117 protein-coding genes and 3 tRNA genes (2 of these 120 only partly in view) are annotated in these 109,283 nt (G+C 66.5%); 79 read left to right on the top strand and 41 right to left on the bottom strand.

All coding sequences use genetic code 11. The features are described 5' to 3' along the window. A protein-coding gene (locus BLS11_RS13230) for a DUF7094 domain-containing protein (protein ID WP_092538199.1) crosses the window boundary here: on the top strand, nt 1-1,174 show its 3' portion. Its footprint begins 170 nt before the window's first position; the window shows 1,174 of its 1,344 coding nt (coding positions 171-1,344); the start codon falls outside the window, past its left edge; the stop codon is at nt 1,172-1,174. A gap of 53 nt (nt 1,175-1,227) precedes the next feature. Then, on the top strand, nt 1,228-1,713 hold the full coding sequence (locus BLS11_RS13225) for a type IV pilin domain-containing protein (RefSeq protein WP_092538197.1): 486 nt from the start codon (nt 1,228-1,230) through the stop codon (nt 1,711-1,713). Between the two features lie 99 nt (nt 1,714-1,812). Here the strand turns inward: BLS11_RS13225 and BLS11_RS13220 are convergent, their stop codons facing one another. Then, nucleotides 1,813-2,481 (bottom strand): methyltransferase domain-containing protein, encoded by a 669-nt coding sequence (locus BLS11_RS13220; RefSeq protein WP_092538195.1) that lies wholly within the window; start codon nt 2,479-2,481, stop codon nt 1,813-1,815. 179 nt (nt 2,482-2,660) lie between these two features. On the opposite strand from BLS11_RS13220, the gene ahaH reads away from it, so the two are divergent. The 10 genes from ahaH to BLS11_RS13170 all read left to right on the top strand — a co-directional run bounded on the left by ahaH (nt 2,661) and on the right by BLS11_RS13170 (nt 12,223). Then, nucleotides 2,661-2,993, top strand: coding sequence for an ATP synthase archaeal subunit H (gene ahaH, locus BLS11_RS13215; RefSeq protein ID WP_092538193.1), 333 nt, complete (start codon nt 2,661-2,663; stop codon nt 2,991-2,993). Beyond that, nucleotides 2,980-5,235: a V-type ATP synthase subunit I gene (locus BLS11_RS13210; RefSeq protein ID WP_092538191.1), complete on the top strand. Its 2,256-nt coding sequence runs from the start codon at nt 2,980-2,982 to the stop codon at nt 5,233-5,235. The genes ahaH and BLS11_RS13210 overlap by 14 nt, the downstream gene beginning before the upstream one ends. 193 nt (nt 5,236-5,428) lie before the next feature. Further along, complete coding sequence (locus BLS11_RS13205; RefSeq protein ID WP_092538189.1) at nt 5,429-5,677, top strand: hypothetical protein; 249 nt, start codon at nt 5,429-5,431, stop codon at nt 5,675-5,677. A gap of 24 nt (nt 5,678-5,701) precedes the next feature. Continuing rightward, the gene (locus BLS11_RS13200) at nt 5,702-6,283 is read left to right on the top strand and encodes a V-type ATP synthase subunit E (protein ID WP_092538187.1); all 582 of its coding nucleotides are present in this window, start codon (nt 5,702-5,704) and stop codon (nt 6,281-6,283) included. Continuing rightward, nucleotides 6,280-7,326, top strand: coding sequence for a V-type ATP synthase subunit C (locus BLS11_RS13195; RefSeq protein WP_092538185.1), 1,047 nt, complete (start codon nt 6,280-6,282; stop codon nt 7,324-7,326). The genes BLS11_RS13200 and BLS11_RS13195 overlap by 4 nt, the downstream gene beginning before the upstream one ends. Further along, nucleotides 7,323-7,652, top strand: a complete 330-nt coding sequence (locus BLS11_RS13190) for a V-type ATP synthase subunit F (protein ID WP_092538183.1) — start codon at nt 7,323-7,325, stop codon at nt 7,650-7,652. Before BLS11_RS13195 ends, BLS11_RS13190 begins: the two co-directional genes overlap by 4 nt. 1 nt (nt 7,653) lies before the next feature. Beyond that, nucleotides 7,654-9,411 (top strand): ATP synthase subunit A, encoded by a 1,758-nt coding sequence (locus tag BLS11_RS13185; protein WP_092538181.1) that lies wholly within the window; start codon nt 7,654-7,656, stop codon nt 9,409-9,411. A gap of 1 nt (nt 9,412) precedes the next feature. Next, on the top strand, nt 9,413-10,837 hold the full coding sequence (locus BLS11_RS13180; protein WP_092538179.1) for an ATP synthase subunit B: 1,425 nt from the start codon (nt 9,413-9,415) through the stop codon (nt 10,835-10,837). A gap of 144 nt (nt 10,838-10,981) precedes the next feature. After that, a complete protein-coding gene (locus BLS11_RS13175) occupies nt 10,982-11,683 on the top strand; it encodes a V-type ATP synthase subunit D (RefSeq protein ID WP_092538177.1) in 702 nt (233 codons plus the stop codon). A 129-nt stretch (nt 11,684-11,812) separates the two neighbouring features. After that, nucleotides 11,813-12,223: a DUF6276 family protein gene (locus BLS11_RS13170; RefSeq protein ID WP_092538175.1), complete on the top strand. Its 411-nt coding sequence runs from the start codon at nt 11,813-11,815 to the stop codon at nt 12,221-12,223. Between the two features lie 51 nt (nt 12,224-12,274). Here the strand turns inward: BLS11_RS13170 and prf1 are convergent, their stop codons facing one another. Then, complete coding sequence (gene prf1 / locus BLS11_RS13165) at nt 12,275-13,525, bottom strand: peptide chain release factor aRF-1 (RefSeq protein WP_092538173.1); 1,251 nt, start codon at nt 13,523-13,525, stop codon at nt 12,275-12,277. Between the two features lie 142 nt (nt 13,526-13,667). Between prf1 and minD the strand changes: the two genes are divergently transcribed. Together minD and BLS11_RS19455 are read left to right on the top strand one after the other, a co-directional pair. Continuing rightward, entirely contained in the window at nt 13,668-15,059 is a 1,392-nt protein-coding gene (gene minD / locus BLS11_RS13160; RefSeq protein WP_092538171.1) for a cell division ATPase MinD, read from the top strand. Between the two features lie 78 nt (nt 15,060-15,137). Next, nucleotides 15,138-15,284, top strand: a complete 147-nt coding sequence (locus tag BLS11_RS19455) for a hypothetical protein (RefSeq protein WP_175454451.1) — start codon at nt 15,138-15,140, stop codon at nt 15,282-15,284. Between the two features lie 3 nt (nt 15,285-15,287). Here BLS11_RS19455 and argS read toward each other — a convergent pair whose 3' ends face one another. Then, complete coding sequence (argS, locus tag BLS11_RS13155) at nt 15,288-17,042, bottom strand: arginine--tRNA ligase (RefSeq protein ID WP_092538169.1); 1,755 nt, start codon at nt 17,040-17,042, stop codon at nt 15,288-15,290. A 272-nt stretch (nt 17,043-17,314) separates the two neighbouring features. Here argS and BLS11_RS13150 point away from each other — a divergent pair, with 272 nt between their 5' ends. Both BLS11_RS13150 and ribB read left to right on the top strand, forming a co-directional pair. Beyond that, nucleotides 17,315-18,022, top strand: coding sequence for a DUF120 domain-containing protein (locus BLS11_RS13150; RefSeq protein WP_092538167.1), 708 nt, complete (start codon nt 17,315-17,317; stop codon nt 18,020-18,022). Nucleotides 18,023-18,024: 2 nt separating this feature from the next. Beyond that, nucleotides 18,025-18,705, top strand: coding sequence for a 3,4-dihydroxy-2-butanone-4-phosphate synthase (ribB, locus tag BLS11_RS13145; protein ID WP_092538605.1), 681 nt, complete (start codon nt 18,025-18,027; stop codon nt 18,703-18,705). On the opposite strand, the gene BLS11_RS13140 is transcribed toward ribB, so the two are convergent. Continuing rightward, nucleotides 18,697-19,581: an NAD-dependent epimerase/dehydratase family protein gene (locus BLS11_RS13140; RefSeq protein WP_092538165.1), complete on the bottom strand. Its 885-nt coding sequence runs from the start codon at nt 19,579-19,581 to the stop codon at nt 18,697-18,699. The genes ribB and BLS11_RS13140 overlap by 9 nt on opposite strands. Nucleotides 19,582-19,673: 92 nt before the next feature. On the opposite strand from BLS11_RS13140, the gene BLS11_RS13135 reads away from it, so the two are divergent. Then, nucleotides 19,674-20,603, top strand: coding sequence for a branched-chain amino acid transaminase (locus tag BLS11_RS13135; RefSeq protein WP_092538163.1), 930 nt, complete (start codon nt 19,674-19,676; stop codon nt 20,601-20,603). A 51-nt stretch (nt 20,604-20,654) separates the two neighbouring features. Here the strand turns inward: BLS11_RS13135 and BLS11_RS13130 are convergent, their stop codons facing one another. Further along, nucleotides 20,655-21,245 (bottom strand): DUF502 domain-containing protein, encoded by a 591-nt coding sequence (locus tag BLS11_RS13130; protein WP_092538161.1) that lies wholly within the window; start codon nt 21,243-21,245, stop codon nt 20,655-20,657. Nucleotides 21,246-21,437: 192 nt separating this feature from the next. Here BLS11_RS13130 and BLS11_RS13125 point away from each other — a divergent pair, with 192 nt between their 5' ends. From BLS11_RS13125 to BLS11_RS13095, 7 genes are all read left to right on the top strand, one after another. After that, nucleotides 21,438-21,980: a CDP-2,3-bis-(O-geranylgeranyl)-sn-glycerol synthase gene (locus BLS11_RS13125; protein ID WP_092538159.1), complete on the top strand. Its 543-nt coding sequence runs from the start codon at nt 21,438-21,440 to the stop codon at nt 21,978-21,980. Between the two features lie 251 nt (nt 21,981-22,231). Then, nucleotides 22,232-22,753 (top strand): orotate phosphoribosyltransferase, encoded by a 522-nt coding sequence (pyrE, locus tag BLS11_RS13120; RefSeq protein WP_092538157.1) that lies wholly within the window; start codon nt 22,232-22,234, stop codon nt 22,751-22,753. 142 nt (nt 22,754-22,895) lie between these two features. Next, nucleotides 22,896-23,615, top strand: coding sequence for a phosphoribosyltransferase family protein (locus tag BLS11_RS13115; protein WP_092538155.1), 720 nt, complete (start codon nt 22,896-22,898; stop codon nt 23,613-23,615). 220 nt (nt 23,616-23,835) lie between these two features. Then, nucleotides 23,836-25,248, top strand: a complete 1,413-nt coding sequence (locus tag BLS11_RS13110) for an NCS2 family permease (protein ID WP_092538153.1) — start codon at nt 23,836-23,838, stop codon at nt 25,246-25,248. A gap of 156 nt (nt 25,249-25,404) precedes the next feature. Then, complete coding sequence (locus BLS11_RS13105) at nt 25,405-26,784, top strand: aryl-sulfate sulfotransferase (RefSeq protein WP_092538151.1); 1,380 nt, start codon at nt 25,405-25,407, stop codon at nt 26,782-26,784. A 79-nt stretch (nt 26,785-26,863) separates the two neighbouring features. Continuing rightward, on the top strand, nt 26,864-27,112 hold the full coding sequence (locus BLS11_RS13100; RefSeq protein WP_092538149.1) for a glutathione S-transferase N-terminal domain-containing protein: 249 nt from the start codon (nt 26,864-26,866) through the stop codon (nt 27,110-27,112). Nucleotides 27,113-27,231: 119 nt separating this feature from the next. Beyond that, nucleotides 27,232-27,843: a trimeric intracellular cation channel family protein gene (locus BLS11_RS13095; protein WP_217629023.1), complete on the top strand. Its 612-nt coding sequence runs from the start codon at nt 27,232-27,234 to the stop codon at nt 27,841-27,843. Nucleotides 27,844-27,855: 12 nt separating this feature from the next. On the opposite strand, the gene BLS11_RS13090 is transcribed toward BLS11_RS13095, so the two are convergent. Beyond that, nucleotides 27,856-28,842, bottom strand: a complete 987-nt coding sequence (locus BLS11_RS13090; protein ID WP_092538145.1) for a transcriptional regulator — start codon at nt 28,840-28,842, stop codon at nt 27,856-27,858. A 160-nt stretch (nt 28,843-29,002) separates the two neighbouring features. On the opposite strand from BLS11_RS13090, the gene BLS11_RS13085 reads away from it, so the two are divergent. Then, nucleotides 29,003-30,271, top strand: a complete 1,269-nt coding sequence (locus BLS11_RS13085) for a tRNA(Ile)(2)-agmatinylcytidine synthase (protein WP_092538143.1) — start codon at nt 29,003-29,005, stop codon at nt 30,269-30,271. A gap of 36 nt (nt 30,272-30,307) precedes the next feature. Here the strand turns inward: BLS11_RS13085 and BLS11_RS13080 are convergent, their stop codons facing one another. Continuing rightward, nucleotides 30,308-30,766 carry a DUF7382 domain-containing protein gene (locus BLS11_RS13080; RefSeq protein ID WP_092538141.1) on the bottom strand — a complete coding sequence of 153 codons (459 nt, stop codon included), beginning with the start codon at nt 30,764-30,766 and terminating at the stop codon, nt 30,308-30,310. A 75-nt stretch (nt 30,767-30,841) separates the two neighbouring features. Here BLS11_RS13080 and BLS11_RS13075 point away from each other — a divergent pair, with 75 nt between their 5' ends. From BLS11_RS13075 to BLS11_RS13060, 4 genes are all read left to right on the top strand, one after another. Next, nucleotides 30,842-31,945, top strand: a complete 1,104-nt coding sequence (locus tag BLS11_RS13075; RefSeq protein ID WP_092538139.1) for an ATP-binding protein — start codon at nt 30,842-30,844, stop codon at nt 31,943-31,945. Between the two features lie 21 nt (nt 31,946-31,966). Continuing rightward, entirely contained in the window at nt 31,967-32,308 is a 342-nt protein-coding gene (locus tag BLS11_RS13070) for a CrcB family protein (RefSeq protein ID WP_092538137.1), read from the top strand. After that, a complete protein-coding gene (locus tag BLS11_RS13065) occupies nt 32,305-32,679 on the top strand; it encodes a fluoride efflux transporter FluC (RefSeq protein ID WP_092538135.1) in 375 nt (124 codons plus the stop codon). Before BLS11_RS13070 ends, BLS11_RS13065 begins: the two co-directional genes overlap by 4 nt. Nucleotides 32,680-32,804: 125 nt before the next feature. After that, a complete protein-coding gene (locus BLS11_RS13060) occupies nt 32,805-35,258 on the top strand; it encodes a GAF domain-containing protein (protein ID WP_092538133.1) in 2,454 nt (817 codons plus the stop codon). A gap of 165 nt (nt 35,259-35,423) precedes the next feature. On the opposite strand, the gene BLS11_RS13055 is transcribed toward BLS11_RS13060, so the two are convergent. Together BLS11_RS13055 and BLS11_RS13050 are read right to left on the bottom strand one after the other, a co-directional pair. Then, nucleotides 35,424-35,496: transfer RNA gene (locus BLS11_RS13055), tRNA-Asp, on the bottom strand. A 304-nt stretch (nt 35,497-35,800) separates the two neighbouring features. Beyond that, a tRNA-Asp gene (locus BLS11_RS13050) sits at nt 35,801-35,873 on the bottom strand. 277 nt (nt 35,874-36,150) lie between these two features. Between BLS11_RS13050 and BLS11_RS13045 the strand changes: the two genes are divergently transcribed. From BLS11_RS13045 to BLS11_RS13005, 9 genes are all read left to right on the top strand, one after another. Further along, complete coding sequence (locus tag BLS11_RS13045) at nt 36,151-36,378, top strand: DNA-directed RNA polymerase subunit H (RefSeq protein WP_092538131.1); 228 nt, start codon at nt 36,151-36,153, stop codon at nt 36,376-36,378. Next, a complete protein-coding gene (locus BLS11_RS13040; RefSeq protein WP_092538129.1) occupies nt 36,375-37,946 on the top strand; it encodes a DNA-directed RNA polymerase subunit B'' in 1,572 nt (523 codons plus the stop codon). Before BLS11_RS13045 ends, BLS11_RS13040 begins: the two co-directional genes overlap by 4 nt. A 3-nt stretch (nt 37,947-37,949) precedes the next feature. Next, nucleotides 37,950-39,779, top strand: coding sequence for a DNA-directed RNA polymerase subunit B (rpoB, locus tag BLS11_RS13035; RefSeq protein ID WP_092538127.1), 1,830 nt, complete (start codon nt 37,950-37,952; stop codon nt 39,777-39,779). Nucleotides 39,780-39,813: 34 nt separating this feature from the next. Further along, a complete protein-coding gene (locus tag BLS11_RS13030; protein ID WP_092538125.1) occupies nt 39,814-42,738 on the top strand; it encodes a DNA-directed RNA polymerase subunit A' in 2,925 nt (974 codons plus the stop codon). Continuing rightward, a complete protein-coding gene (gene rpoA2, locus BLS11_RS13025; protein ID WP_092538123.1) occupies nt 42,731-43,939 on the top strand; it encodes a DNA-directed RNA polymerase subunit A'' in 1,209 nt (402 codons plus the stop codon). The genes BLS11_RS13030 and rpoA2 overlap by 8 nt, the downstream gene beginning before the upstream one ends. Nucleotides 43,940-43,949: 10 nt before the next feature. Next, nucleotides 43,950-44,369, top strand: a complete 420-nt coding sequence (locus BLS11_RS13020; RefSeq protein ID WP_092538121.1) for a NusA-like transcription termination signal-binding factor — start codon at nt 43,950-43,952, stop codon at nt 44,367-44,369. Nucleotides 44,370-44,444: 75 nt separating this feature from the next. Beyond that, nucleotides 44,445-45,341 (top strand): mechanosensitive ion channel family protein, encoded by an 897-nt coding sequence (locus BLS11_RS13015; RefSeq protein ID WP_092538119.1) that lies wholly within the window; start codon nt 44,445-44,447, stop codon nt 45,339-45,341. Between the two features lie 201 nt (nt 45,342-45,542). Then, nucleotides 45,543-45,971: a 30S ribosomal protein S12 gene (locus BLS11_RS13010; RefSeq protein WP_092538117.1), complete on the top strand. Its 429-nt coding sequence runs from the start codon at nt 45,543-45,545 to the stop codon at nt 45,969-45,971. 1 nt (nt 45,972) lies between these two features. Continuing rightward, nucleotides 45,973-46,587 (top strand): 30S ribosomal protein S7, encoded by a 615-nt coding sequence (locus tag BLS11_RS13005; protein ID WP_092538115.1) that lies wholly within the window; start codon nt 45,973-45,975, stop codon nt 46,585-46,587. Between the two features lie 100 nt (nt 46,588-46,687). Here BLS11_RS13005 and BLS11_RS13000 read toward each other — a convergent pair whose 3' ends face one another. Further along, nucleotides 46,688-47,452 carry a DUF5781 family protein gene (locus BLS11_RS13000; RefSeq protein ID WP_092538113.1) on the bottom strand — a complete coding sequence of 255 codons (765 nt, stop codon included), beginning with the start codon at nt 47,450-47,452 and terminating at the stop codon, nt 46,688-46,690. 236 nt (nt 47,453-47,688) lie between these two features. Here BLS11_RS13000 and BLS11_RS12995 point away from each other — a divergent pair, with 236 nt between their 5' ends. After that, a complete protein-coding gene (locus tag BLS11_RS12995; protein ID WP_092538111.1) occupies nt 47,689-49,878 on the top strand; it encodes an elongation factor EF-2 in 2,190 nt (729 codons plus the stop codon). Nucleotides 49,879-50,020: 142 nt separating this feature from the next. On the opposite strand, the gene BLS11_RS12990 is transcribed toward BLS11_RS12995, so the two are convergent. Next, a complete protein-coding gene (locus tag BLS11_RS12990) occupies nt 50,021-51,634 on the bottom strand; it encodes an ABC transporter substrate-binding protein (RefSeq protein ID WP_092538109.1) in 1,614 nt (537 codons plus the stop codon). Continuing rightward, entirely contained in the window at nt 51,631-52,950 is a 1,320-nt protein-coding gene (locus BLS11_RS12985; RefSeq protein ID WP_092538107.1) for an APC family permease, read from the bottom strand. The genes BLS11_RS12990 and BLS11_RS12985 overlap by 4 nt, the downstream gene beginning before the upstream one ends. Nucleotides 52,951-53,220: 270 nt before the next feature. Here BLS11_RS12985 and BLS11_RS12980 point away from each other — a divergent pair, with 270 nt between their 5' ends. The 9 genes from BLS11_RS12980 to BLS11_RS12945 all read left to right on the top strand — a co-directional run bounded on the left by BLS11_RS12980 (nt 53,221) and on the right by BLS11_RS12945 (nt 59,863). Beyond that, complete coding sequence (locus BLS11_RS12980) at nt 53,221-53,799, top strand: amino acid-binding protein (RefSeq protein ID WP_092538105.1); 579 nt, start codon at nt 53,221-53,223, stop codon at nt 53,797-53,799. After that, a complete protein-coding gene (locus tag BLS11_RS12975; RefSeq protein ID WP_092538103.1) occupies nt 53,796-54,752 on the top strand; it encodes a homoserine dehydrogenase in 957 nt (318 codons plus the stop codon). The genes BLS11_RS12980 and BLS11_RS12975 overlap by 4 nt, the downstream gene beginning before the upstream one ends. A gap of 187 nt (nt 54,753-54,939) precedes the next feature. Further along, nucleotides 54,940-56,205, top strand: a complete 1,266-nt coding sequence (gene tuf / locus BLS11_RS12970) for a translation elongation factor EF-1 subunit alpha (protein ID WP_092538101.1) — start codon at nt 54,940-54,942, stop codon at nt 56,203-56,205. Between the two features lies 1 nt (nt 56,206). Further along, the gene (gene rpsJ, locus BLS11_RS12965; RefSeq protein ID WP_092538099.1) at nt 56,207-56,515 is read left to right on the top strand and encodes a 30S ribosomal protein S10; all 309 of its coding nucleotides are present in this window, start codon (nt 56,207-56,209) and stop codon (nt 56,513-56,515) included. A gap of 210 nt (nt 56,516-56,725) precedes the next feature. Further along, nucleotides 56,726-56,797: transfer RNA gene (locus BLS11_RS12960), tRNA-Ala, on the top strand. Between the two features lie 402 nt (nt 56,798-57,199). Next, nucleotides 57,200-57,706, top strand: a complete 507-nt coding sequence (locus BLS11_RS19080) for a hypothetical protein (protein ID WP_139172800.1) — start codon at nt 57,200-57,202, stop codon at nt 57,704-57,706. A gap of 101 nt (nt 57,707-57,807) precedes the next feature. Next, the gene (locus BLS11_RS12955; RefSeq protein ID WP_092538097.1) at nt 57,808-58,218 is read left to right on the top strand and encodes a GNAT family N-acetyltransferase; all 411 of its coding nucleotides are present in this window, start codon (nt 57,808-57,810) and stop codon (nt 58,216-58,218) included. A gap of 527 nt (nt 58,219-58,745) precedes the next feature. Next, entirely contained in the window at nt 58,746-59,576 is an 831-nt protein-coding gene (locus tag BLS11_RS12950; protein WP_175454450.1) for a class I SAM-dependent methyltransferase, read from the top strand. After that, complete coding sequence (locus BLS11_RS12945; RefSeq protein ID WP_092538093.1) at nt 59,573-59,863, top strand: hypothetical protein; 291 nt, start codon at nt 59,573-59,575, stop codon at nt 59,861-59,863. Before BLS11_RS12950 ends, BLS11_RS12945 begins: the two co-directional genes overlap by 4 nt. Nucleotides 59,864-59,917: 54 nt before the next feature. Here BLS11_RS12945 and BLS11_RS19450 read toward each other — a convergent pair whose 3' ends face one another. Both BLS11_RS19450 and BLS11_RS12940 read right to left on the bottom strand, forming a co-directional pair. Beyond that, nucleotides 59,918-60,091, bottom strand: coding sequence for an FmdB family zinc ribbon protein (locus tag BLS11_RS19450; RefSeq protein WP_175454433.1), 174 nt, complete (start codon nt 60,089-60,091; stop codon nt 59,918-59,920). Nucleotides 60,092-60,162: 71 nt separating this feature from the next. Beyond that, the gene (locus BLS11_RS12940; protein ID WP_092538091.1) at nt 60,163-62,790 is read right to left on the bottom strand and encodes a beta-glucosidase; all 2,628 of its coding nucleotides are present in this window, start codon (nt 62,788-62,790) and stop codon (nt 60,163-60,165) included. 157 nt (nt 62,791-62,947) lie between these two features. On the opposite strand from BLS11_RS12940, the gene BLS11_RS12935 reads away from it, so the two are divergent. Together BLS11_RS12935 and BLS11_RS12930 are read left to right on the top strand one after the other, a co-directional pair. Continuing rightward, entirely contained in the window at nt 62,948-63,130 is a 183-nt protein-coding gene (locus BLS11_RS12935; RefSeq protein WP_092538089.1) for a methionine--tRNA ligase, read from the top strand. A gap of 220 nt (nt 63,131-63,350) precedes the next feature. Continuing rightward, nucleotides 63,351-63,584, top strand: a complete 234-nt coding sequence (locus BLS11_RS12930; protein WP_092538087.1) for a DUF7385 family protein — start codon at nt 63,351-63,353, stop codon at nt 63,582-63,584. A 54-nt stretch (nt 63,585-63,638) separates the two neighbouring features. Here BLS11_RS12930 and BLS11_RS12925 read toward each other — a convergent pair whose 3' ends face one another. Further along, nucleotides 63,639-64,976: a ribonuclease catalytic domain-containing protein gene (locus BLS11_RS12925; RefSeq protein ID WP_092538085.1), complete on the bottom strand. Its 1,338-nt coding sequence runs from the start codon at nt 64,974-64,976 to the stop codon at nt 63,639-63,641. Between the two features lie 153 nt (nt 64,977-65,129). After that, the gene (locus BLS11_RS12920) at nt 65,130-65,438 is read right to left on the bottom strand and encodes a DUF7562 family protein (RefSeq protein WP_092538083.1); all 309 of its coding nucleotides are present in this window, start codon (nt 65,436-65,438) and stop codon (nt 65,130-65,132) included. 149 nt (nt 65,439-65,587) lie between these two features. Here BLS11_RS12920 and BLS11_RS12915 point away from each other — a divergent pair, with 149 nt between their 5' ends. Beyond that, a complete protein-coding gene (locus tag BLS11_RS12915; protein WP_092538081.1) occupies nt 65,588-66,067 on the top strand; it encodes an RNA-binding protein in 480 nt (159 codons plus the stop codon). Between the two features lie 45 nt (nt 66,068-66,112). On the opposite strand, the gene BLS11_RS12910 is transcribed toward BLS11_RS12915, so the two are convergent. Further along, nucleotides 66,113-66,790 (bottom strand): DUF1028 domain-containing protein, encoded by a 678-nt coding sequence (locus BLS11_RS12910; protein ID WP_092538079.1) that lies wholly within the window; start codon nt 66,788-66,790, stop codon nt 66,113-66,115. A gap of 121 nt (nt 66,791-66,911) precedes the next feature. On the opposite strand from BLS11_RS12910, the gene BLS11_RS12905 reads away from it, so the two are divergent. Together BLS11_RS12905 and uvrA are read left to right on the top strand one after the other, a co-directional pair. Continuing rightward, on the top strand, nt 66,912-67,262 hold the full coding sequence (locus BLS11_RS12905; RefSeq protein WP_092538077.1) for a cell division protein SepF: 351 nt from the start codon (nt 66,912-66,914) through the stop codon (nt 67,260-67,262). A 247-nt stretch (nt 67,263-67,509) separates the two neighbouring features. Further along, complete coding sequence (uvrA, locus tag BLS11_RS12900) at nt 67,510-70,458, top strand: excinuclease ABC subunit UvrA (protein WP_092538075.1); 2,949 nt, start codon at nt 67,510-67,512, stop codon at nt 70,456-70,458. A 63-nt stretch (nt 70,459-70,521) separates the two neighbouring features. Here the strand turns inward: uvrA and BLS11_RS12895 are convergent, their stop codons facing one another. Further along, nucleotides 70,522-70,683, bottom strand: a complete 162-nt coding sequence (locus BLS11_RS12895; RefSeq protein WP_245698903.1) for a hypothetical protein — start codon at nt 70,681-70,683, stop codon at nt 70,522-70,524. Nucleotides 70,684-70,850: 167 nt separating this feature from the next. Here BLS11_RS12895 and BLS11_RS12890 point away from each other — a divergent pair, with 167 nt between their 5' ends. After that, nucleotides 70,851-71,837: a WD40/YVTN/BNR-like repeat-containing protein gene (locus BLS11_RS12890; RefSeq protein WP_092538071.1), complete on the top strand. Its 987-nt coding sequence runs from the start codon at nt 70,851-70,853 to the stop codon at nt 71,835-71,837. 38 nt (nt 71,838-71,875) lie between these two features. On the opposite strand, the gene BLS11_RS12885 is transcribed toward BLS11_RS12890, so the two are convergent. After that, complete coding sequence (locus BLS11_RS12885; protein WP_092538069.1) at nt 71,876-72,637, bottom strand: hypothetical protein; 762 nt, start codon at nt 72,635-72,637, stop codon at nt 71,876-71,878. A 122-nt stretch (nt 72,638-72,759) separates the two neighbouring features. On the opposite strand from BLS11_RS12885, the gene BLS11_RS12880 reads away from it, so the two are divergent. Continuing rightward, on the top strand, nt 72,760-73,842 hold the full coding sequence (locus BLS11_RS12880; RefSeq protein WP_092538067.1) for a geranylgeranyl reductase family protein: 1,083 nt from the start codon (nt 72,760-72,762) through the stop codon (nt 73,840-73,842). Here the strand turns inward: BLS11_RS12880 and ygfZ are convergent, their stop codons facing one another. Both ygfZ and BLS11_RS12870 read right to left on the bottom strand, forming a co-directional pair. Further along, nucleotides 73,843-74,979: a CAF17-like 4Fe-4S cluster assembly/insertion protein YgfZ gene (gene ygfZ / locus BLS11_RS12875; protein ID WP_092538065.1), complete on the bottom strand. Its 1,137-nt coding sequence runs from the start codon at nt 74,977-74,979 to the stop codon at nt 73,843-73,845. 49 nt (nt 74,980-75,028) lie between these two features. Then, nucleotides 75,029-75,328, bottom strand: coding sequence for a DUF6432 family protein (locus BLS11_RS12870; RefSeq protein WP_092538063.1), 300 nt, complete (start codon nt 75,326-75,328; stop codon nt 75,029-75,031). A 120-nt stretch (nt 75,329-75,448) separates the two neighbouring features. Between BLS11_RS12870 and BLS11_RS12865 the strand changes: the two genes are divergently transcribed. Continuing rightward, complete coding sequence (locus BLS11_RS12865; protein WP_092538061.1) at nt 75,449-76,588, top strand: DUF7093 family protein; 1,140 nt, start codon at nt 75,449-75,451, stop codon at nt 76,586-76,588. A 170-nt stretch (nt 76,589-76,758) separates the two neighbouring features. Next, nucleotides 76,759-77,142, top strand: a complete 384-nt coding sequence (locus BLS11_RS12860) for a DUF5611 family protein (protein WP_092538059.1) — start codon at nt 76,759-76,761, stop codon at nt 77,140-77,142. A 23-nt stretch (nt 77,143-77,165) separates the two neighbouring features. On the opposite strand, the gene BLS11_RS12855 is transcribed toward BLS11_RS12860, so the two are convergent. Then, entirely contained in the window at nt 77,166-77,906 is a 741-nt protein-coding gene (locus tag BLS11_RS12855; RefSeq protein ID WP_092538057.1) for an SDR family NAD(P)-dependent oxidoreductase, read from the bottom strand. Between the two features lie 169 nt (nt 77,907-78,075). Between BLS11_RS12855 and BLS11_RS12850 the strand changes: the two genes are divergently transcribed. The 4 genes from BLS11_RS12850 to BLS11_RS19720 all read left to right on the top strand — a co-directional run bounded on the left by BLS11_RS12850 (nt 78,076) and on the right by BLS11_RS19720 (nt 81,755). After that, the gene (locus tag BLS11_RS12850; RefSeq protein WP_092538055.1) at nt 78,076-78,534 is read left to right on the top strand and encodes a universal stress protein; all 459 of its coding nucleotides are present in this window, start codon (nt 78,076-78,078) and stop codon (nt 78,532-78,534) included. A gap of 112 nt (nt 78,535-78,646) precedes the next feature. Further along, nucleotides 78,647-79,618: an ROK family protein gene (locus tag BLS11_RS12845; RefSeq protein WP_092538053.1), complete on the top strand. Its 972-nt coding sequence runs from the start codon at nt 78,647-78,649 to the stop codon at nt 79,616-79,618. Between the two features lie 208 nt (nt 79,619-79,826). Further along, nucleotides 79,827-81,338: an LVIVD repeat-containing protein gene (locus tag BLS11_RS12840; RefSeq protein WP_092538051.1), complete on the top strand. Its 1,512-nt coding sequence runs from the start codon at nt 79,827-79,829 to the stop codon at nt 81,336-81,338. Between the two features lie 75 nt (nt 81,339-81,413). After that, nucleotides 81,414-81,755 (top strand): NifU family protein, encoded by a 342-nt coding sequence (locus BLS11_RS19720; RefSeq protein WP_092538049.1) that lies wholly within the window; start codon nt 81,414-81,416, stop codon nt 81,753-81,755. Between the two features lie 222 nt (nt 81,756-81,977). On the opposite strand, the gene BLS11_RS12830 is transcribed toward BLS11_RS19720, so the two are convergent. After that, nucleotides 81,978-82,238, bottom strand: coding sequence for a hypothetical protein (locus BLS11_RS12830; protein ID WP_092538047.1), 261 nt, complete (start codon nt 82,236-82,238; stop codon nt 81,978-81,980). 144 nt (nt 82,239-82,382) lie between these two features. On the opposite strand from BLS11_RS12830, the gene BLS11_RS12825 reads away from it, so the two are divergent. Continuing rightward, nucleotides 82,383-82,568, top strand: coding sequence for a hypothetical protein (locus tag BLS11_RS12825; protein ID WP_092538045.1), 186 nt, complete (start codon nt 82,383-82,385; stop codon nt 82,566-82,568). A 9-nt stretch (nt 82,569-82,577) separates the two neighbouring features. On the opposite strand, the gene BLS11_RS12820 is transcribed toward BLS11_RS12825, so the two are convergent. The 4 genes from BLS11_RS12820 to BLS11_RS12805 are packed head-to-tail and all read right to left on the bottom strand — an operon-like array spanning nt 82,578 to nt 86,054. Continuing rightward, a complete protein-coding gene (locus BLS11_RS12820; protein WP_092538043.1) occupies nt 82,578-83,111 on the bottom strand; it encodes a hypothetical protein in 534 nt (177 codons plus the stop codon). Between the two features lie 37 nt (nt 83,112-83,148). Continuing rightward, entirely contained in the window at nt 83,149-84,177 is a 1,029-nt protein-coding gene (locus BLS11_RS12815) for an LLM class flavin-dependent oxidoreductase (protein ID WP_092538041.1), read from the bottom strand. Between the two features lie 54 nt (nt 84,178-84,231). Next, a complete protein-coding gene (locus tag BLS11_RS12810) occupies nt 84,232-85,683 on the bottom strand; it encodes a ribonuclease FAU-1 family protein (RefSeq protein ID WP_092538039.1) in 1,452 nt (483 codons plus the stop codon). Next, entirely contained in the window at nt 85,680-86,054 is a 375-nt protein-coding gene (locus BLS11_RS12805; RefSeq protein WP_092538037.1) for a DUF7532 family protein, read from the bottom strand. Before BLS11_RS12805 ends, BLS11_RS12810 begins: the two co-directional genes overlap by 4 nt. Before the next feature lie 124 nt (nt 86,055-86,178). Here BLS11_RS12805 and BLS11_RS12800 point away from each other — a divergent pair, with 124 nt between their 5' ends. Further along, entirely contained in the window at nt 86,179-87,180 is a 1,002-nt protein-coding gene (locus tag BLS11_RS12800; RefSeq protein ID WP_092538035.1) for a PrsW family intramembrane metalloprotease, read from the top strand. 19 nt (nt 87,181-87,199) lie between these two features. Here BLS11_RS12800 and BLS11_RS12795 read toward each other — a convergent pair whose 3' ends face one another. Then, nucleotides 87,200-87,838 carry a riboflavin synthase gene (locus BLS11_RS12795; RefSeq protein ID WP_092538033.1) on the bottom strand — a complete coding sequence of 213 codons (639 nt, stop codon included), beginning with the start codon at nt 87,836-87,838 and terminating at the stop codon, nt 87,200-87,202. Between the two features lie 406 nt (nt 87,839-88,244). Here BLS11_RS12795 and BLS11_RS12785 point away from each other — a divergent pair, with 406 nt between their 5' ends. Then, a complete protein-coding gene (locus BLS11_RS12785) occupies nt 88,245-88,490 on the top strand; it encodes a DUF7533 family protein (protein WP_092538031.1) in 246 nt (81 codons plus the stop codon). 14 nt (nt 88,491-88,504) lie between these two features. Here the strand turns inward: BLS11_RS12785 and BLS11_RS12780 are convergent, their stop codons facing one another. The 5 genes from BLS11_RS12780 to BLS11_RS12760 all read right to left on the bottom strand — a co-directional run bounded on the left by BLS11_RS12780 (nt 88,505) and on the right by BLS11_RS12760 (nt 94,734). Beyond that, nucleotides 88,505-89,707 (bottom strand): M24 family metallopeptidase, encoded by a 1,203-nt coding sequence (locus tag BLS11_RS12780; RefSeq protein WP_092538029.1) that lies wholly within the window; start codon nt 89,705-89,707, stop codon nt 88,505-88,507. Nucleotides 89,708-89,714: 7 nt separating this feature from the next. Beyond that, nucleotides 89,715-91,574: a UvrD-helicase domain-containing protein gene (locus BLS11_RS12775; protein ID WP_092538027.1), complete on the bottom strand. Its 1,860-nt coding sequence runs from the start codon at nt 91,572-91,574 to the stop codon at nt 89,715-89,717. A gap of 78 nt (nt 91,575-91,652) precedes the next feature. Next, on the bottom strand, nt 91,653-91,835 hold the full coding sequence (locus BLS11_RS12770) for an HVO_0416 family zinc finger protein (protein WP_092538025.1): 183 nt from the start codon (nt 91,833-91,835) through the stop codon (nt 91,653-91,655). 165 nt (nt 91,836-92,000) lie between these two features. Then, nucleotides 92,001-93,533 carry a carboxypeptidase M32 gene (locus BLS11_RS12765; protein WP_092538023.1) on the bottom strand — a complete coding sequence of 511 codons (1,533 nt, stop codon included), beginning with the start codon at nt 93,531-93,533 and terminating at the stop codon, nt 92,001-92,003. 85 nt (nt 93,534-93,618) lie between these two features. Then, a complete protein-coding gene (locus BLS11_RS12760; protein WP_092538022.1) occupies nt 93,619-94,734 on the bottom strand; it encodes a M20 family metallopeptidase in 1,116 nt (371 codons plus the stop codon). A 174-nt stretch (nt 94,735-94,908) separates the two neighbouring features. On the opposite strand from BLS11_RS12760, the gene BLS11_RS12755 reads away from it, so the two are divergent. Further along, on the top strand, nt 94,909-96,768 hold the full coding sequence (locus BLS11_RS12755; RefSeq protein WP_092538020.1) for a PINc/VapC family ATPase: 1,860 nt from the start codon (nt 94,909-94,911) through the stop codon (nt 96,766-96,768). Between the two features lie 174 nt (nt 96,769-96,942). Here BLS11_RS12755 and BLS11_RS12750 read toward each other — a convergent pair whose 3' ends face one another. Next, entirely contained in the window at nt 96,943-97,236 is a 294-nt protein-coding gene (locus tag BLS11_RS12750) for a MarR family transcriptional regulator (RefSeq protein ID WP_092538018.1), read from the bottom strand. Between the two features lie 161 nt (nt 97,237-97,397). Between BLS11_RS12750 and BLS11_RS12745 the strand changes: the two genes are divergently transcribed. The 4 genes from BLS11_RS12745 to BLS11_RS12730 all read left to right on the top strand — a co-directional run bounded on the left by BLS11_RS12745 (nt 97,398) and on the right by BLS11_RS12730 (nt 100,401). After that, a complete protein-coding gene (locus BLS11_RS12745) occupies nt 97,398-97,712 on the top strand; it encodes an EMC6-like membrane protein (protein WP_092538016.1) in 315 nt (104 codons plus the stop codon). A 1-nt stretch (nt 97,713) separates the two neighbouring features. After that, on the top strand, nt 97,714-99,543 hold the full coding sequence (locus BLS11_RS12740; RefSeq protein WP_092538014.1) for a ribosome biogenesis/translation initiation ATPase RLI: 1,830 nt from the start codon (nt 97,714-97,716) through the stop codon (nt 99,541-99,543). A gap of 79 nt (nt 99,544-99,622) precedes the next feature. Continuing rightward, the gene (locus BLS11_RS12735) at nt 99,623-99,823 is read left to right on the top strand and encodes a hypothetical protein (RefSeq protein WP_092538012.1); all 201 of its coding nucleotides are present in this window, start codon (nt 99,623-99,625) and stop codon (nt 99,821-99,823) included. 119 nt (nt 99,824-99,942) lie between these two features. Then, a complete protein-coding gene (locus tag BLS11_RS12730; RefSeq protein WP_092538010.1) occupies nt 99,943-100,401 on the top strand; it encodes a YbhB/YbcL family Raf kinase inhibitor-like protein in 459 nt (152 codons plus the stop codon). Between the two features lie 39 nt (nt 100,402-100,440). On the opposite strand, the gene rtcA is transcribed toward BLS11_RS12730, so the two are convergent. The 3 genes from rtcA to BLS11_RS12715 form a co-directional block, all read right to left on the bottom strand. Then, nucleotides 100,441-101,472 (bottom strand): RNA 3'-terminal phosphate cyclase, encoded by a 1,032-nt coding sequence (gene rtcA, locus BLS11_RS12725; protein WP_092538008.1) that lies wholly within the window; start codon nt 101,470-101,472, stop codon nt 100,441-100,443. Beyond that, entirely contained in the window at nt 101,472-101,918 is a 447-nt protein-coding gene (locus BLS11_RS12720) for a universal stress protein (RefSeq protein WP_092538006.1), read from the bottom strand. Before BLS11_RS12720 ends, rtcA begins: the two co-directional genes overlap by 1 nt. 71 nt (nt 101,919-101,989) lie before the next feature. Beyond that, nucleotides 101,990-102,511 (bottom strand): archaemetzincin family Zn-dependent metalloprotease, encoded by a 522-nt coding sequence (locus BLS11_RS12715; RefSeq protein WP_092538005.1) that lies wholly within the window; start codon nt 102,509-102,511, stop codon nt 101,990-101,992. 39 nt (nt 102,512-102,550) lie between these two features. Between BLS11_RS12715 and BLS11_RS12710 the strand changes: the two genes are divergently transcribed. From BLS11_RS12710 to npdG, 5 genes are all read left to right on the top strand, one after another. After that, a complete protein-coding gene (locus BLS11_RS12710; RefSeq protein ID WP_092538003.1) occupies nt 102,551-102,985 on the top strand; it encodes a UPF0146 family protein in 435 nt (144 codons plus the stop codon). Between the two features lie 25 nt (nt 102,986-103,010). Further along, the gene (locus BLS11_RS12705) at nt 103,011-103,892 is read left to right on the top strand and encodes a TIGR01548 family HAD-type hydrolase (RefSeq protein WP_092538001.1); all 882 of its coding nucleotides are present in this window, start codon (nt 103,011-103,013) and stop codon (nt 103,890-103,892) included. A gap of 30 nt (nt 103,893-103,922) precedes the next feature. Further along, the gene (locus BLS11_RS12700) at nt 103,923-104,300 is read left to right on the top strand and encodes a hypothetical protein (RefSeq protein WP_092537999.1); all 378 of its coding nucleotides are present in this window, start codon (nt 103,923-103,925) and stop codon (nt 104,298-104,300) included. After that, nucleotides 104,297-104,497, top strand: coding sequence for a hypothetical protein (locus BLS11_RS12695; protein ID WP_092537997.1), 201 nt, complete (start codon nt 104,297-104,299; stop codon nt 104,495-104,497). The genes BLS11_RS12700 and BLS11_RS12695 overlap by 4 nt, the downstream gene beginning before the upstream one ends. 62 nt (nt 104,498-104,559) lie before the next feature. Beyond that, entirely contained in the window at nt 104,560-105,228 is a 669-nt protein-coding gene (gene npdG, locus BLS11_RS12690) for an NADPH-dependent F420 reductase (protein WP_092537995.1), read from the top strand. Here the strand turns inward: npdG and hisE are convergent. The 3 genes from hisE to BLS11_RS12675 form a co-directional block, all read right to left on the bottom strand. Continuing rightward, entirely contained in the window at nt 105,225-105,527 is a 303-nt protein-coding gene (gene hisE / locus BLS11_RS12685; RefSeq protein WP_092537993.1) for a phosphoribosyl-ATP diphosphatase, read from the bottom strand. The genes npdG and hisE overlap by 4 nt on opposite strands. A gap of 73 nt (nt 105,528-105,600) precedes the next feature. After that, complete coding sequence (gene pdxT / locus BLS11_RS12680) at nt 105,601-106,212, bottom strand: pyridoxal 5'-phosphate synthase glutaminase subunit PdxT (protein ID WP_092537991.1); 612 nt, start codon at nt 106,210-106,212, stop codon at nt 105,601-105,603. Between the two features lie 60 nt (nt 106,213-106,272). Then, entirely contained in the window at nt 106,273-106,437 is a 165-nt protein-coding gene (locus BLS11_RS12675; protein ID WP_092537989.1) for a preprotein translocase subunit Sec61beta, read from the bottom strand. A gap of 105 nt (nt 106,438-106,542) precedes the next feature. Between BLS11_RS12675 and BLS11_RS12670 the strand changes: the two genes are divergently transcribed. Continuing rightward, on the top strand, nt 106,543-106,812 hold the full coding sequence (locus BLS11_RS12670; RefSeq protein ID WP_092537987.1) for a thioredoxin family protein: 270 nt from the start codon (nt 106,543-106,545) through the stop codon (nt 106,810-106,812). A gap of 150 nt (nt 106,813-106,962) precedes the next feature. Continuing rightward, the gene (locus BLS11_RS12665; protein ID WP_092537985.1) at nt 106,963-107,112 is read left to right on the top strand and encodes a 50S ribosomal protein L40e; all 150 of its coding nucleotides are present in this window, start codon (nt 106,963-106,965) and stop codon (nt 107,110-107,112) included. Between the two features lie 138 nt (nt 107,113-107,250). On the opposite strand, the gene BLS11_RS12660 is transcribed toward BLS11_RS12665, so the two are convergent. Beyond that, nucleotides 107,251-107,886 carry an MBL fold metallo-hydrolase gene (locus BLS11_RS12660; RefSeq protein WP_092537983.1) on the bottom strand — a complete coding sequence of 212 codons (636 nt, stop codon included), beginning with the start codon at nt 107,884-107,886 and terminating at the stop codon, nt 107,251-107,253. Nucleotides 107,887-108,007: 121 nt separating this feature from the next. Between BLS11_RS12660 and BLS11_RS12655 the strand changes: the two genes are divergently transcribed. The 3 genes in view from BLS11_RS12655 to BLS11_RS12645 are tightly spaced (at most 31 nt apart) and all read left to right on the top strand, a layout consistent with a single transcriptional unit that may run on beyond the window. Next, nucleotides 108,008-108,184: a DUF5786 family protein gene (locus BLS11_RS12655; protein WP_092537981.1), complete on the top strand. Its 177-nt coding sequence runs from the start codon at nt 108,008-108,010 to the stop codon at nt 108,182-108,184. Nucleotides 108,185-108,215: 31 nt separating this feature from the next. Continuing rightward, a complete protein-coding gene (locus BLS11_RS12650; protein WP_092537979.1) occupies nt 108,216-108,863 on the top strand; it encodes an endonuclease dU in 648 nt (215 codons plus the stop codon). Between the two features lie 25 nt (nt 108,864-108,888). Beyond that, nucleotides 108,889-109,283: the 5' portion of a uracil-DNA glycosylase gene (locus tag BLS11_RS12645; RefSeq protein ID WP_092537977.1), read on the top strand. The gene runs 217 nt beyond the window's last position; only the first 395 of its 612 coding nucleotides appear in the window; it begins with the start codon at nt 108,889-108,891; the stop codon falls past the right edge of the window.

Raw genomic sequence — 109,283 nt, 5'->3', positions numbered from 1 at the left:
GGGGCTGGTCACGAACGAGACGGCGCAAGAGGAGGCCCTGGGCGTCCTCGGCATCCCGCCGAGCGCCGTCCGACGGAGCACGCTCGAAACGCGGACCGTGGACCTCGGGCCGGCGCTCTCCGTGGAGTCGAACGCGACCGCCGCGCACATGGAGACGGTGCGCCGAATCGACCGCATCGAGTCCGCGTCGACCGTCGAACGCCGCCAACAGTTGCTGTTGGGGGAACTGAGCAACATCGAACAGCGCGTCATCGACCTGCGGGCGCGCCAGCGACGGGTTCTGTCCGCCTACAGCGCGGGCGAGATATCCTCGCGGAAGCTCCTCCTCGAACTCGCGATCATCGACGTTCAGGCGTCCGAACTGGAGCAACGGCGCGACAGAATCGAGGAGATAGCGCTGCAGACGCCGGACTTCTCCATCACCGAACGCTCGGCCGACCTCGAACGGGAGCTCGAGACGTTCACCGGTCCCGTTCGGAGCCACGCCGTGCAGGTTTTTAGCGGGGAGGCGGAGTCGTCCCGATTCTTCGTTCAGTCCGGCCCAGACAGCGTCGTCCTCGGCGTCATCGACAACGGGACGTACGTCAGAGAGGCGTACCGCGGGACCCTCCGCCAGCGCGGCGCGGCGAGCATCACGACGCCCGAGGCGTTGAACATCACCGCGGAGGCGTACCCGAACATCTACGCGCTCCGCCTCGCCCAGAACGGCACCGACGTCGTCGGCTCCGGCGACAGCTACCTCGTCCGAATCCAACATCACCGCGGACAGCTCTCGGCGTTCGTCGACAGCGGGGCCAAGACCGTGTTCAAGGAGTACCAGCACCGCCCGCTCGATACGATGGAGACGACGGAGGCCGGAACGTCCGTCAAGGACGGCCTCAAACTGACGGCGTACCGGACGTACTCCGGCGGCCCGGTGCTCATCCAACTGAACGACTCCGAGACGGGCGAACCCGTCGACGCCAGAATCACCGTCGGTCCGGCGGGCGGGCGCAGTACCAGCGTCGGCCGGACCGGAGACGACGGGCAGTTGTGGGCGCTCGCGCCCGGTCAGTCGTACCAGATAACCGCCATCGACGACATCTCGGTCGTCCTGCTCTCCGTCGACGCCTCGGAACCGCCGCGCATCCACGACGGGGCGACCAACCGGACGACGGCGACTCCCGAAGCGTAGCGCCCGCCTCGCCCCGAGGAACCTTCTTATACCGTGAGGGGGCCACCGCCTCCGTGTCCGACCGCGCCCTCTCACCGCTCGTCGGTATCGTCGTTCTCGTCGGCGTCACCGTCGTTCTGACCGCCGTCGTCGGCGCGGGAACCGTCGCTCTGTCAGCGGACTCTACTCCGACGCCGACTTCCGGCCACTCGACGGCGCGCGTCGCGTTCTCGCTCTCCGTCGAGGGCGACACGGTGGCGCTAACGCACGAACGCGGCCCCTCGCTCTCGGTGCGGCGGCTCAGCGTCCGCGTCGAAATCGACGGGACGCCGCTGCGCCGCCAACCGCCCGTTCCGTTCTTCTCCGCGCGCGGTTTTCGCTCGGGTCCGACGGGGCCGTTCAACGCCGCCGCCGACGGAACGTGGTCCGCGGGCGAACGCGCGTCGTTCACCGTCGCGGGGACGAACGACCCGTCGCTCGCGGACGGGCGGACGGTGACGGTGACCGTGTACGGGGACGGCGGGCGTCTCGCGCGACTCTCGGCCGGCGTCGGAACGTGACGGAAGCAGGAACGAGACCGCTGGAGGTTGGCTACGGGCGGGTACGTGAGGCGACGCTACGGGCGGTGAACGTCGCGCGGGAGGAGAATGCGAGTCGGTCTACGCGTCGGTCTCGACGGTTTCGGCCGACTCGTCGTCGGCCGATTCGTCGTCGGGCGCGCGAGCCACCGTCGTGATGGCGCGCGGAGTGCCGGGGCGGGCCTGTTGGATGTGGTGCTCGATGTCGACGAAGCCGGCCTCCTCGAACATCCGCTGGGCCTCGTGTTCGTCGTAGAACAGCATGATGCTGTCCGCGAGCTTCTGGAACAGCGTCGTCTTCGGGTAGTCGGGACCGACGACGAGGACGCGACCGCCGGGTTCGACGACGCGGCGGAACTCCCGGAGCGCCGCGACGGGGTTCGGCCAGTACTCGATGGAGCCCGACGACCAGACGGCGTCGAAGGAGTCGTCCGCGAAGGGGAGACGCTCCGCGTCGCCGCGGTAGAAGCGCACGTCGTCGTCCTTCCCGAACTTGGCGAACGCCCGTTCGAGCTGGTGGGCGCTCTGGTCGAGTCCGTGAACGTCGTCGGTGTAGCGGAGGAGTCCCTCGGTGGCGAAACCGGTCCCACAGCCCACGTCCAACACCCGGTCGTCCGGCCGAAGGTCGAGGAGTTCGAGCGCTTCGTCGCGCATCTCCTCGTTCCAGATGAAGGGGTTCACGCGGTCGTACACCTTCGAGAGATACTTGTAGAACAGACGGGCCCGTGATTTGTCTTCGAGGACTCCCATCGCCGTCGGATTCGTCCCCGGCTCTCATAACGGTGCGGATTCCGCGTCGTTCTCGGCCCGGAGAGTGTTCGGTCCTCGTCGGTGTCCCCCGTTTTCACCCTCCGAAAACCCACCGTATTCACGCGCGTGTTCCGCAAACACCTTATACGCCGGTACTGCAACTTCTCAGTGATACGAGTATGCCGAGACCAGAGGTTCTCGAACGGATCAAGACTGCCGAGAACGAGGCCGACGACATCGTCGCAGAGGCCGAGGCCGACCGCGAGGAGCGTATCGCGGAGGCGCGACGCGAGGCAGAGGAGATCCGTCAACAGGCCGAGGAAGAGGCGCGTGAATACGAGGAGGAACGTCTCGACGAAGCTCGCTCAGAGATCGAGGAGGAGCGCGAGGAGATTCTGAAGCGCGGCGAGGACGCGCGCGAGGAGCTCGTCGAAGACGCGCAGACAAACGCTGACGAGGCGGTCGAATACGCCATCGAACGGTTCGAGGAGGCGGTGCATGCTCAGACCTGAGCAGATGAGCAAGGTCTCCGTGACCGGGTCCAAGCGCGTGATGGACCCCGTCATCGAGACGGTCCACGACCTGAACCTGCTTCACGTCACGGACTACGACGACACGTGGGAGGGCTTCGACCCGGGCGACCCCGTCGAGGGAGCCGAGGAGGCCTCCGAAAAGCTCGTCACCGTCCGCTCGCTCGAGAGCATGCTCGACGTCTCCGACGACGACGCGGGGCCGACCCGCATCGTCACCGACGAGGCGTTGGAGTCCGACCTCGAAGAGATCCGAGAGCAGGTCAACGACCTCGACGACGAACGGCAGGAGCTTCGACAGGAGCTCCGCGAGGTCGAGGAACGAATCGACGCGATGTCGCCGTTCGTCGACCTCGGCATCGACCTCGACCTGCTCTCGGGGTACGACACCCTGCAGGTCGCCGTCGGACACGGACAACGGGACCAGATAGAACGCGCCCTCGTGGACGCCGACGACATCCGCTCTCACGAGGTGTTCGCGGGCGACGATACGCTCGCCGTGTTCGCCTACCCCTCGAAGCACGCCGACGATTCGGCGCTCGCGGACGCCCTCGTCGGTGCGGACTTCGTCTCCATCGAAGTGCCCGACGCGGAGGGGAACCCCCAGAACTACGTCCGGGACCTCGAACAGGAGGCCCAACAGATCCGCTCGAACCTCGACTCCGTCGAGGACGAACTCGAGAGCCTGAAGCTCGACGCCGCGGGCTTCCTCCTCGCCGCCGAGGAGAAGCTCTCCATCGACGTCCAGAAGACGGAAGCGCCGCTTTCGTTCGCGACGACGGAGAACGCGTTCATCGCCGAGGGGTGGATTCCCTCCGAGCGCTACACCGAGTTCAAAGCCACGCTGAAGGAGACCGTCGGCGACAGCGTGCAGGTCGAAGAACTCGAACGCGCGTCGTTCAGTTCCGACGGCAGCGACCACATCCGCGAGGACATCCCCGCGGGCCCCGGCGGCGACGGCACGGGCACGCCGACTGCGGCCGACGGCGGGGACGCCGACGAGGCGCGCGCCGACGGCGGGAGCGCGGTCGTGATGCGGAACGACGAACCGCCGACGGTGCAGAACAACCCCGGCGCGGTTCAGCCGTTCGAGATTCTGGTGAACGCCGTCAGCAAGCCGAGCTACTTCGAGCTCGACCCGACGGTCATCCTGTTCCTGACGTTCCCGCTTCTGTTCGGGTTCATGATCGGTGACCTCGGCTACGGCCTCATCTACATGGGAATCGGCTACTTCCTGTGGTCGAAGTTCGACGAGCGCCCGGCGTTCAAGAGCATGGGCGGCGTCACCCTCGCGGCCGGTCTGTTCACGGCCATCTTCGGCGTCCTGTACGGCGAGATATTCGGGCTGCACCTCATCTCGTCGTACTTCTGGGAGGGCGTGCTCCACATGAGCCACCCGCCGATAGAGAAGGGTCTCTCCCCCGCCACCAGCGAGTGGGCGCTCGGATGGCTCGTCGTGAGCCTGCTCGTCGGCATCGTCCACCTCAACATCGGATACATCTTCGACTTCGTCGAGAACTACGAGCTCCACGACCTGAAGCACGCCATCTTCGAGAGCGCCTCGTGGATTCTGATGCTGAACGGCCTGTGGGTCTGGATATTCAGCGACGCCGTCAGCGGAACCGCACCGGACTTCCTCTACACGACGTTCTCCGCCGACGGAATCATCCCGCTCGGATTCAACGGCTTCCCGACGATGGAACTGTTCACCATTCCGGTGGTCAACGCGCCGTTCACGTTGCCGCTCTTGGTGTTCTTCGTCGGACTCGCCCTCCTCGTGATGGGCGAACCCATCGAGGCCGTCGAGTTCATCAACGTGCTCGTGAACGTGCTGTCGTACACGCGTATCGGCGCGGTGATGCTGGCGAAGGCGGGGATGGCCTTCACGGTCAACCTCCTGTTCTTCGGCGTGTACGCCGTTCCGAGCGGCCACGGTGACGAGTGGCACTTCATGCTCGACCACGGTCCGGAGTACGTCCTCGAGCACCACAGCGAGGCGACGATCATGTTCGGTGGCCTCCTCCACGGCGACGCGGCGACCATCCTCATCGGTCTGCTCGTCCTCGTGATCGGCCACCTCCTCGTGCTCCTCCTCGGCGTGACCAGCGCCGGCCTGCAGGCGGTGCGTCTCGAGTACGTGGAGTTCTTCAACAAGTTCTTCCAAGGCGGCGGCCGCGAGTACGAGCCGTTCGGTTACGAGCGTCGTTACACCACCGAAGACTAACCACAACCCACCCTCGGCCTTCGCCGTTCACCCTTCGAGAGCCGCGGTATCGGAACTCGTTTTTCGCTCTATTCCGCCGAATCCGGGCGTATCCGCCCGGTTACGGCGAAACGGTTTGGGAACCTTTATGAGGTGTGTCTGTCCACATACGCACGTTCGGAGACGACTAACCGTCATAGAAAATACCACAACTATGTCAGCACTAACACTCCTACAGCAAGCGCAGGCAGCCGCCCCGGCTCTCGAAGCACCCGCCGCCGCCGCCCTCGCCGTCGGTCTCGCGGCGTTCGGCGCGGGATACGCGGAGCGTGGCATCGGTGCCGCCGCGATGGGTGCCATCGCAGAAGACGACTCCCTCTTCGTCAACGGTCTCATTCTGACCGTTCTGCCGGAGACGATCGTCATTCTGGCACTCGTCGTCGTGTTCATCGTCTCGGCGTAAGCACCACCCCCACCCTTTCCATCAATGAGTTTGGATAACGTCGTCGAAGATATACGAGGCGAAGCACGCGCGCGTGCGGAGGAAATTCGAGAGGCCGGTGAGCGCCGCGCTACCGAAATCATCGAGGAGGCCGAGGCCGACGCCGAGGATCTCCTCGAAGCGCGGGAGGCCGACGTCGAGCGCCAGATCGAGCAGGAGCGCGAGCAGGCGCTCTCCAGCGCGAAACTGGAGGCGAAACAGCAGCGCCTCGAAGCCCGACGCGACGTCCTCGAAGACGTCCGCAGTCAAGTCGAGGACGAACTCGCCTCGCTCTCCGGCGACCGCCGCGAAGAACTGACCCGCGAACTCATCGACGCCGCGGCCGACGAGTTCGACGAGAGCGACGACGTCGTCGTCTACGGCCGCGCCGACGACGCCGACTTGCTCGAAGACGTTCTCGAGGACTACGACGGCTTCAGCTACGGGGGCGAACGCGACTGCCTCGGTGGCGTCGTCGTCGAGAGCGAGTCCTCGCGCGTCAGAGTGAACAACACGTTCGACTCCATCCTCGAGGGCGTCTGGGAGGACAACCTCAAGGAAGTGAGCACCCGACTGTTCGACCAATGAGTGCATCCGGCGGTTCCAATCCGGAGTACGTGACCGCTCGCGTCAGAGCGCGACAGAGCGCCCTGTACAGCGAGGAGGACTACCGCAAGCTGGTTCGGATGGGACCGGCCGAAATCGCCCGGTTCATGGAGGAGTCGGAGTACGAAGCCGAGATAAACGCGCTCGGTTCCCGCTACTCGGGGGTCGACCTCATCGAGTACGCGCTGAACCGAAATCTCGCAAAGCAGTTCGACGACATCCTCGACTGGGCGGAAGGCCGCCTGTACGACCACATCGCGCGGTACCTCCGTCGGTACGACGCGTGGAACGTCAAGACGGTCATTCGAGGGATATACTCGGACGCCGACCGCGACGAAATCGAAGACGACCTCATCCGTGCGGGCGAGCTCTCGGACAGCTTCATCGAACGGTTGCTCGACGCGAGCACCGTCGAGGAAGTGGTCGAGCGGCTCCACGGCACGATATTCGACGCGGGCATCGACGAGGCGTACGAGGACTACGAGGAGACGGACGTCCTCGTTCCCCTCGAAAACGCCATCGACCGCGCGTACTACGAGCGGTTGCTCGACGACCTCGTGATGAACGAGGAGACTCGGCAGTACCGCGACTACCTCGAAGCGGAGATCGACTTCCGCAACGCGCGGAACGCGCTCCGCCTCGCTCGGAGCGGAGCCGACATCGACCCGTCCGAGTACTATATCAGTGGCGGGTCCTTATTCTCCGCGTCGGAACTGACGACGCTCGCGAAGAACCCTGACGAGTTGGTTTCGAGGATTCGTGACTCGGAGTACGGCGACGATCTCTCGACTGCGCTCGACGAACTCGAAGAGGCCGGTAGCCTCCTCGGGTTCGAACGCGCACTCGACATCGCGCTCCTCGAAAAGGCCCGCGGAATGGGGAGCGTGTTCCCGCTCTCTATCGGTCCGATAATCGCCTACATCCTGCGGAAAGAGCAGGAGGTGGACAACATTCGGGCCATCGCGCGCGGACGCGAGGCCGGTCTCTCCGAGGACGAAATCGAATCGGAGTTGGTCACCCTATGAGTCAGGAGATAGCCGTCATCGGTAGTTCGGACTTCACCACCGGCTTCCGCCTCGCGGGAGTCCGGAAGTTCGAGAACGTCCCGGAAGAACAGAAGAACGAACAACTCGACGAGGCCGTAGAGGAGACGCTCTCGGACGACGACGTCGGCATCATCGTGATGCACGACGACGACATGGAGCATCTCTCGCGTCAGGTCCGCCGCTCGATCGAATCCAGCATCGAACCGACGCTGGTGACGCTCGGCGGCGGTGCCGGCGCGGGCGGCCTCCGCGACCAGATCAAACGCGCCATCGGTATCGACCTGATGGAGGAGGACGAAGACTAACATGAGTGCAACACAAGAGACCGTCCGAGAGGACGGCATCATCGAGAGTGTGAGTGGTCCCGTCGTGACCGCACGTGACCTCGACGCCCGGATGAACGACGTCGTCTACGTGGGCGAGGAAGGTCTGATGGGCGAGGTCATCGAAATCGAGGGTAACATCACGACGGTTCAGGTGTACGAGGAGACGTCCGGCGTCGGTCCCGGCGAACCCGTCGAGAACACGGGAGAACCGCTGACCGTCGACCTGGGCCCGGGTCTGCTGGACTCCATCTACGACGGCGTCCAGCGACCCCTCGACGTGCTCGAATCGAAGATGGGCAGCGCGTTCCTCGACCGCGGTGTGGACGCGCCCGGAATCGAACTGGAGAAAGAGTGGGGCTTCACCCCCGAAGTCGTCCCCGGCGACACCGTCGAATCCGGCGACATCGTCGGCACCGTCGAGGAGACGGTCACCATCGACCACAAGGTCATGGTTCCGCCGACGTACGAGGGCGGCGAAGTCGTCACCGTCGAAGAGGGCGACTTCACCGTCGAGGAGACGGTGGTCGAACTCGACAACGGCGAAGAGATAACGATGCGGCAGGAGTGGCCGGTCCGCGAGGCCCGACCCTCCGACACGAAGAAGACGCCGCGGACGCCGCTGGTCTCCGGTCAGCGCATCCTCGACGGTCTGTTCCCCATCGCGAAGGGCGGGACGGCCGCCATCCCCGGCCCGTTCGGCTCCGGAAAGACCGTCACGCAGCACCAACTGGCGAAGTACGCCGACGCGGACATCATCGTCTACGTCGGGTGCGGCGAGCGCGGTAACGAGATGACCGAGGTCATCGACGACTTCCCGGAACTGGAGGACCCCTCCACCGGGAACCCGCTCATGGCCCGGACCTCGCTCATCGCCAACACGTCGAACATGCCCGTCGCGGCGCGGGAATCCTGCGTGTACACGGGTATCACCATCGCGGAGTACTACCGCGACATGGGGTACGACGTGGCGCTCATGGCCGACTCCACCTCCCGGTGGGCCGAGGCCATGCGCGAGATCTCCTCGCGCCTCGAAGAGATGCCCGGCGAAGAGGGGTACCCCGCGTACCTCGCCGCGCGCCTCTCGGAGTTCTACGAGCGCGCCGGCTACTTCGAGAACATCAACGGCACGGAGGGGTCGGTCTCCGCCATCGGGGCCGTCTCCCCGCCCGGCGGCGACTTCTCCGAGCCCGTCACCCAGAACACGCTGCGCATCGTCAAGACGTTCTGGGCGCTGGACGCCGACCTCGCGGAGCGTCGGCACTTCCCGGCCATCAACTGGAACGAGTCGTACTCGCTGTACAAGGACCAGCTGGACCCGTGGTTCCAGGAGAACGTCGCCGAAGACTGGCCCGACGAGCGCCAGTGGGCGGTCGACGTCCTCGACGAGGAGTCCGAACTGCAGGAGATCGTCCAGTTGGTCGGTAAGGACGCCCTGCCGGAGGACCAGCAGCTGACGCTCGAAGTCGCGCGGTACCTCCGCGAGGCGTACCTCCAGCAGAACGCGTTCCACCCGACGGACACGTACTGTCCGCCGGAGAAGACGTACCTCATGCTCACCGCCATCCACCACTTCAACGACGAGGCGTTCGATGCGCTCGAAGCCGGCGTCCCGGTGGACGAGATCATCTCCATCGAGGCCGCCCCGCGCCTGAACCGCATCGGCGTCCAGGAGGACTACGAGGAGTACGTCGCGGAACTGAAAGACGACATCTCCGAGGAAATTCGGGAGCTGTACTAAGATGAAAGAATACCAGACAATCACCGAGATCAGCGGTCCGCTGGTGTTCGCCGAAGTCGACGAGCCGATCGGTTACGACGAGATCGTCGAAATCGAGACGCAGAACGGCGAAACCCTGCGCGGACAGGTCCTCGAATCCTCGGACGGCCTCGTGGCCATCCAGGTGTTCGAGGGCACGAGCGGTATCGACCGAAACGCGTCCGTCCGCTTCATGGGCGAGACGCTGAAGATGCCCGTCACCGAGGACCTCCTCGGACGCGTCCTCGACGGGTCGGGCCAGCCCATCGACGGCGGCCCCGACATCGTCCCGGACGAGCGCCACGAAATCGTCGGCGCGGCCATCAACCCCTACTCCCGGGAGTACCCCGAGGAGTTCATCCAGACCGGCGTCTCCGCCATCGACGGCATGAACACTCTAGTCCGCGGACAGAAGCTCCCCATCTTCTCGGGGTCGGGGCTGCCGCACAACGAACTCGCCTTGCAGGTCGCCCGTCAGGCGACCGTCCCGGAAGAAGAGGAAGGCGACGACGACGAGGGCTCGGAGTTCGCCGTCATCTTCGGCGCGATGGGTATCACCGCCGAGGAGGCCAACGAGTTCATGGAGGACTTCGAGCGCACGGGCGCGCTCGAACGCTCGGTCGTCTTCATGAACCTCGCGGACGACCCCGCAGTCGAGCGGACGGTCACGCCGCGTCTCGCGCTCACCACCGCCGAGTACCTCGCCTTCGAGAAGGACTACCACGTGCTGGTCATCCTCACGGACATGACCAACTACTGCGAGGCCCTGCGCGAAATCGGCGCGGCCCGCGAAGAGGTGCCGGGCCGACGCGGGTACCCCGGATACATGTACACCGACCTGGCACAACTGTACGAACGCGCCGGTCGTATCCAGGGTCGCGAAGGCTCCGTGACGCAGATTCCCATCCTCACGATGCCGGGTGACGACGACACGCACCCGATTCCGGACCTCACCGGATACATCACCGAGGGACAGATCTACGTCGACCGCGACCTGAACAGCCAGGGCATCCAGCCGCCGGTCAACGTGCTTCCGAGCCTCTCGCGTCTGATGGACGACGGTATCGGCGAGGGTCTCACGCGCGCGGACCACGCGGACGTCTCCGACCAGATGTACGCCGCGTACGCGGAGGGTGAGGACCTCCGCGACCTGGTGAACATCGTCGGTCGCGAGGCGCTGTCGGAGCGTGACAACACGTACCTCGACTTCGCCGACCGCTTCGAGGAGGAGTTCGTCGATCAGGGGTACGACACGAACCGCTCCATCGACGAGACGCTCGAAATCGGCTGGGACCTCCTGTCGATGTTCCCCAAGAAGGAGCTCAACCGTATCGACGAAGAGCTCATCGAGGAACACTACCGCGAGGACGCCGCCGACGAGGGCGCGGAAGAAGTCACCGCCGACTAACCCGCGTCTCGCGTTCGGACGTTCTTTTCGTCGACGACGCCGAACCCGGAGCGACGCCACCGTGTTTTCTTCGCGTACGCGTGCGCGATGGCGAACTCGGACTGAAAAGGATTAACCCCCTCCGTCCACAAGCGTCCCCCAAGGATGGCCGAAGACGTCAAACCGACTCGGAAGAACCTGATGGCGATAGAGGACCGCATCGAACTCTCCGAGCGAGGCCACGACACGCTGGAGCAGAAGCGCGACGGTCTCATCATGGAGTTCATGGACATCCTCGACCAAGCGCAGGACGTCCGCTCCGAACTCAACACCAACTACGAGACCGCCCAGCGGAAGATAAACATGGCGCGCGCGATGGAGGGCGACGTCGCGGTGCGCGGCGCGGCCGCGGCGTTGAAAGAACACCCCGAGATTACGACCCAATCGAAGAACATCATGGGCGTCGTCGTCCCGCAGATCGAGTCCTCGCGCGTGAAGAAGAGCCTCGACCAGCGCGGGTACGGGCTGCTCGGGTCGTCGGCCCGCATCGACGAGGCCGCCGACGCCTACGAGGAGCTGTTAGAGAGCATCATCCTCGCCGCCGAAGTCGAGACGGCGATGAAGAAGATGCTCAGAGAGATCGAGACGACGAAGCGCCGCGTCAACGCTCTGGAGTTCAAACTTCTGCCCGACCTCTACGACAACCAGGAGTACATCGAGCAGAAACTCGAAGAACAGGAGCGCGAAGAGACGTTCCGCCTGAAGAAGATCAAGGGCAAGAAGGAAGAAGAAGAGAAGGAAGAACGCGAGGCGGCCGAAGAGGCCGAGACGACTCCGAAGGAACGCCCCGCCACCGCCGACGACTGACGGACGCCCGACGTCCGAGTCGGTCGGACTCACCTTCGGCCACACCCATCCCGTTTTCTCTCGCTTCTGTCGTCCGGTAGAGGTCGGTATCGTCGGATTTTCCCGCACCCGCGACTCACATTCGGGTGCATGATTCGCACGTGTACGGCCTGCGGCGGCGACTTAGTTCCCTTCCTCGTTCCGGACGGACTCGGAACGCACGCGCCCGTCGAGGGCGACGACGCCCCGGCGGACGCCGCGGCCCTCTGTTCTCGGTGTCTTCGAACTTACCCCGAACCGGACGCCTCCGACGCGACGACGTTCGACGCCGTCGCGGACTACTTCCCGCGCGGCGACGGCGGCGCGGCGGTGGCGCTTCTCCTCGGGATGCTCGACTCGTTGGCGCTGAACCGCGCCGCGATAGAGACGCTGGTCGACCGCGCCGAACGCGAAGGCGCGGACGTTCTGCTGACGCTCGACCGGATCGACGGCGACGCGACGCTCGACCCGCACTTCGACGTGGGCCGCCGTCGCACGCAGGTCGAACAACTGCTGGTCTGATCCCTCGGAGAAGAGCGGCGACGATTCGCCGTTCGGCCGGATTTAAACGATTTAGACGCCCGTGGCGTAGCGGAGGATGCCCGCGACGCCGCCGAAGGCGTCGTGCAACTGTTCGCCCTTCTCGAAGTCCGTCGAGATGAACTTCGTCTCCGTCCCTCGCTGTTCGGCGATGGACATCAGATGCTCGATGGCGTCCTCGCGGTCCTTCTTTTCGGCCTCCTGACCGCACTCGGTGCACTCGTGGCCGGGGTCGCCGTGGCGTCGGTCCACGACTTCGTACTCCTCGTGGCCCTGCGGGCACTCGTAGATGACCACGTCCGAGTGGAGATCCTCGGAGAGGAGGAGGCGGTCGACGGAGCCCATGACGAGGTTCTTCCGCGTGGGGCCGAACCCGTACGTCGCCTCCTCGCCCGTGTGGAGCTTCTCGAAGAACTCCTCCATCTGGGATTTGTCCTTCATCACCTCTTGGTCGGCCAGCACGTCCTGTGCGGCGTCGACCAAGTCCTTGAGTCCGGACTCGTCGGTGTAGGAGACGTCGAACTTCCCGACGACGAGGTCCTGCAGTTCGTGGTGGAGGTAGTCGCCGTCCAAGAACTCGTCTTTCGTCGGCGACGGACCGCCCACGAGGATGCCGTCTATGTCGTGTCGCTTCGCGACGAACAGGTCGTTTGCCATCTCCGCGACTTCCTGATAGAAGTTGTCGATGGCTTCCAGACGGAGGCGGGCGAACCGCTGGGCGGACTGACCACCTTTGCGCTGCTTTCCGGGGACCAGCGACGACGCCGACTTGACGGGTTCGACGCGCTTGCCTTTCAGCCACCCGACGTTCGCCTCCCGTCGGTCGAGGACGATGAGGCCGAACAGCCCCTTGTCCGTGAGCATGTTCTCCAGCGGTTCCGTCAGGAAGTCCGAGTCGCAGTGGTAGCGGAACGACTGGATGGGCTCCGGGGGACTGTCCAACACCTTCGTCACCATCTCCGTCTGGCCGCCGCCGGAGTTGACCGCCCCCGAGAAGATGACGATGCCGTTCTCCGGCGGGTAGGTGTCGTAGTAGCGGAGGCGGTCCTTGATGGATTTCAGGGCGTCTTGGACGGCCGTTCGCGTCTGTTTGGACTTGATGTTCGACGCCTCCGAGTGTTCCTGCGTGACGTGGGCGACGACGTCGGATATCTGCTTGTCCTCCGGGATGTAGATAGTGACGAGTTGCGTTCCGGAGCCCTCGAAGTCCTCGAGCTCCTCGATGACCTTCCGGAACTCGTACTTCCGGCGGTCCTCGCTCGCCTCTTCGGCGTCGGTACTCATTATCGAATATACGCCGTCGAGAGGCTAAGTAACCTACGACTGTCACGGAACGTTCGGACGGGCGGCAAAATCGGTGGCGTGTGGGCGGTTCGCTCGGAATAGGTTTATGTGGTTGTCTTGGGTGAGTCCGAACGAGTAAGATATGGGACGGGTGTACGCAGTGGTCAGCGCGAAGGGAGGCGTCGGGAAGACCACGACGACGACGAATCTCGCGGCGGCGCTCGCCGCGGCGGGCGCGAACGTCGCCGTGGTGGACGGCGACCTCGGGATGGCGAACCTCGCGGGGGCGTTGGGCGTCGTGCCGACGGAGCCGACGCTCCACGACGTTCTCGCCGGCGAGGCAGACGTGTCCGAGGCGACGCAGGAGGGACCGCACGGGATGGCCGTGGTTCCGGGAGCGACGGACCTCGACGCGTTCGCCCGCGCGGACCCCGAGGGTCTCCGCGCGGTGCTCTCCGAACTGGCCGAACGACACGACTACGTCCTGCTCGATACGGGGGCAGGACTGAGTAACGACACCGTCGTCCCCCTGACGTACGTGGACGAGGCGCTCCTCGTCTCGACGACGGGGCGCGACGCGTTGGGGGACACGGAGAAGACGCGGCAGGTGGCGGTGCGCCTCGACGTGCCGGTGGCGGGCGCGGTGCTCACCCGGGTCGACCCCGAGGACCCGAACGTCGCCACCGTCGAGGAGCAACTCGACGCCGAGATACTGCAGGCGATACCGGACGAGACGGTCGTCCGACGCGCGGGCGACGCGGGCGAACCGCTCACGACGTTCGCGCCCGGAAGCTCCGCCGCCGCGGCGTACCGAGCGCTCGCCGCCGACCTGACCGGCGAGTCGGTCCCGCAACCCGACGCCGCGCCGGAGGCGACGGGCGAGGCGGACGGTCCGACCGACGACGGTAGCGCCGCAGGCGTGGAGACGGACGTCTCGGACGCGGAGACGGACGCCCCGGATACGGGGACGGACGCTCCGGACGCCGCTACCGCCGCCGCGGCGGACGACAGCGCGGCCGGCGAGTCGGACGACGGCGACGGCGACTCCGGCGGCGAGGCCGCCGAACGCGACGACGGTATCATCGTCGCGGGCGACCACGAGGCCGACGGAGCGTCGGACCGGCCCGACGGAGACGACGAGGCGGCCGAGGAAGGCGTATCCGCCGACGAGACCGCCGAATCCGCGGGCGAGGACGCCGCCGACGGCGACTCCGCGGACCCGCTGGCGGACCCGACGGCGGACGACGCCGCCGTCGGCGATTCGAGCGACTCGGACGACGCCGCCGCGGACGACGACGCGGACGACGGTCCTCTCGTCGAGGCGGCCGAACCGGAGGCGACCCCGGACGACGAGCAGATTCCGTTCGCCAGCGACTCCGACGGCGACGAGGCGGACGACGAGGACGACGACGAAGACGAGGACGACGACGACGGCGTCTACACGACCGAGTTAGGCGAGAACGCGGAGGGGACGAACGAGCGCCGCGACGACGACAAGAAGAAAGGCGGCCTGTTCGGTCGGTTCCTCGGCTGAGTCGCCGACGCCCGTCCCGTCCGCTCGGCGGAGCGACGAACGGGAAGTTCTTTTACGCGGCTGTTCGCAGGCGTTGGTATGGCAGAATCTAACTCTGGCGTCCCGTTCTGGTGGATCGTTCTCTTCGTCCTGCTGGCGTTAGGCGCGGGCGCGCTCGCGGTCACCACGGTCGGCGGGTCGCTCGTCTCCTCGCCCGAGTTCCTGATGCCCGTCTTCGGGCTGTAACGCCTACATCGAGTCGGGCGCTTCGATACCCAGCACGGAGAGCGCGTTCGCCACGGTGTGACGGGCCGCCTCGACCAGTCCGAGGCGCGCGGCGGCCACCGCGTCGTCGTCGGCGTTCAGCACCGACCGCTCGCGGTAGAAGGCGTTGAACGTCTCGGCGAACTGCCGGACGTACGTCGCCACGACGTGCGGTTCGAGGTCGTCGGCCGCCTCCTCGATTACGGCGGGGAACCGCGCGATGGTCGCTATCAGTTCGCGTTCCTCGGGCGAATCGAGGAGTGACGCGTCGGTGGTCGCCTCGATGCCGGACGACTCCGCCTCGTCGAGGATGCCGCAACAGCGAGCGTGAACGTACTGGACGTACGGGGCGGACTGGGCCTCGAAGTCCAAGGCTCGCTCCCACTCGAACGTGATGCCCTTCGTCGGCTGTTTCGAGACGATGTCGTAGCGGACGGCTCCAATGCCGACCTGTCGGGCGATGCGGTCGATGTCCTCGTCGTCGAGTTCGTCGTCGCGGATGCGACTGTCGAGGCGCGTCTCGACCTCCTCGCGGGCGCGGCGGACCGACTCGTCCAGCAGGTCGTCTAGATCGACGCCCGTCCCCTTCCGGGTGGACATCCCGCCCTCGGGGAGGTTCACCCACGAGTAGAACGTCTGGCGGAGTTTGTCGGTGTCGTTGCCGAGTATCTCCAAGGCGGTTTCGAGTTGTTCGGCCTGCAGTTTGTGGTCCTCGCCGAGGACCGTCACCGCCTCGTCGTAGTTGTCGAACTTCCACTCGTGGTGCGCTAAGTCGCGCGTCGTGTACAGTGTCGTCCCGTCGGACCGGAGGAACACGAGGTTCTTCTCGAAGTCGAACGGCGAGAGGTCCAGTTGCCACGCCTCCTCCTCGTAGACGGCGTACTCGGAGTCTTTCAGTCGCTGAACGAGGTCCTCGGCGTCGCCGTTGCGGATGAACTTCGTCTCCTTGACGAACCGGTCGAACTCCGCGGGGAGGCGTTCCAGCGAGGCGGTCATCCCCGACAGCACCTGATCGACGACGACGGCGACGCGTTCGAACGTCTCCTCGTCGCCCGCTTCGAGACCCTGCATGATGCTCGCTATCTCCTCCTCGGCGGCTTCGACCTCCTCCTCGTCGCCCGCTTCGAGGAAGGCGTTGCCCTTCCGGTAGTAGCGGACCAGTTCGTAGTCGGAGCGGTCCCGTTCCGGTTCCGGCAGGTCCTCCTCGTCGAACGTCTCGTAGGCCCACGTGAAGACGGCGACCTGTCGCCCGGCGTCGTTGACGTAGTAGTGCCGTTCCACGTCGTTACCGGCGAACTCGAGGATGCGCGCGATGGCGTCGCCGAGGATGGGGTTCCGCGCGCGCCCGACGTGGACCGGTCCCGTCGGGTTCGCGCTCGTGTGTTCGACCACCACGTCCTTCCCGGTGTCCGGGAGGCGGCCGTACTCGTCGTTGCGGCCCGCTTCGAGCGTCTCGGCGTAGTAGGCGTCAGAGACGTGGAAGTTCACGTACGGCCCCTGCGGTTCGGCCGAGTCGAGGTACGTGTACCCGGTGGCGTCTATCTCCTCGGCGATGTCGACGGCGACTTTCGGCGGCGGCGCGCCGACTTCGCCCGCCAACCGGAAGGCGACGCTCGACGCGAGCGTCGCCGACACGTCCTCCGGTGGCTCTTCGACGCCGAGGTCGTCGGTCGGCAAGCCGAGCGCGGAGAGTGCAGTAGAGACCGCGTCCTCGACCTCCGAACGGAACTCTCTAAACATGCTCCGAGGTTCTTGTGGCGCGGCTAAAGGCCTTTCCGAACGGCGTCGGACCGGCCGAACTGCGCCTCGGACGCTCCGTCGCCGGCAACGCTCCCCCGCCGTCCGACGAGGCGGGCGTCACCGCCGGAACCGACGCACTTACCCCCGCCGTCCGACAATCTCGATTACGAACCGGTCCGTCGCCGCGACCGACTCCGCGCGCCCTCCTTAACGATTCTGTTACGCATCTCATATTCGGTACGCTTATTTCGGGCCGTCTCGAAGACGCAGGTATGTCAGAATCGGCAGTCGCCGCCGTCGGGTACGACGAACTGGCCGCCCTGAAGTTCGTCGCCCTCGAAGGCGGACGCTCCGGTCCGGTGAAAGTCTCCTGTTCCGGGCTGGCGTCGCGCCTCGACGCCTCCAGCCAGACCGCCTCGCGTCGCCTCCAACGACTCGAAGACGCAGACTACGTCGAACGCGACGTAGTGGCGGACGGGCAGTGGGTCTCGGTCACCGACGAGGGCGAGGCGGCCCTCCGAGCGGAGTACGCCGACTATCGCCGCATCTTCGACGCCGACGACGCCGAGACGGTCGAACTCGGCGGCACCGTCACCGGCGGCATGGGCGAGGGCAAACACTACATCTCGCTTTCGGGGTACATGGAGCAGTTCGCGGAACGCCTCGGCTACGAACCGTTCCCCGGGACGCTCAACGTCCGCCTCGACGACGATAGCGTCAGGGCGCGCGCCGGGATGGCGTCGCTGTCGGCCGTCCCCATAGACGGGTGGGAGGACGAGGAACGGACGTTCGGCCCGGCGACCTGTTACGCCGCGACGGTCGAGTTCGAGGGCGAGTCGTACGACGAGGCCCACATCATCGTCCCCGAACGCACCCACCACGACGAGAGCCAACTGGAGATCATCGCGCCCGACAAACTCCGGGACGAACTCGGCCTCTCGGACGGCGACCGCGTGACCGTCCGGGTGGAGGAGGTGTGACGGTGGCCGGAACCCAACGAACGGACGAGGCCCTCGCCCGCGCCCTCTCGGCGTTCCGCGCCGGCGACCCCGTTCTCGTCCACGACTTCGACGACAGGGAGGGCGAGACGGACATCGTCTACCCCGCACGCGCGGTCACGGCGGCGGACGTGGCCCGCCTCCGCAACGACGCGGGCGGACTCGTCTGCGCCGCCGTCTCGGACGCCGCCGCGGAGGCGATGGACCTCCCCTTCTTGGAGTCCGAAATCGACCACCCCGCCGCCGCCGACCACGAGTTGGCGTACGACGACCGGTCGTCGTTCTCCCTGCCGGTGAACCACCGCGAGACGTTCACGGGCATCACCGACGAGGACCGCGCGTTGACCGTCACGAAACTGAGCGAGGCGGCCGATGCCGCCGTAGAGGGCGAGTACGACGCCGAGGACTTCGCCGCCGACTTCCGCGCGCCCGGCCACGTCAACGTCCTCCGGGGCGCGCCGGGACTCCTCGACGACAGGCGCGGCCACACCGAACTCGGCCTCGCACTCGCCGCGGAGGCGGGCGTCGGCCCCGCAGTCGTCGTCTGCGAGATGCTCGACGACGAGTCGGGCGCGGCGCTTTCGACCGACGCGGCGCGCGAGTACGCCGAGCGTCACGGCTTCCCCTTCCTCGACGGCGACCGAATCGTCGACGCCTTAGCGTAACTCCCGCCAACTCCGCTCGGGTTCCCACCCGAGCAACCGCCGCGCCTTCTCCGTCGAGACGAGCGATTCGTACCCCTCGAAAGTCTTCTTCGTCTCCACGTCGGGGTACTCCTCGGCGACGAGTTCCGCCGTCTCCATCTCCGCCGTCGTGTCGTCGGCGGCGACCCAGAACCGTTCGTGGCCCTCGAAGTCGGCCTCTATCGCCCGACGGACGGCGTCTGCGGCGTCCGCCTGTGCGAGGTACGAAAACAGGGTGTTTCGAATCGTCTTGAAGTTCTCCGACTGGTGAAGCGCCGCCAGTCGCCGGTCGGCGTCGCTGAACGTCTCGCGCATCTGCTTCTCCGTCGGCATCCACGGGAACCGGAACGATGCGATGGTCGTCGGCCCGTCCGGTCTGCGGGCGAACCCGTCGGCGGTCACTTCGAGAACCTGTTTGCCGAGGCCGTAGGGGTTCGACGGCGTCACGGGGTGGTCCTCGTCCACCGGGAGGTACGAGAGGCGGACGGGACCGGGTTCGAAACTCGCGCCGAGAGCGCTCATGCTGGAGGCGAGGACGACGGTGTCGATGCCGAGCGATTCGGCCGCTTCGAGGACGTTGTACGTGCTCATCGCGTTGCTCTCGTAGACGACGTAGCCGGGGTCGTGGTCCGGTTTCGAGAGCATCCCGAGGTGGACGACGGCGTCGGCGCCCGCCGTAGCGAACGCGCCGTAGGCCTCCCCGGCGTCGGTCATGTCCGCCCGGAGGTTGGCGTCGCCGACGGACCCGCCGCTTCGACTGCAGTTCACCACGCGGTACCCCGCGTCTTTCAGTGCGTTCACGACGGTGGGGCCGATGCGACCCGTCCCGCCGGTGACGGCGACAGTCTTCGGTGGCATTCGTGACCGACCGACGCGCCCCGGCGCAAAAAACCCCGCGCGCGTCGCCGTGTCGCCTATCATTTTATCACCTGCCACGCAAACCACGCGGTATGGGATTCGACGAGATGGATGTCGACACTATCTGGATGGACGGTGAGTTCGTCGACTGGGACGACGCGCAGATTCACGTCCTCTCCCACGGACTTCACTACGGCAGCGGCGTCTTCGAGGGCGTCCGCTGTTACGACACCGAGGACGGCCCGGCCATCTTCCGGTGGGACGAACACTTGGACCGCTTCTACGCCTCCGGGAAGCCCTACGACATGGACATCCCCTTCCAGAAGGAGGAACTCACCGAGGCGACGATGGAACTCATCCGCCGACAGGACCTCGAGTCCTGTTACATCCGCCCCGTCGCGTTCTACGGCTACGACTCGCTGGGCGTCAGCCCCAAGGGCAACCCCGTGCAGGTCGCCATCGCGGCGTGGCCGTGGGGGACGTACCTCGGCGACGACGCCTTGGAGAACGGCGTGGACGTGATGGTGTCCTCGTGGCGGAAGCACGCCTCCAGCCAGATTCCGACGAACGCGAAGACGACCGGCCTCTACGTGAACTCGCTTCTCGCGGGCGAGGAGGCCCGCCGAAACGGCTTCACCGAGGCCATCGTCCTCAACAAGGAGGGCAACGTCGCCGAGGGTCCCGGCGAGAACATCTTCATGGTGAACGACGGCGACATCTACACGCCCGGCCTCTCGCAGAGCATCTTAGACGGCATCACCCGCAACACGGTCATCGAACTCGCCCGCGAACGCGGCTACACCGTCTACGACCAAGCGACCATCTCGCGCGGCGAACTCAACACCGCCGACGAACTGTTCTTCACCGGCACCGCCGCCGAGATTACGCCCATCCGGAAGGTGGACAACGTCGTCATCGGCAACGGCACTCGCGGCCCGGTGACCGAGGAACTCCAGCAGGCGTTCTTCGACCTCGTGGAAGGTCGCTCCGACGACCACGAAGAGTGGTTCACCTACGTCTGAAACCGCAGTAAACGGACCCGCCGACTTTCTCCGCCTTCTCCCGTCGAGCGTTCAGTCGTCTTCCGTCTGCACGTCGATGTCGATGGCCGACCGGGACTCGTCCTCGGCGAACCCGGCCGAGAGGATGCGCGTCAGCGCCTCCTCGACGTTTTCGTCGAGTTCTTGGATGTCTTCGGGCTCTACCTCCATCACGAACCCCGTGGTGATGTTCGGTGCCGTCGGCATGAACAGGACCACCCGCCCGTCTTTCGTCGTCTGGCCGGTCTTGAACGCCGTCATCCGGACGCCCGGCCACGTCTCGAGTTGAACGGGCGTCTGCAGGTCTTCCGTCCCCGTCAACGCCGTCTCGACGGCGAGTTTCGACGCGTTGTAGAGGATGCGAACGAGGGGGACCCGATTCATCGTCGCGTCGAGGTACGTCTCGAACAGTCGCCCCACCGTCGTGCGCATCAGGTAGCCCACCGACAGCACCAACATCGCGAACACGATGATGGCGACGAAGAACCCGAACGGTTCTTGGAGGTTCTTGATGAGCGGTAGTTTGACGATACTCGAGTAGAGGTAGTTCAGAACCCACAGAATGACGAGGATGGGGACTAGTATTACCAGTCCGCTTGCGAAGTCGCGTCTCCACGAGGACATCTATTGATGAGTAGGTGAGCCTGCGTCCTTAAGAGAACTTCTGTCCGAACCGTGCGTTGGCACACCGTTTCGCCGGGCGCATCGGCGGTTCGGCGTCGGAGTCGCGTCGTCCGCGGCACCGTCCCCCGGTCGAGAGAGTCAGGTTCCGAACGAAATCACGGCCCCTTAAGTCGCGGACGACGACTCCCGAACATGGTACTCGACCTCGTCGCCGTCGCGTTCTGGACCATGTTACCCGCGTACGTCCCGAACAACGCGGCCGTCCTCGCCGGAGGCGGCGCGCCGATAGACGGGGGACGAACGTGGGGGGACCGCCGCCTCCTCGGAGACGGGAAGACGTGGCGCGGGACGGCCGCGGGAACGCTGGCCGGCGTCGCCCTCGCCCTCGTCTGCAACGCCGTCGCCGACCCCGTCTCCGCCCTCGTCGGCGTCTCCCTGCCGACGTTTCCGCTCCCCGCCGCGGTCGGTCTGGCGTTCGGCGCGATGGTCGGCGACATCGCCGCCTCCTTCCTCAAGCGTCGGAGCGGACGGCAACGCGGCGCGGCGTTCCCCGGCCTCGACCAACTCGACTTCGTGGTCGGCGCACTCCTCCTCGCGGCGGCGTTCGACCTCCCGTGGTTCGTCGAGACGTTCTCGCTGCCCGTCCTCGGCGTCGTCCTCGTCCTCACGCCAGTCCTGCACGTGACGACGAACGTCGCCGCCTACCTCCTCGGCGTGAAGAACGAACCGTGGTAAACCACCTTTTTCCGCCTCGGGTCTCCTCGCGTCGCCTTCGGCGACGCGCTCGAACCCCCTCCAAAAATCTGTCTCCGCGAGCGAAGCGAGCGGAGGCTCGGCAGAGCGGAGCTCTGCCGGTGGACCAAAAACCTCCGCGAGGGCTCGCTTTGCTCGCCTCGCGGTCTACCTCGGTGTCCTTTCCGCACTGCATCGCCTGACCGCCGCGGCGAACCGCCCCGTTTAACCCGTTCGGGCGACCCGACGACAGTATGGCCAACGACGAACTCATCGAGGCCCTGCGCGAGGCCGACGCGGTCCAGTACGGGGAGTTCGAACTCTCCCACGGCGGCACCTCGGACTACTACGTGGACAAGTACCTGTTCGAGACGGACCCCACCTGCCTCCGCCTCGTCGCGGAGGCGTTCGCCGAGGAACACGACGGCGAGAAACTCGCGGGCGTCGCACTCGGCGCGGTTCCCCTCGTCGCGGTGACCAGCGTCGAGACGAACACGCCGTACGTCATCGCGCGCAAGAAGGCCAAGGAGTACGGCACGGCGAAGCGAATCGAGGGCCGCCTCGACGAGGGCGAGGAGATTCTCGTCCTCGAAGACATCGCCACGACCGGAAAGAGCGCCCTCGACGCCGTCGAAGCGCTTCGAGACGCCGGCGCGGAGGTCAACCGCGTCCTCGTCGTGGTGGACCGCGAGGAGGGGGCCGCCGAACGCCTCGCCGAGGCCGACGTGGAACTTGACTCCCTCGTCACCGCCGACGAACTGCTGGCCGACCGGTAACGCCCGCTTCTTCGCCGACCTCTCCGCCGGTCCGCCCGCCGCCGACGGACCGAGCGGCGACTCGTGCCCTACACATATATGGGCAATTCGTTTCTCATCTACATCGAAGTATTCATACTTACGCAACCTCGTCCATCGGGGTATGAACAGAGCGGAGAAGGCGACTCTCCAACTCCAAGCCGTCGCCGTCCTGCGGATGCTCAAAGAGACTCGGACGTACGACGAACTCGCCGAGGTCACAGGACTCCCGGCGGGCGACCTGAACCGGTACGTCAACGGACACGTCCTCCCCGGAATCGAACGCGCCCGCGACGTCGTCGAGGGCGTCGGGCGCGACGCACTGGCGACCGAACTCGAAGCCCGCGTCGAGTTCGACGACGAGGGGTACGTGGACAACTCCGGCGTCGTCTTCGACCAGTCGTTTCTGGACCTCGTCGCGCCCGTCGCGGCCAACACTCTCGAGTTCGAGCGACCGGACGTGGTGCTGACGGCGGCGACGGACGGCATCACCTTGGGCGCGGCCATGGCGTCGTACTTCGACGCCCGCGTCGCCTACGCGAAGAAGTCGAAGGAGACGGCCGTCGAGGAGTTCATCGAGTCCCGCCAGCGACTCACCTCCGGCATCGAACTCACCTACTACCTCCCCGCCCGCGCCATCTCCGCGGGCGAGAAAGTCCTCGTCGTCGACGACCTCATCCGGTCGGGCGAGACGCAGGAACTGCTCTTGGACATCGCCAAACAGGCCGACGCCGAGGTGACCGGCGTCTTCGCCCTCATCTCCGTCGGCGAGAAGGGCACCGACCGCGCGAAGGAACTCACCGCCGCGCCCGTCGGCGCACTCACCGAGTTCGATACGGAGTGAGAGTCGGCGCGCCGGCGACGCATCGTCTCTGACTGCCCGGCGAACGCGCTTCCTTCGAGCACCCGCGTTCTCTATCGACGAACTCGTCGTTTGTGGTAGTACACGCCTGCGCAGAGAATCCCCCGTCATAATTGCCGGGATATGCACGTGCGTGCTCATTCTCGCCCCTTTCGATGGTAACGCTTATGGTCGGAATAGCGAGTATGCTCACTCGTGCATTATGGGGCTCACTGAGACGCTCGAAGACTACTTCGATGTGCAAGAACACGGGTCGTCCGTGCGGACGGAGGTTCTCGCCGGACTGACGACGTTCCTGACGATGTCGTACATCGTCGTCGTCAACCCGTCGATACTGACCGACCAGCCGTTCATCGAGGGGGCGGACGGTATCGCCATCGCGGGCTACGCGCCCAGCGAGGTACAGTCGATGCTCGCCGTCGTGACCATCATCGCCGCCGCGGTGGCGACGCTCGTCATGGCGTTCTACGCGAACCGGCCGTTCGGGCAAGCGCCCGGACTCGGGTTGAACGCCTTCTTCGCGTTCACCGTCGTCGGCGCACTCGGGGTACCGTGGCAGACGGCGCTTGCCGCCGTCGTCGTGGAGGGACTCCTCTTCATCGTCCTCACCGCCGTCGGCGCGCGCGAGTACATCATCCGCCTGTTCCCCGCGCCGGTGAAGTTCGCCGTCGGAACCGGTATCGGGCTGTTCCTCGCCATCATCGGCCTGCAGGCGATGGGCATCGTCGTCGACGACGCCTCGACGCTCGTCACCCTCGGCGACGTGGCGTCGAACCCCGTCGCCATCGTCTCCGTCGTCGGCCTGTTTCTCACGTTCGCGCTGTACGCTCGGGGCATCCCGGGCTCCATCGTCCTCGGCATCCTCGGCACCGCGTTCATCGGGTGGGTGGTGACGACGCTCGGCGTCGTTCCCGCCGACGCCGGACTCGTCGCCGGTTCGACCGAGGCGACGTACAACATCGCACCGCTCGCGGGCGCGTTCCTCGACGGCTTCGGCAACGTCGAGGCGTTCTCCTTCGCGCTCATCGTGTTCACGTTCTTCTTCGTGGACTTCTTCGACACCGCGGGAACGCTCGTCGGCGTCGGTCAAGTGGCGGGCTTCCTCGACGAGGACGGTAACCTCCCGGACATCGACAAACCGCTGATGGCCGACGCCGTCGGCACCACCGTCGGCGGGATGCTCGGCACCTCGACGGTGACGACGTACATCGAGTCCGCCTCCGGCGTCGAAGAGGGCGGCCGAACCGGACTGACCGCACTCGTCGTCGCGGTTCTGTTCCTCGCCTCCCTGGCTCTCGTTCCGCTGGCGGCGGCGATTCCGCAGTACGCCTCCCACATCGCGTTGGTCGTCATCGGCATCGTGATGCTGCGCAACGCCGTCGATATCGACTGGAGCGACATCACCAACACCATCCCCGCCGGGATGACCATCCTCGTGATGCCCTTCACCTACTCCATCGCCTACGGCATCGCCGCGGGCATCGTCTCCTACCCGATAGTCAAACTCGCCGCGGGCGACCGCGAGGACCTCCGCGCCGGCCACTGGGTGCTGGCGGGCGCGTTCGTCCTCTACTTCTTCGTCCGAACCAGCGGCTTCCTCTCGGCGCAGGTGTAGGACCCGCCGGACGACCCGTCTCTTTTCTCTCCGTCCGTCGCTCTCGCGTCCCCCGATACCCGCCGTTCTCCCCGCTTGACGGCCGCTCGCATCGACTGACAGGGCCGAGGGATACCAAAAAAGGTTCACGCCTGTACCGACAGTCAGTCGGTAGTAATGGTCTCACTCTCTAGACGAACTGCCGTGCGGGCGGTCACGCTCGTCCTCGTGGTCGCCCTGCTGACGCCGTCTGCGGTGTCCGCCATCACGTACGACCCCGACGACGAGACGACGCTGACCCGCGGGACGGTGACGAGTCCGGCGAACGGGTCGACGGTCGTCAGCGTCCAAGGGTACACGTTCGACGGGTCGACGAACCCGAAGAAGCCCGCCCGCGTCATCTCCGTCGGCGAACGTGGGGGAACGCAGTGGACTCACAACGAGTCCGGCGCGTGGTTCTTCGACGTCGACCCCTTGGAGAACGGGAACCTGTTGGTCTCCTCGCCGCGCGACGGCGAGACGCTCGTCTTCGAGTTGAACCCCGAGAACCAGACCCGCGTCTGGGAGACGCGCTTCGACATCGAGGACACCCACGACGTCGACCGCCTCAGCGAGGACGAACTCGTCGTCTCGAACATGCGCGAGTGGGACGAGGAGAACGGGTCGATGGACCGCATCTTCGTCTACAACACGACCACCGAGGAGGTGACGTGGGAGTGGTACTACCGCGACCACTTCCCCTCCGATACGAACGGCGGGATGACGAGCGACTGGACCCACTCCAACGACGTCGACCCCATCGGCGACGGGAAACTGCTGCTCTCGCCGCGGAACTTCGATCAAGCCATCGTCGTCGACATGGAGACGAAGAACATCACCCACCGCCTCGGGAGCGACGACAACTACGACGTGATGCGGGAACAGCACAACCCCGACTGGATGCTGAGCGAGAACGGGACGCCGACGATACTCGTCGCCGACAGCGGAAACAACCGCGTCGTCGAGTACGCCCACGAGAACGGTTCGTGGGTCCGCACCTGGTCCGTCGGGTCGAACGTCCTCAACTGGCCGCGGGACGCCGACCGGCTGCCGAACGGCAACACGCTCATCACGGACACGCTCAACCACCGCGTCATCGAGGTGACGCCGGAGGGCGAAATCGTCTGGGAGTACTACGCGACGTGGGGTCCGTACGACGCCGAACGCGTCGCACACGGCGACGGCTCTTCGGACGGGCCGACCATCCGCGACATGAACGCGAGCGGCGAGTACGACATCACCGGCAGCGCGGAACTCCGCGCCGGGTCGGGCGAGGGCGTCGGCTTCGCCGGGCAGATGCGCGCGACGTTCGCGGAGACGCCCCTCGAAGGGCCGATGAACGAGTTCGCCACCAAGTGGGCGCACGTCACGCCGTGGCTTCGCCCCGTCTGGATGGGCCCGTGGGAGTTCGTCTACGCCGTCTGCGCCGCCCTCCTCCTTCTCGGGTGGGCGGGCGGGGAAGTCGTCCTCCACCGGCGACGCATCGCCGACGGCGTTCGGAACGTCGTCGGGCGCTGACCGCGGAATCGCCGCCCGTGTGTATCCGGGACGCACAGAACCACCGGACTCTTTATCCGCAGTCGCCTATCGGCTAGCGATGTCGAACCTCATCCTGTACGAGCTAGAGGGCTGTCCCTACTGCGCGAAAGTGAAGAACAAGCTCTCGGAACTCGACTTGGAGTACGAGTCGAAGATGGTCCCGCGTTCGCACTCCGAGCGAACGGAAGTCGAGGAAGTGAGCGGCCAGACGGGCGTCCCCGTCCTCGTGGACGAGGAACACGGCGTCGAGGGGATGCCCGAGAGCGACGACATCGTCGAGTACCTCGACGAGACGTACGCCAACTGACCCGGCGACCCTTCTGCCGTCCGCGGTTCGATGCGTAGCCCTCAAGGCGTCCTCCGCCGTGGGCGAACGTAGTGGCTCAGGACATCGTCGGCGCAGTTTCTGTGGACCCGTTCGTCGTGATGAACACCGTCGGCTTGGTGGCGTTCGCACTCGTCGGCGCGACGAAGGCGATACGCGAGGAGTTCGACGTGTTCGGTATCGCGGTGGTGGGACTCGTCACGGCGTTCGCCGGCGGGGCGACGCGGGACGTGTTGGTCGACCGCGTCCCCTTGGCGCTCAGGTCGTTCGGCGAAATCGGATTCGGCATGCTCGGCGTCGCCCTCGCCGTCGGCCTCAGCGTCGCGTTCGACTCGGCCGACGAACACCCGATCACCCTCTTTTCGGACGCCGTCGGCCTCGCGGCGTTCACCACCGCGGGCGCAATCGTCGCCACCGACGCCGGCCTCTCGGGGTTCGGCGTCGTGGCGATAGCGACCATCAACGCCGTCGGCGGCGGCGCGTTCGCGGACGTACTCCTCGATAGGTCGCCGTTCATCCTGTTCGACGACTTCTACGCGAGCTGTGCGGTTCTCGGCGGGACGACCTACTGGCTGGCGGCGACGTTCGCCGGGACGCCGGGTGCCGCCGCCGCGGTGTGCGCCGCGGTGACCGTCGGGTCGCGGACGGCGGCGGTCACCTACGGGTGGTCGCTCCCGACGGCGCAGACGCTCGACCGACGGGCGAGAGGGTGAGAGAAGAGTCGGCTACGCTTCCTCGGGTTCGCGGGCGCGTTCCCGAATCAGGTCGCGAATCTCGTCGGGGTCGTCGATGGCGGCGAGTTCCTCGCAGCTGACGAGGGCCGTCCCGTCCACGGAGTCGCGCTTCGACTGATCTTCGGTGAAGTAGACGGACCGGGTCTGGGTCACCTCGCCCAGAGAGGACATGATGCGGGCGCGCTTCTCGGCGCTCCGGGTGAACGGCGAGTGACCCGTCAGCATCGGCATCCGGTCGCTGCGCCGGGTACTCCGGTCCTCGTCCTCGCTGACCGCCTTGAACGGCGCGCGCGACGTGGGGTGGACGGTGAACCCCGCGCGGGTGAGGATGTGGACGACGTGTTCGTCGTCGGGGTCCGCCGCCGGGTCCTCGGGCGTCGGGTCCGCCTCGCGCACTTCCTCTGCGCCGTCCATCACGTCCACCGGGTTCGAGAACGGCTTGTCGAACATCTGTTCGAGCTGAATCGCCACCTCGATGCTCGCGTTCATGCCGTCCTCGTACTTCGAGACGGTGCGCCGCGAGACGCCGAGTTCGTTCGCCAGACGGCCGAGGCTCCACCCTCGCTCCTGGCGCTCGTCCGCCAACAGGTCGCCGTCGATGTTGACGTAGAGGCCGCCGGGGGCCGCGTAGATGAGCGGCGGGACGCCCTCGACGAACAGGTCCATCGCGGTGTCGGGGTTCATCACGGGCACGCCGTGCCGGAAGTAGACCACCTCCGGTTTGAGTTCCTCGTCGCGCGTCCGCAGGCCGACGACCATCGGCGTCGCCGAGAGGTACGTGCCGAGGCGACGCATCTCCGCGCCGGTCGCGGCGTCGAACGCGTCGATGTTCCCCAGAATCTTCAACAGCACCAAGTCTTCGCCGCGCCGGGCGGCGAGGTCGAAGCTCTTGGGACGGATGGCACAGCGGTCGCTGACGAGGAAACCGGCGTCCTCCAGCATCGCCGTGACGTTTCCGACCAGAGCTGACCGGGACATATTCATGTATAAGTGATTCGCGACATATAACTGTTTTCTAGCCCGTAATCGCCCGCGTCGCCCGATTCCGCCGGACGCGACGGTATTTTTATATACGTCAGCCGGCCCGGGCCGACCCGGACTCGAAAGGCGTTACATCCTCGACGCGGTATCGTCGCCCATGACGGTCATCGGTCTGGACGACACCGACTCCAGAGAGCGAGGGATGTGTACGACGTACCTCGCGACGCTGGTCGCAGAGGCCGTCGAGGCCGCCGGTGGCCGCGTGCGGCGGCGGTTGCTCGTCCGACTCAACCCCGCGGTGAAGCACAAGACCCGCGGCAACGCCGCACTCGCCCTCCACGTGGAATTTCCCGCCGCTGACGCCCTCGACGTCGCCGTCTCGGAACTGGAACCCCTCGCGGAGACGGACGACCCGCGGACGAGTCCGGGCGTCGTCGTCGCGCCCGGCGACCCCGAGGACGTGCCGGACGCGGTGGCCGACTTCGCCCGCCGCGGCGTCAGAGACATCGTCGATACCGAGACGGCGACGACGCTGGCCGACGAGGCGGGGTACGAACACCGCGGCTGGGACGGCGGACGCGGCCGAATCGGCGCGCTCGCCGCTATCGGCGCGTGGCCCGCCTTCGAGGAGTGGACGTACGAGCGCATCTCCTACCGGGAGTTCGACCGGTGCGGGACGCCCCGCGACGTGGACTGGGACTCCGTCTTCGACGCCGCGGAGGCGTTCTACCCCGAGGCGTGGGACACCGTGGACCGAGAGGAGGGACAGGCCGTCTGCGTCCCGAACGCGCCCGGGCCCATCCTGCACGGCGTCCGCGGCGACGACGCCGAGGCGGTCGAAAAACTCGCGGCCCGAATCGAGTCGGAACCCGTCGAACGCGCGGCCACCTTCCTGACGAACCAAGGGACCGACGTGCATCTCCGAGACGGCGAACTCGGTTCGCTCGAAGACGACTCCGCCTACCGCGTCGACGGCGCCGTCGCCTCGGACCCCGAGACGCGCCGCGGCGGGCACGTCTTCTTCGAACTCGCGGACGGCGACCGGTCGATAGAGTGCGTCGCCTTCGAACCGACGAAGCGGTTCCGCGACAGGGTCCGCGCCCTCCGCGTCGGCGACGACCTGACCGTCTGCGGCGAGGTGAGTCGGGGGACGCTCAAACTGGAGAAGTTCGCCGTTCGGTCTCTCGTCCGGACCGAGGAAGTCACGCCGACGTGCCCAGACTGCGGGCGTTCGATGGAGAGCGCGGGCCGAAATCAGGGCTATCGCTGCCGGGACTGCGGCACCACCGCACCGGGGAAGGAGACGGTGCGCGTCGACCGCGAACTCGAACGCGGGTGGTACGAGGTGCCGCCCTGCGCGCGCCGCCACATCGCGAAACCGTTGGTCCGCGGCGGGTTCGACGCGCCGACGCATCCCGAACGGTAGCGCTCACCTCCTCACTCTCTCCTTTTCGGCCGCATCTCACTCCCGAACGACGAGCACCGCCGTGTTCTCCCGCCTATCGACGAACTGGCTCCCGGCGGGCGGTTTCACGTCCACGACGAGCGTCCCGTCCCCCTGATTCGTTCGGACGTCGGGCGAGACGTTCACCGTCGCTACCCCGTCGGCTCCGGATTTATTCGTTTTCACGCCGTCGATGTCCGCGGTCCCGTCTTTCACGACGACCGTCGCGCCTTCCACGGGGTCGCCGTCGGCGTCCACCACGAGGAGGTCCAGTTCCTGTTCGCCGGGCGTCACCACGTCGGGGTCCGGTTTCACGTCGAGTTCCGAGACGGCCAGTCCCTGCACCCCCGAGAGCATGTTCAGCATGACGCTCATCGTCGCCACGCCGACGACGAGGGCGATGACGAGGCGAATCGGCAGTCCTTCGATGGCCCGGTCGTCGGCGGCGAACCGCTTCAGTCCGAATCTGTCGAACATAGGGGCGGTGGTCCCGCCTCCCGGGATAAACCCTCGTCCGGGGGTTGAAGTACGAAGGCGGGACCAGACCCCCCGATGCACACGGACACGGAGACGAACGCGGACGCGGAGGTTCTCGGTCGGCGCGGCGGCGACGACGGCCCGTCGGTTCGCTTCGGACGCCACCGCGCCTGCGACGGGAGCGACGGCGCTCCGGTCGCGGTGGACGTAGACCGGCCGCACGCCGCCCTCGTCGTCGGAAAGCGCGGTTACGGGAAGTCGTACACGCTCGGCGTCCTCGCCGAGGGTGCCGCCCGGGCGTCGGGCGTCGCGCCCGTCCTCGTCGACCCGATGGGCGTCTTCGACGGACTCGGCGCGTCCGAGAGGGACGGCCCGCCGGTCCCCGCCCGCGTCGTCCGGTCGCCTCGGGTCCGCGCGGACGCCGTTCCGCCCTCGGCGTGGCCGACGCTCGTCGGGTGCGACGAGAACTCCCCGGTCGGGTCCCTCGTCTGGCGCGCCGCGGCGACGGCGGAGACGCTGACGGCGATGCGGGAGTTCGTCGCCGACGCGGACGTTCCCGCGGCGACGGTTCGCGCCGCGGGCAACCGACTCCGCCGCGCCGAGACGTGGGGCGTGTTCGACCCCGACGGCCTCTCGGCGTCCGAACTCGCCGGGGGAGAGGCCACCGTCCTCGACGCCTCGTCGCTCGACCCCGCGCCGATGAACGCGGTGGCGTACGCCGTGGCGAGCGGACTGTACGACGCCCGACTCTCCGGGGCGATAGACCGCCTGCCGTGGCTCTTTCTCGACGAGGCGCACGCGTTCTTCGACGGCGTGGCGTCGCCGGCGCTCGAAACGATTCTCACGCGCGGACGAGCACCCGGCGTCTCGCTCGTCGCGGCGACGCAACGGCCGAGTTCGCTCCCCGACGTCGCCGTCTCGCAGGCCGACCTGCGCGTCGTCCACCGCCTCACCGCCGGCCCCGACATCGACGCGCTGGCGGCGGCGAACCCGACGTATCTCGGTTCGACCCTCAGGGAGCGACTGCCCGACGCGCCGGGCGAGGCACTCGTCGTCGACGACGCGGCGGAGGCAGTCAGGGACGTGACCGTTCGCCGCCGTCACACCCCGCACGGCGGCGCGAGTCCCCGAGCGAGCGACGCCTCCGCCGACGCGGTACCGACCGAAACCGAGGAGTAGGCTCGGCGGAAGACGGTACGCATGGCCGACAGACTCGACCCGCTCCTCGTCGCGTCCGGCGGGTTCGTCGGCGCGACGCTCCGGTACGGCGTCGGCGTCGCCCTGCCGGGGGCCGCGGGCACCCTCGCGGTGAACGTGGCGGGGAGTTTCCTCCTCGGAGCGATGCTCGCGTTCGCCCCGACGCGCCGCGCGCAGGTGCTCCTCGGGACCGGCCTCCTCTCCTCGTTTACGACGTACAGCACGTTCGCCGTACAGACGGCCGCGCTCGGTCCGACGTGGGGCGCGGCGAACGTCGGCGCGAACTACGCCCTCGGCTTCGCCGCGGCGTTCGCGGGCCTCGCGGTCGGAGGGCGTTTCGGGTGAGCGGTGTCGTCGCCGCCGCGGGTCACCTCCCGCCGGCGGTTCTCGTCGGACTCGGCGGGTCGGCGGGCGCCCTCGCGCGGTACGGCGTCGATACGGCGCTCGAAAGCGGACGCCGGGCGACGCTCTCGGTGAACGTGCTGGGGAGCGTCGTCCTCGGCGCAGTCGTCGCCGCCTCGCCACCGTCCGTCGTCGCGACGGCGCTCGGAACCGGCTTCTGCGGCGCGTTCACGACGTTCTCGTCGTTCGCCGTCGCCGTCGCGGCGGACGCGCGCGACGGTCGGGAGGGCGAGGCCGTCCGGTACGCCGCAGTGACGCTCGGAACCGCGCTCGTCGGGGTGGCCGTCGGAACCGCGCTCGTCGGCGCAGTCTGACCGCGAAATCCCCCTCGCGTCCGCGGCGCTTCTCGTGGGTGTCGTTACCGTGGGCGTTTATATGCCCCCCTGACAGAGTACGTGCAGACGCCGGTCGGACGCTCCTTCGGCCGGCACCCACATCCATGACGACGGTGTTGTACGTCTCCGGCGACGAAGAGCGAAGACGGTCGGTAGCGACGTCGCTTCAGGGGGCGGGCGACGGGTTCACGGTTCGCGAGGCGACGCCGGACGACGTCGCCGGCGTCACCGACGTGCCTCGGGCGGACGGTCGGGGTTCGGCGGCCGACGCGTTCGAGAGCGCCGACTGCGTCGTAATCGACCTCGTCGAGACGGGCGTCCTCCCGACGCACGTCCGCGATGCGGGGTATCGAGGGCCGATTCTCGCGTACGGGCCCGAACCGTACGACGAACTCGAACGGCGCGCGCGGGACGGCTTCACGGACGTCGTTCGCGAGTCGGGCGCGGTCACCGCCGAGGGAGCGTCGTCCGGCGACGACGGGGGCGTCTCCCGCGGTATCGCGGTCCTCGCGGACCGAATCGCTCGCCACGTCGCCGCCGAGGCGGACGCGGCGACCACGGGCCGGGGAGGCGGTCGGGAGGAGATTCTGACGCGCCTCCACGAGACGAACCGCGAACTGCTTCGCGCCGGCGACACCGCCGAGGTGGCGGAGATAACCGTCCGGACGGCCAGCGAAGTGCTCGAACTCGACATCGCGGTCTTCGGCGCTCACGACCCCGAGGAGCGGCGTATCGACCCCATCGCGGCGTCGGACGCCGCGCGGGAGTTGGTCCCGGAGTTACTCGACCGGACGTACGGCCCGGAGACGAATGCGTACGAACTGTTCCGCGCCGGCGAACCGCGCCTCTTCGAGGACACGGGCGATCGATTCGGCGCCTCCGCGCGCCTCGGACCGGCCATCGTCGTCCCCCTCGGCGAGCACGGACTGCTTCTCGTCGGGAGCACGGGGACGGAGCGACGGGTCATCCCGCCGGGTGCGCTCGATTTGACCCGCCTCCTCGCGGCGAACGCGGAGACGGCCCTCGACAGGGCGGCGCGCGAGGCCGCACTCAGGGAGGAGCGCGACCGAATCGCCGTCCTCTTTCGGAACGCGAGCGACGCCATCATCGACGTCGAGTACGTCGACGGCGAACCCATCGTCAGAAGCACCAACCCGGCGTTCGAGGAGGTGTTCGGCTACGACGAATCGACCGTCGTGGGGGAGAACATCGACGACGTAATCGTCCTCTCGGAGGATCGAGAGACGGCGAACGACTACAACCGAGACGCCGTCGGCGGCGCCGCCGTCGAACGCGAGGTGCGACGGAAGACGGCCCACGGGACCCGCGACTTCCTCCTCCGGGCGGTTCCGCTGGACCCCGACGGCGGCACGAACCGGGTGTACGGCATCTACACCGACATCACGGACCGAAAGCACCACGAGCGGACGCTGAACAGTCTCCACGAGACGGCCCGGAGACTGATGCGCGCGGAGACGCCCGAGGAGGTGGCCGAAGTGGCGATAGACGACATCGAGGACATCCTCGGCTACCCCATCCACGGCCTTCGCCTGTACGACGAGGACGACGACGCCCTCGTGTCGGTGGCGGCGTCCGACCGGACGCTCGACGTGTTGGGCGAGCGACCGCCGTACTTCCGGGACGAGAACGCCATCTGGAAGGTATTCGATTCCGGCGAACCGGCCGTCTTCGACTCCGCCGCGGAGATAGACGACGCTTACGACCGGACGGGGGTCGGGTCCGTGATGTACGTTCCGCTGAGCGACCACGGCGTCCTCTCGTTCGGCGTCCTCGAACCCGACACGTTCGACGAGTCCGACGTTCGGCTCATGAACCTCCTGGGTGCGACGGTGGAGGCGGCGCTCGACCGAGCGGAACGGACGCAACTCCTCCGGGCGCGCGAGGCCGAACTCGAACGCCAGAACGACCGCTTAGAGGAGTTCGCCAGCGTCGTCAGCCACGACCTCAGAAACCCGCTCTCGGTCGCTCGGGGGTATCTCGACCTCGCAAGCGAAACCTGCGATTCGCCGGAGGCGGCGGACCACTTCGAGCGAATCGAACGCGCACACGAGCGAATGGCGCATCTCATCTCCGACCTCCTCTCTCTCGCGCGACAGGGACAGGCCGTCGGCGAGACGGAACCGACGCGGGTGGCGGAACTGGCGGAACGTTCGTGGCGCGTCATCGCCACGGGGGACGCCACTCTCGACGTGACGGATCCGCCGACGGTCGACGCCGACCCCGAACGCCTCACGACGATTCTCGAGAACCTGTTTCGGAACAGCGTCGAACACGGCTCCGCGAGTAACCGTTTGAACGGCATCACCGTCCGGGTGGGCGCTCTCGACGACGGCGAGGGGTTCTTCGTCGAGGACGACGGCGTCGGCGTCCCCGCCGAGCACCGCGAAAACGCGTTCGAGCGTGGGTTCTCCACCGGCGAGGATGGAACCGGATTCGGCCTCAGCATCGTCCGCGGTATCGCGGAGGCCCACGACTGGGAGGTGACGCTGACCGACAGCGACGAGGGCGGCGCGCGGTTCGAGATACGGACGAGATAGCCGTCGCTCGGCGGTCGGTTTTACGAGACCGAGGCGGGATTGTGAACTCCGGTCGCTCCTTTGCAGTCGCTCCCTCGTTCAAATCCCTTCGTGACCGCTCACAGATTCTACTCGCGCCCGCTCGGCGATAAAACGCCTCGCTGTGGGAGTAGAAATCAGAGAAAGCGCCCGAGGCGGGATTTGAACCCGCGTCACGACCGTGACAGGGTCGTATGATGGGCCACTACACCACCCGGGCACGCTTCACCCGTCTCTTTCCCGCAGTAGTTGTTAAGGCTTTTCAGTTTGGTGCGGTGTGGCGGTCGGTCCCATCCGCTGGTCGGTGACTCGGAGACGTAGTCGGGGCTTCGGTCGCTCTGATTGCTCGGCGACGAGACGCCTCGCTCGGCGGTCAGTTTCAGAAGAACGCCCGAGGCGGGATTTGAACCCCGGTCGTTCGCTGCGCTCACTCCCTGCTTCAAATCCCTTCGTAACCGCTTTCGACGCTCACGGGTGGCGAGCACACGCTAGGCGGTGCTCGCCGGAATAGTTCGCTGAGAAAGCGCCCGAGGCGGGATTTGAACCCGCGTCACGACCGTGACAGGGTCGTATGATGGGCCACTACACCACCCGGGCTGGCTCCATCCTTTCGTTGCCCGGTGTTATAAATAAGGCTTATCATCTTGACGCACCGTGGGGTGCGCTACCGCGAGTCCGCCCGCCGGAAAGCATTTATCCACGACATACAATGTGGCCAAGTAACACGAGCCGTCGTGCGAGCGCGCTTTTGCGCTCGTGCCGATGAGCGGTGCTTTTCGAGTCCAGTTGGCAAGCGTTAAATGCCTGCTCCCCTAACGAGGCTGTAGTATCCCGTGAGAACTTCTTCCCCAACCCACACCCACGTTAACCACCCATGGTAGACGTAAGCCAACACAAACTGGTTCCAGAGCACACGGTCCTCGACGAAGAGGAGGTCGAGGAAGTGCTGGCGGAGTACGACGTCACCCGCACGAACCTACCCAAGATAAAGCGGACAGACAAGGCGTTGCCCGACGACGCGGAAGTCGGCGACGTCGTGAAAATCGTTCGTGACTCCCGTACCACGGACACGGCGGTCACATACCGACTGGTGATCGAATGAACCGACAGGATCGACGCGTAGTATCACGTGAGTACTTCTCGGAGGAACGGCTCGCAGAACACCACTTCCGCTCGTTCAACGCGTTCCTCGAACGCGGCATGCAGGAAGTCGTCGACGAGAAGGCGACCGTCGATACGGACATCGGCGACAAAGAGGGCGAAGAACCCGTGTACGTCGAACTGGGCGACGTGCGCGTGGAGACGCCCCGCGTCCGCGAGGCCGACGGTTCCGAGGAACTGCTGTTCCCGCAGGAAGCGCGCCTCCGGAACATCACCTACGCCGCGCCGGTGTTCATGGAGATGTCCATCGTCCGCGGCGGCGAGGACGAAGAGGAAGTCGTCGTCGACACGACCGAGACGAAGGTGGGCCGCATGCCCATCATGGTCGGTTCTACGAAGTGTAACATCACCGGCCTCTCCGACGAGGAACTCGTCGAAATCGGCGAGGACCCCGTAGACCCCGGCGGCTACTTCATCGTCAACGGCTCGGAGCGCGTCCTCATGACCTCCGAGGACCTCGCGCCGAACAAGATTCTCGCCGAGTACGACACGAAGTACGGCGACGAGATTCAGGTCGCGAAGACGTTCTCCCAGCGCCGCGGGTACCGCGCGCTCGTCCTCTGTGAGCGCAACCGCGAGGGCATCCTCGAAGTGTCGTTCCCCTCGGTCTCGGGCAGCGTCAACTTCGTCACCCTCGTCCGCGCGCTCGGACTCGAATCCGACGAGGAGATCGTCCACCGCGTCTCCGACGACCCCGAGGTCGTCAAGTTCATGCTGGAGAACTTAGAGGAGGCCGAGGTCCAGACCGAGGAAGAAGCCATCGAGAAGCTCGGGAAGCGCGTCGCCGGCGGGCAGGGCAAGAACTACCAGCTGAAGCGGGCGAACTACGTCATCGACCGCTACCTGCTCCCGCACCTCCACGAGGAGGGCGTCGAGGAGGAGGAAGTCCGCATCAACAAGGCGTTCTACCTCTGCCGGATGGCCGAGGCGTGCTTCGAGCTCGCGCTTCAGCGCCGCGACTCCGACGACAAGGACCACTACGCGAACAAGCGCCTCAAGGTCTCGGGCGACCTGATGAAGGACCTGTTCCGGACGGCGCTCAACAAGCTCGCACGCGACGTGAAGTACCAGCTGGAACGCGCGAACATGCGTAACCGTCAGTTGACGGTCAACACCGTCGTCCGTTCGGACGTGCTCACGGAACGTCTCGAACACCCCATCGCAACCGGGAACTGGGTCGGCGGCCGCTCCGGCGTCTCCCAGTTGGTCGACCGGACGGACTACATGGGCGTTCTCTCTCACCTCCGCCGACTCCGCAGTCCGCTCTCGCGGAGTCAGCCGCACTTCGAGGCGCGGGACCTGCACGCGACCCAGTGGGGTCGCATCGGCCCCTCCGAAACGCCGGAGGGACCGAACTGTGGGCTGGTGAAGAACTTCGCGCAGGCGATGGAGCTCTCCCAGAACGTCGAGGACGAACAGGAACTCAAACGAGAACTCGCGTCGATGGGCGTCGAGGGCATCCCCGGAATCGAACGCCCCGACTCCACGTCGGCGCCTGCGGACGACTGAAACATGGCTCAGGCAACACGAGAAGCGAAGGTGTACGTCAACGGGAGTTTGATCGGGACGCACCCCGACCCCAACCAACTCGCGGAGCAGATTCGCGAGGCGCGCCGCCGCGGCGACATCAGCGAGATGGTCAACGTCTCCGTCAAAGAGCGCACCCGCGAGGTCATAATCAACGCCGACGCGGGGCGCGCGCGGCGACCCCTCATCGTCGTCGAGGACGGCGAACCCCTGCTCGGCGACGAGGAGATAGAAGCGGTCGACGCGGGCGAACTCGAGTTCGAGGACCTGGTCGAACGCGGCTACATCGAGTTCATCGACGCCGAGGAGGAAGAGGACATCTACGTCGCCGTCGACGAGGAGGACCTCACCCAGGACCACACCCACCTCGAAATCGACCCCTCGCTCATCTTCAGTATCGGGTCGGGGATGATTCCGTACCCCGAGCACAACGCCTCGCCGCGCATTACCATGGGCGCGGGGATGATGAAGCAGTCGCTCGGGATTCCGGCGGCGAACTACCGCATCCGCCCCGACACGCGTCAGCACCTCCTGCACTACCCGCAGTTGTCGATGGTGAAGACGCAGACGACCGAACAGATCGGATTCGACGAGCGACCGGCGGCGCAGAACTTCACCGTCGCCGTGATGTCCTACGAGGGGTTCAACATCGAGGACGCACTCGTCATGAACAAGGGCTCCGTGGACCGCGCGATGGCCCGGTCGCACTTCTTCCGGACCTACGAGGGCGAGGAACGCCGCTACCCCGGCGGACAGGAGGACCGATTCGAGGTCCCCAGCCAGGACGTCCGCGGCGCGCGCGGTGAAGACGCGTACACCCACCTCGACGAGGACGGTCTCGTCAATCCCGAGACGCGCGTGGACGAGAACTCCGTGCTCCTCGGGAAGACGTCGCCGCCGCGGTTCCTCGAAGAGCCGGACGACATGGGCGGTCTCTCGCCGCAGAAGCGCCGCGAGACGTCCGTGACGATGCGGTCGGGCGAATCCGGCGTCGTCGACACCGTCACCCTGATGGAGGGCGAAGACGGCTCGAAACTCGCCAAGGTGTCGGTCCGCGACCAGCGGATTCCGGAACTCGGCGACAAGTTCGCGTCCCGCCACGGCCAGAAGGGTGTCGTCGGCCACCTCGCGCCGCAGGAGGACATGCCCTTCACCGAACAGGGCGTCGTCCCCGACCTGGTGCTCAACCCGCACGCCCTCCCGTCGCGCATGACGGTCGGTCACGTGCTCGAGATGCTCGGCGGCAAGGTCGGCGCACTCGAGGGCCGCCGCGTGGACGGGACCGCCTTCCAAGGCGAAGACGAGTCCGAACTCCGCAACGCCTTGGAGGAACACGGGTTCAAGTCCTCCGGCAAGGAGGTCATGTACTCCGGCGTCACCGGAGAGAAGATCGAGGCCGAGATATTCGTCGGCATCATCTTCTACCACAAGCTGTACCACATGGTGAGCAACAAGCTGCACGCCCGTTCCCGCGGTCCCGTGCAGGTTCTCACCCGACAACCGACCGAGGGTCGCGCCCGCGAGGGTGGCCTTCGCCTCGGGGAGATGGAACGCGACACCGTCATCGGACACGGCGCGGCGATGGTCCTGCAGGAACGCCTGCTGGACTCCTCCGACAAGGAGACGGTGTACATCTCCGCCGACACCGGCATGGTCGCCGTCGAGGACCGCGACCAGCGCCGCATCTACGACCCCGTCACCGGCGACGAGGACAACATCCACGAGATAGAGATCAGCTACGCGTTCAAGCTGCTGCTCGACGAGATGATCGCGCTCGGCATCCGACCGCGACTCGACTTAGAGGACGCGGTCTAACCACCCCCACCACCTGTCACCCCACACAATGTCAATGCAGACACCCAAAGAGATCGGAGCCATCCAGTTCGGGCTGATGGACCCGGAGACGTACCGAGACATGTCCGCGACGAAGGTCATCACCGCGGACACTTACGACGACGACGGGTACCCCATCGACATGGGCCTGATGGACCCCCGACTCGGCGTCATCGACCCCGGCCTGCAGTGCCGCACCTGCGGCCAGCACTCGGGGTCGTGTAACGGGCACTTCGGCCACATCGAACTGGCCGCGCCCGTCATCCACGTCGGCTTCACGAAGCTCATCCGTCGCCTCCTCCGCGCGACGTGCCGCGAGTGCGGCCACCTCGCGCTCACCGAGGAGGAGCAAGCGGAGTTCCGCGAGGGCCTCGACCGGACGCACGAACTCGGCGAGGACTGGACGAACGTGCTGAAGTCCGCCGTCCGACAGGCTCGGAAGGCGAAGCGGTGCCCCCACTGCGGCTCCCCCCAGCACGACATCAAACACGAGAAGCCGACCACCTACTACGAGGTCCAAGACGTCCTCGCGGGCGACTACTCCGAGCGCATCGCCGACGCGATGCAGCCGGACCCCGACGACGAGGACGACGAGGGCATCGGCCCCAGCGAACTCGCGGACAAGACGGGGCTCGACGTGAGCCGCATCAACCAGATCCTCTCCGGCGAGTTCCGCCCCGTCGGCGAGGACCGCAAGAAGCTGGAGAAGGCCCTCGACATGGACCTCACCGAGGAGGACATGAACAAGCTGATGCCCTCGGACATCCGCGACTGGTTCGAGGACATCCCGGACGAGGACATCGAGACGCTGGGCGTCGACCCGAGTCGCGCCCGCCCCGAGTGGATGATTCTGACCGTCCTGCCGGTGCCGCCGGTGACGGCGCGTCCGTCCATCACGCTCGACAACGGCCAACGCTCCGAGGACGACCTGACGCACAAGCTGGTCGACATCATCCGCATCAACCAGCGGTTCATGGAGAACCGCGAGGCGGGTGCCCCGCAGCTCATCATCGAGGACCTGTGGGAACTGCTCCAGTACCACGTCACGACGTTCATCGACAACGAAATCTCGGGCACGCCGCCCGCGCGACACCGCTCCGGCCGTCCGCTGAAGACGCTCAGCCAGCGCCTGAAGGGGAAGGAGGGCCGCTTCCGCGGGTCGCTCTCCGGGAAGCGCGTGAACTTCTCGGCGCGTACCGTCATCTCGCCGGACCCGACGCTGTCTCTGAACGAAGTCGGCGTCCCCGAACGGGTCGCCCGCGAGATGACCCAGACGATGAACGTGACCCAGCGGAACCTCGAACAGGCCCAACAGTACGTCCGCAACGGGCCCGAGGGTCACCCCGGCGCGAACTACGTCAAGCGCCCCGACGGCCGCCGTCTGAAGGTGACCGAGAAGAACTGCGAGGAACTCGCAGAGAAGGTCGAGGCCGGCTGGGAGGTCAACCGGCACCTCATCGACGGCGACATCGTCATCTTCAACCGACAGCCGTCGCTGCACCGGATGTCCATCATGGCGCACGAAGTCGTCGTGATGCCGTACAAGACGTTCCGCCTCAACACCGTCGTCTGTCCGCCGTACAACGCCGACTTCGACGGCGACGAGATGAACATGCACGCCCTGCAGACGGAGGAGTCCCGCGCCGAGGCGCGCGTCCTCATGCGCGTGCAGGAGCAGATTCTCAGCCCGCGCTTCGGTGAGAACATCATCGGCGCGATTCAGGACCACATCTCCGGGACGTACCTGCTGACGAACGGCAACCCCGAGTTCACGGAGACGCAGGCGCTGGACCTGCTACGTGCGACGAGCATCGACACGCTCCCCGAACCGGCGGGCGAGTACGAGGACGGCACGCCCTACTGGACGGGTCGACAGCTGTTCTCGGAACTGCTGCCCGACGACCTGAACCTCCAGTTCACCTCCTCGACGGGCGACGACGTGATAATCGAGGACGGCCAGCTCGTCGCCGGCACCATCGACGAGGACGCCGTCGGCGCGTTCGGCGGCGAAATCGTGGACACGCTGGCGAAGGTGTACTCGAAGACCCGCTCTCGGGTGTTCGTCAACGAAGTCGCCTCGCTGGCGATGCGCGCCATCATGCACTTCGGGTTCTCCATCGGCATCGACGACGAGTCGATTCCGGAGGAGGCGAACGAACAGGTCGACGAGGCCATCGGCAACGCCTACGACCGCGTGCAGGAGCTCATCGACATCTACGAGGCCGGCGAGCTCGAATCGCTGCCGGGTCGCTCCGTCGACGAGACGCTGGAGATGAAGATAATGCAGCAGCTCGGCAAGGCCCGCGACTCCGCCGGCGAAATCGCGGAGGACCACTTCACCGACGACAACCCGGCCGTGGTCATGGCCCGGTCCGGGGCGCGCGGTTCGATGCTGAACCTGACTCAGATGGCCGGCTGCGTCGGCCAGCAGGCGGTTCGCGGCGAGCGCATCAACCGCGGGTACGAGGGGCGGACGCTCAGCCACTTCCAGAAGGAAGACCTCTCCGCGGGCGCGCACGGCTTCGTCGAGAACAGTTACCGGAGCGGTCTGACCCCGCGGGAGTTCTTCTTCCACGCGATGGGCGGCCGCGAAGGGCTGGTCGACACGGCAGTCCGGACGTCGAAGTCCGGGTACCTCCAGCGTCGCCTCATCAACGCGCTGTCGGAACTCGAAGCGCAGTACGACGGCACGGTGCGCGACACCTCGGGCACCATCGTCCAGTTCGAGTTCGGCGAGGACGGCACCTCGCCCGTGAAGGTGTCCTCGGACGCCGGCGACGGCATCGACGTGGACAACATCGCCGACCGCGTCCTCGACGCGGAGTTCGCCACGGAAGAGGAGAAAGAGCGGTTCCTCGGCACCCGCGAACCGCCGACGAACCTCTCGGAGTACGCCGGTCCGGGCCTCGACAAGGCCACGGGGGTGAACTCGGATGACTGACTACGAGTACGTAACCGAAGACGTCGAAGCCGTCATCGAGGACCACGACCTCCCCCGACGGCTGAAAGAGCGCATCTACAGCACCGTCGACGAACGCGAGGGCGTCACGCCCGAGCAAGCCGACGAGATAGCGCGGGCGGTCGAAGCCCGCCATCAGGACACGCGCGTGGACCCCCTCGACCCCGTCGGAACGGTGTCCGCCCAGTCCATCGGGGAACCCGGGACGCAGATGACGATGAACACGTTCCACTACGCGGGCGTCGCCGAAATCGACGTGACGCAGGGACTTCCGCGCCTCATCGAACTCGTGGACGCGCGGAAGACGCCCGACACGCCGATGATGACGGTTCCGCTCGAAGGCGAGTACGCCACGGAGCGAGAGAAGGCCCACGAAGTCGTCTGGTCGATGGAGGCCACGAAGATTCTCGCCCTCGGCGACGTCTCGACGAACGTCGCGGACATGCTCGTGCAGGTGGACTTGAACGAGGACACCCTGATGGAGCGGTGGCCCACCGAGAACGACGTCGACACCGTCGCCCAAGAGATAGCCGAGACCATCGAGGACGCCCTCGGCGTGAGCACGAACCGTTCGGGCACCGTCATCGAGTTCGGTCCCGAAGCGCCGAGCTACCGCCGACTCCTCCAACTCGTGGAGGAACTGCGCGAAATCGTCTTCAAGGGCATCGAGGACATCTCCCGCGTCGTCATCCGCAAGGAGGAAAACGAGGAGACCGGACGCGAGGAGTTCGTCCTCTACACCGAGGGTTCGGCCTTCGGCGACGTCCTCTCCATCGAGGGCGTCGACGCCTCGCGCACGACGAGTAACAACATCCACGAAGTCCACCGCGAACTCGGCATCGAGGCGGCCCGCGAGGCCATCATCAACGAGACGATGGACACCCTGCGCGAACAGGGCCTCGACGACGTGAACGTCCGCCACCTGATGTTGGTCGCGGACATCATGACGAACCGCGGCGAGATAGAGTCCATCGGCCGCCACGGCATCTCCGGGTCGAAGGACTCCGTCCTCGCCCGCGCCGCGTTCGAGGTGACGGTCAACCACCTGCTGGACGCGGCCATCCACGGCGAGGAGGACGACTTAGACGGCGTCATCGAGAACGTCATCGTCGGCAAGCCGATATCCATCGGCACCGGCGACGTGGACCTGCGCATGGGTTCGATAAACCCCGCGGACGACTGAGGGAGACGATATGAAAGTCACGCTGTCGGACGCCGAACGCCGCTACATCGCCCTCTTCGAGGACGAGACGGGGGCGACGGCGAGGGACTGCCTGACGTTCGACGACCGGGTGGTCATCCTGGTCGCCGCCGGCGAGATGGGCCAAGCCATCGGCCCCGGCGGGCAGAACGTCAAGAAGGTCGAAGAGAAGATCGGTCGGTCGGTCGAACTCGTCGAGGACGCCGACACGTCCGAGGCGTTCGTCGCGAGTGCGCTGGCGCCCGCGGCGGTCCGACACGTGACCATCTCTCAGCAGGACGACCGCGTCGCCTACGTCGAAGTCGCAGACGAGGACCGCGGCGTCGCCATCGGGAAAGAGGGGAAGAACATCGAGACGGCGCGCACGCTGGCGCGCCGGCACTACGACATCGACGACATCCAACTCACCTGAGGCGTCCCGCCTCCGATTCCGCGACCGACGCGTTCTGCGACCGCACTTTTGTGATTCGCTCGTGAACCGACCGGTATGCTCGAAGCGGTCGTCGGTCAGGCGGCGCCGGACGTCCCCGTCGAGGAGGCCACGGAGGCGGTGGACCAGTACGTCCTCGCCGTCGTCGCGTTCGTCGTCGTCTACCTCGTCGGGCGGTACGTCGTCACCCCGGCCGTCGTGCGCGTCGTCCGTCGGCGCAACCCCAACAACGAGACGTTGACCGCGGCGACGGGGCGTTACTTCGTCGCGTTCGTCGCCATCGTCGCGTTCGTCACCGCCGTCTCCGTCGCGGGGTACGGTCCGTCGCTCACCCGGTCCGCCATCGTCGTCGCGGGGGCGTCCGTCGCACTCGGTATCGCCGGGCAGGACGCCATCGGCAACCTCGTCAGCGGCGTCTTCCTCGTCGCGGACAGGGACTTCAACGTCGGAGACCACATCGAGTGGGACGAGTACACCGGCGTCGTCGTCGCCATCCGGTACCGGACGACGCAGCTGCGGACCATCGAGGGGCACGAAGTGACCATCCCGAACAGCGAACTCTCCGCGAACACGGTCGTCCGCCCGTACAACCGACGACGCGTCGCGTTCACCGAGCGACTCCCGTTCGGGTACGTCGTGGACGTCGACCGGGCGGCGGCGGTGTTGGAACGCGCCGCACTCGGCGCGGAGGGCGTCCGAGAACGACCGCGTCCCACCGCCAACGTCGACGAATTCGACGAGGACTCAGTGTGGGTCGAAGTGACGTACTGGGTCGGCGACCCCCGCGAGGCGAACGTCCCCAAGGTGCAGGGCGAGGTGGCGGACCGACTCAAGCGCGCCTGCGACGAGTGGGACCTGCCGGTGTCGCCGCCCGCCGACCATCGGGTGGTAGACCCCGTGGACGTGACGCACGGCGACACCGAGAGTCGTTCGAGGTGGTCCGGCGACACCTAGTCGAACCCCAACGTCCCCCGCCGACCTCGGCGAGACGACTTCTCCGACGCGCTTTCGACCTACGCCGTCCGGAGAGCGCGTAACTCCGATCGACGAAACGTCCTCAGATTCCTTCTTAGGGGGCGCTAATCGAACCTGCGGGCGTCTCGCACGGTTCGAAAAGGGAGGCTTAAGTATCTCCATCGGGAAGACACGTCCACTATGGCGAACGGCAAATACGCCGCGCGCAAACTCAAGCAGGACCGGCAGAAGCGGCGCTGGTCCGACTCCGAGTACGCGCGCCGCGAACGTGGTCTCCGGAAGAAGTCCGACCCCCTCGAAGGCGCACCGCAGGCTCGCGGTATCGTGCTGGAGAAGGTCGGTATCGAAGCAAAGCAGCCGAACTCGGCGATTCGAAAGTGCGTCCGCGTTCAGCTCATCAAGAACGGGAAGCAGGTCACCGCGTTCTGTCCCGGTGACGGCGCTATCTCGTTCATCGACGAGCACGACGAGGTCACCATCGCCGGTATCGGCGGTGCGAAGGGTCGCGCGATGGGCGACCTCTCGGGCGTGAACTACAAGGTCGACAAGGTCAACGGCGTGGCGATGCTCGAACTCGTCCGCGGTAACGCAGAGAAGCCGGTGCGCTAACATGTCTGAGAGCGACGCACCCGAGCCGGACGCGCCGGCCGACAGCGAGGAAGCGGCATCGAACGCCCAACTGTTCGGCGTCTGGGACGTGACCGAGATCGAGTACACCGACCCCTCGACGGAGCGGTACATCAACGTCACCCCCATCGCCCACACGATGGGCCGTCACGCCTCCAAGCAGTTCAAGAAAAGCGAGATCAGCATCGTCGAGCGCCTCATCAACCGCCTCATGCAGAGCGAGGACAACACGGGCGACAAGCAGAAGACGATGAAGATCACGAAGGACGCCTTCGAGATCGTCCACGACCGCACCGACGAGAACCCCGTTCAGATTCTCGTCCGCGCCGTGGAGAACGCCGCCCCGCGCGAGGAGACGGTCCGCCTGAAGTACGGGGGCATCTCCGTCCCGCAGGCCGTCGACGTCGCGCCCCAGCGCCGCGTCGATCAGGCGCTGATGTTCATCGCCGAGGGGACGAAGAGCGCGTCCTACAAGTCGAAGACGAGCGCCGCGGAAGCGCTCGCCCAGCAGCTCGTCGCCGCCGCGGACTACGACGTCCAGTCGTACGCTATCAACCAGAAGGAAGAGTCCGAGCGCGTCGCGGAAGCGGCCCGCTAAACTCCGAACTTCGCTCTCCGTCTTCTCTCCTCTCTTCGCGTTCCGACAGCGACGCGTCGGACGCGCGGCGTCTCCGACGCCGTTCGCCGGTCGCCTTCTCTCAGTCCGCCGCCGTCGCGTGATTCGTAGTCTCGACCGCGTACTGGCGCGTCACGTCGACGAGCGCCTTCCGGTAGTCGCTCTCCGTGGGGTCGGCGGCGAGCGACCGGAACTCGCGTTTGAACGCTTCGAGTTCGACCGTCGGCGCGTCGTCCGCGGCCGCGTGCGCGAGGTCGTACAGTCGGTGGCTCTCGTCCACTACGTCGTGCCGTTCGACGAGAGCGAGTGCGAACGCCGCGTTGACGGCGGTTATCTCGGGGTCGGCGTCGGCGGTGACGAGTCTGGAGTCGGGCCACGGCGACGGGCCCGGCTTGGCCGCCAACGCCCGCGCCAGTTCCGATTCGAGGAAGTGGACGAGTTTCTCCGCCGGGGCGACAGAGAGCGTGATGTCGTCGGCGTAGATGTCCTTCATGTGGTTGGCTATCTGGTAGCAGTGCGCGACTTTTCGTCGTTCGACCGAACTCCCCGACAGCGCCAGAAAGATGGCTTCCTCCGTGGACTGAACGTGGGAGGCGTGTCGCTCCTCGTTGCGAGCCATGTGAGAGAGTTCGTGGAGGACGAGTTCGCGGGCCATCGCACTCGTGGCGGCCTGCCGCGAGATGTTGAGGACGTGCCGGTCCTCGTAGTGGGCGGCCCACGTGCGCTCGTCGGGGTCCTCTCGGACGTCGACGTGTACCGGTCGGTCGAGGTCGTACTCCGTCTCGAAAAGGTCGACGGCGCTCAAGAAGGGGTCCGCCGGCGCGGACCCTCGTATCCGTAAATCCATGCGTTCCGTTATCACGGGGTCGTCGGGTATGACTCTTGCGCCGACGCCGCTCCGGCGTCGTCGAGCGGAGAACGCGGCCGAGGGGCGCGCTCGCGGCCGTCCGGATTCCCGCGCCCGTCGCTCGCGACGATTGTGTGAGAAATAGACATACCGGGGCGAGAGGCGGTCGAATCCGGCCGTTTCACCACCGGCAAAACACTACCCTTTTGACCCTCCTTCCGGTACGGTGCTGTATAATGGGCCGACGAAAGAAGATTGTACAAGAGTGTGAGAAACTGATGGACAAACCGGAGCAGATCCGGAACATCGCCATCGCAGCTCACGTCGACCACGGAAAGACGACACTGACAGACAACCTCCTCGCGGGTGCCGGGATGATCGCCGACGAAGGCGAAGCGACCCGCCTGATGATGGACACGGAGGAGGACGAACAGGAACGTGGCATCACCATCGACGCGGCGAACGTCTCGATGACCCACGAGTACCAGGACCGTAACCACCTCATCAACCTCATCGACACGCCGGGCCACGTCGACTTCGGTGGCGACGTGACCCGCGCGATGCGCGCCGTCGACGGCGCACTCGTCGTCGTGGACGCCGTCGAGGGTGCGATGCCGCAGACCGAAACTGTCGTTCGTCAGGCCCTCCGCGAGGGCGTCAAGCCCGCGCTGTTCATCAACAAGGTCGACCGCCTCATCTCGGAACTGCAGGAAGGTCCCGAGGAGATGCAGCAGCGTCTCACCGACGTCATCGGCGACGTCAACGAGCTCATCCGCGGGATGACGCAGGACATGGACGACGTCGAGGACTGGACGGTCTCCGTCGAAGACGGCACCGTCGCCTTCGGGTCCGCCCTCTACAAGTGGGGCGTCTCGCTCCCGTCGATGCAGGAGACGGGCATGTCGTTCGGCGACATCATCGAGCTCGAACGCGCCGACAAGCGCCAAGAGCTCCACGAGAAGACGCCGCTTTCTGACGTCGTTCTCGACATGGTCGCCGAGCACTTCCCGAACCCGCTCAACGCCCAGCCCCGTCGTATCCCGCGCGTCTGGCGCGGCGACGACGAACTGGACCTCGCACACCAGATGCGCGACGTCGACGACGAGGGCGAAGTCGTCTTCATGGTGACCGACATCTCGATGGACCCCCACGCGGGCGAAATCGCGACCGGTCGCCTGTTCTCCGGCACCATCAAGAAGGGCCAAGAGCTCTACGTCTCCGGGACGGCGGGGAAGAACCGCGTCCAGTCCGTCGGTATCTTCATGGGCGGCGAACGGGAGGAACTCGACCGCGGCGTCCCCGCGGGGAACATCGCGGCCGTCACGGGTCTCCGCGACGCCATCGCGGGTTCGACCGTCTCCTCGGTCGAGATGACGCCGTTCGAGTCCATCGAGCACATCTCCGAGCCCGTCATCACGAAGTCCGTCGAGGCGAAGAACATGGACGACCTGCCGAAGCTCATCCAGACGCTCCAGCAGGTCGCAAAGGAGGACCCGACCATCCGCGTCGAGATTAACGAGGACACCGGCGAGCACCTCATCAGCGGACAGGGCGAACTCCATCTCGAAGTCATCACCCAGCGCATCCAGAAGAATCAGGGCATCCCGGTCGTCACCGGCGAACCCATCGTCGTCTACCGCGAGATGCCGCAGTCGCAGTCCCGCGAAGTCGAGGGCGTCTCCCCGAACCGCCACAACAAGTTCTACATCACGGTCGAACCCCTCAACGAGGACATCGTCGAGCAGATCCAGCGCGGCGAAGTCTCGATGGACATGCCCGAACTGGAGCGCCGCGAGGCGCTGCAGGAGGCCGGCATGGACAAGGACACCTCCCAGGACGTCGAACACATCCACGGGACGAACATCCTCATCGACGACACGAAGGGTATCCAGCACCTCAACGAGACGATGGAACTCGTCATCGAGGGTCTCGAAGAGGCGCTCGACGACGGTCCGCTGGCCGCCGAACCCGTGCAGGGGTCGCTGCTGCGTCTCCACGACGCGAAGCTCCACGAGGACACCATCCACCGCGGTCCCGCGCAGGTCATCCCGGCCGTCCGCGACGCGGTCCACCGGTCGCTCATCGACGCGGACATCAAGCTGCTCGAACCCATCCAGGACGTCCGCATCGACGTTCCCTCCGAGCACATGGGGTCGGCCTCCGGCGAGATTCAGGGCCGCCGCGGCCGCGTCGACGACATGTACCAAGAGGGTGACCTCATGGTCATCGAGGGCATCGCGCCCGTCGAAGAGATGATCGGCTTCTCCTCGGACATCCGCTCGGCCACCGAAGGCCGCGCCTCCTGGAACACCGAGAACGCCGGCTTCCGCGTCCTCTCGGACAACCTCCAGCGCGAGAAGATCATGGAGATTCGAGAGCGGAAGGGGATGAAGCTCGAACTGCCGCAGTCCATCGACTACATCTAAGCGTCGGCGGTCGTCTCCGACGTTCTTCTCTCTTTGTTCTCCGTCCCGGAGCGACCGCTTCGGACCTATCTCGTTCTCCTCCGCCCGAACCGACCGATACGGCGCGGCGGTGGCGCTGTCGGTGCCCCGACGCCGAACGCTCTCACTCGCGGAGGCGGACCGGCGCGTCGCTTCCGCGTCCGCCGACCAGACGCGGGTTGTACTGCGCCATCGGGTGCGCCTCGAAGTCGCGGACGCGCCGCTTGACGCCGAAACTGTTGTCGAGCGTGAACGCCGGGAGGACGACTCGGTCCTCCAAAAGCGTCGTAATCGTCCTCTCGTACAGCGTCCGTCGCCGCTCTCGGTCCGTCGTCCGGCGGGCGCGCCGAAGTCTGCGCATCACCGACTCCTCGTGGTAGAACGTCCCGTTGGTGGCGTCCTCCTGACTCCAGTGAAACAGCGGGTAGAGGTACGTGTCCGGGTCGGGGCCGCCCGCCCACGACCCGACGTACATCGCGTACTCGTCTCTGTTGCCGGAGGTCACCGTCTCGCGGAACTTCTCCCAGTGGTGCTTGACGACGCGTGCGCGCCGGAACCCGGCGTTCTTCAGGCCGTGCGCGACGGCGTTGGCCAACTTCTCGCGCATCTTGTCGTTGTGGGGGACGACTATCTTCGGCGACCAGTTCTTCACGCCCGCCTCCTCGAACAGCGCCTTCGCCTCCTCTACGTTCTTGTCGTGTTGGACGCCCGCCCACTCGCCCAGCGGGAAGTTCCACGCCTCGGCGAGTCGGTTCGGAAGCGGACTCGGTTGTCGTTCGCCGCCTTCGCCGACGATGTGTTCGACGAACTCGTCCATCGAGACGAGGTAGTCGACGGCCTCGCGGACTTTCGGGTCGGCGGTGGGTTCGGCCCCGCAGTTGAACGCGAGGAAGTAGGAACTGAAACTGGGCCGTTGGACGATAGAGACGTTCGGCATCTTCCGCGTCGCCTCCCACAGTTTCGGCTGGATACGCTCTACGACGTCGCTTTGGCCCGTCTTCAGGGCCATCGTCCGCGCGAGGCCCGCGTGCGTGTTGATGAGTTTGACCCTCTCGACCGCCGGCGACCGTTCGCCCCAGACGTCGCCGCGCCGTTCGAGGCGGACGTACTTCCCCCGCTTGAACACCGCCGGGTCGTAGGGGCCGGACCCCACCGTCGAGTCCGGTCGCTTCCCGAACATCGTCTCGTTGCCCTCCCGGACGCCCTTCGGAACCACCTTGCGCGTCAGCGCGTGCTCGAAGGCGGGATAGGGGTGCGAGAGTTCGAACCGGACGGTTCGCTCGTCCGGCGTCTCCACCGCCTCGAGCATCTCCACCTGCCACGCGTTCGGCGACTCCTCGGCGATGGGGGCCTCGAACGTGTACTTCACGTCCGCCGCCGTCACGTCGCTCCCGTCGGCGAACGTCGCCCCCTCGGTCAGCGAGACGGTGTACGTCCGCCCGTCGTCGCTCACCGTCGGACTCCCCGACGCGAGGACGGGAACGCGGTTCATCTCCCGGTCGTAGGCGTACAGTCCCTGAAAGACGAGGTTCTCCGCCTTCGCCGACCACGCGTCCGTCGTCTCCACCGGGTCGAGCGTGACGGGCGGAAGCACCATCGAGTACCGAAGTTGCTCGCCCGGGTCGTTGCCCGGGACGGCCTCCGCGGAGCAGCCGGAAAGCGCCGCCCCCGCGGCGACGGCGATGCCTTTGAGCGCGTCGCGCCTGCCGAGCGTCGGCGTCCAATTTTCGTCGGTCATCTGTTTTCACCCTCGGTGGACATCCACGGCAGCAGTTCTTCGAGCGGTTCGCGTTCGAAGTAGAACAGTTCGCTCCCGACGACGAGGACGGAGATGACGACGACGGTGTAGAAGACGCCGGGGCTGTTGACGTAGAGGTTGTAGAGAAGCAGGGGGAAGAACACCACCGTCCCGACGACGCCGACGAGGGGTATCGCGGCGGACACGTCGTCGAACTCCGCGCGCTTGCGGAACGTGAGCCAACTCATGCCGCCGAAGACGGCGATAAAGGAGAGCGAGGCGAACGACGTGATGCTGGAGAGGCTCCCGTAGACGGCGAACGCCGCCGAGAGGACGCCGAGGACGACGACGATTTTCTTCGGGATGTCGCCGTCTCCCCCGCCGAACCGCTCGGGGAGCAGTCCCATGTCGATGAGGTCGCGCGAGAACTGCGCGCTGCTGAACAGGGTGGCGTTGACGGCGCTCGCCGTCGAGAACAGCGCCGAGAGGCCGATGACGAACGCGCCGATGCGACCCATGAACTCGATGCCGGCGTAGAGGAGAGACACCTCCGGCGCGACGGCGATGACCGACAGCCGAAGGAGGCTCACCGTCGTCAGCGCCACGAGGACGTACAGGAGCGTCGCGGCGGGGATGGAGACGTATATCGCGGTCTTGATGTTCTCGACGGGGTCGTCGAACTGGCCTTGATCGTACATGAGAAGCTGCCACCCTTGGAAGGCGACGAACGACATCGCCGCGCCGACGACCGGGCTGGGCGTGAGCACCTCGTCGAAGCCGAACGCGAGCGTGTGACCGTTGAACGCGTACCAGACGCCCCACAGGCCGAAGACGCCGATGATAGCCACCTTGGCGAACGTGAGGACGTCCTCGGCCTTCCCCGTCTCCGACGCGCCGAGGAGGTTGAGACCGACGAAGACGGCGATGAGGAACGCGGAGACGACGTTCGCCACGGGGACGCCGAGGAAGTGGAGGCGGCCCAGCATCTCCGAGAAGAACCCGGCGAACGCGTAGGCGTACAGCGCCATCGACCCGATGTACCCGAACAGGAGCGTCCAGCCGATCATCCCCGCGAGGGTGTCCCACCCGACGAACTCCCGGACGAACGTCGGCGCGCCGCCGTTGCCGTCGGTGTGTTCGTTCAACTTCACGTAGCTGTAGCCCGCGCACATCGCCACCGTCCCCGCGACGAGGAAGGCGACCCACGCGGCGGTCCCGGAGATGGCGACGACGATGCCGAACGCGGAGTAGATTCCGCCTCCGATCATCCCCCCTAACGCCATCGCCACCGCTTCCTTCAGGCCCAGGCTACCCATACACGAGTGTCGCCCGTGCAGCGCGGAGTATTTGACGGCCGGTTTCCGAGGTTGTTTTTTCTATGATTCTCGTAGATACGAACCCGTCAACCGTGCGGACGCTCGGCCGACGCCGGACAGATTTGCAATCGACGAAGGCTTATAAGCGGAGCAACGAGTTGTCGGTAGTATGCAGACGGGGACCCCCCTCCCGCGCCGCATCGACACGGAGCAACAGTACGACCGCTCCCTGTCGACAACAGGCGAGCGACGCGTTCGGGAGGTGGAACGATGAGCGACGAGGAGTCGGCCGCGGCGGCCGGCCCCGAGGAGGTCACCGAGACTGACGGCGGCGAACGGCCGCAACCGCACACGATTCGCCTCGAACTCGTGGACGAACCGGGCGAACTGCTCGCCGCCCTCCGGCCGATTTCGGACAACGGCGGCAACCTCCTCTCCATCTTCCACGAACGCGGGAACCTGACGCCCCGCGGCCGCATCCCCGTCGAAGTGGACTTGGAGTGTCCGCCCGACCGCTTCGACACCATCGTCGACGCCCTCCGAAGCGAGGGGGTCAACGTCATTCAAGCGGGCGCGGAGCGCTACGGCGAGGAGCTTTCGGTCGTCCTCATCGGACACCTCGTCGATACGGACCTCTCGGATACGCTCCGGCGCATCGAGGAGTGCAGTTCGGCGTCGGTGTCGGACATCTCGCTCAACGCGCCGGAGGGTAGAGAGGACGTTTCGAGCGCCCGCCTCCGCCTCGCCACCCGCGCGGGCGAGACGCAGGCCGCGATAGACGCCGTCCGGACGATAGCCGACGAGAAGGACCTGCACGTCGTCGAACCTCTCACGGAGGGAAGCGCATGAGCGGAAAGCGCCTCGCCGTCGTCGGCGCGGGTGCGGTCGGCGGGTCCGTCGTCGAACTCGCCGCGGAGTACGGCCACACGGTCACCGCCTTCGCCGACTCCTCGTCGGCGGCCGTCGACGCCGAGGGCCTCGACCCCGACGCGGTCCTCGAACGGAAGCGCGCGGAGGGCGTGGTCGGGAGCGACGACCCCGAAGACGCCGTAGACGCCGAGTACGACGTGCTGGTGGAGGCGACGCCGACGACGCTCGGCGACGCCGAGCCCGGATTCTCGCACGCGCGCGCCGCCCTCGAACGCGACCGACACCTCGTGTTGGCGAACAAGGGGCCGGTCGCGGAACGCTACGGCGACCTGATGTCGCTCGCGCGCGAGAGCGCGGGCGACGTTCGGTTCGAGGCGACGGTCGGCGGCGCGATACCCGTCCTCTCGACCGTCGAGGACCTCGGCCCCTCGCACGTCGAAGCCGCGCGCGGCGTCCTCAACGGGACGGCCAACTTCGTGCTCTCGCGGATGGCCGCCGAGGGCCTCGGCTACGAACACGTCCTCGCGGAGGCGCAGGACCTCGGCGTCGCGGAGGCGGACCCCTCCTTCGACGTCGAGGGGACCGACGCGGCGCTGAAGTGCGTCATCCTCGCGAACGTCCTCTCGGAGGACACAGAGTACACCCTCGCGGACGCCGAAGTCGAGGGCATCACGGAGATACCGGGGAGCGCGCTGGATCTGGCCGCCGAAGACGGGCGGACGATTCGCCTCATCGGCGAGGCGACGGCCGAGGGCGGCGTCCGCGTCGGCCCGCGACTCGTGCCCCAGAACGCCGCGCTCTCGGTGACGGGCACGCGGAACATCGTCCAACTGGAGACGGCTCACGCCGGTCAGTTGAACATCAGCGGACGCGGTGCGGGCGGTCCGGAGACGGCGACGGCCGTTCTCGCCGACGTGGAACGACTCGACTGAGCGCCGACGCCCCCGCGATTCCGTCACCGAACGCTCGCGGCCGACGGCCGATCGCGGGTGCGGTGTGCCATCTCGTCTCACAAAATCGCGGTACGGCGCCGCTCCGTCCAGTATAGCGTATCGAAATCGTTTTAGGTGTTTCAGGCTAAAGACCCTTCCACAGAGCGCCTTAGCGCGTGACCCACCAATGAGTGACAAACCGCACCAAAACTTGGCCATCATCGGCCACGTTGACCACGGAAAGAGTACGCTCGTGGGCCGACTCCTGTTCGAGACAGGGTCCGTCCCCGAGCACGTAATCGAGCAGCACCGAGAAGAGGCCGAGTCCAAGGGTAAGGGCGGATTCGAGTTCGCCTACGTCATGGACAACCTCGCCGAAGAGCGCGAGCGCGGTGTCACCATCGACATCGCCCACCAGGAGTTCGACACCGACGAGTACTACTTCACCATCGTCGACTGTCCTGGTCACCGCGACTTCGTGAAGAACATGATCACGGGCGCCTCGCAGGCGGACAACGCGGTGCTCGTCGTCGCCGCCGACGACGGTGTCGCGCCGCAGACCCGTGAGCACGTCTTCCTCGCCCGAACGCTGGGCATCAACGAGCTCATCATCGCCGTCAACAAGATGGACGTCGTTGACTACAGCGAAGACACCTACAAGCAGGTCAAAGAGGAAGTCCAGAACCTCCTCCAGCAGGTTCGCTTCCGCTCCGAGGACGCGACGTTCGTCCCCATCTCGGCGTTCGAGGGCGACAACATCGCGGAAGCGTCCGACAACACGTCGTGGTACGACGGTCCGACGCTGCTGGAATCGCTCAACGACCTGCCGGCCGCGGAGCCGCCGACGGACGCGCCGCTTCGCCTGCCGATCCAGGACGTCTACACCATCTCCGGTATCGGTACGGTCCCGGTCGGCCGCATCGAGACCGGTACGATGAGCCCGGGCGACAACGTCTCCTTCCAGCCCTCCGACGTGGGCGGGGAAGTGAAGACGGTCGAGATGCACCACGAAGAGGTCCCCGAGGCGGGCCCCGGCGACAACGTCGGGTTCAACGTCCGTGGCGTCGGTAAGGACGACATCCGCCGCGGTGACGTCTGTGGTCCCGCCGACGACCCGCCGTCCGTCGCGGAGACGTTCAAGGCGCAGGTCGTCGTCATGCAGCACCCCTCGGTCATCACGGCCGGGTACACGCCGGTCTTCCACGCCCACACGGCGCAGGTCGCGTGTACCATCGAGGAGATCAACCAGAAGCTCGACCCCTCCTCGGGCGAAGTCGCCGAGGAGAACCCCGACTTCATCAAGTCCGGCGACGCTGCGGTCGTGACGGTCCGACCGCAGAAGCCGCTCAGCATCGAGCCGTCGGGCGAAATCCCGGAACTCGGCAGCTTCGCCGTCCGCGACATGGGTCAGACCATCGCGGCTGGCAAGGTGCTCGAGGTCAACGAGCGATAGAATGCAGCAGGCACGCGTTCGTCTCGCCGGGACCAGCCCGGACGACCTCGACGACATCTGCGACGACGTCCGCGAAATCGCCAACAAGACGGGCGTCAATCTCAGCGGGCCGATTCCGCTGCCGACGAAGACGCTCGAAGTTCCGACGCGAAAGTCCCCCGACGGAGAGGGGACGGCCACGTGGGAACACTGGGAGATGCGCGTCCACAAGCGTCTCATCGACATCGACGCTGACGAACGCGCCCTGCGCCAGCTGATGCGCATTCAGGTCCCGAACGACGTCAGCATCGAAATCGTCCTCGAAGACTGATTTCGAGGCCCGTTCGGACCAGGCGCACATCTTAGGGGTCGTCTCGCGTCCCGTGTGCGGTTCACGACGCTGAGGCGTCCGCGCCTTCTCTCTCACTTTCGACTATCGACCCGTCAGCGACCGCTCTCTCCGCCCGCGAGTGTGCGAGGCGTTCGCTTTGCCGGTTCGAAACAGAAGGTACAAATGACCGCGCGCCTTCGAACGAAATGCGGGCTCGTAGATCAGTGGCAGATCGCTTCCTTCGCAAGGAAGAGGCCCGGGGTTCAAATCCCCGCGAGTCCATTTCCTTCCGCTCACTACGTTCGCTCCAGTCAATGGACTCGCTTGCCCTCGCTCACTTCGTTCGCGAGGACCCCGCGAGTCCATCTCCTTCCTCTTGACTCTACTCGGCGAGCACCTCGTGTGCTCGCCAACGGTCGAGTCGAGTGAAATCGTGTACTGTCCGAAGCGGGGATTTGAGCAGCGAGCGAACGGAGTGAGCGAGTGAGTTCAAATCCCCGCGAATCTATTCGTGCTTCTCGTGTACCGGGGGACGTTAACGTCGTCTAGTCGGGCTTTCGTATGCTCTCCATCCGACGTGTACAGGTTCTAAGTGGCAAATTTTGGTGCACTGGCCAGGTTGTCACTGCCTATTAGATAACCATACTATTCAAATACCAACAAATTATAGAAAATATATAATAGATGAGACGACGTCAGTTCCTTCGACTGGTAGGGGTTGGAGCTCTTGGGGCAGGAGGCTACGCTGCATACGATAAAGGTCATCTCGAAAAATTACCGTATGTTGGTTCACTCCTGGGTCAAGAACAGGCTTCCCTCTCTGGGAAAGCATTTGGCCCGTTTAATAACGGTTTCAAATCGATAGAGTGGATCAATTTAAACGTCCTTCGGATCCATTTCCAAGAAAGCCATGAGATGGATGGATTCTCCATAGTCCATTCAGCAGACAACGACCACGTGGATGATGCACTCTATATCGGCGAGGCCCCTCGGTTCGCAGGACCAGTGGATTACCCCCTCATTGACAAGATCCGCAAGTCAGGGACGGTATATCCCTCAAACCGTTTTGAACTTGTTGCCTTAAAGGGCTCTTTTGGCGGAATCAATCTTATCCATGATGAGTTGGGAAGTGTCAGTTTCCGCGTTCCGATGCAGATTATGCCTAGGGAGAACATTCAAGATAAATCCTAAATCCACTATCCGACTACCCTGTATTATCGGGCAGAATCCTACCTACTAACCCTGACACCTCTCCCAACCACCTATATGTCGCTGGACTGTCACCCCTCGGCATGGAGATTCGGGAGTTAACGGAGCCCGCCGAGCGACGCGAAGCAGTCCCCATCCTCCAACAGTTGTGGACCGATGCCACTGCCGAAGAGGTGATGGAATGGACCGCAGACGAAGAGTACCACCTTTTCGGGGGGGTTGTCGATGACGAGGTAGTGGGCGTCGCGGGTGTTCTCCAGCAACGCGTCCTCCACCACGTGCGACACGCATGGCTGTACGACCTCGTCGTAGACGAGGAACGCAGAGACGAAGGACACGGCAAGACCCTCGTGGAGTTCGTCGAGGCATGGGCCGAGAAGAACGACTGCGAGTACGTCGCATTGGCGTCACCGCTGGCGAAAGAAGAGGTCCATGCCTACTACGAAACCCAAGGCTACGAGAAGTGGGGTTATGTGATAGAGAAAGAACTCTGAAAATCGAAGTCCGTATCGAATCTCTCCTCCGTCTGTTCATCTTCCGCTCGACGAGCGATACTACCACGTCGGAGTCGAGTATGGCATAGAGACCGTAAGTCGAGGAGGGTCTATCCCCTTCTCTTCGGCCGCGGTGGCGATGACGGGAGCCTCCCGCTCGGCCTGCTCGCGGGACCCCCGCGAGTCCATCCGCGCTTCGTGCGACACCGAAGGACGCTAACTTCATCCCGTCGTGCGATTCTCCTACGCTCTTTATACCCGAGAGCGGTGATTCTCGTCCCGGTGAGTTGATTCGAGGTTCGCATTCGGGCCCTCGCCGTGAGGGGATTCCGTGAGAAAGTCAGTGTTCGAGAGTAAGTCTATCCCGCAAGCAGTAGAGATGGCCGCTAAGCAGGGGGAGCGTACCAAACACCGGGAGCTATCTCCGGTACGGATCGTATATTAGTTGAAGCGAACGAACGGTCCGAATCCGACAAACACCGCCAGAATTGTGTCATTTGAGTGAGAAAAAGTCGGTGAGAGCGAAGGTGCCTGTCAACGATATCCAAGAGTTCTACGATTCGTACGGTCGAAACGAGTGGCAACGGCTCGAGGAGAGTATCGACGGACGAGTTGAGTACGAAGAGACGGTGGCGGCCCTTGAGAAGTTCCTTCCCGACTCAGGTCGTGTTTTGGACGCTGGCGGTGGGGCTGGTCGGTACGCGCTTTGGCTCGCCGAGCGAGGCTACGAAGTCACGTTACTCGATCTCAGTCGGCGGCAAACAGAGCTCGCACGTGAACAAGCGATTGACCACGGACTAGTAGATTCTATCTCTGTAATTCAGGGATCGATTACGGACCTGCCGCTACAGAACAAGACTTTCGACGCTATCTGCTGTCTGGGTGGGCCGATATCGCACTTGCTCGATGAGCGTGACAGACTCCAGGCAGTCCGGGAGTTCCGACGGGTCAGCCGGTCAGAGGCGCCGGTCTTCGTCTCCGTGATGGGACTGCTCGGAATGGTCCAGCTGCAACTAACCACCGGCTACCAAGTGGAGCTACTCCCGGATCTCCTCGAACATGGCGACCTCGATGAATCGCTGTTGGATGAATACGGATACAAGCAATCCTTCGCTGCAGCGCACTTCTTTCGCAGGAAAGAGCTCATCAACCTCCTTTCGGATGCCGGATTGACAGTGACTGATGTCGTAGGATTGGAGGGCTTGGCATCTCTGTTCCACGACGAACAGGTACGTGAGAACATATCCGATTTTTCGGAAAGTGAGATCAAGGCATTGAAGCGGACGATCCGAAAAACGAACGATGAACGAGCAGTAGCGGACGTTTCGGTCCATATGCTGGGAATTGGATACGCTTGAAACCGGTTACGGCGAATAGATGGGTTCGGAAGGAGGGGCGAGGCCCGAACCACGCCGAGTTCTACCTGCTCGGACAACAGGACGCCATCGGGTCGTCTCGTACGACGTGTTCAAAGACGAGCAAACGCTCGCAACTCGTCCGCAAGGGTGACGCGTTCATCGGGGACGGCTACGTCGAGGTCATCTCCTTCCTCTTCCGCCCCGAAGACGGCGGTGACGCGGAGACAGAGATTGAACTACGGGAGCGGAAGATGCGGATGCAGATGAACCTCAGCGAGTCTACCTGACGCTCGCTCGAAGCGGTCGGACACGCCGACGCGCGGGCGGACGCTCTGGACCCGTCAGGTGTCCGGCCGCATGTCGAACCCTTCGACCTCCATGATCTCCCGCGCTCCGCACTCGGGACACCGTTTGCGCGCCTTCTCGAACCGTTCGCCGCACTCGACGCACTCGTACTGGACGCCGCGTTCGGTATCCGGGACGAGCATGTCCTTCACCGTGCCAATGAGACTCACGAAAAGACGTAGGAGATAGGCGCTGAAAGGCGTTTTTCGTCCGCGCGACTACCTTCTCGCGCGGCGACAGTTCAGTCGTCCGCCGTCGCCGCCTCGCCGCCGTCGGCGTCGCGGCCCTTCGCCTTCCCCTTCGACGTCGCCTGCACTTCGATTTCCTCGTCCAGTCGGATGTCCCGCGAGGAACTTCCGACTAGCACGTCGAACGCGCCCGCCTCGACCGTCCATCCCCCGTCGGGATGGTAGAAGGCGAACGCCTCTTCGTCGAGTTCGAACGTCACCGTCGTCTCCTCGCCGGGCGAGAGGCGCACCTTCTCGAAGGCCTTCAGTTCCTTCGGCGGTCGCTCGACGCTCGCGTCCCTGTCGCCGACGTACAACTGCACCACTTCGGCACCGTCGCAGTCGCCGACGTTCGTCACCCGAACCTTCGCTTTCACCGTCTCCTTGTTCCGGTTCTTCACCTTCGGCGTCACCCGGAGATTGGAGTACTCGAAGTCGGTGTAGGACTCGCCGTGGCCGAACGGGAACCGCGGTTCGACGCCGTGTTCGTCGAAGTGGCGGTAGCCGACGAAGACGCCCTCGTCGTAGTACACCGTCCCGTCGACGCCGGGGTAGGCCCGCGCACCGTCGGGAAGCGTCGCAACCTCACCCGGGAGGTAGTCGTCGAGGTTCTCGGCGAACGTCACCGGCGTCTTGCCGGACGGGTTGGCCTCGCCGAACAGGAGGTTCGCCACCGCCGTCCCGCCCTCCTGTCCGGGGAACCACACCTGCAGGATGGACGGCACGTCGTCGGCCCACGGCGTCGCCACCGGCGCCTCGGTGTTGAGGAGGACGACCGTTCGGTCGTTGGCGCCGGCGACGCCCTCGATGACCGCGTTCTGGTTGCCGGGAAGTTCGTACTCGTGGCGGTCGTCGCCGTAGAACGTGTCCGTCTTCGCGAGGACCACGGCCGCGTCCGCCGACTCGGCCGCCTCGACGGCGTCCGCTATCGCTCCGGGGGTGGTCCACTCGAAGCGGACGGGGGCGGTCCCCTCGGCTTCGACGCGCACGTCGTACTCGTGGCCTTCTTCGAGTTCGACGGCCGCTTCCTCGGTCTTCGGGCCGGCGAACCCGCCGCCCTCGCTCCGGATGACCTCCTCGCCGTCGATGGCGACGGTTCCGTGCCCCTGACTGGTGAGTTGGACGGCGAGCGTCCCACTCGAGGGCGCGGTGAGCGTTCCGGACCACCGCACGGTGACGGGCCCGTCGTCGGAGCCGACGCCGTCGAGGTCCGACTCGGTCAGGTCTATCTGATCTTCGACGCGCGTCTCCACCGGGTCGCCGGACCAGTCCTCGGAGGCGAAGTACTCCGCGGTGAACCCCGCGTCGCCGCTTCTGGACGCGAACCCGTCCGGCCCGGCGAGTTCGTACCGGTCCGTCGCGACGGGCGTGACCGTCACGTCGTCCGCGACGCTCTCTATTCCCTCAACCGGACCGACGCTGCGGATTGCCTCGATGTGGTCGCTGCCGCCGACGCTCGGTTTGAACTCCTCGGGCGTCGGGCCGACGACGGCGAGTTCGTCGATACCGTCCGCGTCGAGGGGAAGACAGTCGGAGTCGTTCTGCAGGAGGACCGACCCCTCTTCGGCGATTCGCTGGGCGAGTTCGAAGTGTTCGTCGGTCCCGCGGACGGGTTCCGACCCCTCGCGTTCGCCCGAGAGCGCGCCGATTTCGGCCTGCGAGTCGAGCGTTCGGCGCGCCATCTCGTCGACGACGCTCTCGTCGAGTTGGCCGTTCTCGACGGCCTCCTTCAGGGCGTCGCCGAAGTACTCCGCGGACGGCATCTCCACGTCGAGACCGTTCTCGGCCGCTTTCACCGTGCTGTGGGTGCCCCCCCAGTCGGAGACGACGAACCCGTCGAACTCCCACTCTCCCTTGAGAACGTCGCGCAGCAACATCTCGTTCTCGCTGCAGAACGTCCCGTTTATCTTGTTGTACGCGGGCATCACCGCGCCGGCGTCGCCCTCCGTGACGGCCGCCCTGAACGGCCGGAAGTAGATCTCGCGGAGGGCGCGTTCGTCCACCCTGACGTCGTGTTCGGAGAAGGAGAAGTAGTCCATCACGTCGCCCGTCGTGCTCGCCTGATTGTAGCAGACGAAGTGTTTCAGCGTCGCGACGACGCCTTCGTCCTGTACCGCGCCGGTGTACGCGGCCGCCATCTCCGACGCGAGGGCCGGGTCCTCGCCGTACGTCTCACCGCTTCGGGCGTGGAGGGGGACGCGGAACGTGTCCATCGAGGGCGCGAGCAACACCTCGACGCCCCCGCTTTTCACCTCGCGGGCGATGGCGCTACCCATCTCGGCGCTCAGGTCCGGGTCGAACGTCGCCGCCGCCGCGATCGGGTGCGGGAAGCGCGTCGTCGGGTCGCCCAGCGACGCCCCCGGCGGCCCGTCGGCCATTCCCATCCCGGGAACGTCGAGTCGTTCGACGCCCTGCAGGTAGCCCGCGATACCCTCCGGCCCCCCTTCCGCGCCGTGGGTCCGCGACACCTTCTCTTCGAGCGTCATCTCCTCGACCAGTTCGGCCGCGTCTCCGCCCCCCTCGTCTCCGTCGGCGGCCGCCGTCCCCGAGAGCGCACCTCCGGCGGCCGACACCGCGGCCGCTAACTGGACGAACTGCCGCCTCGATACTCCTGCAATCTCGTGGTGTTCCTCTTCGGACATCGACCGTGTGGTGCATTCACGCGGTGATAAATATCGTGTACGTTCACGATTTTTGAGAACGAACGTCTCTGATCTCATTTCGGGCGGCGAACGGCTTGAGCGACGCAACGACAAGTGGTATCAAGGACCACAGCGTAGCGTCGAACGGTGGGCACCGATGGCGTTCCTCACCGACCTCAAGGAGAGAATCGACCGGTGGCGCAGCACCGACCCGTACCACTACGAGTGCACCGTCTGCGAACGGACGTTCCAGTCGGACCGCAGGAAATGTCCGGACTGCGGCGGCGCCGTCGAACGGGCCACCGGAACACAATCGACGGGGGCCGAACCGCTCCCGTGAGGCGGTCGGTCCTCGGTTCGGCGTTTTTCCCGTCGCCGCGGAGAAAGAGAGCGCGTCGGTCCGCGGGAACGACGTCACTCCTCGTCTCGACTGACGAGTTTCGAGAAGTAGCTCTCCTCGCCTCCGTTCGGATTCTCTCGAACCAAACGGTCGCTCGCGGGGACCAGTCTCACGGTAGGAGTAAAGTTATCACACAGCATCCCGTCGTCTCCGACAGAACATGGACGACGCAGCGTACGACGACCTCATCTCGTCCGTGACGCCCCACGAGTCGAGTGGCGGCGTCACCACGTACCGAAACACGGTGAGTATCGCCTGTCCGGCCTGCGAGAAACCGTTCGACGACCTCGTGGTCTGCGAAGAGGAGTACAACAGCCTCGAACTGAGCATGCTGTTGGACCTCTGCGTCACGACGCACGACGACGACGTACTCCTCTTCACCCACAAGAAGTGACGCCGCGGGCGATTTTCGAGGCGGTCCCCGCGGAGTCTCGACCGGACAGAGAGGTCAATCCTCGCGCAGGTCCGCTTCCTCGGGCGGCAGACCGTTCTCGTTGACGACGTTGCCCTCCTCGTCTACGGTCCGGAGGCCGCGGTTGTTCACCGCGTAGGGGTCCAGATGGACCTCTTCGAGGAACTGCTTGTACAGTCGCTCCGCGGTTTCGGCGTCCTTCTGTCGGTCCGACGCCCGGTCGCACAGTTCGATGAGGTCCTCGGGAACGTCGTTCTCGTGGACTATCCAGTGGTTGATGAGGTCCGACAGTCGGCGGATGGGCGAGGTGAAGTGCCCGTAGATGTCGAAGTTCAGCGCGTGGTGTCCGCCGAAGGGGTCGTTCATGTACTTCGCTCGGGGCATCACCTTCAGGACGGCGCGCTGAATCTTGTTGAGGGCGCGCGGCGGCGAGTCTTCGAGGGCGGCGTTGACGGCCTTCCGCGGGTCGTCGAACTTCGCGCTCGGGATGGAGACGCCGTCGAGTTCCATGATCTCTCGGAGCGCCTTGTCCCACTGGTCGGGGGTCGGTTGCGGGTGGACGCGGTACATCGCCTCGACGCCCCGCCCCCACATCAGTTCGTGCGTGACGGCCTTGTTGGCCTTCAGCATGCACTCCTCGATGATGGTGTGTGCCCTGTCGCGCCGCGGGTTGAGGACCAGAGAGCCGTCCTCCTTTCGCTGTTGGTGCATCTGGTCTGCGAGTTCGAAGACGAGGTTACACTCCTCGTGAAGCGGTAAGTCCTCGTCGTCGAGGCGCGCCTCGCACTGGGTGTAGGTGAGTCGTTCGTCCGACTCGATGACGGACTTGTATATCTCGATGTTCTCGAACGAGAGGTTCTCCTTCTCTATCTCCATCTCGACGGTGTGGGCGAGGCGGTCCTCGTTGGGGACGAGCGAACAGACCGTCTCCGCCAGCGTCGGCGGGAGCATGTGGATGGTGTACGCGGGCAGGTAGACGGTGTTGCCGCGCTTGACCGCCTCGTCCCACATCTCCGATCCGGGGTGGACGTAGTGGCTCACGTCCGCGATGTGGACCCACAGCGTGTACGTCTCCTCGCCCTCCTCGATGCTGATGGCGTCGTCGAAGTCCTGTGCGTCCACCGGGTCCGTCGTCCACGTCGTCAGGTCGCGTAAGTCGCGTCGCTCGTCGATTTCGTCCTGAATCTCGTCGTGGACGCCCTCGGTCCGTTCCCGGGCCTCCGCGAGGACTTCCGGCGGGAACTTGTCCCGAATCTCGAACTCCTCGAAGAGTTCTTCGCGTTTCTCTTTCAGTTGCCGGGCGACGTCGGGGCTGATTTCGACGGGCCCTTGCCCCTCCGCCGTCCCGGCCTGCGCCTGCGCGTCGTTCGACATGCGCGGAAGTAAACGGGAGAGGTAGTTAGTCGTGTCGCACGCAGAACCGTCGGTGCGTCGGACGGCGGCCAATACGCCGCGCTCCGGCCCGTCGCGTTCGCTCGGCGGAGCGTGACCATCGAAAAACGGTTCGCGGCGGCCGCGGGCGTCGCGTCAGGACTCTCGGTTCGTCTCTTCGGCCGACCCGTACCGTTCCTCTACCGCGCCGAAGTACCGACTGAGGAACTCCGAACGATCCGCCCCGTCTCGTTCTACCTCCACGAGGAGTCCCTCTAACTCGTCTCGGGGTTGGTGACAGAGTCCCCGGTAACACTCCTTACAGAGGTGCTCGAACTCCTTTCCGTGCCGGTCCCAACGGTCACCCTCTTTGTCGTACTCTCGTGCCTCCGAGCGGAGGACCGAGGTACCGCAGGCGATGCAGACGACCATCTTCCGGTCCCGGTTGGTCCGGGAGCGCCACATACGATTCACCAAGCGCCGCCGTTACTTAGCGTTTATTCCCACTCGACCGGCTCGTCGGGGTTCAGACGGTCTCTCCACGGAGAATGTGGCCGATCCCGTACGCTTCGAATAACGGTCGATTTATTCGCGCCCGCGGCGCAGTACCGAGCATGAAGGTGAAGTCCCGCCACCACCTCCGGAGCGACGAGATAGCCGACATCGAAGAGACGATAGCCGACCGCACGGGCGTCGAACTCGACGGCGACGCCTACGAGATGGTCGAACTCGCCGACTCCGAGTACGACATCGTCCTCGTGGACGGCGAACCGGTCGTGATGTTCCTCGACGGCGACCCGGCGTTGACCGTCCGCGGCGCGAACCAGTACTCGCCGTCGCGCAACGTCGTCACCGTCGACGCCGGGGCCATCTCGTTCGTCAGCGACGGCGCCGACGTGATGCGCCCCGGCATCGTCGAGGCGGACGACTCCATCGACTCTGGCGATTTCGTCCTCGTCGCCGAGGAGACGCACGGCAAGGTGCTCGCGGTCGGACGCGCACTCGAACCCGGACGCGAGATGGTCGGCGACTCGGGGAAAGTCGTCGAGTCGATACACCACGTCGGCGACGAACTGTACGAGTTCTCCGTCTGAGTCGCCGAACCGCTCTCGCTCTCTCTGTCGTTCTCCCGTTCGCGCTCACCCTCCGTGGTACTTCCGGATGGCGGCCTCGTACCCCTCTTTGGCCGCCTCGTACGTCTCTCTGAGGTCCGCGATGGGCGTCCGCGAGGCGTCCACCCGCAGGTCGTCGTAGTACGGCTCCGGCGCTCTTTCCTCCGTCGTCTCCACGACGAGGGCGGCGCTCTGCACCTCTAAGTCCGTCCGCCTGTCGCCGCCTTCGGCGGACCCCGCCGAGAGGGCCCCTATCAACCGCTTGGCCAACGGTTCCTCTCGGTCCCCCTCCTCGTACGCCGCGGCGGTTGCCTCCACGACGGACTCGCCCGTCAGGAGGTTCCCGGCGACGGTGTAGTTCTCGCCCTCGACGTGGCCGTACCACCCGTGGCAGTCGTCGCCGGAGAAGGCGAACGTCCCCTCGGCGTCGACGCCGTGGAGTTGTCGCTGTGTCCGCCCCTCGTCGGCGTTCAACAACGCCTCTAAGGCGTCTTCGACCGCGAGGCCGTCGTCGATGTACTCGACGCCCTTCCGCCCCAACTCGACGTTCGTGAAACTCTGCGTGGCGACGGCGCCGTTCTCGCTCGCGAACGGACAGAGCACCCCGACGCCGGGGAGTCGCGTCGTCACGGCGACGCCGAACCGGTCGTGCGTCTCGCCGTCGGCGTCGACGTACTCCTCGTGGACGCAGATGCTGAATGTCACGTCGGCGTCGTCGCACCACCCGAGCAAAAACCCCCGTGAGGCGGCACGCCGCGCCCGCTCGACCCCCGTCCGACGAGCGTCTGACGTAAGAACTAACCCCGCGCTAGCGCTTTTAGGGCGCATGGGTATCATGAGCAAAATCCTCAGCGGGGGAGGACAGCACACGACTGAGGACTACGTCGAACTCGACTTAGACGAGTTCGACACCGCGCGCGGCGAAGCGGGTATGAGCGTTCGCATCGCCGCGATCGGCGAACAACAGGACGTCATCGCCATCAAAGACGCCGTCTACGACGGCGACATCGTCATCGCGGACATCACCCGCCACACCACCTCCGACACCACGATGGAACGCATCGTGGACGACCTGCGACAGGTCGCAAACGAGGTAGACGGCGACATCGTCCAGAAGGGCGACGACCAGATCATCATCACGCCCACCGGCGTGAGCGTCGCCCGAGAGAAACTGTAACCCGCGTCGCCGACGCGACGTTTTCCGTCACCGCCCCGCCGAGAGCGGACGCTCTCACCGTCTCGTCGCCTCTCGATCGATCTTCTCTCTCCGCGGCGCTTCCGTATTCGCTCCGCACCGCCCGGATTTTCGTCGTCTCCGCCCGACGCGAATCGCTCCGTATCCTTGTCGTGCAGTACCACGAAGTATGTTTCCGTCTCCCGCGAACCGACGGGTTTTCACCCCGTCATCCCCTCCCGATATCTAGATGAGTAAGGACTTTATCGAGGTTCGAGGTGCCGAAGAACACAACTTGAAGGACCTCGACGTCCGGATTCCGCGGGAGTCGTTTACGGTCGTCACCGGCCTCTCCGGGTCGGGCAAATCGTCGCTGGCGTTCGACACGGTGTACGCCGAGGGTCAGCGCCGCTACATCGAGTCGCTGTCGGCGTACGCTCGGAACTTCCTCGGGCAGATGGACAAACCGCAGGTCGAGGCCGTGGAGGGACTGTCACCGGCCATCTCCATCGACCAGAAGAACGGGGCGAACAACCCCCGTTCGACCGTCGGGACGGTCACCGAACTGCACGATTACCTCCGCCTCCTCTACGCGCGGGTGGGGACGCAGTACGACCCCGTCACGGGCGAAGAGGTGGGCGAACAGTCGGCCCAAGACATGGTTCGACAGATCCTCTCGCTCCCCGAGGGGACGCGAGCCAAAATCGCCGCGCCGGTCGTCCGCGACCAGAAGGGGGCGTTCGAGGACCTGTTCGACGAACTCGTCGCCGACGGGTACGCCCGCGTCGAGGTGGACGGCGACGCGTACGACCTCACGGTCGAACGGCCCGAACTCGACAAGAACTACGACCACACCGTCGACGTGATCGTCGACCGGGTGAAGATATCGCCGGAGGCCCGTTCGCGCATCACCGACAGCGTCGAGACGGCGTTAGAGGAGGCCGACGGTGCGCTGAAGCTGATCGTCCCCGACCCGCCGGAGGACGTGCCGTTCGTCTCGAACACGCGTTCGACCGGGTCGCTCGCGGGCGAGGGCGACGACCGACTCGTCGTCGCGTTCTCCGAGGAACTGGGGAACCCCAACTCCGACTTCCAGTTCTCGGAGGTCGAGACGCGGTCGTTCTCGTTCAACAGTCCGCACGGGGCCTGTCCGGAGTGTGAGGGTCTCGGCCAGACGAAGGAGGTCTCCGAGGACCTCATCGTTCAGGACCCCTCGAAACCGCTGAAGCACGTCTTCGAGCCGTGGTCGTACAACCGGACGTACTACCGGCGGCAGATAGACAACGTCGCGGAACACTTCGGCGTCTCCGTGAACACGCCGTTCGAGGAACTCCCCGAGGAGGTGCAGGACGCCTTCCTGTTCGGTACCGACGAGGACGTGGTGTTCCAGTGGTCCACGAAGAACGGCGTCCGCCGGAAGGAACAACCGTTCGAGGGCGTCGTCGAGAACCTCGAACGTCGCCACATAGAGACGGACTCCGACCGGACGCGCGAGCACATCGAGGAGTTCATGGCCGTCACCACCTGCCCCGAGTGCGACGGGACGCGCCTGAAAGAACAGTCCCGGCACGTCCTCGTCGACGGCACCTCCATCACGGAGATAAACCGCATGAGCATCGGGGACGCCCTCGAACACTTCGAGGGGTTAGAGGAGAACCTGACCGACCGGGAGCGAACCATCGCCGAGGAGATCTGCAAGGAGATTCGCGCCCGACTGGGCTTCATGGAGGAAGTCGGCCTGGAGTACCTCACCCTCGACAGGGAGGCGGCGACGCTCTCGGGCGGCGAGAGCCAGCGCATCCGACTCGCCACGCAGGTGGGGTCGGGCCTCGTGGGCGTCCTCTACGTCCTCGACGAACCCTCCATCGGCCTCCACCAACGGGACAACGACCGCCTCCTGAACACCCTCGAAGGTCTCCGCGACTTGGGGAACACCCTCGTCGTCGTCGAACACGACGAGGAGACGATGCGCCGCGCCGACGAGATTATCGACATGGGTCCCGGCCCCGGCAGTCGCGGCGGCGAAGTCGTCGCGCAGGGCGACTTCGACGACATCGTCGCCGCCGACGACTCCGTCACGGCGGACTACCTCTCCGGGCGCAAGGAGATTCCCGTCCCCGAGGAACGCCGCACCTCCGACGCGGCGCTGACGGTCCGCGGGGCGCGACAGCACAACCTCAAGGACTTGGACGTCTCCATCCCCGTCGGCCAGTTCACGGCCATCACCGGCGTCTCCGGGTCGGGCAAGTCCACGCTGATGCACGACATCCTCTACAAGGGCCTCGCCCGGAAGATGAACGACAACACGTCCGTCGACCCCGGCGACCACGACGCCATCGAGGGGACGGAGAACATCGAGACGGTGCGCCTCATCGACCAATCGCCCATCGGTCGCACCCCGCGGTCGAACCCCGCGACGTACACCGGCGTCTTCGACTACGTCCGCGAACTGTTCGCGGAGACGAAACTCGCGAAGCAACGCGGCTACGACAAGGGTCGATTCTCGTTCAACGTCAAGGGCGGCCGCTGTGAAGCCTGCGGCGGGCAGGGCGACGTGAAGATCGAGATGAACTTCCTCTCGGACGTGTACGTCCCCTGCGAGGAGTGCGGCGGCGCGCGCTACAACGACGAGACGCTCGACGTGACGTACAAGGGCAAGACCATCGCCGACGTGTTGGACATGGAAGTCGAGGAGGCCCTAGAGTTCTTCGAGGCGAACTCGCAACTCCGCCGCCGCCTCCAACTCCTGAAGGACGTCGGACTCGACTACATGACGCTCGGCCAGCCCTCGACCACCCTCTCGGGCGGGGAGGCCCAACGCATCAAGCTCGCAGAGGAGTTAGGGAAAAAGCAGACGGGCGACACCCTCTATCTCCTCGACGAACCGACGACGGGCCTCCACAAGGAGGACGAACGGAAACTCATCGACGTGCTCCAGCGACTCACCGACAACGGCAACACCGTCGTCGTCGTCGAACACGAACTCGACTTGGTGAAGAACGCCGACAACGTCCTCGACTTGGGTCCGGAGGGCGGCGAGAACGGCGGCGAAGTCGTCGCCTCGGGCACCCCCGAGGAAGTCGCACGCACCGATGACTCCCACACGGGTCGGTACCTCCGCGACTTACTCCCCGCGGTGGACATCGAGGGACCGCGGTCGGACCGCCGCAAGCCCGCGAAAGTGACCGGCGACGACTGAGGCCGGCCTCTCGGGCGACGCGCGGCGAAACATCGAGCGTCGCCGCTCTCCGCGCCCGGCGACTCACTCCTCGCCCGTCGCGAGGAGGATGGTGGCCGCAAAGAGGGAGACGCCGAGGCCGAAGACGCCGACTCCTTTCGCGACGAGGCCGACCCGTCCGGCGGCCGCATCGAACGAGAGCATCAACGATGCGAGCCAGAATCCGCCGACGACGAGCGACCCCATACCAACGGCGTATCTCGCCGTCCAGTTCGGGGACATTACGTATCCGACTCAGATGCCGCCCGAATTAATCTATGGCTTCAGTTATCACGGACGATAACGTGAGCGGCGGCGAGAGGCGAGGGTAGTCCGGGTGACATCTTTTCCCGTTCGACGTGCTATCGACGCACATGACGACCTGTTACGCCGCCCTCCGAAACGCCCTCCTCGTCGTCCGGGGTCCGACGGCGGACCCGACGGCGACGACGCACCTCGACGGACACGATTTGGAAGCTCTCGACTTCCGCGAGGGGACGGTCTGTTGCGGCACGTTCGACGACGGACTGCACCGGAGCGAAGACGACGGGGAGACGTGGACGCGCGCCTCGGGCCTCCCCGACTCGGTGACGAGTGTCGCCGCCGGCGGGCGTCCGGACGAGTGGTGGGCGGGCACGGAACCGAGCGCCGTCTACCGGTCCGACGACGACGGGCGGACGTGGGAGGAACGCCCCGGACTCACCGACCTCTCCTCTGCGTCGTCGTGGTCGTTCCCGCCGCGGCCCCACACCCACCACGTCCGGTGGATAGAACCCGACCCGAACGACCCCGACCACCTGTACGTCAGCATCGAAGCCGGCGCTCTCGTCCGGACGCGCGACGGGGGCGAGACGTGGGAGGACCGGGTTCCGTCGGCCCGCCGGGACAACCACTCGCTGACGACGCACCCCGACGCGCCGGGGCGGGCGTGGGCCGCCGCGGGCGACGGGTACGCGGAGACGACGGACGGCGGCGAGACGTGGGTCCACCCGCAGGACGGACTCGACCACCGCTACTGTTGGAGCGTCGCGGTTGATGCGGCCGACCCCTCGCTCGTCCTCCTCTCGTCGGCCCGGAGCGCCCGGGTGGCACACAACGCCGACAGGGCGGAGTCGTACCTCTATCGCCGCCGCGGCGACGACGCGTGGGAACGACTCGACGAACGGGGTATCCCGACGGGCGAGGGCGTCCTCCGCGCGGTTCTCGCCCGCGGCGAGGAGGCGGGGACGTTCTACGCGCTTCACAACCGCGGCCTCTACCGGACGGCCGACGGCGGCGACTCGTGGACGCGCCTCGACGTCTCGTGGGCCGACGCGTTCGAGCGACAGACGCCGCGCGGACTGGCCCTCGACGAGAGTTAGGGCGGCGTTAGAGTCGATATAGAGGCCTTAGAACGGCCTCAGAGTCGCGGACGCGGGTCGCCCGCGCCGTAGTGGCGCACTCGACTCTCCGCGGCGGCGGCGACGAGGGCGACGCCGAGGGGGACGACCCACCCGACGGCGTAGAGGACGCTGAAGGAGAACCGCCCCTCCGAGGAGGTGACGAGGACGAGAACGAGTCCGGCGGCGACGACGGCGGGCGGCGACAGGCGGTTCAGGCGGACGCCGACGTACACCGGCACCGTCCCGAGGACGAGGAGTCCGCCGGTGACCCACAGGAGAAGCGCCACGGAGGGGAGCGTCACCTCGAAGCGGAGTCCGGACGCGCCGAGGACCGCCACCGCGTAGACCACGCCGACGGCGATGGACCCGACGCCGGTCCGACCGTCCAGTCGTTCCGCGGCGCGGGGGTGTTCGGTCGCCGCGTATTCGAGCACCGAGATGGCGGTGACGAGTACCGCCACGATGACGACGCTCGGCAGGAAACTGAGCAGAGTGAGCGATTCGGGGGTGACGACGCCGAACCGGACGGCACCGGTCGCTCCGAACCCTATCCACGGCGCGAGAAGCGAGAGCGCCGTCGCCACGGGCAAGGGGGTCAGCAACCCCCACTCGTGCGTCTCGGCGACGAGGACGCCCACTCCGCCGAGTATCACGGTGTAGAGTCCCGTCGCGAGGAAGAGTTCGCCCGTGACGCCGCCGACGCCGACGCCGAGGCTGAGGAGGTAACTGGTGAACGCTACCGGGGCGAGGACGGCGGCGAGGAGGGCGTCTCGGCGCATGATATGGTAATGGATTTCACACATCAAAATAGTTATCGCGGACGTACCATCGGGTCAAGCGGTGCATAACTCCGCGAACGGACCGCGAAGGTATTTGTTCGGTCGTCCGATACGACAGTACGATGTACGACTTCGCCGTCGTCGGCGTCGGCCCCGCCGGCGCGCGTTTCGCGCGACGCGCCGCCGAGTCCGGGTACGACGTCGTCGCCTTCGAGAAAGGGTCGGTCGGCACCCCCCTCGCCTGTTCCGGGCACGTCAGCACGGACATCTGGGAGTACGTCCCCGAGGGTGCCGAGGAGAAACTTCTCCAGAACCGCGTCTACGGCGCGAACTTCCGCGTCGGCGGTCCCGACACCCGCGCGTACCCGTTCTACAAGCGCGAGGAGGTGTCGAACGTCATAGACCGGGTGGAACTCGACCGAACGCTCGCCGATTGCGCGCGCGACGCCGGCGCGGACGTCCGCGAGGGACACACCGTCACCGGTATCGAGGAACGGCACGACGGCGTGGAACTGACCGTCTCCGCGGACGGAGAGACGTTCGCCGTGGAGGCGAAGATGGTCGCAGGCTGTGACGGCCCCGTCTCCCGCGTCCGGCGCGCCGTCGGCCTGCCGGAACCGGGCGAGAAACTCCACGGCGTCCTCGCGTTCGACGAGGACGCCGACGACGGCGACTTCGTGGACGTCCACCTCACGGTGCCGCGCTTCTTCGCGTGGCGCATCCCGCGGGGCGAGGCGGGCGTCGAGTACGGGTTGGCCGCCCCGCCCGGCGCGGAGGTCAACGAGATGTTCGACGCCCTCACGGACGCCTACGACGTGGAGACGGACCACTTCTGTTCGGGCGCGATTCCCATCGGCCCGCCGGACCGCGTGACGACGCGCCGCGCGTTCCTCGTCGGCGACGCCGCCGCGCAGACGAAACCGTTCACCGGCGGCGGCATCCTCTACGGCATGACCGCCGCGGACCGCGCCGTCGAGACGATTTCGCCCGACGACCCGGCGACGCTCCGGGACTACGAGTCGGCGTGGCGCGACGAACTGTCGAGCGAAATCGCCCTCGGCCACTGGATTCGCCGGGCGTACTCGCTGCCGGAGTCGGTCCAACAACTCGGACTGCGGACGCTCTCGGGAGAGATCGCGGTCCACATGGACAGACCCACCTCCTTCTTCTCGCGGGACCACCTCGCGAAACTGATCGGTCGGTAGCTACTCCGCCTCGGACGCCTCGTCTTCGAGGTACGTCGGCACGCGCGCCGAGACTGCGGTTCCCTCGTAGAACGGGAGCGTCTCGCGCGTCGCTTCGACCGTCTCCGCTCCGTCGTCTCCGCCGTCGTCGACGCCGACGCGAACCGAGAGCGTCGCCGAGGGGTCGAGGTCGTACTCCACCACCGCGAGGGCGATGGGCGACCCCACGGACGGGCCCTCCGTCGCGCGGGTCACCTCGCCCACCTCGTCGTCGCCCGCGAGGACGGCGTCGCCCGCCGCGGGCAGTTCCTCCACCGCGAGGCCGACGAGGCGGGAACTCGGCTGACCGCGGTTTTCGACCTTCGAGACGACCTCTTGGCCGACGAAACAGCCCTTCTCGAAGTCCACCGCGTTGCGGACGCCGAGGACGTTCGGCAGGCGGCCGGAGAGTTCCGTCTCGAAGAGGGGGGTCCCCGCCTCGGCGGTGAGGCTCTCCCACGTCGCGTAGCCGAACGGCGCGGCGCCCGAGCCTTGGGTTAGCAGGGTGTCGAACACCCGTTCGGCGGCGTCGGCGGTGCAGACCACCTCGTACCCCTCGTCGCCGGTGAGGCCGTCGTTCGCTATCACGGTCACGCCCTCGCCGCCGACGACGCCCCGGTCGAACGTCATCGCCGGTTCCGGCGCGGCGGCGTTCTTCAGGACGCTCGCCACCTTCTCGGTCGATTTCGGGCCGTGGACGCCGAAGATGCCGAACTCCCCGGACGCCTCGCGCACGCTCACGTCCTGAACGAACACCTTCTCGGCCCAGTCGTCGGCCAACGGTTCGGCGCGGTCCGGCGGCGTGAAGCAGAGCAACCGCTCGCCCGCGTTGTAGACGTACATGTCCGTCTCGACGCGTCCCTGCGGGTCCAAGAGCAAGGCGTAGACCCCCTCGCCGTCGTCGTCGGGGACGCGGTTCGACACGGTGTTGTCGACGAACGCCACCCGGTCGTCGCCCTCGACGACGACGACGCCGTACCCCATCTCGATGATCCCCGCCCCGTTGCGGACCGCCCGGTGCGCGACGGCGGGGCGACCGTAGTCGCGCACGACCCGTCGCCCGCCTCGCTCTTCGAACGTCGCGCCGTGGGCCTCGTGTAACTCCTCGACTACCGTCATCGTCCGTTACTCCGTCCCCCTCTCTGAAAACGTCCCCGTGTCGCGTCGCTCACAGGCCCAACTTCTCGCGCACGGCGTCGAGGAAGTTCTGCTCCTCTTCGACCTCCTCTTCGGGGTCGGGTATCACCCGCTCGTCCGGGAGGATGACGACCCGTTCGCCCTGCTTGTCGACGGAGATGAGGCCGTCGTCCTTCAGGCTCGCGAGGGCGTCCTCGATGGTGTCGATGTCCGCGTCCACCGCGGCGCGCAACTCGAAGACCGTCATCCCTTCCTCGGAACGGTCCACTAACGCATCGAGCACGTCAACCTCGATGTCCCGTCGGTTCTGGAACTCCCGCCGCGCTCTCATAGCCCGTACAACGTCCGCGGGTGGTTTACCCTTACCGCCCGCGCCCCCGGCGCGGGTCCGTCTGCCACGCGTCCGACGCAGGGGGTACATTTTAGTCGCTGAGTTTCCGAAAAGCGGGTAATGGGACTAAAGTGCCGTCTACTCGGGCACGAATACGGGGACCCCGAGATAGAGCGCGAACGCCAGGAGAACGGCGACGAAGTCGTCGTTACGATTCGGGAACTGCAGGTCTGCAAGCGGTGCGGCACCGAGCATCTCGTCAGCGAGAACAAGGAAGTGACCTCGATTCGGTCTCCCTCGGAGGTCGGACTCGACGAAAGCGGAGCGACGGGGGGACCGACCCGGGGGACGGCACCGACGTCCGACTCCGCGTCCGCGCCGGGCGCGACGCCCGGTAGTTCGGGACCAGACGCCGCCGACGAACCCCGTTCGGGCCGCGGGACGCCGTCCGGCGACCCCGACCCCACCTCGCACATCTCCGAGGCCGAACCGAACGCGTCGCCGGCCGACGCCTCGTCCGCCGAAACCGACGCCGACGCCGACGCCGGAACCGGGTTCGCCGACGAGGACGACGACTTCGAACCGCCGACGGACCCCGAGGAGGACGACGCCGTCATCCTCGACGACGACGGCGACGGGGAACGCGACCCGACGCAGTGGCCCGAGGAGACCGACGCGGACCCCGAAGTCGCGGCGCAGGAGTCCGCCGCCGCGGAGGAACTGCCCGAAGACCTGCCCAGAGACGGCGACGGCGAACCGGTGACCGACGACGCGGAACTCATCGACGCCGACGAGGACGCGCCGCGTCCCGGCGACGCCGCCGCCGGAACCGCGTCCGCCGACGAGGGTTCGACCGCCGACGCGGCGAACCGCGGTCACGGCGAGTGGCCCGCGCGCGAGGAACTGCCCGAAGACGAGGGCGGGTCGAACGCCCCGTGGCCCGAGCACACCGGCGAGGACGAGGGGTTCGACGCGGAACCCTCCGACGGGACGCCCGCGGAGGTGGCGTTCGGCGGCGGTCTGACGCCGGAGACGAACGGCCGCGCGGAGTCGTACGGCGACGACGACGTGGTCGGCGGCGACGACGGGTTCGCCCGCGCCGACAACGAACTCGAACTGGAGGCCGACGTACCGGACGAACGCGTGGAGTTCTACTGTCCGAACTGCGACCACGCGCGCATCGCGGGCGCGTCCTCGATGCGCGCCGGCGACATCTGCCCCGAGTGTAAGCGGGGGTACATCGCGGAGCGTCAACTGTAGGCGTCGCGCCGACGCCTCTCGACCCGCCGACGGCCGTCACCGATAGCCGACGCGCCGAACTCTTTTCGCCGAGCGACGGCCGGCGACGCGTCTACCGGAGGGACTGACACACCGCCGCAGACGAATCGAGTGACGAAACAGGTAAACCATCGCCTGTCAAATCACGGGCCATGAAGCAGTACAAGATGCGTCGCGGGGAGACGCTGGAGGAACGCGTTCCGGACCTCAAAGGGTTCATCGAGGAGTACTTCGGTCCCGTCTCGGGAACCGAAGAGTACGACGGACACGAACTCTACGTCGTCGAGGAACCGAAGAACCCCGTGTTCACGCGCATCGTCGCCGGTGCGGCGGAGTACAGCGGTAAGAAGGACAAACTCGCGGTCCACTTCGAGGAACGCGACGCCCAAGAGATTCTCGACAAGGGACTCGAAGACCACGCCCAAGACGCCGTCAACGCCAAAAACGAGTTCCTTCTGGAAGCGACCGGCCGCGACGCCAAGTCCCGCCGCGACTCGATGAAGCGGGAAGTCGAAGACGACGCGCCCGACTACTGATTCTCCGCGGACGACAGTCCGTTTCAGAGGCGTTCGGGTAGCCACCCGCCGTCGACTTCGACGTTCTCTCCGCTCACGTACCCGCTATCCTCGTCGAGGAAGAACATGACCGCGTGAGCGACGTCCTCGACGGTCGCCCACCGCCCGCGGGGGGCGTCCTCGGGGAACTCGTCGGACGTCTCGACGACGTACGGCGACACCGCGTTGACCGTGATGCCGTCGTCCGTCGTGTCGTTGGCGAGCATCCGCGTGAACATCAGGACGCCCGTCTTCGCCACGAAGTACGGGAAGTTCTTCGGGTAGACGAGGGCCTTCTCGCTGCCCGCGTAGCCGATGTTGACGATTCTTCCCCACTCCTGTTCGCGCATCGCCGGAAGCGCCCGCTTCGAGCAGAGCACCGTGCCGTCGAGGTTCGTCGCCATCACCTCCCGCCACTTCTCGACCGAAATCTCCTCCCAGTGACTCGGCGCGAAACTCCCCACGTTGTTGACGAGGACGTCCACCGTCCCCAACTCGTCCTCGACGGCGGCGAACATCCGGTCCACCGAGTCGGGGTCGGTCACGTCCCCCTGCACCGTCGTCGCCGCGGGTGCGCCGCGTTCTCTCGCCTCGCGGGCGACGTCCTCGGCGGCGTCTTCGCTCGTGTTGTAGTTGACGGCGACTGACGCGCCTCCCTCCGCCGCGGCGAGGACGATGCCGCGCCCGATGCCGCGTGAACTCCCGGTGACGAGTACGGTTCGGTCCGCTAACTCCGGCGTGAGCATGGTCCGTCCATCGCCGGGGCCGCCGAAAGAACTCACGGACGGCGTAAACTACATACTGCTAGCACGCCTCACGTCAACTACCCTCACTCACGACGGTTATTGAAATATTTATTCTAACACGAGTAAAAATACCCGACATTGTTAAGGGCCGTCAGGTGAAAGGCGTAGTATGGCTCTCGAAACCATCCTTCTCGCCGTCGGGCACGGCGACCGAGACCGAATCGACCGACTGGCCGAAGAGACGATAGACGTCGCGGGACCCGCCGGGGCGCGGGTCGTCATCGGGCACGTCTTCACCGAGGCGGAGTACGAGGACACCATCGACAACTTGGAGTTCGACCGGGACGCGGAGAACCTCTCGGCGGACGCGGTGGCGGCCAGACACGCCACCATCCGGGAACTGCAGAAGCACTTCGAGGACGCGGGCGTCGGGTACGACGTCCGCGGCGCGGTCGGCGAACACGGCAAGTCCATCGTCGAACTCGCCAAGGACGTGAAGGCCGACCGAGTCGTCGTCGGCGGCCGTCGCCGTTCCCCGGCGGGCAAAGCGGTGTTCGGAAGCGTCGCTCAAGAGGTCATGCTCTCGTCGCCCTGTCCGGTGACGTTCGTCCGGGCCGACACGAACTGACGACGGCGCTTCCGTCGGCCGATTCGACGCCGATTTGTGCACACCGACGAGGGGTACCAAACGCTGGTAAGAACCCGCTTAGTTAAGTATCGCGGAGACGCCAATCCGAACAATGGCCTACTACGTGGGCGTCGACCTGGGCGCCACCAACGTCCGCGCGGTCGTAGCCGACGACGACGGCACGATCATCGGTTCCTCCATCGACGGGACGCCCCGCGGTCCGACAGGCATCGCGGTGACGGAAGCCGTCCTCCGCGTCGTCCGCGAGGCGTGCGACGACGCCGGCGTGGAACCGGACGAGGCGACGGCCGGAGGCATCGCCTCCATCGGCCCGTTGGACCTCGCGGAAGGGGCGGTCGAGAACCCGGCGAACCTACCGGACACCATCGACCGGATTCCGCTGACCGGCCCGATTTCGGTTCTCCTCGACACCGACCGTATCTACCTTCACAACGACACGAACGCGGGCGTCATCGGCGAACGGTTCTACAGCGACAGAAACCCCGACGACATGGTGTATCTCACCATCTCCTCCGGCGTCGGCGCGGGCGTCTGCGTCGACGGCGAAGTTCTCGCGGGATGGGACGGCAACGCGGGCGAAGTCGGACACATGACCCTCGACCCGCAGGGACTGCTGACCTGCGGGTGCGGACACGACGGACACTGGGAGGCGTACTGTTCGGGGAACAACATCCCCCGCTACGCCGAGTACCTCTACGAGGAGGACAACGTCGAGACGTCGATGCCGATAGAGGACGCCGACTTCTCCGCGGTGGACGTCTTCGAACACGCCGACGCCGGCGACGACTTCGCGTCCTACGTCGTCGACCAAGTCGGCCACTGGAACGCGATGGGCGTCGCGAACATCGTCCACGCGTACGCTCCCATCATCATCTACGTCGGCGGCGCAGTCGCCCTCAACAACCCGGAGCAGATTCTCGACCCGATACGCGACCGGATGGACGACATGGTGATGACCAACATTCCCGAGATAGAACTGACGACGCTCGGAGACGAGGTGGTCGTACAGGGTGCCGTCGCAAGCGCGTTGACTGGTGGCACCGGTGACCGCTCGCGCCTGTAGGGCGCGAGGACTCGGCGGGGTTACCACAGGCGGTACGGGTGACCGGTCTCGCTTGTAGAGCGAGACCACTCGCCCGTAGCGTCGCAGGCGGCACCGGGGACCGCTCGCGCCTGTAGGGCGCGATAACCCCCCCCTGTAGCGTCGCGGCGGGGGACCGCCTCTCGAACCGAAGACACTCCTTATCTCTCTGCGTACCCCAGTGCGATTCATGCGACGACGTGACGCCCTGAAAGCCGCCGGGTCGATGCTCGGCGTCGGCGTCCTCGGGTCGGCGGCGACCGGTTCTGCCGCCGCCCACCCCGGACCGTACGAACCGTACGGCCACGTCGAGTTGGAGGGGACGAAGGAGGCCGTCGTCTCCCCCGACGGCGACGTGGCGTACGTCGCGACGACGACGGGGTACGCCGCCGTGGACGTCTCCGTGCCCGACCGACCGCAGGTTCTCGCGGACGTGCGTGACCCGGTGTCGGAACACGAGGCCGGTCCCCTCAGAGAGATTCACGACGTGAACCTCGACGCCGAGTCGAACACGCTCGCCGTCGTCGGCCCGGCGAACTCCCGCCCCGGTGCCGTCTCGGGCGTCCTCCTCGTCGACGTGTCCGACCCCGCCGCTCCGGAGCGCGTCTCCTTCGTCGAGACGTCGTACCCGATTCACAACTGCTTCCTCCGCGGCGGCGTCGCCTACCTCACCGGCAACGACGGCGAGGACAACCCCCTCGTCCTCGTCGATGCGGCGTCCGGCGAGGAACTCGGTCGGTGGGCGCTCTCGGACGCGGACCCGGCGTGGGGAGACGTGGACGCCTCGCTGAGACCCCTCCACGACGTGTTCGTCCGCGGCGACGTGGCCCACCTCTCCCTCTGGGACGCCGGGACGTGGTTGGTGGACGTCTCGGACCCGAGCGACCTCACCGCCGTCGGAAGCGTCGAAGCGCCGGATCCGACGACGCTCTCGTCGCTCTCGTCCGCCGAGGTCCGCGGCCGACCGATAGCGCCGCCGGGGAACCACCACTACTCGGCGACCGACGAGTCGGGCGACCTCCTCGCCGTCGGCAAGGAGTCGTGGGCGCGCCGCGCCGACGCGACGGACGCCGGTACCGAAACCGGCACCGGAGAGGAGCAACGCGTCGGCGGCCCCTCCGGCATCGACCTCTGGGACGTGTCGGACCCCGCCGCGCCGGAACGCCTCTCGACCATCGCGCCGCCGCCCTCCCCGGACCCGACGTACGGCGGCGTCTGGACCACCGCGCACAACTTCCAGATTCGGGACGGGCGACTGTACTCCTCGTGGTACCAAGGCGGCGTGAAGCGACACGACGTCTCCGACCCGCGGAACCCGAGACAACTCTCGTGGTGGCGCGCCCCGGAGAAGACGCGCTTCTGGAGCGCGGAGTTGGCCGTCCCCGGCGCGCGCGAGGGGTTCTTCGTCGCCTCCAGCATGGGCGTCGACGACGTTCCCGGCCGCCTCTACACGTTCCCCGACCACGCGGGGCAACAGGCCGACCCGCCGACGCTCGTCGCCGACGAGGGCGGCGGGGCGACGACGGAACCGGTCGTCGTCACCGCGACGGACGAGGCGGGAGAGTCGGCCGGGACGACGACTCGCTCGCCCGGATTCGGCGTCGGGGCCGCCGTCGGGTCGGTGTCGCTCGCCGGGTGGCTTCTCCGGCGTCGGACCGGCGCGGGCGGAGATGACAGCGGAAACGACACACGTCGTTCGTGACACACATCGCTTCGTGTCGATTAGTCCCGAGTACAACCGCAACATACCCGTACGTGCGGCACAAAGTACCGTGTAATGACCGACGATGGTGAATCCGGGGAGTCGCTGAAGGAGCGCATCGAGACGTGGATGACCGGTCAGATGCCCATCATTCAGATGCACGGAGGGAACAGCGTCGTCCAGAAGGCGGACCCCGAGAGCGGCGAAGTCGTCGTCGAACTCGGCGGCGCGTGCGCCGGATGCGGCATCAGCGACATCACCGCGGACAACATCAAGTCGGACCTCATCATGGACTTCGACGAGGTGACCGACGTGCAGGTGAAGGTGCCGAGTTCCGGCGACCACGGCAGCAGTACCGTCGAAGGGGGACGCGGGGGCGAACTCCAGTACGGCAACGAGTCGCCGAATCACTTCTAAACCCACCTTTTTCCGGTTCGGGTCGCGCTTCGCGCGACCGCTCACCGCAAAAATCTGGACCACTACCAGAAATCTCCGATTTCTGGTCGTTCAGCCAGAACGCTTCGCGTTCTGGCGACAAAAAGGCCGCGAGGCTCCCTTCGGTCGCCTCGCGTACAGACGAGAACCCCCGACGCGTCACCGGACAGCGCTACTCTCTCGGTTTTCGTCTCCGAACGCCGTTCACCGTCCAGCGCGGTACGCGACGGACTTGTCCACGTCTATCGGAAGCACCTGTCCGGCGACGAACTTCCGGACGAAGTAGCCGAAGAAGCCGAACGTAACCGCGGACCCGAAGGAGGACAGAACCGCCAGCAGACGGCCCTCGGTCGCTCCGTTCGACAGCGTCAGCCCGACGACCCAGACACCCCACAGCGCCGTCACGAGAGCGACGAGGAGGAGAAGGTAGCCGAACGCGCCGAATACCTTCGATTTGAGGCTCATACGCACCGTTGCTCGGTTCGCGTTAACTCCTTTGTGGTGCCCGACCCCGCCGCGGACTCTCGCTTCGGTGCGACGAATCGACGTACAAACCGACCGGCGGGACGCGCACCGCCTCTTATTAGGTTCCGGTCGAAACCCCGGCCTATGCCGTCCTGTCCCGACTGCGACGTGGAGATGCGCGAAACCGAGCACAAGACCTCCTACCGCGGCGACGGAATCCGAATCGACGTCGAGGGTGGCCTCTTGGGCAAACTCGACCTGAAGGGGAAGTACCTGAACTGTCACGTCTGTCCGGAGTGCGGCCTCGCCCGATTCTACGCCGACACCTGATCGCTGGCGTCACGTTCGACGCCGTCGGACCCACCGAACTCCCCGCACGAGGGCGTACCCGGCGAGAACGCTCGCCGTCTCGGCCGCGAACACGATAGACAGCAGAACCGTGGTTATCCCGAGTCCGAAGACGAACGCGTACGCCATCACGCCGACCCCGTTCGTCGCCCCGGTGGCGGCGACGGCGGTCACCGCCGCGACGACGACGGTCACGACGGGACCGGAGACGATACCGAGGCCGACGGTCAGGTCGGAGTTCGCCTCCGCCTCCGCCCCGGTCACCCCCCACCGGCGGTCCGCCGAGAGGAGGACGACGGTCGTAACGAACGGGACGAACACCAGTACCGCGGCGTGGTACGGAATCGACCGCCGGACGAAGTAGCGGAGTACCTCGAACGTCGCGTTCATCCCGTCGCCGTAGTCGGTGGCGCGTAACGGCGGCAGTAGGTAGCCGACGACGCCGGCTAACGCGGTCGTCGCTCCGCCGACGACCGCCGGAATCAGCGCCCCCCTCCCGACAGTCGCCTCGCACGGCGATTCCATACCGACGTGTCACGCCACCGGAACAAAAGCGCTGGCGTCAGCGAGGGTCGAGTCCGACGCCCTCGGCCAGCAACTCGTGAGAGCGAAGCGCGTCGTCGTGGTCCGAGACGACGTGCTGGATCATCACCTCGTCGACGCCGACGCGGTCCGCGAGTTGCTCTAAGAGCCCCGAGAGCGTCTCCGGACTCCCGGAGATGGCCCGCGGCCACTCGTCTTCGTCCAGCGTCGCGGGCGTCGGGTCGGGGACGCCGCCGAGTTCGTCGATGGCCTCCTCGACGGACGGGGTGGTGCCGACGACGCCCCGTTGCATCCGCTTGAACGACGCCTCGGCCACCGCCCGGAGTCGCGCCGCCTCCTCGTCGGTGTCGGCGCAGACGGCGTTCACCGCGACTATCCCCCGCGGGTCGTCCGTTCCGCCGGCCAGCGGAGACGACCGGAACTGTTCGCGGTACTCCTCGAAGGAGTGGGCGGCGAACTGCGGTCGGATGAACGCCGCGAAGCAGTAGCGTAGTCCGAGTTCGGCCGCGATGGCCGCGCTCGACGGACTGGAGCCGAGCACCCACGGAACCGGCTCCGCCGCCCCCGAGCGCGGAATCTCCAGGTCTCCGTAGGCGTGGCCCTCCGGGTAGTCGTCGTAGAGGTGGTTGACGACGGCCTCGACTTTCTCTCTGTGGTCCTCGTCGGGGTTCTCGACGCGCCGTTCGGTCCCGAGGGCGCTATCGACGGCGGGCGACCCGTTGGCCCGCCCCAGTCCCGCGTCGACGCGCCCCGGCGCGAGAGCGTCCAACGCGCCGAACACCTCCGCGACCTTGAACGGACTGTAGTGGTTGAGGAGCACCGCCCCCGACCCGAGGCGAATCGAGTCGGTTTCGGCGGCGAGATGCCCGAGCAACACCTCCGGCGTCGTCCCCGCGAGGGTGTCGGCCATCCCGTGGTGTTCGGCCACCCAGAACCGGGTGTATCCGAGTCGTTCGGCCTGCTTCGCGGCTTCGACGGTGTTCGCGTACGCGTCGGTCGCAGTGCCGTCGTCGGGGACCGGAGAGAGGTCGACTACGGAGAGTTCCATATCCGAACTCGGAGACTCCGGGAGAAAACGGTTGGGCTACCAGAAGTTCCTCGCTCACTCCGAGAGCGCAGACTCCAGACTCGACGCGACGGACCGCGCCTTCTCCGCCAACGCCTCCGATATTTCGCCCGCCGCGGCGGCCTCGTCCAACTCGTCGTCGTCCACGCGTTCGACGGTGCCGTCGGCCTGCTTTATCACGTCCACGTGGAGGTCCACGTACCGAACCTCGTCGGGGAAGCACTCGACGGGCGTGCAGACGTTGACGTAGGTGCCCTTCACCTCGCCCTCGGCGCTCCGGTAGACGGTCGGATACCACCACCGACCCTCGCGGAACTTCGTGAGGGCCGTGTCACCCGACTCCCGCGGGACGCCGAGTGCGTCGTACGTGCCGCCGCCCGTCAGTTGTCGCTTCACCGAGACGGTACCGTCCGCGTCCCACTCGACGACTTCGCCGCGCCCGAGAGTGATGTGTCGCCCGTCGGGTTTCCCGTGGCCGATGCCGACGGTGTCGCCCTCGACGGGGCCGAACTGCCGCGTCACCACGTCGAAGGGGAACTCCCCCGAGGGGTCACAGAGCGCCTCCGCCAAGTCGACGCCCGCACTCGCCGACTCGGAGGCGGCCTTCGTTCGGTGGTGGCCGGGCATCGTCGTCGTCACCTCGCGGCGGTCCGCGTCGAGTTCGAACCGCGACGCGCGGCCGAACCACACCCACTCCCCCGCGCCGGGGCGGGCGAGTTCTCGCGCGGGTTCGACTTCCCCTTCGCCGTCGAGGGCGGATTCGAGCGTCTCGGCCCGTTCGGTCGCCCGTTCTAACGACGCGCGGAGGGCGTCCATGTCGGCGTCCGTCGCCGCGTGGGACCACTCGATGCCCCACCCGTCGGGCGCGGAGACGCCCAGTAGGTCGGTCATCCCGGCGAGTTCGCGCCCGGCGGCGTCGTCGCGCGTGTTCACGCTCACGCCCTCCTCGCCGCGGACGAGGGTGGCGAGGCCGCCGCGGGCGCGCACCCCCGCGTCGAGTCGGGCGCGCCGGTCGTTCCACGGCGGTTCGGACTCTCTGACCTGCACGCGGACGGCGTCGCCCTCCTCGATTCGCCGGTCGACGGCGCGGAAAGGGAGAAAGCCCTCGACGCCGTCTCCGAGGGCGCACATCGCGCCGGACCCGCGGGTGTCGGTCACCCGGGCGTCGAACACCGCGCCGCGGGGGGCGGGGTCGTCCCACGCGAACGCGTCGATGCCGACGCCGCGGAGGTGCGACGTGACCGATTCGACGGCGTCGGGGTCGCCGTGGACGCCGACGCCCTGCCTGTCGCCCGTCGTCTCGACGGTCACCTCGTGGTGGCCGGTGCCGAACTCCGCGTCGAAGCGGTCGCGGATGGGTTCGGACGCCTGCACCACCTCGTAGCCCGCATCGAGGAAGCGCCGCGTCAGGGCGGTGGTGTAGATGCCGCGAACCCGGACACGGACGGGGTCGCTCGCGCCGCGTTCGTCGCTTGCCTCGTCGCTCATCGCAGGTCGTCGGGGTCGCGGGCGAACCGCACGCGGTCGTGGACCGTCGGGCCGAGGGTGAGTTCGACCTTCTCATCGGAGAGGACGCGGCCGTCCTCGACGTACGCGCCCCACGAGTCGAACCGGAGGTACCCCCGCAGGTCGCCGCCGTGGGTGTACAGGTCGAGATACTCCACGTCGTGTTCGTGGATATCGTCGCTGCTGTGTGCGCGGTCCATGTCGGAGAAGACGGCCCCCTCCTCGAAGAACGCCTCCAACGCGTCGGCGTCGCGGCGAACCGCCTCGGCGACGGCGTCCGACGCCGCCCGAATCTCGTCGGTCGAGAGGCCCGCCTCGCGGAGGGCCGCCTGGGTGCGTGGGTCGAAGTGCATGGGTCGGGGTTCGCCCTCCGACCCTTTCAACTACCGTGGTTGCGGCCGTCCGGCCGTGTTCGTTCCGTCCTCGTCGGTGCCGCCGGCCGAAGAAATTAGGCGGCGTCGGACGCATTTTCGGACGATGGCTAAGAGAGACCCGGTCGAGAGGGCGTCGGGCGACGACGCCGACCTGTACGACATCTCCACGTGGGAGGAGCGCACGTCGGTGGACGGCCTCGCGGTGTTCATCTACCGCATCCTCGCGGGGTCGGCCCGCGTCGCGGTGGTGCTGATAGCGCTCCTCCTTCTGCTCGGTATCGGCGGCCTCGCGGCCATTACCGACCCGCAGACGGGGATTCTGACGCTCCTCTCGGCGATACCCGCGCTCGGACTCGCCGCGTACGTCTACTACAGCGACGCGACGACGAGCGAGCCGTTGTCTCTCCTCGTCGCGACGTTCCTCTTGGGCGTCCTCACCGCGAACTTCGCCGCCGTCCTCAACGGGTATCTCAAGCCGCTCTTCGGCGGTTTCGGGTTCGTCGGGACGATTCTGTTCTTCTACATCGTCGTGGGTCCGGTCGAGGAGACGGTGAAGTTGCTCGCCGTCCGCCTGTACGCCTACACCGACGAGCGATTCGACTCCGTCGTCGACGGCGCGGTGTACGGCGCGATGGCCGGCCTCGGGTTCGCCACCATCGAGAACGCCCTCTACATCACCCGCGAACTTCCGGCTGAGGGACTCGACTTGGGTCTCGGCCTCATCGGCGCCGGCGGCGGCATCACCGCGGTTCGCGCCCTCGCGGGACCGGGCCACGTCATCTACGCCGGCATCGCGGGCTACTACCTGGGCCTCGCGAAGTTCAACCGCGGCGCTCGCGGGCCGATAATCGTCAAGGGTCTCCTCATCGCCACGTTCGTCCACGCGACGTACAACACGACGGTGAGCATCGGTTCGGCGATCATCGCGACCGTCACCGGCCTCGGAAGCCTCACGTCGTTCTTCGCGTACATCCTCATCTACGACGGCATCTTCGGCCTCTACCTCCTGCGGAAGGTAAAGCGGTACAACGACGCGTACAACGACGCGAACGCGACGGGGTACGGCGACCAATCGCCGAGGAGCGAATCGACCGAGTTCGAGTGACGCCCCCGCCCTCGGGACGCTACTCGGCGTCGGGCGCGGGCGCGTCCGGCGCGACGCGTTCTGCGTACCCCGACACCATGTTCTCGACGTACTTCGCTATCACGTCCACCTCGACGTGAACCGGGTCGCCGACGGACTTCGAGGAGAGCGTCGTCAGGTCGTACGTCGTCGGGATGACCGCGACGGCGAGCGTTTCGTCGGTGCGTTCGGCCACGGTGAGGCTGATGCCGTCGAGAGCGACGGACCCCTTCTCGACGACGTACCGCTCCATCCCCTCGGGGAGGGCGAACTCGAACCACCAGTCGTCGCCGACGCGTTCGACGGCGGTCACCGTCGTCGTCGTATCGACGTGGCCCTGCACGAGGTGGCCGTCGAACCGCCCCTCGGCGGGGAGGGCGCGTTCGAGGTTCACCGTCTCGCCCTCCCCCACGCCGCCGAGGTACGTCTTCTCCACCGTCTCGCTCGCGAGGAACACCTCGAACCACGACCGATCTTCGGCGAACGCCTCCACCGTCAGGCAGACGCCGCTGACCGCTATCGACTGGCCGTGGTGCAGGTCCTCTACCTCGAACTCGGGGCGGACTCGAAGCCGCCGTCCGCCCTCGTCTTCGCTCGCCGCGACGACTTCGCCGACGCCCTCGACGATACCGGTGAACATGGTTCGATTTCCCGTCTCAGTATTGAAAAGCGTCCCGAAACCGTTCATCCGCCCGCTTCGACCGGCACCCCATCACGGGCGGCCTCAAGTCGTGGCGATTCGGACCCGAGACGACGCACCTCACGTACGCGAACACCTATCCCGACGCCGAAGCCGCGGAGAACTCCGACTTCGAGGCGTACGTGGAGTCCGAGTCGGTCGGTTCGGCGCGTACGACGGACTCGACGTGAAGACCGAAGAGCGGATGGTCTGGGTCCGAGGGACCGTCCCGACGGCTCAGTTCGATCACCTCTCGCCGGGCGGTCCCGAGGAGGGCGTCCACACGCCGAACTGATAACCCGCTCAGACCCGTCGCGACGCCGTACCGCGGCGCTTTTGACCGCTCGCCGAGTACGCTCGACGGACGATGGGACTCGGAATCTGGGGAACGATACAGTTGGCGGCGACGCTCGTGTTCGCCATCCCGGTCGGTATCTTCGGGCTGAACACGCTTCTGGCGGGGCAGGAACTGTTCGGGGGCGGCCTCCTCGCCGTCGCCGTCCTCATGGTCGTGCTTCCGCACTACCTCACGACGCCCGGCGACATCCCCGCGACAGTCGCGGAGAAGGTGGTCGGAAAGGCGGTGAAGGTGCCCGACGAAGAGGAGTCCTGATCTCCCGCCGACGCTCACTCCCCGCGCGGCGCGAACGACCGCGGGTGCTCGTGGAGTATCTCACACCCCTCCTCGGTGACGACGACGAGTTCTTCTAACCGAACGCCGCCCCGTTCGGGGTCGTACACGCCGGGTTCGAGCGTTATCACGTGGCCGGGTCGCAACTCCGTCTCCGCTCTGAGCGACGGCCCCTCGTGAAGCGAGAGGCCGACGCCGTGGCCCGCGCCGTGGGTGAACCCCGCCTCGCCCTCCGCCGCCTCGGGGTCGAACCCGTACGCGGCGAGTTCGGCGGCCACCTCCGCGTGCACCGTCCCCGCGGGGACGCCCGGTTCGACCGTCGAGAGGGCGACGTCCAACGCGGACTCGACGGCGACGTACGCCCGGCGCTCCCACCCGCCGTCGCTGGCGACGACGTACGTCCGCGAGAGGTCGCCGTAGTAGCCGTGCGGGCCGCGCGGCGAGATGTCGAGGAGGACCGTCTCGCCCGGCTGAATCGCCGCCGTACCGGTGTAGTGGAGGTCCGCACAGGTCGGCCCCGCGCCGACGACGGTGTTCCCGGTGTCAGTCACGCCGCGGGCCGCGAGTTCGGCGTTCGCCTCGCGCCGGAGGCGTTCCGTCGAGAGGGGGTCGCCCGCCCAGACGAGTTCGTCGCCCTCGGGCGTCGCCTCCGCGAGGACCGTCTCGGCCCGACGCATCCCCGCCGCGGCGGCGCGTTGGACGCGCCGGAGGCAGTCGAGTTCCGCGTCGGTTTTGACCGCCCGGGCGGCGGCGACGGCGTCAGTCGAAGCCACGTCGTACCCGCCGCGTTCGAGGTACACCGCCGCGTCGTGCGGAATCGACCGCGGTGCGAGCACCGTCTCGGAGTCGGTCAGTTCGTCGAGGACGGCGCGCGCGCGGACGCCCGCCGGGTCGCCGGCGTTCGCCGTCCGAACCTCGCCGTCGAACTCGCGGCGCGCCTGCGCCTCGAACAGCGACGGCGCACAGAGGACGCCGCCGTCGGGCGTGTAGACGAACGCGTACTCGCGGTCGGGACCCGAGAAGCGCGTCAGATACCGCATGTCGTCGTCGAACCGGTCGCCGACGTGGACGAAGGCGGCGGCGTCGGCGTCCGAGAGCGCCCGGTCGAGAGCGTCGAAGTTCGTCTCCGGGGCGGGAGTACCGGGGGCGGTCGACCCGTCCCCGTCGGCGGTCGACCCGTCCGATTGCCGGTCGGTCATCGCGGGGTTACGGGTCCGGTTCCGGCGTCGGCGCGTCCGGCTCCTCTTGGGCCGCCTCGAGGAGGTCCTCGATCGAGTCCTCGCGGAGTTCGTTGTGCAGGAGGACGCTCACCGGAAGCGTCGGCGCGCCGGTGACGAGATTCTCCAAGAGGACGAGACGCTCGCGGGCGCGGGACATGCCGACGTAGAAGACGCGGCGTTCGTTGTCCGTCAGGATGGGGACGGGACTCGTAGAGGAGGTGAACTCCTCGACGCCGTCTACATCCTCGTCGTCCACGGAGGCGGCCATCTGCTCGACAACCTTCTCGGTGAGGTCGGTGGCGACGAACACGTGGTCGGCCTCGCGACCCTTCGCCGAGTGGATGGTGCCGACTCGGACCTGGTTGGGGTCCATCCCCTCGTACTCGCCGGAGAAGTACGCCTCGACGGAGTTCCGCTGGAAGGAGGTCACCTTCCGAACCATGTCGCCCGCGGACGCGCTATCGGGGAGGAACGGGGCGAACTCCTTCACCGCGTCCGTCTCTATCTGTATCTCGGTCAGGTCCTCGACGCCCGCCTCCTCTTTCTTCTCGTCGATGTAGTCGAACAGGTCGTCTCGCTCGTTCGACCCGAACGCCGAGTCCTGCAGCATGTCGGCGAGGCGTCGCGCTTCGAGGCCGTTTACGGGCTCTTCGCGTTCGGTCTTCTCGATGGCGCGGACGTACTGCGTGAGGCGGTCGGTCCACATCCGCTGGTCCGTCAGGACGGAGAACGGCATCCCTAGCGGCAGGAACTCGTCGATGAACTGGAACATCTGGTAGCGCGCGCGGAACAGCACCATGATGCTCTGGTCCTCCTCGTCTTTCTCGACGGTGTAGCGGACGTTCCGCGCGAGCTCTATCATCGACGGCGACTGGACGCCCTCGACGGTTCCGCCCTCCTTGCGCGGCTTGAGGTCCTTCTCCTGTCGCTTGTCGATGTGGCGAATCTCCCGGTTGACGACGTTGAGGATGCGCGAGGGGAGGCGGTAGGAGTTCGGCAGCACCACGTCCTCGTCGCGTTCGGCGTCCAACAGGAGGTTCGGGTCCGCGCCCTGCCACGCGTAGACGACCTGGTCGTCGTCCCCGGCGATGAGGACGCGCTTCATGTGCGGCTTCCACTCCTCGTAGACGTCGTACTGCAGCGTCGTGATGTCCTGGAACTCGTCGATGACGAGGTAGTCCACGTGTGGGACGAGCGAGCGCTGACGCACCCGTTCGAGCATGTCGGCGAAGCCGACGAGTCCGTTATTCCCCTTGTACGACCGCCACGCCCGGATGGCCTCCGGAACGTCCACCCTGTCGTCGTCGGAGGGCCACGTCGGCGTGTACTTGTTGCCCTCCTGGGCGTTCGGGTCCTCGTCCGGGGGAAGGCGCACCTCCTCGACGTCCCACTGGAACGGCACGTCGTACCAGTCGGAGACGTCGCGGCGGGTTCGCTGGAGCCACTGGCTCGTGGCGATTATCTTGTTTCCGAGCGTCGTCGAACGGGCGGTCCGACGGCCCGCGCCGCCGTACTGGTCTTCGAACTCGATGCCGTAGTCTTCGCAGAACTCCGTCTTGTCCTTCTCGCCGACCACGTCGTTGCGAGAGAGGTCGAGGAGTTCGTACGCCTTCGCGTGCATCGTCGCCACGTTACCCTTCAGGGCGCGCGGCGAGATGTCGAGTCGTTCGGCGAGGCGTTCTCGAATCTCGGCGGCGGCCGCGCGGGTGTACGAGACGACGAGTATGTCGCGGATGCTAACGTCGTCGTCCTCGAGGATACCCTCGACTCGGTCGAGGAGGGCGGTCGTCTTCCCGCTCCCCGGTCCCCCGAAGAGGCGGGTGACGGTCGCGTCGGAGTCGGTCATTGTACACGTTCACGCCCTAGCCGGTGATAAATAGCCTGCTTTCTCTGATAGTGCGATTCGATTAAAGACACCCCCGGCTCAGGCGAACGGGTCCCACCCGCAGACCGTGCAGTCGTCGGCGGACTGGTCGTGTAACGCACCGCATTCCGGGCACTGCTTCTTGTTGTACGAGGTCTCCCAGTCTGGCTCTGTCACCTCGTGGCCGCGGTCGTCCAGAAACTGGTCGAACAGTGCGTCGTCGGGGTTCGGTGCAGAAGCCATACGGGCTGTGGTATGGCTTATCATTACTTAGTCTTGTTGCATCATACCATCCCTCCGGAGAGTTACGGAGATATATAGCCTCGCTACCGCTGAAAATCGTCGAGTAACGAGATACGGACTGCGTCGAGAGAAGGAGAGAGACGCGGCGAACGGCCGCCGTCGCCGTCAGTCGAGGTCGTAGAGGTCGCCGTACTTCTCCGTGACGTACGCCACGAAGTCGTCGGCGGCGAAGTCCTTCCCGGTCGCTTCGACGACGAGTTCGTTCGTCTCGTACTTCGACCCGTGGCGGTGGACGTTCTCGGTCAACCACTCGTGGAGGGCCTCGAAGTCGCCCTCCTCGACTCGTCCGTAGACGTCGCCGATGTCGTCCTCGGCGGCGGCGAACAGTTGCGCGGCCATCACCGAACCGAGCGAGTACGTCGGGAAGTAGCCGAAGTTGCCGTGACTCCAGTGGATGTCCTGCAGACAGCCCTCCGAGTCCGTCTCCGGGCGGACGCCGAGGTACTCCTCGTACTTGTCGTTCCACACCTCGGGTACGTCCTCGACGTCGAGTTCGCCCGAAATCAGCGCCCGCTCTATCTCGAAGCGGACGATGATGTGGAGGTGGTAGGTGAGTTCGTCCGCTTCGACGCGGATGAGGTTGTCCTCGTACACCTGATTCGCCGCCTCGTACGCCTCCTCTGCGGTCACGTCCTCGGCCTGTTCGAAGTGCTCCGCGAACGTCGGCAGGAACAGTTTCCAGAACGCCTTCGAGCGTCCGACGTGGTTCTCCCAGAGGCGCGACTGGGACTCGTGGACCGACAGGTCGCGGTCCTCGCCGAGGGGCGTCGCGTACGCCTCGTCCGGCAGGCCGAGGGTGTAGTTCGCGTGGCCGAACTCGTGGATGGTCGAGGTGACCGCCCCGAGGGGGTCGGACTCGTCGAATCGGGTCGTCACGCGGGCGTCGAACGTCGTCCCCGAGGAGAACGGGTGGGGGGCCACGTCGAGGCGGCCGCGTTCCCACGGGTACCCGAGCATCGAGAGGGCGTCGCGGCAGAGTTCCTCTTGGGCCGACTCGTCGTACGTCCCCTTCGAGGAGAACGCGTCCGTCGCGAGTTCGGCGTCGGACTCCCGAATCTGCTCTATCATCGGCACCAAGGTGTCGCGCAAGTTCTCGAGGATGGACTCGGCCTGTTCGAGGGGGAGGCACGGCTCGAAGTCCTCGAACAGCACCTCGTAGGGGTCCTTATCGGGGTCGATGTGCTCGGCGTACTCCCGCTTGAGTTCGACGTGCTTCTCCAGATACGGCGCGAACTTCGAGAAGTCGTCCTCGGCTTTCGCCTCCTTCCACGCCGGAAGCGCCTCCGAGGAGGTGGTCGAGATCTCCTCGACCAGTTCCGTCGGAACGCTGCTCGCGCGGTCGTACTTCCGCCGAATCTCGCGGACGACGGCCGCCTGCTCGTCGGTCAACTCCGACGATTCGAGTTCGTCCAGCAGTTCTCCCACCTCGTCGTCGGTGAGCAGTTCGTGCGAGAGCGAAGAGAGCGTCGAGAGTTGCTGGGAACGCGCCGGGGTGCCCTCGTCGGGCATCATCACCTGCTGGTCCCACGAGAGGAGGCCGGAGGCGTTCTGCACGTTCGCGACGCGCTTGTACTTCCGGAGGAGTTCCGAGTACGCGTCGGGGGCGGAGTCGGCGTCGCCGGTTGCGTCTGTCGCCATATCTCGTTGGATGGTCGTCGCGCGTTATCAACCCGGCGTATGCGGACGAGGCGACCGGTTAACCGGCCGGGCGCGGCGCGGAGACTCACTCGGCGGGCCAGCGTTCGGCCGCGCCGCGGTAGATGCGGTAACATCGCTCCAGAACGTCGACGGAGACGCTCTCGGTGGCGGTGTGGGCCTCGCCGGGTTCGGCCGCGCCGCAGACGACGCAGGCGGTGCCCGCGGCGGCCAACCACCCCGCGTCCGTCGCGTGCGGTTTCGTCACGAGTTCCGGCGTCGCCGCCTGCGCCTCGTCGGCGGCGGCGAGGACGGCGTCGGCGAACGCCTCGTCGTCGCAGGCCATCGGCGGCAGGTCCTGGTCCACCGTCCACTCGACGCCCGGTATCTCCGCGACGCGTTCGAGGGGCGCGCGCTCGCCGGGAACGGTCCGTTCGTCCACGGTCACCTCGCACGTTTCGGGGATGACGTTCCACGCCGACCCGCCGTCTATCTCGGTGACGGCGACGCTCCCGCGGAGGCGTTCGCCGAACACCTCCGCCTCGGGGAACTCCATCTCCCGAATCGCGTCCACGGCGTCGCAGGCGCGGTAGACGGCGTTCTCGCCCGCCGCGGGTTCGCTCGCGTGCGCCGCCGACCCGCGGGCGGTGACGGTCGACCCCCGCCGGCCCTTGTGGGCGACGGCCACGTCCGTCACGTCGTCGCCGGAGTAGTCGGTAGAGCCCTCGCCGACGACGGCGGCGTCCGGCGCGAACCCCTCGTCTATCGCGGCGCGGGCACCCTCGCCGCCGAGTTCCTCGCCGACGAACGAGACGAACGTGAGTTCGCCCGCCGGCGAGGCGTCGCGGAAGGCGAGCATCGCCGCCGCCACCGCACCCTTCATGTCGGCGGTGCCGCGGCCGTGGATGCGCCCCTCGCGCGTCTCCACGACGTACTCTCCGTCGGCCACCTGCGACTCGTCCGGCGGAACTACGTCGTGGTGGCCGACGAGGGCGAGTTCCCTCGCGGTCCCGTCTCCGGCCTCGTCGTTGTCGTCCCCGCGCCGGGCGAACACGTTGCCCGCGTCGTCCCGCGTCACGTCGGCGTCCGTCTCCTCGCGCAGCCACGACTCGATCGCGTCCCCGGCGGCCGTCTCGTCCTCGTGGCTGGGAATCGAGACGAGGCGTCGCGTCAACTTGACCAGTTCCTCGCGCGCGTCGGTCATCGTCGGAACGTCCGGCGGGGGGCGACGAAAAGCCTCTGGACGACGGGGCGACGCGGGCGGGAGTCGGCGGGCGGGGAAAACCGAGCGACGGAGGCGTCGGACGGGTCGCCGCGGGAGCGTCTCGCCCGCATTCTCATCTATATCCTTATCCGTCTACCGCTCGAAACGCCACGCATGAAGATAGTGCCGGACACGAGCGCGGTCATCGACGGTCGCGTGTCCGAGCGAATCGAGTCGGCCGAGGAGTCCGATCTGACGATCTGTATCCCCGAGGCTGTCGTCGGCGAACTCGAATCGCAGGCCAACGACGGCCGCGACACGGGGTGGGAAGGGCTCTCGGAGCTCCAGCGTCTCACCGCCCTCGACGACGAGGGGTCGGTGACGGTCGAGTACGTCGGACGGCGGACGAAGCCGAGCGAAGCGACCGGCGCACACGAGGGCGACATCGACGCCGTCATCCGTCAGGTCGCGGAGGAACAGGGCGCGACGCTGCTTACGAGCGACGTGGTCCAGTCGGAAGTCGCGAAGGCGAAGGGCATCCCCGTCGAGTACGTCGAACCGCGCGTCCGCGGGTCCGGCGAACTCATCATCGAGGAGTTCTTCGACGACGAGACGATGTCCGTCCACCTCAAGACGGGGACGAAACCGAAGGCAAAGCGGGGCTCTCTCGGCGACATGCACTACGAGAGTATCCGCGAGGAGGTGACGGACGAGGCGACGATGAAGGAGTGGGCCGACGACATCGAGGACACGGCCCGCACCAGTTCCGAGGGCTTCCTCGAACTGTCGGAACCCGGGATGAGCATCGTCCAGTTCCGCGACTACCGCATCGCCGTCGCCCGCCAACCGTTCGCCGACGGCATCGAGATAACGGCGGTTCGCCCCATCGCGAAGACGTCGCTCGAAGAGTACGAGTTCTCCGAGGAACTCAAAGACCGCCTGAGCGAACGTCAGCGCGGCGTCCTCATCTCCGGCGCGCCCGGCGCGGGGAAGTCCACGTTCGCGCAGGCCGTCGCGGAGTTCCTCAACGACAGCGACTACGCGGTCAAGACGATGGAGAAACCGCGCGACCTGCAGGTCGGCCCCGAGATTACGCAGTACACGGCGCTCGACGGGCAGATGGAGAAGACCGCGGACTCGCTGCTCTTGGTCCGCCCGGACTACACCATCTACGACGAGGTCCGGAAGTCGAACGACTTCGAGGTGTTCTCCGACATGCGTCTGGCGGGCGTCGGCATGGTCGGCGTCGTCCACGCGACGCGGGCCATCGACGCCCTCCAACGCCTCGTCGGTCGCGTCGAACTCGGCATGATCCCGCAGGTTGTCGACACCGTCGTCTACATCGAGGCCGGCGAGGTCCACACCGTCTACGACGTGACGACGCAGGTGAAGGTGCCCGAGGGCCTCACCGCCGAGGACCTCGCGCGCCCCGTGATTCAGGTCGCGGACTTCGAGACGGGCAAGCCCGAGTACGAGATATACACGTTCAACCGGCAGGTCGTCACCGTCCCCCTCGGCGAGGGCGGCGAGGGCGACTCCGAGACGGGCGTCGGCCGCCTCGCGCGACAGGAGATAGAGCGGGAGATTCGCTCCATCGCGCGCGGCCACGTGGACGTGGAACTGCAGGGCCAGAACAAGGCGATAGTGTACGTCGATCAGGACGACATCTCGTACGTCATCGGCAAGGGCGGCGGCCGCATCTCCGACGTCGAAGATAGGCTGGGAATCGACATCGACGTCCGCACGCACGACGAGAACCCCAACCGCGGCGGCGGGTCCGCGGGCGGGTCCGGCGGCGGGGCGGGCGGCGACGGCGGAACGGTCGTCCAACCGGAGGTCACCTCCCGGCACATCGTCGTCCGCATGGACGAACACGTCGGCGAGACGGTCGAAATCCGCGCCGACGGCGAGTACCTGTTCACCGCGACCGTGGGCCGCGGCGGCGACATCCAGGTGTCCCGCGGAAGCGCCATCGCGGAGGAACTCGAACAGGCGATAGACCGCAAACAGCGGATTACGGTCCACCCGGCGTAACCCGTCGGTCGGCGCGTCGCTCGCGTTCGCGGCGTTCGGTCGTTCGACCCGCCTCTGCGTCCGTACGAGTCGCTGACGAACCCGTCGAGAGGAAGAGACGCGGTGTGTCCCGGCCCGGTCGCCGGGGTGGTCTGTCGTCGATGCGCCCCACCCGTGCCGTGGGAGCGTCCGAAGTTACTCTGCGCAGCAGGCTTCCGCTTCGTCGCCGTCGCCGTCCGCCGGGTGCGCCTTCGGGGCGGCGTCGGTCAACTGATAGAGATTCTGCCGCGCGTCGGCGAAGTAGACGTCCTCGTCTACGACGCCGATTCCCTCCAGACGTTCGAGTGCGTAGCGGACCGTCCGAGCCGAGAGCATCGACTCCTGGACGATACCCTTCTGGGTCAACGGACCGTTGTATTCGAGTACCTTGAAAACCAACTTCGCACTCGGGGGGAGGTCGTCGAGACTCTCCTGTTCTGCCTCAGCCATCGTTACGAATCGAAACGGCCGAACGGCATAAACCTTCGTGAGTTACGACGGCCGAACCGGCTAACCGGTGCCTAACGTGAAGTTCTGTCCCCGCCGAGTGGACGCTCGTCCGCCGCACGGGGAACGAACGCCTTTTGACGCAGGGTACCGGACGGACACACATGGCCACGGAAACTCAGACCGGTCTCTCGGGGCACGTCCGGGGGGTCACGGTCACCACACTCGCCTGCCTCGCGGGCGTCGCCGCCGCGTTGGCGTCGGGGGTGGTGGTCGGGACGACGGTGGACGCCGCGACGAACCAGCTTTCGCTGGCTCTCTTCGGCGCGGCCGTCCTCGCCCAGTTCCCCATTCTCCGACTCGTCGGCGTGGACGTCGAGGACTTCGGCGCGAAGGACTACCTCTACGTCGCGTTCATGACGTTCACGCTGTGGTTCATCTCGTTCACCATCCTGCTCACCGCGGGCGTCCAACTCTAACATGGCGGACGACAGTATCGCGGTAGTCGACCTCGATAGGTGCCAGCCCGACCGCTGTAGCTACGAGTGCGCCAACTTCTGCCCGCCGAACCGGACGGGCAAAGAGTGCATCGTCACTCGGGGGGACTACTACGAAGAGGACGAACCGTACGACGGCGGCCCGGACCAGATACGCATCTCCGAGGAGGTGTGCCTCGGCGAGACGTGCGGCATCTGCGTCGAGAAATGCCCGTTCGACGCCATCGAGATAATCAACCTCCCCACGGAACTGCAGGACGACCCCGTCCACCGCTACGGCGAGAACTCCTTCGCCCTCTACGGGCTTCCGGTCCCCGAGGCGGGCTCCGTGACGGGCATCCTCGGTCCGAACGGCATCGGGAAGACGACGGCCGTGCGGGCCCTCGCCGGCGAGATGGTGCCGAACCTCGGCGACTACGGCGAGGAGGCGTCGTGGGAGGCCGTCCTCGACCGGTTCCGCGGCACCGAACTGCAGAACTACGTCGAACGCGTCCGCGGCGAGGTGGTCACCATCGCCCGCAAGCCGCAGTACGTCGACCAGATTCCGAAGCAGTTCGACGGCGTCACCCGCGATCTGCTCGATTCGACGGACGAACGCGGCGCACTCGACGACTACGTCGAACGCCTCGGCATCGGCCCGGTGATGGACCAACCGCTCGATACGCTCTCGGGCGGCGAACTCCAGCGCGTGGCCCTCGCGGCCACGCTCGCCCGCGACAGGGACTTCTACTTCCTCGACGAGATTTCGCCGTACCTCGACATCGGTCAGCGAGTGACCGCCGCGCGACTCATCCAAGAGTTGGCGGAGGACGAGGACCGGGCGGTTCTCGTGGTCGAACACGACTTGGCGATTCTCGACCTCCTGGCCGACACGCTCCACGTCGCCTACGGTGAACCCGGCGCGTACGGCGTCATCACCGACCCCAAGTCGGTGCGCAACGGCATCAACGAGTACCTGAAGGGGTACCTCTCGAACGAGAACATGCGCATCCGGCCCGACGAGATAACGTTCCACGAACACGCCCCCCGCGAGACGACGAAGGGGAAGGCGCTCATCGACTACCCCGACCTCGCGAAGTCCTACGGCGACGGCGAGTTCTCCCTCGAAGTGGACGCGGGCACCATCTACCAGTCGGAAGTGCTCGGCATCGTCGGCCCGAACGGTATCGGGAAGTCGACGCTCGCGAAGATGTTCGCGGGGTCGCTCGAACCCGACGAGGGCGAACTCGACTTTCGCCTCGACATCGCCTACAAGCCGCAGTACATCGAAATCGACCAGCCGATGCGCGTGGACGCGTTCCTCTCGTCTATCACCGACGACTTCGGCACCTCCTACTGGAAGACCGAAGTCGCGAACCCGCTCCAACTCGAACGCATCATGGAGCGCAACTTAGACGACCTCTCGGGCGGCGAACGCCAACGCGTCGCCATCGCGGCGTGTCTCTCCGAGGACGCCGACCTGTACGTGATGGACGAACCCTCGGCCCACCTCGACGTCGAACAACGCGTGCAGGCCACCTCGGCCATCCGCCGGTACGCGGAGAACCACGACGCGACGGTGATGGTCATCGACCACGACATCTACATGATCGACCTGCTCGCGGACCGTCTGATGGTGTTCGACGGCGAACCCGCGGAACGCGGTCACGCCTCGACGCCGCAGGAGATGCGCGCCGGGATGAACGACTTCCTCGCGGACCTGGACATCACGTTCCGCCGCGACGAACGCACCCAGCGTCCGCGCATCAACAAGCCCGGGTCGCAACTCGACAGCAAACAGAAGCGCGAAGGCGAGTACTACTACGCCCCGTAGTCCGCACTCGACCGCTCTCTTCTCCGCCCCTGCGGGTGCGGCCTCAAGCGTTATCGGCGTCGGACGCATCCCTTCTCACATGAGCACCAAGTCGTTCCTCTCGGGAAGCAAGTTCAAAAGCGCGAACGTCGGCATGCTCGTCGCGCGGGCGGGTATCGCGCTCTTCCAGAAGAAGCCGAAGCGAGCGCTCATGTACGCCGGCGCGGCCCTCGTCTCCACGAAGTCCACCGTCGGCGGACTCGTCGCGCAGGCTCTCATCAAGATACTCGGACGGAAGTAACCGCGTCCGCCGGAGTTCCGTTCGACCCTCGCCGGGGTCCGACCGCGGATCCGATTCCTCCGCCGACGAGTGACGTTCGGCCATAATTCACACGTACCCCGGTTCCAAACGATCTTTTCATGCGTCTCATCAGTCCGGCGTTCTCGGACGGTGGCGAGATCCCTCGACGGCACGGCTACGAAGAAGCCAACACGAACCCGCCGCTGATAATCGAGGATATCCCCGAGGAAGCGGAGTCTCTCGCCCTCTTCGTGGACGACCCGGACGCGGAGGAACCCGCCGGAAAAGTGTGGGACCACTGGGTCGTCTGGAACATCTCCGTCGATTCGGAGACCTGTTCGCTGCCGGACGACTGGACCCCGCAGGACGCCGACGCGCGGACGGGCGAGAACGACTACGGCGAACGCGAGTACGGCGGCCCGAACCCGCCGGACCGCCCGCACACGTACCGGTTCGTCGTCTACGCCCTCGACACGGAACTCGACTTAGACTCCGGCGCGTCGAAGGACGAACTGCAGGACGCTATCGAGGGCCACGTCGTTGAGGAGGCTCGAATGGAAGGCACGTACGAACCGTAAGCGCGACGGTCCTCGGCCGCGTCGCCGGTCGTCTCGACCCTACAGGTCGGGACTCAGGAGGACGCCGCCGTCGCCGCCGGGTTCCACCGCCACGTCGTAGTCGAACGCTCGAATCACCTCGACGTTCGTCCGCAGGTGGTCGGTGACGGCGGGGACGCGCACCTCGCCGCCCGCGAGTGCGGCCCAGACGGCCAGTTGGTCGCCCATCCGGGCGTCCACCGGCGCGTCGTCCGCCCGCCACGACGCGAACGCGTCCACCGCCTCGGCGGCGACGTTCTCGGCGGGCACCCCTCGTTTTCCGAGGCCGACGAACCCCGCGCGACCCTCCTCGCAGTCGGCGACGAGCGTCACGACCGCACCGGGCGACGACGCCGGGACGTACTCGGCGGTCGGTTCGACCCGCTTCGCTTCGAGGTTCGGCCCCGACGTGGCCGTCAGACGTTCGACCGCGGCGTCCCGGAGTCGTTCCGCCACGTTCGCGTCCGACAGCGACTCGGTGGCGACGGCGTTCACGAGCACCCCCCGTAGCGCCCCCCGAGAGCGCAGTCGGAGGCGGGCGAGATTCGAGGGCCGGATCTCGAAGGCGAGTCTGCCGCCGCCGGCGGGGTAGAACCCCCGCCGTTTCACTTCGAGGCCGGCGTCGAGTCCGAACTCGCGGAGGAGCGGGAGTTTCGCCCGCCGGAGGTAGTCGGCCGAGGGAGACCACTCGACGTCCGTCCCGCCGGTGACGGTGACCGAGAGCGTCCCGTCGAGTGCGAGGGCGAGGGGGAGCACCGCGTCGCAGACGAGTGCGGCGCTTCCCGCCGTTTCCACCTCGGCGAACACGTCGCCGCCGCGGAAGCCGTCGGGCGCGAACGCGAGCGTCTCGGACCCGCGTTCGTCGCCGTCGACCGTCGCGTCCGTCGCGTCGGCGACCGCCCGAACCGCCGCGACGTGTTGCGTCTTCAGGCCGGGGGTCGGACGCTCCCCCCGCACGTTCTCCATCCGGAACGGCCTGCCGGTGACCGCAGACAGAGAGAGGGCCGTCCGCAGGAGTTGGCCGCCGCCGTCGCTCCCGTCGAGTTCGAGCACTATCGGACGACGGTCACCGGGACGTTCGCGCGTTCGACGAGTCCGGTGGCGACGCTCCCGACGAGTCCCTGCGCTCGCTTCGAGAGGCCGCGGTGCCCGACGAACACGCCGTCCATCCCCTCTTCGTCGGCGTACTCGGCTATCGTATCGACCGGGTCGCCGTACAGGAGTTCGGAGTCGGCGTCGACGTCCGCCTCGCGCGCCCGTTCGACGGCGTCTTCGAGGACGCGTTCGCCCCGCGACTCGGCTTCGGCGATGTCCTCGGTGTAGAGTCGTTCGCTCGCCTCGGGGAACGACGGCGCGTCCCCGCCCTCGTCGACGAGGATTCGAGGCTCGACGGAGTAGACGAGGGTCAACTCCGCGTCGAGTAGCGACGCCACGCCGATGGCGTGTTCGAGGGCTTCGATGCTCGATTCGGAACCGTCAACCGCGACGAGATACTGCATCGGTGGTCACTTCCGTCTCGGAACTACGTCTCGTGAGCGCTTATGTGCCGTGGCGGAAAAGAGAGGCCGCGTTAGTGGACCAACCGACTGCAGGTGCCGCAGAGGTTCTCCTCTTTGACGTCCACCTCGCGAACCGTCGGCGAGAACGACATGACGCACTTGTTGTTGTCGCAGTGTTCGAGGCCGAGGGTGTGCCCGATTTCGTGGACGACTTCCTTCCGGACCCGGTCCGAGAACACTTCGCTCGCCGGTTTGGTGGTGATACCGCCGTCAGACGAGGTCTGGAGACGATACGTGGAGATAACCGACCCGTTTCCGTTCAGGTAGGCGAGACCGAAGACGTAGTTGCGTCGCCGGTAGTAGAGGTCCTGCGAGGTTATCCCGATGTTCTTGTCGCCGCTTCCCACGCGACTCGCCAGTTCGATGAACTGCTCTGCTCGGTACTGCTTCCGACTGCGGTCGAACGCGCCTTCGGGAATCGCCTGTTCGTTGTGGAGCGTCACGTCGCAGTCGTAGACCCCCCGCAGCGCAGCAGACGCCTCCCGCTTCACTTGCGCGGGAAGTTCCCCGATAGGCACGATATCGACAAGCATGGAAGTTGTTAAGGAGAGCGGGGGTATAAACATCCCGCCGTGGAAACCGCACTTCGAGACGCCCTCGCCGCGCGCCTCGCCCGATACGACAGTTTGGTCGAAATCGGTATCGGGCGGGCACCCGACGTGGCCGCCGCAGTCGCCGCCGCCGGCGCGGAGGTGACGGCGACGGACGTTCACGAGTTCGACGCGCCGCCCGGCGTCGAGTTCGTCGAGGACGACGTGGTGGCCGCGAGCGAACGCGAGGACCCGGGGGCGGCGTACCGCGCCGACGCCGTCTACGCGCTGAACCTCCCGCCGGAACTCCACCGCCCGGCGCGCGACGTGGCGCGTGCCGTCGGCGCGGACTTCCTCTTTACCACCCTCGGTTACGACGCGCCGTCGGTCCCCGCGGAGACCGAATCCGTCGGCGGGGAGACGCTGTACGTCGTCCCCGCCGACCGCCGCGAACCCGGTGCGGAATCACAACGCTAAGGCCACCGGGGTACCGCCTCCCGGTATGCACGCAGACGCAGTCGTCCTCGACGTGGACGGCGTTCTCGTCGACGTCGCCGACTCCTACCGTCGGGCAATCGTCGAGAGCGTCGACCGCCTGCACGGGCGGACCATCGACCGGGAGGAGATTCAACTGTTCAAGGACGCGGGCGGGTTCAACAACGACTGGGAACTGACGTACGCCGCCGCCCTGTACGTTCTCGCCGACGACCGGGAGTCGTTCTCGCTGTCGCTCCCGGCGTTCGCGGACCGCATCGCCGAACGCGGCGGCGGCCTCTCCGCCGCCGAGGCAGTCGTCGAAGCCCACCTCTCTGCGGACGAGTACGCCGCCGTCGAGGACGCGTGGGACACCGACGCTCTCCGCGAGACGTTCCAAGCGCTCTACCTCGGTGCGGACCTCTTTCGGGAACTCGAAGGCGGCGACCCGCCGTTCGAGGCGGACGGCTACATCAACGACGAACCGGTCATCGTCGAGGGAGAGACGCTGGACCACCTCACCTCGTACTACCGGACGGGCGTCCTGACGGGCCGCCCCGCCGCGGAGGCGGACATCGCCCTCGCCCGGTCGAAATTCGCCGTCCCCGCCGACCACCGCTTCACCATGGACGACTGGGAGGAGGGCAAACCCCACCCCCACGCGCTCACCACCCTCGCGGAACGGTTGGACGCCGACAGCGTCGTCTTCGTCGGCGACACGTTGGACGACGTGCGAACCGCCGTCAACGCCGCGGCGGCGGACGACTCGCGGACGTACCGCGGCGTCGGCGTCCTCACGGGCGGCCTCACCGGCGAGGAGGGCAGAGAGAAGTACGAGGCGACCGGCGCGGCGGCCGTCGTCGACTCCGTGAACGACCTGCCGGACCTGCTCTCCCCGCCCGAGGAGTAACTTTACCTCCGACCCCGGCCCACGTCCGGCATGGACGCGCTTCGAATCGAACGGGTCTGTTGGTCCTTCCCTCTCGGCGGTTTTCTGGCGGTGCTCGTGGCCGGCTTCTTGGCTCCCGACCCGACCGGCGGCGTCTGGGTCGTCGGCGCCCTGGTCGCAAGCGCCGTCACCGTCCCCCTGTCGTACTGGTTCCTCACGCGGTTCGAGTCGGACGACGCGCGGGTCGGCGACCTGACCGTCGAGCTGGTGGCGTTCATCGCCGTGTTCTTCCTCCTCCACACGCTGTTGGACGCCGTCGGCGTCGGCGGTTTCGTGAACAACCTGATCTCTCTCCTCGGCGGACAGGCTGCCTTCAATCGGGCTCAGCGGTGGAACCCGGTCCCACGGAGCAGGGGTGAGGCGCTGTGAAGCGAGACACGCTCTCGCACCTCGTGCGATTCCTGACGGTGATGCTCCTCGTGGACGCCGTGGGACTCGTCGCGTGGTCGCTCTTCCCCGAGGGGACCACCCCGCGGACGTACGTGCTGTTCGGGACGCTTCTGGTCGCGCCCCTCGTCGCCTTCCTCGTAACGTACGGCCCGGAAGTCGTCCCGGAGAGGGACTGAAGACACCGGCAGACGCCCCCGGTCACGCAACGCTTTACCCGGTTCCGTCCGCACTCCGAGGCATGCGAATCGCACTCCTCGGTGGGACCGGCGACATCGGCGAGGCACTCGCCCTGCGGTGGGCCTACCACACGGACCACGAAGTCGTCGTCGGCTCTCGGGACCCCGAGAAGGCGCGCGAGAAGGCCGACGAGTACGAGACGGAACTGTCGAGTCGGGGGCGCGACCGGAAGGTCAACGGCTTCGTCAACGAGATGGCCGCCGAACGGGCGAGGATAGTCGTCCTCGCGGTGCCGCCGTACCACGTCGCAGACACCGTCGAAGCCGTCGCGGACGGACTCGAAGACGGCGACGTGTTGGTCACGCCCGCGGCGGGGATGAAACGCGGCGACGACGGCTTCCACTACCACCCGCCGAGTGCGGGCAGCGTCACCCAACTCGTCGCCGACGCCGCGCCCGACGGCGTGGGCGTCGTCGGCGCGTTCCACAACCTCGCGGCGGGACGCCTCGCGAACTTGGACGCCGAACTCGGCATCGACACCCTCGTCGTCTCCGACGACGGAGACGCCAAGGAGACGGTGATGCGTCTCGCAGAGGAGATAGACGGCCTCCGCGCGTTAGACGCCGGCGGCGTCGCCAACGCCGCGGAAGTCGAGTCCGTCACGCCGCTTCTCATCAACGTCGCCCAGAACAACGACGGGATGCACGACTTGGGCGTGCAGTTCCGTTAGAACCGACTCTTCAACTCTTCGCGCAGGTCCTCCAGCGACGCGTCGTGCGCCGCCAGTACGACCAGCAGGTGGTAGACTAAGTCGGCGCTCTCGTACAGCAGTTCCTCCCTGTCGTCGTCCTTCGCGGCGAGAATCGTCTCCGTCGCCTCCTCGCCCAACTTCTCTAAGGCGTAGTTTTCGCCTTTCTCGTGGGTGAAGAGCGTCGTCGTGTAGGAGTCCTCGGGCAACTCCGCCTTGCGGGACTCGATGGTCGAGAAGAGTTCGTCCAGTACCTCCTCGGTCGGCGTGTCGTCGTCCATACCGGCGCGTCGGACGACGCGGGCAAAACACGCCCGGTTCCGCCTCGGTTCGCCGCCCGGCGAACGCGCGGGGTCAGTCGGAGGCTTTCGCCCCGACTTCCACGTCGCCCTCGAAGAACACCATGTCGTGGAGTCGGCTGTCGGTCGTCAGTTCGGGGTGAAAGGAGGTGCCGACGACGGGGCCGTCGCGTATCGCGACCGGTTTACCGTCCCATTCGGCGAGGACTTCGACGCCCTCGCCGACGTCGTCGATGACGGGCGCGCGGATGAACACGGCGGGGAACGGTTCGTCCAACCCCGTCACCTCCAAGGGGGCCTCGAAACTGTCCACCTGTCGGCCGAACGCGTTGCGGTTCACGCTCACGTCCACCAGCGACAGGGCGTCCACCCGGTCGTCCTGTGCGTCCCGTGAGGCGACGATGAGGCCCGCACACGTCGCCAACACGGGCTTTCCGCGTTCGACGTGTTCGACTATCTCCTCGTCGATGCCCTCCCGCGCCAACAGCCGAGAGATTGCGGTCGACTCCCCGCCCGGCATCAGCAACGCGTCGCAGTCGGGGACGCGGCCGGACTGGCGTATCTCGACGACTTCGACGTCCTCGCCGTGGGCGGCGGCGGCCCGGCGGATGGCGTCTGCGTGCTCCGATACGTCGCCTTGGACGGCGACGACGCCGGCTCGTAACATACCCGAAGGTCAAACTCCGAGCGACAAAAAGCGTCCGCTCGCGGCGGTTCGCCCGCGGCCTCAGATGGCGACGGCGTTCAGTACGAGGATCCCGACGCCGAAGAGGAGTCCGAACGCGACGATCGTCTTGGGGTCGAGGCGAATCGCGTTGCGGTCCTCCGCGTCGAAGTATCGAACGAGTCCCGCACTAGACATCAGGCCGCCGCTGTTCTGTCCGCTGCTCATGTGCGGGCATCTGTGCCTCCCTCGCGTAAACGTTTCGGCTCGGGTCGGAGACGTGGGGGTGAGAAACCCTTATGCGCGGGGCCGGGCAACCTCCGCAGGAACACGATGACCGTTCGAATGCTCGATTTCTACGCCGACTGGTGCGGCCCGTGTAAGACGCAGGATCCGATTCTGAAGGAGATAAAGGACGACTGGGGCGACCGATTCGAACTCGAGAAGGTCGACGTCGACGAGAAGCAGGACACCGCAAACGAGTATCAGGTCCGCTCGCTCCCGACGCTCATCGTCGAGAACGACGACGGCATCGTCGACCGGTTCGTCGGCGTCACCCAACGCGAGGACATCGAGGCGGCCCTCGAAGAAGCCGGCGCCTGAACGCCCCTCGCACGTCCGCGACCGTCGAGTTCTCGTTTTCGCGACTCCCGCTCTCGCCGTCCAGCGACCGCGTTCGCGCGGGCCGGGCGGGGCGACGCGGGGCGCGCAGTTCTCGCAAGCGTTATACGGAGCGGTCCAAAACAGAGCCGTATGGCTAGTTTCGACGCCGCGGAAAAGCGAACGCTGGAGAAGCTCATCTGCATGCGGTGCAACGCACGCAACCCGCCCCGCGCGGACAGTTGCCGGAAGTGCGGCTACAAGAACCTCCGCGCGAAGTCCAAGGAACGCCGCGCGGCGTAATCCGACGGACGGCTTTTCGCACTCCGTTTCTCCTCCGACCGACGAGTCCGGCGCTCAGCCGCGTCTCCGCGGTCGGTCACCTCGTTGGACGGCCGACAGTACCCATCACACGGTCGAGGACGTCCCTCGCGCGGCCGATTACGCCGACTCGGGGTACTTCGGCTGACGCTGTTCGGCGCGCGAGAGCGCTCGCTCCACCACCTCGCGGACGGACTCTTCCTCGCCGTCTGGGTCCGCGCGGTAGACGTCGCCGTGGCCCGCGTACATCGCGGACACCGTCTCGGGCATGCGTTCGAGGAGCGTCTCTAAGCTCCTGATGAGTCGTTCGCGCGACTGGCCGGCCATGTCCGTCCGCCCGAAACTCCCGTCGTCGAACGCGCCGTCGTTGTAGACGACCACGTCGCCGCTGAACAAGGTGCGGTCGCTCACCAACGAGACGTGGTCCGCGGCGTGACCCGGCGTGTACACCACCTCGAACGTCTCGTCGCCCGCGACCAGTTCGTCGCCGTCTTCGAGCGTTCCGTCGCGTCGGGGGTGCTCTCCGTAGGCGTACAGTTCGGCGTCGAACTCGTCGAGGACGGCGTCGAGTTCGCCGACGTGGTCCGAGTGCTGGTGCGTGAGGACCACGGCGTCGAGTTCGTCCGCGTGTTCGGCGACGACGTCTTCGACGCCCGGCATCGTCCCGACGTCCACGAGGACCGTTCGCTCGCCGAGGACGAGGTACGCGTTACAGGTGAACTGCTCTGCGCCCTCGGTGACTGTGACGACTTCCATGCGGCGGCGTACGTCGTCGTCTGTGAAAAAGCCCCGCGCGACGGACTCCCTCGCCGATGTCGCACCCCTTGAGAGGGGCCTGCAAATCATTTTTCACGCTCAACCGCGTACCTACCAGTGTATGGGATTCGGCAGTTACGACGAATCCGAGCAAGATAACCAGGAGTACGACACCGACCTCGACGACGACGAGAGTGTCGCCACCTCCACGGCCGACCACGAGGGCGAGGTCGAGTACGAAATCGGCGCGTCCAACGACGAACTTCTCGACCGCTTGAAAGAGATAAAAGAGCAGTGAGTCGAGCGCGCGGTACGCGGCGCGAGACGCCGTGACGCCGTCGCCGAAACCGGGCACGAGGGCGCTCGGCGTCGCCGAGTCGTACCGCGGCACCGATAGCGAGTCGTCGCGCCGAAGCACGCTCTGCGGCGCACTCGTCCGTGCGAACCGAGTCGTAGACGGGGTCGTCTACGGGTCGTGTACGGTCGGCGGAACGGACGCGACGAACGCCGTTTGCACCCTTTTCTCGACGCTCGGACGCGAAGACGTCCGGTACGTGATGCTCTCAGGCGTCGCCCCGGCGTGGTTCAACGTGCTCGACCTCCGCCGCATCGCGGAGGCGACGGACCGGCCGACGCTCTCGGTCTCCTACGAGGAGAGCGAGGGCCTCGCGTCGGCCCTGCGCGAGCAGTTCTCCGGCGACGAACTCGACGAACGCCTCGCGGCCTACCGGTCGCTCCCGCCGCGGCGGCCCGTCGAGGTGAACGGCGAGACGGTGTTCGTCCGCGCCGTCGGTATCGACGCGGCGGCGGCGGCCGACGTCGTGCGCGCGTTCACGCCCGAGGGCGGGCGGCCCGAACCCGTCCGCGTCGCTCGGACGGCCGCGCGCGCGGCGCGTTCGTGGCGCGAACGGGAGTGGGACGGACGCGACGACGGGCACAACGACGGACCGGCGTCGCCCGGCGACCATCACGAGTAAGTCCCGCGGGACCGCTACGGGACACATGGACGACGTAGCCGACGGCGAGATGGACGGTCTCTGCGTCACCGACTGCACGCGCTGTCCCGAACTCGTCGAGGGACGGAGCCAAATCGTCAACGGCGCGGGCCCCGACGACGCCGACTTGGTGTTCCTCGGGGAAGCGCCGGGCGCGAACGAGGACGAACAGGGCGAACCGTTCGTCGGACGCTCGGGGAGCGTTCTCGACGACGCCCTCCGCGACGTGGGACTCGCGCGTCCAGACGTCCGCATCACGAACTGCGTGCGGTGTCGCCCGCCGGAGAACCGCGACCCGAAGGTCGGGGAGTTGGAGAACTGCGCCGCGTGGTTGGAACGGGAACTCGAACTCGTCGACCCCGAACTTCTGGTGACGCTGGGGAAGGTGCCCTCCGAACACGT

The sequence above is a fragment of the Halopelagius longus genome, assembly GCF_900100875.1.
GTDB classification, from domain to species: Archaea; Halobacteriota; Halobacteria; order Halobacteriales; family Haloferacaceae; genus Halopelagius; species Halopelagius longus.
Note: the sequence above shows the minus strand (reverse complement) of the source record. Positions and strands in the feature narration are given on the sequence as shown.

What these genes read in the sequence shown, in the direction of transcription:
- BLS11_RS13220 (WP_092538195.1), bottom strand. Translation starts at nt 2,481, where the DNA reads ATGGGAGTCCTCGAAGACAAATCACGGGCCCGTCTGTTCTACAAGTAT.
- ahaH (WP_092538193.1), top strand. Translation starts at nt 2,661, where the DNA reads ATGCCGAGACCAGAGGTTCTCGAACGGATCAAGACTGCCGAGAACGAG.
- BLS11_RS13210 (WP_092538191.1), top strand. Translation starts at nt 2,980, where the DNA reads ATGCTCAGACCTGAGCAGATGAGCAAGGTCTCCGTGACCGGGTCCAAG.
- BLS11_RS13205 (WP_092538189.1), top strand. Translation starts at nt 5,429, where the DNA reads ATGTCAGCACTAACACTCCTACAGCAAGCGCAGGCAGCCGCCCCGGCT.
- BLS11_RS13200 (WP_092538187.1), top strand. Translation starts at nt 5,702, where the DNA reads ATGAGTTTGGATAACGTCGTCGAAGATATACGAGGCGAAGCACGCGCG.
- BLS11_RS13195 (WP_092538185.1), top strand. Translation starts at nt 6,280, where the DNA reads ATGAGTGCATCCGGCGGTTCCAATCCGGAGTACGTGACCGCTCGCGTC.
- BLS11_RS13190 (WP_092538183.1), top strand. Translation starts at nt 7,323, where the DNA reads ATGAGTCAGGAGATAGCCGTCATCGGTAGTTCGGACTTCACCACCGGC.
- BLS11_RS13185 (WP_092538181.1), top strand. Translation starts at nt 7,654, where the DNA reads ATGAGTGCAACACAAGAGACCGTCCGAGAGGACGGCATCATCGAGAGT.
- BLS11_RS13180 (WP_092538179.1), top strand. Translation starts at nt 9,413, where the DNA reads ATGAAAGAATACCAGACAATCACCGAGATCAGCGGTCCGCTGGTGTTC.
- BLS11_RS13175 (WP_092538177.1), top strand. Translation starts at nt 10,982, where the DNA reads ATGGCCGAAGACGTCAAACCGACTCGGAAGAACCTGATGGCGATAGAG.
- BLS11_RS13170 (WP_092538175.1), top strand. Translation starts at nt 11,813, where the DNA reads ATGATTCGCACGTGTACGGCCTGCGGCGGCGACTTAGTTCCCTTCCTC.
- prf1 (WP_092538173.1), bottom strand. Translation starts at nt 13,525, where the DNA reads ATGAGTACCGACGCCGAAGAGGCGAGCGAGGACCGCCGGAAGTACGAG.
- minD (WP_092538171.1), top strand. Translation starts at nt 13,668, where the DNA reads ATGGGACGGGTGTACGCAGTGGTCAGCGCGAAGGGAGGCGTCGGGAAG.
- BLS11_RS19455 (WP_175454451.1), top strand. Translation starts at nt 15,138, where the DNA reads ATGGCAGAATCTAACTCTGGCGTCCCGTTCTGGTGGATCGTTCTCTTC.
- argS (WP_092538169.1), bottom strand. Translation starts at nt 17,042, where the DNA reads ATGTTTAGAGAGTTCCGTTCGGAGGTCGAGGACGCGGTCTCTACTGCA.
- BLS11_RS13150 (WP_092538167.1), top strand. Translation starts at nt 17,315, where the DNA reads ATGTCAGAATCGGCAGTCGCCGCCGTCGGGTACGACGAACTGGCCGCC.
- BLS11_RS13140 (WP_092538165.1), bottom strand. Translation starts at nt 19,581, where the DNA reads ATGCCACCGAAGACTGTCGCCGTCACCGGCGGGACGGGTCGCATCGGC.
- BLS11_RS13135 (WP_092538163.1), top strand. Translation starts at nt 19,674, where the DNA reads ATGGGATTCGACGAGATGGATGTCGACACTATCTGGATGGACGGTGAG.
- BLS11_RS13130 (WP_092538161.1), bottom strand. Translation starts at nt 21,245, where the DNA reads ATGTCCTCGTGGAGACGCGACTTCGCAAGCGGACTGGTAATACTAGTC.
- BLS11_RS13125 (WP_092538159.1), top strand. Translation starts at nt 21,438, where the DNA reads ATGGTACTCGACCTCGTCGCCGTCGCGTTCTGGACCATGTTACCCGCG.
- pyrE (WP_092538157.1), top strand. Translation starts at nt 22,232, where the DNA reads ATGGCCAACGACGAACTCATCGAGGCCCTGCGCGAGGCCGACGCGGTC.
- BLS11_RS13115 (WP_092538155.1), top strand. Translation starts at nt 22,896, where the DNA reads ATGAACAGAGCGGAGAAGGCGACTCTCCAACTCCAAGCCGTCGCCGTC.
- BLS11_RS13110 (WP_092538153.1), top strand. Translation starts at nt 23,836, where the DNA reads ATGGGGCTCACTGAGACGCTCGAAGACTACTTCGATGTGCAAGAACAC.
- BLS11_RS13105 (WP_092538151.1), top strand. Translation starts at nt 25,405, where the DNA reads ATGGTCTCACTCTCTAGACGAACTGCCGTGCGGGCGGTCACGCTCGTC.
- BLS11_RS13100 (WP_092538149.1), top strand. Translation starts at nt 26,864, where the DNA reads ATGTCGAACCTCATCCTGTACGAGCTAGAGGGCTGTCCCTACTGCGCG.
- BLS11_RS13095 (WP_217629023.1), top strand. Translation starts at nt 27,232, where the DNA reads ATGAACACCGTCGGCTTGGTGGCGTTCGCACTCGTCGGCGCGACGAAG.
- BLS11_RS13090 (WP_092538145.1), bottom strand. Translation starts at nt 28,842, where the DNA reads ATGTCCCGGTCAGCTCTGGTCGGAAACGTCACGGCGATGCTGGAGGAC.
- BLS11_RS13085 (WP_092538143.1), top strand. Translation starts at nt 29,003, where the DNA reads ATGACGGTCATCGGTCTGGACGACACCGACTCCAGAGAGCGAGGGATG.
- BLS11_RS13080 (WP_092538141.1), bottom strand. Translation starts at nt 30,766, where the DNA reads ATGTTCGACAGATTCGGACTGAAGCGGTTCGCCGCCGACGACCGGGCC.
- BLS11_RS13075 (WP_092538139.1), top strand. Translation starts at nt 30,842, where the DNA reads ATGCACACGGACACGGAGACGAACGCGGACGCGGAGGTTCTCGGTCGG.
- BLS11_RS13070 (WP_092538137.1), top strand. Translation starts at nt 31,967, where the DNA reads ATGGCCGACAGACTCGACCCGCTCCTCGTCGCGTCCGGCGGGTTCGTC.
- BLS11_RS13060 (WP_092538133.1), top strand. Translation starts at nt 32,805, where the DNA reads ATGACGACGGTGTTGTACGTCTCCGGCGACGAAGAGCGAAGACGGTCG.
- BLS11_RS13045 (WP_092538131.1), top strand. Translation starts at nt 36,151, where the DNA reads ATGGTAGACGTAAGCCAACACAAACTGGTTCCAGAGCACACGGTCCTC.
- BLS11_RS13040 (WP_092538129.1), top strand. Translation starts at nt 36,375, where the DNA reads ATGAACCGACAGGATCGACGCGTAGTATCACGTGAGTACTTCTCGGAG.
- rpoB (WP_092538127.1), top strand. Translation starts at nt 37,950, where the DNA reads ATGGCTCAGGCAACACGAGAAGCGAAGGTGTACGTCAACGGGAGTTTG.
- BLS11_RS13030 (WP_092538125.1), top strand. Translation starts at nt 39,814, where the DNA reads ATGCAGACACCCAAAGAGATCGGAGCCATCCAGTTCGGGCTGATGGAC.
- rpoA2 (WP_092538123.1), top strand. Translation starts at nt 42,731, where the DNA reads ATGACTGACTACGAGTACGTAACCGAAGACGTCGAAGCCGTCATCGAG.
- BLS11_RS13020 (WP_092538121.1), top strand. Translation starts at nt 43,950, where the DNA reads ATGAAAGTCACGCTGTCGGACGCCGAACGCCGCTACATCGCCCTCTTC.
- BLS11_RS13015 (WP_092538119.1), top strand. Translation starts at nt 44,445, where the DNA reads ATGCTCGAAGCGGTCGTCGGTCAGGCGGCGCCGGACGTCCCCGTCGAG.
- BLS11_RS13010 (WP_092538117.1), top strand. Translation starts at nt 45,543, where the DNA reads ATGGCGAACGGCAAATACGCCGCGCGCAAACTCAAGCAGGACCGGCAG.
- BLS11_RS13005 (WP_092538115.1), top strand. Translation starts at nt 45,973, where the DNA reads ATGTCTGAGAGCGACGCACCCGAGCCGGACGCGCCGGCCGACAGCGAG.
- BLS11_RS13000 (WP_092538113.1), bottom strand. Translation starts at nt 47,452, where the DNA reads ATGGATTTACGGATACGAGGGTCCGCGCCGGCGGACCCCTTCTTGAGC.
- BLS11_RS12995 (WP_092538111.1), top strand. Translation starts at nt 47,689, where the DNA reads ATGGGCCGACGAAAGAAGATTGTACAAGAGTGTGAGAAACTGATGGAC.
- BLS11_RS12990 (WP_092538109.1), bottom strand. Translation starts at nt 51,634, where the DNA reads ATGACCGACGAAAATTGGACGCCGACGCTCGGCAGGCGCGACGCGCTC.
- BLS11_RS12985 (WP_092538107.1), bottom strand. Translation starts at nt 52,950, where the DNA reads ATGGGTAGCCTGGGCCTGAAGGAAGCGGTGGCGATGGCGTTAGGGGGG.
- BLS11_RS12980 (WP_092538105.1), top strand. Translation starts at nt 53,221, where the DNA reads ATGAGCGACGAGGAGTCGGCCGCGGCGGCCGGCCCCGAGGAGGTCACC.
- BLS11_RS12975 (WP_092538103.1), top strand. Translation starts at nt 53,796, where the DNA reads ATGAGCGGAAAGCGCCTCGCCGTCGTCGGCGCGGGTGCGGTCGGCGGG.
- tuf (WP_092538101.1), top strand. Translation starts at nt 54,940, where the DNA reads ATGAGTGACAAACCGCACCAAAACTTGGCCATCATCGGCCACGTTGAC.
- rpsJ (WP_092538099.1), top strand. Translation starts at nt 56,207, where the DNA reads ATGCAGCAGGCACGCGTTCGTCTCGCCGGGACCAGCCCGGACGACCTC.
- BLS11_RS19080 (WP_139172800.1), top strand. Translation starts at nt 57,200, where the DNA reads ATGAGACGACGTCAGTTCCTTCGACTGGTAGGGGTTGGAGCTCTTGGG.
- BLS11_RS12955 (WP_092538097.1), top strand. Translation starts at nt 57,808, where the DNA reads ATGGAGATTCGGGAGTTAACGGAGCCCGCCGAGCGACGCGAAGCAGTC.
- BLS11_RS12940 (WP_092538091.1), bottom strand. Translation starts at nt 62,790, where the DNA reads ATGTCCGAAGAGGAACACCACGAGATTGCAGGAGTATCGAGGCGGCAG.
- BLS11_RS12935 (WP_092538089.1), top strand. Translation starts at nt 62,948, where the DNA reads ATGGCGTTCCTCACCGACCTCAAGGAGAGAATCGACCGGTGGCGCAGC.
- BLS11_RS12930 (WP_092538087.1), top strand. Translation starts at nt 63,351, where the DNA reads ATGGACGACGCAGCGTACGACGACCTCATCTCGTCCGTGACGCCCCAC.
- BLS11_RS12925 (WP_092538085.1), bottom strand. Translation starts at nt 64,976, where the DNA reads ATGTCGAACGACGCGCAGGCGCAGGCCGGGACGGCGGAGGGGCAAGGG.
- BLS11_RS12920 (WP_092538083.1), bottom strand. Translation starts at nt 65,438, where the DNA reads ATGTGGCGCTCCCGGACCAACCGGGACCGGAAGATGGTCGTCTGCATC.
- BLS11_RS12915 (WP_092538081.1), top strand. Translation starts at nt 65,588, where the DNA reads ATGAAGGTGAAGTCCCGCCACCACCTCCGGAGCGACGAGATAGCCGAC.
- BLS11_RS12905 (WP_092538077.1), top strand. Translation starts at nt 66,912, where the DNA reads ATGGGTATCATGAGCAAAATCCTCAGCGGGGGAGGACAGCACACGACT.
- uvrA (WP_092538075.1), top strand. Translation starts at nt 67,510, where the DNA reads ATGAGTAAGGACTTTATCGAGGTTCGAGGTGCCGAAGAACACAACTTG.
- BLS11_RS12895 (WP_245698903.1), bottom strand. Translation starts at nt 70,683, where the DNA reads ATGGGGTCGCTCGTCGTCGGCGGATTCTGGCTCGCATCGTTGATGCTC.
- BLS11_RS12890 (WP_092538071.1), top strand. Translation starts at nt 70,851, where the DNA reads ATGACGACCTGTTACGCCGCCCTCCGAAACGCCCTCCTCGTCGTCCGG.
- BLS11_RS12885 (WP_092538069.1), bottom strand. Translation starts at nt 72,637, where the DNA reads ATGCGCCGAGACGCCCTCCTCGCCGCCGTCCTCGCCCCGGTAGCGTTC.
- BLS11_RS12880 (WP_092538067.1), top strand. Translation starts at nt 72,760, where the DNA reads ATGTACGACTTCGCCGTCGTCGGCGTCGGCCCCGCCGGCGCGCGTTTC.
- ygfZ (WP_092538065.1), bottom strand. Translation starts at nt 74,979, where the DNA reads ATGACGGTAGTCGAGGAGTTACACGAGGCCCACGGCGCGACGTTCGAA.
- BLS11_RS12870 (WP_092538063.1), bottom strand. Translation starts at nt 75,328, where the DNA reads ATGAGAGCGCGGCGGGAGTTCCAGAACCGACGGGACATCGAGGTTGAC.
- BLS11_RS12865 (WP_092538061.1), top strand. Translation starts at nt 75,449, where the DNA reads ATGGGACTAAAGTGCCGTCTACTCGGGCACGAATACGGGGACCCCGAG.
- BLS11_RS12860 (WP_092538059.1), top strand. Translation starts at nt 76,759, where the DNA reads ATGAAGCAGTACAAGATGCGTCGCGGGGAGACGCTGGAGGAACGCGTT.
- BLS11_RS12855 (WP_092538057.1), bottom strand. Translation starts at nt 77,906, where the DNA reads ATGCTCACGCCGGAGTTAGCGGACCGAACCGTACTCGTCACCGGGAGT.
- BLS11_RS12850 (WP_092538055.1), top strand. Translation starts at nt 78,076, where the DNA reads ATGGCTCTCGAAACCATCCTTCTCGCCGTCGGGCACGGCGACCGAGAC.
- BLS11_RS12845 (WP_092538053.1), top strand. Translation starts at nt 78,647, where the DNA reads ATGGCCTACTACGTGGGCGTCGACCTGGGCGCCACCAACGTCCGCGCG.
- BLS11_RS12840 (WP_092538051.1), top strand. Translation starts at nt 79,827, where the DNA reads ATGCGACGACGTGACGCCCTGAAAGCCGCCGGGTCGATGCTCGGCGTC.
- BLS11_RS19720 (WP_092538049.1), top strand. Translation starts at nt 81,414, where the DNA reads ATGACCGACGATGGTGAATCCGGGGAGTCGCTGAAGGAGCGCATCGAG.
- BLS11_RS12830 (WP_092538047.1), bottom strand. Translation starts at nt 82,238, where the DNA reads ATGAGCCTCAAATCGAAGGTATTCGGCGCGTTCGGCTACCTTCTCCTC.
- BLS11_RS12825 (WP_092538045.1), top strand. Translation starts at nt 82,383, where the DNA reads ATGCCGTCCTGTCCCGACTGCGACGTGGAGATGCGCGAAACCGAGCAC.
- BLS11_RS12820 (WP_092538043.1), bottom strand. Translation starts at nt 83,111, where the DNA reads ATGGAATCGCCGTGCGAGGCGACTGTCGGGAGGGGGGCGCTGATTCCG.
- BLS11_RS12815 (WP_092538041.1), bottom strand. Translation starts at nt 84,177, where the DNA reads ATGGAACTCTCCGTAGTCGACCTCTCTCCGGTCCCCGACGACGGCACT.
- BLS11_RS12810 (WP_092538039.1), bottom strand. Translation starts at nt 85,683, where the DNA reads ATGAGCGACGAGGCAAGCGACGAACGCGGCGCGAGCGACCCCGTCCGT.
- BLS11_RS12805 (WP_092538037.1), bottom strand. Translation starts at nt 86,054, where the DNA reads ATGCACTTCGACCCACGCACCCAGGCGGCCCTCCGCGAGGCGGGCCTC.
- BLS11_RS12800 (WP_092538035.1), top strand. Translation starts at nt 86,179, where the DNA reads ATGGCTAAGAGAGACCCGGTCGAGAGGGCGTCGGGCGACGACGCCGAC.
- BLS11_RS12795 (WP_092538033.1), bottom strand. Translation starts at nt 87,838, where the DNA reads ATGTTCACCGGTATCGTCGAGGGCGTCGGCGAAGTCGTCGCGGCGAGC.
- BLS11_RS12785 (WP_092538031.1), top strand. Translation starts at nt 88,245, where the DNA reads ATGGGACTCGGAATCTGGGGAACGATACAGTTGGCGGCGACGCTCGTG.
- BLS11_RS12780 (WP_092538029.1), bottom strand. Translation starts at nt 89,707, where the DNA reads ATGACCGACCGGCAATCGGACGGGTCGACCGCCGACGGGGACGGGTCG.
- BLS11_RS12775 (WP_092538027.1), bottom strand. Translation starts at nt 91,574, where the DNA reads ATGACCGACTCCGACGCGACCGTCACCCGCCTCTTCGGGGGACCGGGG.
- BLS11_RS12770 (WP_092538025.1), bottom strand. Translation starts at nt 91,835, where the DNA reads ATGGCTTCTGCACCGAACCCCGACGACGCACTGTTCGACCAGTTTCTG.
- BLS11_RS12765 (WP_092538023.1), bottom strand. Translation starts at nt 93,533, where the DNA reads ATGGCGACAGACGCAACCGGCGACGCCGACTCCGCCCCCGACGCGTAC.
- BLS11_RS12760 (WP_092538022.1), bottom strand. Translation starts at nt 94,734, where the DNA reads ATGACCGACGCGCGCGAGGAACTGGTCAAGTTGACGCGACGCCTCGTC.
- BLS11_RS12755 (WP_092538020.1), top strand. Translation starts at nt 94,909, where the DNA reads ATGAAGATAGTGCCGGACACGAGCGCGGTCATCGACGGTCGCGTGTCC.
- BLS11_RS12750 (WP_092538018.1), bottom strand. Translation starts at nt 97,236, where the DNA reads ATGGCTGAGGCAGAACAGGAGAGTCTCGACGACCTCCCCCCGAGTGCG.
- BLS11_RS12745 (WP_092538016.1), top strand. Translation starts at nt 97,398, where the DNA reads ATGGCCACGGAAACTCAGACCGGTCTCTCGGGGCACGTCCGGGGGGTC.
- BLS11_RS12740 (WP_092538014.1), top strand. Translation starts at nt 97,714, where the DNA reads ATGGCGGACGACAGTATCGCGGTAGTCGACCTCGATAGGTGCCAGCCC.
- BLS11_RS12735 (WP_092538012.1), top strand. Translation starts at nt 99,623, where the DNA reads ATGAGCACCAAGTCGTTCCTCTCGGGAAGCAAGTTCAAAAGCGCGAAC.
- BLS11_RS12730 (WP_092538010.1), top strand. Translation starts at nt 99,943, where the DNA reads ATGCGTCTCATCAGTCCGGCGTTCTCGGACGGTGGCGAGATCCCTCGA.
- BLS11_RS12720 (WP_092538006.1), bottom strand. Translation starts at nt 101,918, where the DNA reads ATGCAGTATCTCGTCGCGGTTGACGGTTCCGAATCGAGCATCGAAGCC.
- BLS11_RS12715 (WP_092538005.1), bottom strand. Translation starts at nt 102,511, where the DNA reads ATGCTTGTCGATATCGTGCCTATCGGGGAACTTCCCGCGCAAGTGAAG.
- BLS11_RS12705 (WP_092538001.1), top strand. Translation starts at nt 103,011, where the DNA reads ATGCACGCAGACGCAGTCGTCCTCGACGTGGACGGCGTTCTCGTCGAC.
- BLS11_RS12700 (WP_092537999.1), top strand. Translation starts at nt 103,923, where the DNA reads ATGGACGCGCTTCGAATCGAACGGGTCTGTTGGTCCTTCCCTCTCGGC.
- npdG (WP_092537995.1), top strand. Translation starts at nt 104,560, where the DNA reads ATGCGAATCGCACTCCTCGGTGGGACCGGCGACATCGGCGAGGCACTC.
- hisE (WP_092537993.1), bottom strand. Translation starts at nt 105,527, where the DNA reads ATGGACGACGACACGCCGACCGAGGAGGTACTGGACGAACTCTTCTCG.
- pdxT (WP_092537991.1), bottom strand. Translation starts at nt 106,212, where the DNA reads ATGTTACGAGCCGGCGTCGTCGCCGTCCAAGGCGACGTATCGGAGCAC.
- BLS11_RS12675 (WP_092537989.1), bottom strand. Translation starts at nt 106,437, where the DNA reads ATGAGCAGCGGACAGAACAGCGGCGGCCTGATGTCTAGTGCGGGACTC.
- BLS11_RS12670 (WP_092537987.1), top strand. Translation starts at nt 106,543, where the DNA reads ATGACCGTTCGAATGCTCGATTTCTACGCCGACTGGTGCGGCCCGTGT.
- BLS11_RS12665 (WP_092537985.1), top strand. Translation starts at nt 106,963, where the DNA reads ATGGCTAGTTTCGACGCCGCGGAAAAGCGAACGCTGGAGAAGCTCATC.
- BLS11_RS12660 (WP_092537983.1), bottom strand. Translation starts at nt 107,886, where the DNA reads ATGGAAGTCGTCACAGTCACCGAGGGCGCAGAGCAGTTCACCTGTAAC.
- BLS11_RS12655 (WP_092537981.1), top strand. Translation starts at nt 108,008, where the DNA reads ATGGGATTCGGCAGTTACGACGAATCCGAGCAAGATAACCAGGAGTAC.